79 protein-coding genes and 1 pseudogene (1 of these 80 cut by a window edge) are annotated in these 115,343 nt (G+C 68.7%); 39 read left to right on the top strand and 41 right to left on the bottom strand.

Features of this window, described 5'->3' with window-relative positions:
• Positions 1–9 precede the first annotated feature (9 nt).
• The 6 genes from GobsT_RS13250 (at position 10) to GobsT_RS13225 (ending at position 5,486) form a co-directional block, all read left to right on the top strand.
• A complete protein-coding gene (locus tag GobsT_RS13250; RefSeq protein ID WP_010047032.1) occupies positions 10–864 on the top strand; it encodes a phosphatidate cytidylyltransferase in 855 nt (284 codons plus the stop codon).
• 138 nt (positions 865–1,002) lie between these two features.
• Positions 1,003–1,974: a PhoH family protein gene (locus tag GobsT_RS13245; protein WP_010047030.1), complete on the top strand. Its 972-nt coding sequence runs from the start codon at positions 1,003–1,005 to the stop codon at positions 1,972–1,974.
• Between the two features lie 522 nt (positions 1,975–2,496).
• Entirely contained in the window at positions 2,497–2,724 is a 228-nt protein-coding gene (locus tag GobsT_RS13240) for a FeoA family protein (RefSeq protein ID WP_010047028.1), read from the top strand.
• A gap of 6 nt (positions 2,725–2,730) precedes the next feature.
• Positions 2,731–2,967 carry a FeoA family protein gene (locus GobsT_RS13235; protein WP_109571110.1) on the top strand — a complete coding sequence of 79 codons (237 nt, stop codon included), beginning with the start codon at positions 2,731–2,733 and terminating at the stop codon, positions 2,965–2,967.
• 65 nt (positions 2,968–3,032) lie between these two features.
• Complete coding sequence (gene feoB, locus GobsT_RS13230; protein WP_109571111.1) at positions 3,033–5,294, top strand: ferrous iron transport protein B; 2,262 nt, start codon at positions 3,033–3,035, stop codon at positions 5,292–5,294.
• A gap of 6 nt (positions 5,295–5,300) precedes the next feature.
• A complete protein-coding gene (locus GobsT_RS13225) occupies positions 5,301–5,486 on the top strand; it encodes a FeoB-associated Cys-rich membrane protein (protein ID WP_029601253.1) in 186 nt (61 codons plus the stop codon).
• A gap of 74 nt (positions 5,487–5,560) precedes the next feature.
• On the opposite strand, the gene GobsT_RS13220 is transcribed toward GobsT_RS13225, so the two are convergent.
• The 4 genes from GobsT_RS13220 to GobsT_RS13205 all read right to left on the bottom strand — a co-directional run bounded on the left by GobsT_RS13220 (position 5,561) and on the right by GobsT_RS13205 (position 9,047).
• Positions 5,561–7,273: a hypothetical protein gene (locus GobsT_RS13220; protein WP_010048921.1), complete on the bottom strand. Its 1,713-nt coding sequence runs from the start codon at positions 7,271–7,273 to the stop codon at positions 5,561–5,563.
• A 26-nt stretch (positions 7,274–7,299) separates the two neighbouring features.
• Positions 7,300–8,052 carry a hypothetical protein gene (locus GobsT_RS13215; protein WP_010048919.1) on the bottom strand — a complete coding sequence of 251 codons (753 nt, stop codon included), beginning with the start codon at positions 8,050–8,052 and terminating at the stop codon, positions 7,300–7,302.
• Entirely contained in the window at positions 8,046–8,621 is a 576-nt protein-coding gene (locus GobsT_RS13210) for an RNA polymerase sigma factor (RefSeq protein WP_010048917.1), read from the bottom strand. The genes GobsT_RS13215 and GobsT_RS13210 overlap by 7 nt, the downstream gene beginning before the upstream one ends.
• Positions 8,622–8,774: 153 nt before the next feature.
• A complete protein-coding gene (locus GobsT_RS13205) occupies positions 8,775–9,047 on the bottom strand; it encodes a hypothetical protein (protein WP_010048915.1) in 273 nt (90 codons plus the stop codon).
• A gap of 208 nt (positions 9,048–9,255) precedes the next feature.
• Between GobsT_RS13205 and GobsT_RS13200 the strand changes: the two genes are divergently transcribed.
• Complete coding sequence (locus tag GobsT_RS13200) at positions 9,256–11,040, top strand: SpoIIE family protein phosphatase (protein ID WP_010048913.1); 1,785 nt, start codon at positions 9,256–9,258, stop codon at positions 11,038–11,040.
• Between the two features lie 187 nt (positions 11,041–11,227).
• Complete coding sequence (locus GobsT_RS13195) at positions 11,228–11,554, top strand: ATP-dependent Clp protease adaptor ClpS (RefSeq protein ID WP_010048911.1); 327 nt, start codon at positions 11,228–11,230, stop codon at positions 11,552–11,554.
• 344 nt (positions 11,555–11,898) lie between these two features.
• Here GobsT_RS13195 and GobsT_RS13190 read toward each other — a convergent pair whose 3' ends face one another.
• Complete coding sequence (locus tag GobsT_RS13190) at positions 11,899–12,195, bottom strand: hypothetical protein (protein WP_010047515.1); 297 nt, start codon at positions 12,193–12,195, stop codon at positions 11,899–11,901.
• A gap of 363 nt (positions 12,196–12,558) precedes the next feature.
• On the opposite strand from GobsT_RS13190, the gene GobsT_RS13185 reads away from it, so the two are divergent.
• Positions 12,559–13,590, top strand: coding sequence for a hypothetical protein (locus tag GobsT_RS13185; protein WP_010047513.1), 1,032 nt, complete (start codon positions 12,559–12,561; stop codon positions 13,588–13,590).
• Between the two features lie 129 nt (positions 13,591–13,719).
• Here GobsT_RS13185 and GobsT_RS13180 read toward each other — a convergent pair whose 3' ends face one another.
• Positions 13,720–14,631, bottom strand: a complete 912-nt coding sequence (locus GobsT_RS13180; RefSeq protein WP_010047511.1) for a thiamine-phosphate kinase — start codon at positions 14,629–14,631, stop codon at positions 13,720–13,722.
• Between the two features lie 187 nt (positions 14,632–14,818).
• Here GobsT_RS13180 and GobsT_RS13175 point away from each other — a divergent pair, with 187 nt between their 5' ends.
• Together GobsT_RS13175 and GobsT_RS13170 are read left to right on the top strand one after the other, a co-directional pair.
• Positions 14,819–15,307 (top strand): metallophosphoesterase family protein, encoded by a 489-nt coding sequence (locus GobsT_RS13175; RefSeq protein ID WP_010047508.1) that lies wholly within the window; start codon positions 14,819–14,821, stop codon positions 15,305–15,307.
• A 751-nt stretch (positions 15,308–16,058) separates the two neighbouring features.
• A complete protein-coding gene (locus GobsT_RS13170) occupies positions 16,059–17,318 on the top strand; it encodes a glucuronate isomerase (protein WP_010047506.1) in 1,260 nt (419 codons plus the stop codon).
• Between the two features lie 85 nt (positions 17,319–17,403).
• Here GobsT_RS13170 and GobsT_RS13165 read toward each other — a convergent pair whose 3' ends face one another.
• The gene (locus GobsT_RS13165) at positions 17,404–17,733 is read right to left on the bottom strand and encodes a hypothetical protein (protein ID WP_010047504.1); all 330 of its coding nucleotides are present in this window, start codon (positions 17,731–17,733) and stop codon (positions 17,404–17,406) included.
• Between the two features lie 91 nt (positions 17,734–17,824).
• Between GobsT_RS13165 and GobsT_RS13160 the strand changes: the two genes are divergently transcribed.
• Together GobsT_RS13160 and GobsT_RS13155 are read left to right on the top strand one after the other, a co-directional pair.
• Entirely contained in the window at positions 17,825–18,205 is a 381-nt protein-coding gene (locus GobsT_RS13160) for a hypothetical protein (RefSeq protein ID WP_010035721.1), read from the top strand.
• Positions 18,206–18,293: 88 nt separating this feature from the next.
• Positions 18,294–19,454: a hypothetical protein gene (locus tag GobsT_RS13155; RefSeq protein ID WP_010035719.1), complete on the top strand. Its 1,161-nt coding sequence runs from the start codon at positions 18,294–18,296 to the stop codon at positions 19,452–19,454.
• Here GobsT_RS13155 and GobsT_RS13150 read toward each other — a convergent pair.
• Positions 19,422–22,298, bottom strand: a complete 2,877-nt coding sequence (locus tag GobsT_RS13150) for a TIGR03009 domain-containing protein (RefSeq protein WP_010047502.1) — start codon at positions 22,296–22,298, stop codon at positions 19,422–19,424. The genes GobsT_RS13155 and GobsT_RS13150 overlap by 33 nt on opposite strands.
• Before the next feature lie 220 nt (positions 22,299–22,518).
• On the opposite strand from GobsT_RS13150, the pseudogene GobsT_RS41030 reads away from it, so the two are divergent.
• From GobsT_RS41030 to GobsT_RS13135, 4 genes and pseudogenes are all read left to right on the top strand, one after another.
• Positions 22,519–22,764: pseudogene (locus GobsT_RS41030) on the top strand (ISNCY family transposase); the annotation flags it as partial.
• Positions 22,765–23,141: 377 nt separating this feature from the next.
• Entirely contained in the window at positions 23,142–24,266 is a 1,125-nt protein-coding gene (locus GobsT_RS13145; RefSeq protein WP_010037889.1) for a transposase, read from the top strand.
• Positions 24,267–24,569: 303 nt separating this feature from the next.
• Positions 24,570–25,040 carry a helix-turn-helix domain-containing protein gene (locus tag GobsT_RS13140; protein ID WP_010037885.1) on the top strand — a complete coding sequence of 157 codons (471 nt, stop codon included), beginning with the start codon at positions 24,570–24,572 and terminating at the stop codon, positions 25,038–25,040.
• Positions 25,010–25,705: a transposase gene (locus GobsT_RS13135; RefSeq protein ID WP_010033548.1), complete on the top strand. Its 696-nt coding sequence runs from the start codon at positions 25,010–25,012 to the stop codon at positions 25,703–25,705. The genes GobsT_RS13140 and GobsT_RS13135 overlap by 31 nt, the downstream gene beginning before the upstream one ends.
• Positions 25,706–25,851: 146 nt before the next feature.
• Here the strand turns inward: GobsT_RS13135 and GobsT_RS13130 are convergent, their stop codons facing one another.
• The 3 genes from GobsT_RS13130 to rpmG form a co-directional block, all read right to left on the bottom strand.
• On the bottom strand, positions 25,852–26,415 hold the full coding sequence (locus GobsT_RS13130; RefSeq protein WP_033198093.1) for a shikimate kinase: 564 nt from the start codon (positions 26,413–26,415) through the stop codon (positions 25,852–25,854).
• A 53-nt stretch (positions 26,416–26,468) separates the two neighbouring features.
• Positions 26,469–28,031: a shikimate dehydrogenase gene (gene aroE, locus GobsT_RS13125; protein WP_010037881.1), complete on the bottom strand. Its 1,563-nt coding sequence runs from the start codon at positions 28,029–28,031 to the stop codon at positions 26,469–26,471.
• A 200-nt stretch (positions 28,032–28,231) separates the two neighbouring features.
• Positions 28,232–28,402, bottom strand: coding sequence for a 50S ribosomal protein L33 (gene rpmG / locus GobsT_RS13120; protein ID WP_010037878.1), 171 nt, complete (start codon positions 28,400–28,402; stop codon positions 28,232–28,234).
• A 174-nt stretch (positions 28,403–28,576) separates the two neighbouring features.
• On the opposite strand from rpmG, the gene GobsT_RS13115 reads away from it, so the two are divergent.
• The 3 genes from GobsT_RS13115 (at position 28,577) to GobsT_RS13105 (ending at position 31,807) form a co-directional block, all read left to right on the top strand.
• Positions 28,577–29,659 carry a glycosyltransferase family 2 protein gene (locus tag GobsT_RS13115; RefSeq protein ID WP_010037873.1) on the top strand — a complete coding sequence of 361 codons (1,083 nt, stop codon included), beginning with the start codon at positions 28,577–28,579 and terminating at the stop codon, positions 29,657–29,659.
• The gene (locus GobsT_RS13110) at positions 29,656–30,288 is read left to right on the top strand and encodes a polysaccharide deacetylase family protein (protein ID WP_010037871.1); all 633 of its coding nucleotides are present in this window, start codon (positions 29,656–29,658) and stop codon (positions 30,286–30,288) included. Before GobsT_RS13115 ends, GobsT_RS13110 begins: the two co-directional genes overlap by 4 nt.
• A gap of 139 nt (positions 30,289–30,427) precedes the next feature.
• On the top strand, positions 30,428–31,807 hold the full coding sequence (locus GobsT_RS13105; RefSeq protein ID WP_010037869.1) for a YcjX family protein: 1,380 nt from the start codon (positions 30,428–30,430) through the stop codon (positions 31,805–31,807).
• A 9-nt stretch (positions 31,808–31,816) separates the two neighbouring features.
• Here the strand turns inward: GobsT_RS13105 and GobsT_RS13100 are convergent, their stop codons facing one another.
• Positions 31,817–34,075, bottom strand: a complete 2,259-nt coding sequence (locus tag GobsT_RS13100; RefSeq protein WP_010037868.1) for a DUF1549 and DUF1553 domain-containing protein — start codon at positions 34,073–34,075, stop codon at positions 31,817–31,819.
• Between the two features lie 41 nt (positions 34,076–34,116).
• A complete protein-coding gene (locus GobsT_RS13095) occupies positions 34,117–35,151 on the bottom strand; it encodes a 1-aminocyclopropane-1-carboxylate deaminase/D-cysteine desulfhydrase (protein ID WP_010037867.1) in 1,035 nt (344 codons plus the stop codon).
• A gap of 794 nt (positions 35,152–35,945) precedes the next feature.
• Here GobsT_RS13095 and crtI point away from each other — a divergent pair.
• The 5 genes from crtI to GobsT_RS13070 all read left to right on the top strand — a co-directional run bounded on the left by crtI (position 35,946) and on the right by GobsT_RS13070 (position 42,122).
• Positions 35,946–37,544 carry a phytoene desaturase family protein gene (crtI, locus tag GobsT_RS13090; protein ID WP_010037865.1) on the top strand — a complete coding sequence of 533 codons (1,599 nt, stop codon included), beginning with the start codon at positions 35,946–35,948 and terminating at the stop codon, positions 37,542–37,544.
• A 246-nt stretch (positions 37,545–37,790) separates the two neighbouring features.
• Positions 37,791–39,368 (top strand): phytoene desaturase family protein, encoded by a 1,578-nt coding sequence (locus GobsT_RS13085; RefSeq protein WP_010037863.1) that lies wholly within the window; start codon positions 37,791–37,793, stop codon positions 39,366–39,368.
• 2 nt (positions 39,369–39,370) lie between these two features.
• Positions 39,371–40,174 carry a lysophospholipid acyltransferase family protein gene (locus GobsT_RS13080; RefSeq protein WP_010037860.1) on the top strand — a complete coding sequence of 268 codons (804 nt, stop codon included), beginning with the start codon at positions 39,371–39,373 and terminating at the stop codon, positions 40,172–40,174.
• On the top strand, positions 40,171–41,373 hold the full coding sequence (locus GobsT_RS13075; RefSeq protein ID WP_010037859.1) for a glycosyltransferase family 2 protein: 1,203 nt from the start codon (positions 40,171–40,173) through the stop codon (positions 41,371–41,373). The genes GobsT_RS13080 and GobsT_RS13075 overlap by 4 nt, the downstream gene beginning before the upstream one ends.
• Positions 41,370–42,122 (top strand): SDR family NAD(P)-dependent oxidoreductase, encoded by a 753-nt coding sequence (locus GobsT_RS13070; RefSeq protein WP_010037858.1) that lies wholly within the window; start codon positions 41,370–41,372, stop codon positions 42,120–42,122. Before GobsT_RS13075 ends, GobsT_RS13070 begins: the two co-directional genes overlap by 4 nt.
• A gap of 37 nt (positions 42,123–42,159) precedes the next feature.
• On the opposite strand, the gene GobsT_RS13065 is transcribed toward GobsT_RS13070, so the two are convergent.
• From GobsT_RS13065 to GobsT_RS13050, 4 genes are all read right to left on the bottom strand, one after another.
• Positions 42,160–44,112 (bottom strand): DNA gyrase/topoisomerase IV subunit B, encoded by a 1,953-nt coding sequence (locus GobsT_RS13065; protein ID WP_010037853.1) that lies wholly within the window; start codon positions 44,110–44,112, stop codon positions 42,160–42,162.
• Between the two features lie 180 nt (positions 44,113–44,292).
• The gene (locus tag GobsT_RS13060) at positions 44,293–46,632 is read right to left on the bottom strand and encodes a DNA gyrase/topoisomerase IV subunit A (protein WP_010037852.1); all 2,340 of its coding nucleotides are present in this window, start codon (positions 46,630–46,632) and stop codon (positions 44,293–44,295) included.
• 226 nt (positions 46,633–46,858) lie between these two features.
• The gene (locus GobsT_RS13055; protein WP_010037851.1) at positions 46,859–47,746 is read right to left on the bottom strand and encodes a phosphate/phosphite/phosphonate ABC transporter substrate-binding protein; all 888 of its coding nucleotides are present in this window, start codon (positions 47,744–47,746) and stop codon (positions 46,859–46,861) included.
• 143 nt (positions 47,747–47,889) lie between these two features.
• Entirely contained in the window at positions 47,890–49,251 is a 1,362-nt protein-coding gene (locus GobsT_RS13050) for a TolC family protein (protein ID WP_148087725.1), read from the bottom strand.
• Between the two features lie 195 nt (positions 49,252–49,446).
• Here GobsT_RS13050 and GobsT_RS13045 point away from each other — a divergent pair, with 195 nt between their 5' ends.
• Complete coding sequence (locus tag GobsT_RS13045) at positions 49,447–50,940, top strand: thiamine phosphate synthase (protein WP_029600793.1); 1,494 nt, start codon at positions 49,447–49,449, stop codon at positions 50,938–50,940.
• Positions 50,941–51,202: 262 nt separating this feature from the next.
• Entirely contained in the window at positions 51,203–51,664 is a 462-nt protein-coding gene (locus GobsT_RS13040) for a hypothetical protein (protein ID WP_148087723.1), read from the top strand.
• Between the two features lie 11 nt (positions 51,665–51,675).
• Here GobsT_RS13040 and GobsT_RS39575 read toward each other — a convergent pair whose 3' ends face one another.
• The 5 genes from GobsT_RS39575 to GobsT_RS13015 all read right to left on the bottom strand — a co-directional run bounded on the left by GobsT_RS39575 (position 51,676) and on the right by GobsT_RS13015 (position 58,301).
• Positions 51,676–52,461 (bottom strand): hypothetical protein, encoded by a 786-nt coding sequence (locus GobsT_RS39575; protein WP_232068350.1) that lies wholly within the window; start codon positions 52,459–52,461, stop codon positions 51,676–51,678.
• A gap of 26 nt (positions 52,462–52,487) precedes the next feature.
• Positions 52,488–53,216 carry a phytanoyl-CoA dioxygenase family protein gene (locus GobsT_RS13030; protein ID WP_010037838.1) on the bottom strand — a complete coding sequence of 243 codons (729 nt, stop codon included), beginning with the start codon at positions 53,214–53,216 and terminating at the stop codon, positions 52,488–52,490.
• Positions 53,213–54,715, bottom strand: coding sequence for an APC family permease (locus GobsT_RS13025; protein WP_109571114.1), 1,503 nt, complete (start codon positions 54,713–54,715; stop codon positions 53,213–53,215). The genes GobsT_RS13030 and GobsT_RS13025 overlap by 4 nt, the downstream gene beginning before the upstream one ends.
• A gap of 74 nt (positions 54,716–54,789) precedes the next feature.
• Positions 54,790–55,644 (bottom strand): formyltetrahydrofolate deformylase, encoded by an 855-nt coding sequence (gene purU / locus GobsT_RS13020; RefSeq protein ID WP_010037834.1) that lies wholly within the window; start codon positions 55,642–55,644, stop codon positions 54,790–54,792.
• Between the two features lie 344 nt (positions 55,645–55,988).
• Positions 55,989–58,301 (bottom strand): methyl-accepting chemotaxis protein, encoded by a 2,313-nt coding sequence (locus tag GobsT_RS13015; RefSeq protein ID WP_010037832.1) that lies wholly within the window; start codon positions 58,299–58,301, stop codon positions 55,989–55,991.
• 1,387 nt (positions 58,302–59,688) lie between these two features.
• On the opposite strand from GobsT_RS13015, the gene GobsT_RS13010 reads away from it, so the two are divergent.
• From GobsT_RS13010 to GobsT_RS13000, 3 genes are all read left to right on the top strand, one after another.
• The gene (locus GobsT_RS13010; RefSeq protein WP_010037830.1) at positions 59,689–60,531 is read left to right on the top strand and encodes a hypothetical protein; all 843 of its coding nucleotides are present in this window, start codon (positions 59,689–59,691) and stop codon (positions 60,529–60,531) included.
• A gap of 153 nt (positions 60,532–60,684) precedes the next feature.
• Positions 60,685–62,940 carry an efflux RND transporter periplasmic adaptor subunit gene (locus tag GobsT_RS13005; protein WP_109571115.1) on the top strand — a complete coding sequence of 752 codons (2,256 nt, stop codon included), beginning with the start codon at positions 60,685–60,687 and terminating at the stop codon, positions 62,938–62,940.
• Between the two features lie 330 nt (positions 62,941–63,270).
• On the top strand, positions 63,271–66,708 hold the full coding sequence (locus GobsT_RS13000; RefSeq protein WP_010050850.1) for an efflux RND transporter permease subunit: 3,438 nt from the start codon (positions 63,271–63,273) through the stop codon (positions 66,706–66,708).
• 39 nt (positions 66,709–66,747) lie between these two features.
• Here the strand turns inward: GobsT_RS13000 and GobsT_RS12995 are convergent, their stop codons facing one another.
• On the bottom strand, positions 66,748–67,203 hold the full coding sequence (locus GobsT_RS12995; RefSeq protein WP_010050849.1) for a hypothetical protein: 456 nt from the start codon (positions 67,201–67,203) through the stop codon (positions 66,748–66,750).
• Between the two features lie 345 nt (positions 67,204–67,548).
• Positions 67,549–68,505 (bottom strand): DUF1559 domain-containing protein, encoded by a 957-nt coding sequence (locus GobsT_RS12990; protein ID WP_010037093.1) that lies wholly within the window; start codon positions 68,503–68,505, stop codon positions 67,549–67,551.
• A gap of 336 nt (positions 68,506–68,841) precedes the next feature.
• Here GobsT_RS12990 and GobsT_RS12985 point away from each other — a divergent pair, with 336 nt between their 5' ends.
• Together GobsT_RS12985 and GobsT_RS12980 are read left to right on the top strand one after the other, a co-directional pair.
• Complete coding sequence (locus GobsT_RS12985; protein ID WP_010037091.1) at positions 68,842–69,441, top strand: RNA polymerase sigma factor; 600 nt, start codon at positions 68,842–68,844, stop codon at positions 69,439–69,441.
• A gap of 23 nt (positions 69,442–69,464) precedes the next feature.
• Positions 69,465–72,950, top strand: coding sequence for a WD40 repeat domain-containing serine/threonine-protein kinase (locus tag GobsT_RS12980; RefSeq protein WP_010037090.1), 3,486 nt, complete (start codon positions 69,465–69,467; stop codon positions 72,948–72,950).
• Positions 72,951–73,032: 82 nt separating this feature from the next.
• On the opposite strand, the gene GobsT_RS12975 is transcribed toward GobsT_RS12980, so the two are convergent.
• The 8 genes from GobsT_RS12975 to GobsT_RS12940 all read right to left on the bottom strand — a co-directional run bounded on the left by GobsT_RS12975 (position 73,033) and on the right by GobsT_RS12940 (position 81,693).
• Positions 73,033–74,652 (bottom strand): serine/threonine-protein kinase, encoded by a 1,620-nt coding sequence (locus GobsT_RS12975; RefSeq protein ID WP_010037088.1) that lies wholly within the window; start codon positions 74,650–74,652, stop codon positions 73,033–73,035.
• Positions 74,653–74,687: 35 nt separating this feature from the next.
• Positions 74,688–75,941: a pilus assembly protein TadG-related protein gene (locus tag GobsT_RS12970; protein ID WP_010037083.1), complete on the bottom strand. Its 1,254-nt coding sequence runs from the start codon at positions 75,939–75,941 to the stop codon at positions 74,688–74,690.
• A 94-nt stretch (positions 75,942–76,035) separates the two neighbouring features.
• On the bottom strand, positions 76,036–76,518 hold the full coding sequence (locus GobsT_RS12965) for a TadE/TadG family type IV pilus assembly protein (protein ID WP_010037080.1): 483 nt from the start codon (positions 76,516–76,518) through the stop codon (positions 76,036–76,038).
• A gap of 28 nt (positions 76,519–76,546) precedes the next feature.
• Positions 76,547–76,972 carry a TadE/TadG family type IV pilus assembly protein gene (locus GobsT_RS12960; protein ID WP_010037072.1) on the bottom strand — a complete coding sequence of 142 codons (426 nt, stop codon included), beginning with the start codon at positions 76,970–76,972 and terminating at the stop codon, positions 76,547–76,549.
• Positions 76,973–76,990: 18 nt separating this feature from the next.
• Entirely contained in the window at positions 76,991–77,914 is a 924-nt protein-coding gene (locus GobsT_RS12955; protein WP_010037068.1) for a type II secretion system F family protein, read from the bottom strand.
• A 4-nt stretch (positions 77,915–77,918) separates the two neighbouring features.
• Complete coding sequence (locus GobsT_RS12950) at positions 77,919–78,911, bottom strand: type II secretion system F family protein (protein WP_010037066.1); 993 nt, start codon at positions 78,909–78,911, stop codon at positions 77,919–77,921.
• Positions 78,908–80,302, bottom strand: a complete 1,395-nt coding sequence (locus GobsT_RS12945) for a TadA family conjugal transfer-associated ATPase (protein WP_197905114.1) — start codon at positions 80,300–80,302, stop codon at positions 78,908–78,910. The genes GobsT_RS12950 and GobsT_RS12945 overlap by 4 nt, the downstream gene beginning before the upstream one ends.
• A 98-nt stretch (positions 80,303–80,400) precedes the next feature.
• On the bottom strand, positions 80,401–81,693 hold the full coding sequence (locus GobsT_RS12940) for a CpaE/TadZ family protein (protein WP_010037063.1): 1,293 nt from the start codon (positions 81,691–81,693) through the stop codon (positions 80,401–80,403).
• A 214-nt stretch (positions 81,694–81,907) separates the two neighbouring features.
• On the opposite strand from GobsT_RS12940, the gene GobsT_RS12935 reads away from it, so the two are divergent.
• Positions 81,908–83,281, top strand: coding sequence for a response regulator (locus tag GobsT_RS12935; protein WP_010037062.1), 1,374 nt, complete (start codon positions 81,908–81,910; stop codon positions 83,279–83,281).
• 5 nt (positions 83,282–83,286) lie between these two features.
• The gene (locus GobsT_RS12930) at positions 83,287–83,949 is read left to right on the top strand and encodes a response regulator (protein WP_010037059.1); all 663 of its coding nucleotides are present in this window, start codon (positions 83,287–83,289) and stop codon (positions 83,947–83,949) included.
• Positions 83,950–83,967: 18 nt separating this feature from the next.
• Here the strand turns inward: GobsT_RS12930 and GobsT_RS12925 are convergent, their stop codons facing one another.
• The gene (locus GobsT_RS12925) at positions 83,968–84,510 is read right to left on the bottom strand and encodes a hypothetical protein (protein ID WP_010037058.1); all 543 of its coding nucleotides are present in this window, start codon (positions 84,508–84,510) and stop codon (positions 83,968–83,970) included.
• 265 nt (positions 84,511–84,775) lie between these two features.
• Between GobsT_RS12925 and GobsT_RS12920 the strand changes: the two genes are divergently transcribed.
• A complete protein-coding gene (locus tag GobsT_RS12920) occupies positions 84,776–87,241 on the top strand; it encodes a beta strand repeat-containing protein (RefSeq protein ID WP_010037056.1) in 2,466 nt (821 codons plus the stop codon).
• 42 nt (positions 87,242–87,283) lie between these two features.
• On the opposite strand, the gene GobsT_RS12915 is transcribed toward GobsT_RS12920, so the two are convergent.
• The 8 genes from GobsT_RS12915 to GobsT_RS12880 all read right to left on the bottom strand — a co-directional run bounded on the left by GobsT_RS12915 (position 87,284) and on the right by GobsT_RS12880 (position 107,759).
• Positions 87,284–87,721: a response regulator gene (locus tag GobsT_RS12915; RefSeq protein WP_010037053.1), complete on the bottom strand. Its 438-nt coding sequence runs from the start codon at positions 87,719–87,721 to the stop codon at positions 87,284–87,286.
• A gap of 328 nt (positions 87,722–88,049) precedes the next feature.
• On the bottom strand, positions 88,050–94,202 hold the full coding sequence (locus tag GobsT_RS12910) for an endo-1,4-beta-xylanase (RefSeq protein ID WP_010037050.1): 6,153 nt from the start codon (positions 94,200–94,202) through the stop codon (positions 88,050–88,052).
• 187 nt (positions 94,203–94,389) lie between these two features.
• Entirely contained in the window at positions 94,390–96,942 is a 2,553-nt protein-coding gene (locus GobsT_RS12905; RefSeq protein ID WP_010037048.1) for a serine/threonine-protein kinase, read from the bottom strand.
• A gap of 70 nt (positions 96,943–97,012) precedes the next feature.
• Positions 97,013–97,405 carry a carboxypeptidase regulatory-like domain-containing protein gene (locus tag GobsT_RS12900; protein WP_010037047.1) on the bottom strand — a complete coding sequence of 131 codons (393 nt, stop codon included), beginning with the start codon at positions 97,403–97,405 and terminating at the stop codon, positions 97,013–97,015.
• An 81-nt stretch (positions 97,406–97,486) separates the two neighbouring features.
• Positions 97,487–98,560 carry a DUF1559 domain-containing protein gene (locus GobsT_RS12895; RefSeq protein WP_010037045.1) on the bottom strand — a complete coding sequence of 358 codons (1,074 nt, stop codon included), beginning with the start codon at positions 98,558–98,560 and terminating at the stop codon, positions 97,487–97,489.
• A gap of 903 nt (positions 98,561–99,463) precedes the next feature.
• The gene (locus GobsT_RS12890; protein ID WP_010037044.1) at positions 99,464–100,105 is read right to left on the bottom strand and encodes a response regulator; all 642 of its coding nucleotides are present in this window, start codon (positions 100,103–100,105) and stop codon (positions 99,464–99,466) included.
• Positions 100,102–106,440: a PAS domain S-box protein gene (locus GobsT_RS12885; protein WP_010037043.1), complete on the bottom strand. Its 6,339-nt coding sequence runs from the start codon at positions 106,438–106,440 to the stop codon at positions 100,102–100,104. The genes GobsT_RS12890 and GobsT_RS12885 overlap by 4 nt, the downstream gene beginning before the upstream one ends.
• Positions 106,441–107,366: 926 nt before the next feature.
• Complete coding sequence (locus GobsT_RS12880) at positions 107,367–107,759, bottom strand: hypothetical protein (protein WP_010037042.1); 393 nt, start codon at positions 107,757–107,759, stop codon at positions 107,367–107,369.
• Positions 107,760–107,927: 168 nt separating this feature from the next.
• On the opposite strand from GobsT_RS12880, the gene GobsT_RS12875 reads away from it, so the two are divergent.
• From GobsT_RS12875 to GobsT_RS12860, 4 genes are all read left to right on the top strand, one after another.
• Positions 107,928–109,784 carry a glycoside hydrolase family 2 protein gene (locus tag GobsT_RS12875; protein WP_010037041.1) on the top strand — a complete coding sequence of 619 codons (1,857 nt, stop codon included), beginning with the start codon at positions 107,928–107,930 and terminating at the stop codon, positions 109,782–109,784.
• 186 nt (positions 109,785–109,970) lie between these two features.
• On the top strand, positions 109,971–112,676 hold the full coding sequence (locus GobsT_RS12870; RefSeq protein ID WP_010037040.1) for an FAD-dependent oxidoreductase: 2,706 nt from the start codon (positions 109,971–109,973) through the stop codon (positions 112,674–112,676).
• 200 nt (positions 112,677–112,876) lie between these two features.
• Positions 112,877–113,275 (top strand): hypothetical protein, encoded by a 399-nt coding sequence (locus GobsT_RS37740; RefSeq protein ID WP_010036514.1) that lies wholly within the window; start codon positions 112,877–112,879, stop codon positions 113,273–113,275.
• A 48-nt stretch (positions 113,276–113,323) separates the two neighbouring features.
• Positions 113,324–115,343: the 5' portion of a sugar nucleotide-binding protein gene (locus GobsT_RS12860; RefSeq protein ID WP_010036513.1), read on the top strand. Its footprint extends 155 nt past the window's final position; the window shows 2,020 of its 2,175 coding nt (coding positions 1–2,020); its start codon is at positions 113,324–113,326; the stop codon falls past the right edge of the window.

The raw sequence follows: 115,343 nt of genomic DNA, 5'->3' as shown, positions 1-115,343 counted from the left end.
CGAGTGTTGGTGGGTTCGCTTCTCGCGCTGGGGGCCGCGGGCGTGCTGTTCGGGGACTCGTGGCTCGCCAAAAGCGGGTTCGCGTGGTTCCCGTTCCTGTTCGCGTTCCTGATGTTGGTGGGCGTGCTCGCGCCGCGCGAACTCGTCCGGCTGTTCCCGCCCGCCCAGCGGCCGTCCGAGCCCCTCGTCACAACGGGCGTAATCCTGGCGCTGTTGGCCAACTGGTACCCCGCGCTGCGCGTACAATTCAGTGCCGCTCCGGCGTCCCCGTGGGCGATGCTGGTGCTGGTACTCGGCGCGGCGCTGATTGGGGCGTTTCTGCTCGAAATGAACCGGTACACCGGCGAGCGCGGCGCGCTCGATCGGCTCGGGCTGACGGCGTTCGCGATGGTGTACCTGGGCGTACTCCCGTGCTTCTTCGCCCAGGTGCGGTGGCTGTCGCGGGACGCGGACGTGTCCGCCGCGATGCTCGCGCTGGTGGTGTTCGTGCCGAAGTGCAACGACATCGGGGCGTTCTTCACCGGCACCTTCCTCGGGCGCCACAAGATGACGCCCACGCTCAGCCCGAAGAAGACGTGGGAGGGGTTCGTCGGCGGCGCACTGACCGGGGCCGCGGCCGCGGTCGGCCTGTCGTTTACGGCTCCGGTGTTCCAGTACGGTGCCGCCGAGGCCGCTGCGTTCGGGCTGGTCGTGGGACTGGCCGGGGTGTTCGGTGACCTCGCAGAGTCGCTCGTCAAACGTGAGGGCGGCGCGAAAGACGCGTCGAAGACCATTCCCGGGTTCGGCGGGGTGCTCGATGTGGTGGATTCCGTTCTGTTCGCGGCTCCGGTGGCGTACCTGTGGTTCGGATTGACCGCTCGGTAGCACCGCGCCGCCGGATTTTTGCCGGGTTTGGCGGATGGACGCGATAACGGACTTCCGATCTTAACTGCGCAAGTGCCCCGAACTTGGCTCGGCCCGTCCGTGTCCACTGTGTGGCCGGATGAAATGATGAGGCCCGAAATGCCCGATTTGCTACCGACGACTCGCACCGTTGTCATTGAAGATCGCGACGAGGCCGTGCTCCTGTTCGGCACCCGCGACCAGTACCTGCGCGCCCTGCGCGACGCCTTCGGCGTGAAGGCCACGTACCGCAACCCCGAACTCCGGATCGAGGGATCGTCCGAGGGCGCGGAGCAGTTCGAGCGGGCGCTGCAGCAGGTGCGGCAGGTGGTCCGCAAGCGGGGCCGGCTCGAAGAGCGCGACGTGACCGGGGTGATCGAGGTCATCAAGGGTGCCACGGCGCGCGGCGCGTCGCCGCTCGCGGCGACCGAGGTGGGCCGGAACCTGCGCACCCGGACCGACGGCCAGGGCCGGTACGTCCAGGCGCTCCAGTCCAACGACGCCGTGATCTGCGTCGGCCCGGCCGGGAGCGGGAAAACCTACCTCGCGGTCGCGTGGGCGGTGTCACTGCTTAACACGAAGAAGGTTAAGAAGATCGTTCTCGTGCGCCCGGCGGTCGAGGCCGGCGAGCGGCTCGGGTTCCTGCCCGGAGACCTCGTCGCGAAGATCAGCCCGTACCTGCGCCCGCTCTACGACGCGCTGGCGGACATGATGGAGCCCGACACCGTCAAGAAGTACATGGAGAGCGAGGTCATCGAGATCCTGCCGCTCGCGTACATGCGGGGCCGCACCCTGAGCCACGCGTGCATCATTCTGGACGAGGGGCAGAACGCGACCTGCGAGCAGATGAAGATGTTTCTGACCCGGATGGGCACCAACTCGCGTGTCATCGTGACGGGGGACATGACCCAGATCGACCTCCCGCGCACGGTTCGGAGCGGTCTGGCAGACGCGGTGCAGCGGTTGAAGGACGTGGAGGGACTGGCAGTCGTTCATCTGGAACAGGCCGACATCGTGCGGAACCCGTTGGTCACGCGCATCGTGAAAGCCTACGAGGACGACGCGTCGAAGGCCCGGAAACCGGGCACGTGAGAGGTGCTCGGCGTGTGATGCGTGGGGCATCCGCCCTGCCCCCCTCAAGGTGCGATTGCTGCCGTTTTTCCCGAAGCCTCGGCGCTGTCGCGTGACAGGCCAAATGCCGTCAGTATTTCATCAAGTAACGTGGAACGCAAAGTGACGAAGTGCGACACGCCATGCCGGGCCGGTTCTTGAGCGGTTAGCGGTTTGGTGAGACCGTCTGTGGTCGCGGTGGCATCGACCCGATGCACTGAACTTTGGACGGAATGCTCGCCCCTCGGCCACGCCTGCCTCAGTGAATGCCAACTCACATCCACGCACGCGCGTCGCATTTAGCACGTGGCGTGGGTGAATTATTTTATGCCGGGGTAATACCTGGCTTCGTACACCACTCCGCCTCAAAGCAATTTGGTGTCACCGCACGCTCGGCGTGACGGCGTGTCGTCTCATTTCCCACCTTTTCCCTCGCGCTCCCTTGACGCGATCCCGAGCGCGTGCGAAGATATCTGAGACGAAATCTCAACAAGCGAGCCGTTGATGTTGTTGCCGCTCGACATGCTGAGCGCCGGCGATTGGGCTGAGGTCGCCGAGGTGAGCGGTCGACCCGAATGGGTCGGTCGCCTCGCCGAACTCGGCATCCGCCAAGGTTGTCGGCTGCAGGTGGTACAACCTGGCGCGACCTGTCTGCTGAACGTCTCGGGGTGCAAGCTCTGCCTCCGCGGGGCTGACAGCGCGCAAATCCTGGTGCGCCCGGTGGCGGGCTGACGCGATATGTCCACACTTGCCGACCTTTCTCCCGGGCAGCGGGCCGAAGTGGTGTCCGTATCCGGCGACCCGGCCCTGGTTCAGCGCCTCTACGAGTTCGGCCTGCTGGAAGGCGAACAGGTCGAGGTGCTCGCCCGCGCGCCTCTCGGCGACCCGATCGAAATCGGCCTGGGCCGTTCCCGCCTCAGCCTCCGCAAGAGCGACGCCGCCGGCATCGCTATCAAAGTGCTGGGTGGTGGGTGAGGAGCGGGAGAGCGTCCGCCGGCTCACCCCACACCCCGCACTTCACCCCCGCGCCCCTCACGCTTATGACAACCGCAACGCTCTCCGTGGCCCTGGTCGGGAACCCGAACGCCGGGAAATCGACCTTGTTCAACGCCCTCTCCGGGCTGCGCCAGCGGATCGGGAATTATCCCGGCGTCACGGTCGAAATGAAGAAGGGTGAGTGCCGCGTCGGCGAGGCGACGCTCGCCCTCATCGACCTGCCCGGGACGTACAGCCTCGCGGCCCGTAGCCCCGACGAGATGGTCGCGGTCGACCTGCTGCTCGGCCGGCGCCCCGAAGAGCCCCGCCCGTCAGTCATCGTCTCCGTGGTCGACGCCACCAACCTGGACCGCCACCTCTACCTGACGAGCCAGTTGCTCGACCTCGGCGTCCCGGTCGTTGTGGCCGTGAACATGATCGACGCGGCCCAGGCGCAGGGATTGGTGACCAACTACGCCAAGCTCGCGGTGGCGCTGGGCGTCCCGGTGGTGCCGATCCAGGCCAACAGCGGCGCCGGGCTGCCCGAACTCACGCAAACGGTCCTCGCGGCGGCGGCGGCCCCCGCCACGCGCGGGGTCGAGTTCCCGCCGGCGTTCGAGGAGGTGGCGCACCAGCTCCAAAAAGAACTCAGCGACGAGATACCGGCGGTGCTCGTGCGCCGGGCGCTGATCGACGTGAACGGGTACACCGAGCAGTGGCTCGCGGGGCACTACGGTGAGGGGCTCCGGGCGAAGCTCCTGGGGGCGCGCGAGCGGCTGAGCGCGGCCGGGCACGCGGTGCCCGGGGTGGAAGCGCGAGCGCGGTTCGGCTGGGTCCGCGCCGCGGTCGCGGCGGCCGTCACGAAGCCCGCGGTGGCGCCCGTCACCTGGACCGACCGGATCGACGCGGTGCTCACCCACCGGCTCTGGGGCACGGGCGTGTTCTTGGTCGTGATGTTCCTCATGTTCCAGTCGATCTTCCTGTGGGCGAAACCGCTCATGGAACTGATCGGCGGCGGCCCGAACTGGGTCGCGAAGGGCGCCGAGGGCGTTCTGCCCGCCGGGCCGTTCCGCGCGCTGCTCACGGACGGGGTTATCAAGGGCGTCGGCGGCGTGCTGGTGTTCCTCCCGCAGATCATGATCCTGTTCGGGTTCATTGCGGTCCTGGAGGACTGCGGGTACATGGCCCGCGCCGCGTTCCTCATGGACCGCGTTATGAGCCGGTGCGGGCTGAGCGGCAAGTCGTTCATCCCGATGCTGTCGAGCGTGGCGTGTGCCGTCCCCGGGATCATGGCGACGCGGGTGATCGAGAACCGCCGGGACCGGCTCGCGACGATCCTCGTGTCTCCGCTGATGAGCTGCTCCGCGCGGCTACCGGTGTACATCCTGCTCACCGCGGCGTTCGTCGCCAAACCGGGAGCGCCCGCGTGGCTCCCCGGGCTGGTACTGTTCGCGATGTACATGGTCGGCTTCACGGTGGCCCCGCTCGTTGCCCTGGCGCTGAAGCGGACGCTGCTCCGGGGCGCCCCGCCGGTGTTCGTGATGGAGTTGCCGTCGTACCGTCGCCCGAAGCTCACTTCGATCCTGCGACGGATGGGCGAGGCGGGCTGGTCGTTCGTAACGCGGGCGGGAACGGTCATTCTGGCGGCCATGATCATCGTGTGGGCGCTGCTGTACTTCCCGTACACGAACGCGGTCGGGGAGTCGTACCCGGAACGCATCGAGCGGGCCGAAGACGCGGTGAAAGAGGGCGCCGACCGGCTCAAAGAGCTGAAGGGCAAGGAGGACGCGACGGAAGAAGAGAAAGCGGAGCGGGAGAAGCTCGAAGCCGCGGCGGGGCTGCCGGACAAACTCAACGGCGAGTGGAAGCGGGACAGCTTCTTGGGGCGGGCCGGGCACCGGATGGAGCCGGTCTTCGAGCCGCTCGGGTGGGACTGGAAGATCGGCGTGGCCGCGATGGCGAGTTTCCCGGCCCGCGAGGTGATCGTCGGTACGTTCGGGCTGCTCTACGACGTCGGCGAGGTCGATACGGGCGCGATCGCCGACACGGACGCCGACGACGAGGCGAAGGAGAAGGTCGAGGGGCTCACGAAGGCCCTCCAGGAGGATTGGGCGCAGGACCCGGTGCGCGGCAAGTACGGGGTGCCGGTGGCGCTGTCGATCATGGTGTTCTTCGCGCTGTGCGCGCAATGCGCCGCAACCCTCGCCACCATCAAACGCGAGACCAAAAGCTGGCTGTGGCCGGCGTTCACGTTCGTCTACATGACCGCCCTCGCGTACCTGGGGGCGATGGCCACGTTCCAGCTAGGGCGGTTAATCGTGGGGTGACCGGTCGTGTCCACAACAGTTCAGTTGATCGGTGTCGGCGTCGTGGTCGCGTGCGCGGTCGGGTACGTGCTGCGCGCGACCTGGAAAACGTGGTTCGTCGCGCGGCCCGGGTGCGGGTCGGGGTGCGGCAAGTGCGCCGCGCCGGCACCGGAGCCCGCGGTAAAGGGCCGCACGCCGCTGCCGATGGCGTGAGCGTTCCGCAAAAGCGTTGAGTTGCTCGTTGGGCGGTTTTTCTGGACGGCCCGCGCTTCCGCAAACGATGCGGCTCACTCCTTCAACGGTTTCACCGTTTTCACCCGCAGCAGCAGCTTTAACCCGCCATCATCGCCCCGGGTGAGCAGTTCCACCCGCTCGACGGGTTCCAGGGCCAGCCCGAGTTGCCCGAGTTGCTCCACGAGCGACGCCTCCGTGCCCGCACCAGCGCTGTTCAGTAGTTTCGCGAGTTTCGGGCCGTGTGCGGCTAGGTACTCGCGCACCGACGCCGCATTGAACCGTGCGAACGGAACCTCTCCGAGGGGCACCGTGTCGGCGGTCGGCGTCTTAAAGCTCTTGATCGCGTCCGGCGAAGTCGCGAGCAGGAGGTAACCGTCTTTCAGCGCGAACGACGGCACGACACCCGGCGGGAGCGCGCCGCCGGACAGGGATTTGATGACCGTGCCGGCACTTGTCTCTTCCTTCAGTTCGAGTTGCTCCTCGTTCTTCGCGTTGTACGCGACCCGCGCCACCTGGAACCCGTACTCCAGCGCCTGATCCAGCGCTTTCGCGGCGTCGGCGCCCTTCGGACCGACGGTCGCCACCTTCACCGCAGCGACCGCGACCGGCACGGCCGTTCCTGGCGCAGGCGGTTGCACCCAGACGCCCCAATCCGGCCCGAGTGCGTCCAGCACCAGAGGCCATTTGTCCTTACCGAAAACGGGGCCGAGCGTTTCTCCCAAGGTTTCGCGCACGCCCGGCTTGTCGGTCATCGGGGCCAATTGTGCGAGCGCGTCCAACAGGTCGTTTGGCTTCACACGCCCGGCCGCGGCGAAAAGCGCGTTCGCGGGTACGGTGTTCCACAGCGCCGACGGCGTTCGCCCCCCGACCAGCCACCCCTTCAAGCCCGCGGGCAACTTCTCGGGCGCAAAATTCAGCGCCACTCCGAGTTCTGCGTCCTTGCTCAGCGACAGGTACAGGGCCGCGGCGTCGGTCGCGGCCCACACCTCGGCAAACTTCGTGAGGAACGCTTTCTCGTCACCCCGCGCGGCCGCCACCTTCGCCGTGAACTCGGCGTCGAGCGGCCGTGGGTTCACCAGTACCACCGCGGCGGCCTCGGCAACGCCGAGCTTGGTGAGGCGCGCAGACAGTGAAGGCGGCTTGTCCCCGGCCCCCTTGTCGCGCTCGATCACGGCGCGAATCTCGGGCTCGGATTGTGAGAACGCGAACACGCCGCCGCGGGTGCAGTAGAAGTCAGACGCCCCGTCGGGCTTCTGGCGCTCGAAGTAGGCGCCCCCGGCGTGTTTGCGCTCCGTGACGCCGGTCAGCTCGCCGTTCTTCTTTTGGAGGTCGTTGAGCCGATCGACGGCGGCGGTGAGTGTGTTCATTTTCCGTGGGCGGAGCAGGATCACCGACCGCTCCGCCTTCGGGTCGTTGGGCATCGGGGGCGTGTACGCGAACACCACCGCGTCGCCGACGATGTCGTGAAATAGATCCGTGGGCGTCAGCCCGAGCGTGCCGAGAACGGGTGCGGCCCCGTCGGTAAAGATCTTGAGCCCCGGGCCGTTCAGGAGTTGCTTCCCAAGAGCGGAGGACGGGAGCCACGCCGCGAACGGCGACGCGCTGACATCGGTGAGGTGGCCGCGGAGGTTTTGCACCACCACCACGAGTGCGGCGTCGGGCGGGGCGAGCCGCAAGGCGTCGTCACGCGGGGCGGGCGGGTCGGCGCGTCCCACCGATCCGAACACACACGCGAGCGTGGCGACGAGAGCGAACTTGGCAGACATGACGGCGTGCTCAGAGGGGCGGGCGGTCACGACCTCGGTTTCATCGCGGCGACGTCGCGGAGGAGCCGGTCGAACGCCTTTTGCGCGGTCCCGGTAACCGGCTCCAACCCGGTGCGGGCGGCGTCGGGCAGTTCCGCAAGAGACTTCCGGGCCGGCTCCAACACATCGCCCATCGGCTCGACGGGATGGCTGAGTGCGGTGGCGAACGCTTCGAACAGCTTCGGTGCCGCCGCCACGGAGTCGGTGAACGGCTTCGGGGTGTCGCGGAGCGCTTGCCCGGCCTTCGCGACTTCGTCGTTGATGCGGATCGGGTGCGGGGTTAGCGCTTTCGCGCGAGTCTCCGGTGCCAGTTCCGGCTTCGGTTGCTCGGCCACGTCGTTCGGTCCAACCGCCCCGGGCTTTGGAAACCGGGTCGCGACAACGAACGCCGCGATCAGCACCGCCGCCGCGAGGGCGAACCGGGCGGCGGTTCGGGACACGCGCCGGGAAGGCGCACGGAATTGGGCGCGTTCGGCGGCCCGCACGCGGTTCATCACGCGGTCGGCGAAGCCGACCGGAACCGGGTTCGGGCCACGCGCCGCGAGCACCGCGAGCAGCACACGGGCGGCCCGGATTCGTTCGCCGCACGCGGCACAGGTGCCCGCGTGCGGGTCAGAATCGAGGGGGTCGGGGCCTTCGCCGTCGAGTAGCGATTGAACCGCTTCAACGGTGGCGCGGCACTCGGGCGTCACCCGGTCGAAGTCGTGTTCGTCGTCGAAGTCGGGTTCGGGCGTTACCATTCTTCACCCCGCACAGCGGGTGCCGGTGGCTGTTCTTCGTTGGGTACGAGACCGCGGCTGCGGAGCCGGTCCAAGATTTCGAGCCGGGCGCGGTGCAGCCACGTCTTGATGGTGCCGACCGGTCGGCCTACCGCCTCCGCGATGAGCTCATACGGGTGCCCGTGCTCGTGGAACAGGACGAACACCTCACGGTAGTCGGTGCGGAGGTCGTCGACCGCGGCTCGGATTTCGGCGGTGAGTTCGGCGGAGTCGTCCGCGGGCCGGCGGTCGGGCGCCTCGTGCAGGTAATCGGCGAGTTCCGGCCCTTTCGCGCGCTTGCCGATCCAGGTGCGGCACCGGTTCACCGTGATGCCCAGCACCCATGGCCGCAGGGGGCGTTCGCGGTCCCACCGGGCGAGGCTGCGGAACACGCGCACGAACACCTCTTGCGCCACGTCCTCGGAATCGTGTTCCGAACCGAGCAGCCGCCGGCACACCGCGAGGACATCACCCTGGAACCGCTCGACCAGCTCGCGCGCCGCCGCCGGGTTTCCGGTCAGGCACCGTTGAACGAGCGCGGCATCGGACACAGCCGGTCCTCTTACTGGTTCTACCCGCGAACCCAATCGGAGGTTTCAGAAATGGTGTTCGTGCCCCGCGGCGCGAGATTCGTAACGAGTGGGGCTCATGCACTGAAGAGTGATGGGGTAGGAGGCCCCATCACTCTTCGCTCCCCAAACTCCTCATTTGCTTTTCTCAATGGCCTCGCGGAGCAGGTCGATGACCTCCCGGACGGACGCCTCCTGAATCTTCTTACCCCGTTTCTCCAGATTCTCGCTGAAGCGGATCGCGGTCTCTTGCATCCGCTCGTGCGTCTCCGCCGAGCCGCCCACCACGACCATTTCTTCGGTGCGGGTCACGCGGGTGTGGCCGTCGGTGCCGTCTAGCCCGACGCCCAACACCCCTTCGACCTTCGGCTCGGCCTTCTTCCGGCGCTGAGGTTTCTTCCCGGCCATGACAGTATCTCCCCGATTTTTACGGCCGCGGGCGGTTCCCGGTCCGGGACCGGCCGGGTTGAGCGTATTCTATCTTGCAGCGGACCCGCGCGCCGGCCGGTCCGCCCCGGTTTGGTTTCTTGCGGACCGGGCCGCGCGCCGGTACCATGCGTGGTGCTCAGGTGCGCGCCGCTCCGCCGCGAGTATCGTTTCCCCTGCGGACCGTGAAATGCCGTCGCTCATTCTGCTGAAGGCCCCGGAAGGGACCGCCACGAACAAGAACGTCCCGCTCAACGCGGACGTGCTCTCGATCGTGATCGGGCGCGACGAGAAGGAGTGCCAGGTGGTGATCCCGCACCACGCGGTCAGCCGCCGGCACGCGCAGATCGTCCGCGCCGGCGGACAGTTTTACATTGAGGACCTGAAGAGCCGCAACCGCACCTTCGTGAACAGCAAGGAGGTGCCGCCCGGCGGGCGGCAGGCGCTCAAGCCCGACGACCGGATCAAGATCTGCGACTTCCTGTACCGGTTCCACGACGAGCGGGCCGTGCGCCCCCAGCCCCTGCCCGACTGGCTCTCGAAGATCCGCGGGGACGACGACGACGACGACGGCGCGCAGACCACCATCGAGGGGTCGGCCACCAGCGACCGCGCGCGGAGCTTCCTCGAGGTGGCCCCGTCGGACCGGCTCCGGGCGCTGCTCGAGATCAGCACCAACCTGTCCCGCACTCACGAGCTCGACCCGCTGCTGGCGCAGGTGGCCGACACCCTGTTCGGGGTGTTCAAGCAGGCCGACCGGTGCTTCGTGCTGATGACCGAGGAGCACGGGCGGGCCGTCCCGAAGGTGGTGAAGAGCCGCCGTGCCGGGATGGAGGACACCCGGTTCAGCAAGACGATCGTGCGCAAGACGATCGAGTCGATGCAGTCGTACCTGAGCGAGGACGCCGGCAACGACGCGTCGCTCGGGCCGGCGGCGTCCATCGCCGAGTTCAAGATCCGGTCCGTCATGTGCGTCCCGCTGGCGACCGCCGACGGGCGCCCGATCGGCGCGCTCCAGCTCGACACCCAGGACCGGACCAAGAAGTTCAGCCTGGACGACCTGAACCTGCTCACCATCGTCGCGAACCTGGCGGGCGTGGCCATCGAGAAGGCCCGCATGGTGGCCCAGGTGCTCGAGCGCGAGAAGGAGCAGAAGGAGATGGAGCTGGCCCGCAAGGTGCAGCTCGGGTTCCTGCCGCAAACGCTCCCCGACATCGACGGGTGGGAGTTCTACGCCCACTACTCGCCGGCGCTCACCATCGGCGGCGACTACTACGACTTCATCCCGCTGCGCGACGGCCGCGTGGCGATCGTACTGGGCGACGTGGCCGGCAAGGGCGTGCCCGCCGCCCTGCTCGTCGCGAAGCTCAGCTCGGAGGTGCGGTTCAGCCTGCTGACCGTGCCCGACCTGGCCGAGGCGGTGTCCTTGCTGAACGACCAGTTGAGCAACGGCGGCCTGGGCGACCGGTTCGTCACCCTGGCGGTGATGGTGCTGGACCCGCGGGACAACTCGTTCACGCTGGTGAACGCCGGGCACATGAGCCCGAAGCTGTACCGGGCCGCGACCGACGAACTCGTCGACGCCATCTCCCTCGACGCGACCGGCCTGCCGATCGGCGCGCTGCCCGGCTACCCGTACGAGCAGGTGAAGGTGACGGTCGAGCCGGGCGACTCGATCGCGGTGTTCACCGACGGCGTGACCGACGCGATGAACCCCGGCGGGTCGATGTTCGGCCCCGCGGCCGTGGACCGGTGCCTGCTGCCGGACGACGCGCTGGGCGCCAGCGGCCAGCAGCCCAAGCGGCTCGGCGAGCGGCTGGTGAGCACCGTCCGCCGGCACGCCAACGGCCGCGCCCAGAACGACGACATCGCCGTGGTCACGTTCGGCCGGCTCGAACCGACCGCCGGCCCCAACACGAGCACCGACCGGATGGCCGCTGCCGGCACCCAGAAGATCCAGGTGGGCGGGCCGTAGGACCGAATCCAGTTGAGTTGAGGCGTAACGTTCTGTAGCCGGTCTCTGTGCGTCCGATGGTAGGCGGGTGGTGTCACAGAGGCCGGCGGCAAACCCCATTCCGTACCGCCCGCTCGCCGATTACGTTGACCCTGGGGCCGAATCAGAGAGAATAGCAGCGGACCCGTGGGCCACCGGAGACCGCGACATGTCTGGACCGACAACGCTCCCCGAAACTGATGTCGAAACGGAGCAACGGACCCGACGCCAGCCGCCGTATCACGTCGTGCTGCTCAACGACGACGACCACTCCTACGAGTACGTCATCGAGATGCTGAAGGCGCTGTTCGGGCACCCGGTCGAGAAGGGGTTCCTGCTCGCGCGCCTCGTCGACACGGAGGGCCGCGCGATCGTCTGCACGACGAGCCTGGAGCGGGCCGAACTCAAGCGCGACCAGATCCACGCGTACGGCCCGGACCCGCGCATCCCGCGGTGCGCGGGGTCGATGAGTGCAGAGCTTGAAGCCGCCGAATGAGATGAGGAAGGATTGGCTGCAGAAACGCACAAAGGGGACAAAAGGAAACCGCAGACCAAAGCAGTGGAGTGAGTTCAACACACGCCTTCTGTCTTCGTCGTCCGTTCCCTTTTGTCCCCTTTTGTCCCCTTGTGCGTTTTTGCGGCCAATCCTTCCTCACCCCATTGGTTCATGAGGCCGTGCGGGTGGGCGCGGCCGGTCCGAGTCGTATGCGGATCACGCCCTTCACGCCGAAACTGTTTGGAGCGATTGTTTCTTTCGGCGAGCGTCGTGACGGCGGGTTCGCAAGCGTCCTCATTCGTAGCGAAAGAGGACGCCGTGGCGTGTGATCGGTCGCATCGGAATCAGCTACGGGTGGTGAGTAAGTTGGTGAGCAATAAGCCCACGGACAGCGCCCCGATCGTTCCGAGCAGCCCCGGGAGTTTCGGTTTCGCGACCGGGCGCCCCAGGCGCGGTGCGGCTTCGAGACGCGTATGGCACTCGCGGCACACCGGCACCGGGCGACCGTTGATGCTCGGCAGCGCGCGAATCTGCTCCAAGTACGCCGGCTCGTCCAGAGTGTCGGTTTCGACGAGGAACCGGAGCTGCTGTGCGGGTTCGAGCGGACCTTTGCAGCACCAGCACGGGGATAATTTGGTCACGGCCGCCCTCTAACCGCGAGTGCGCGGGTACGAAGCCAAGGACATTGGCGGAGGAAACGTGTGGAATGGGAGAGGGGTTAAGGTCAAAACTAGCCTGACCCCGGCCACATGTCAAAAGTTATCGGGGCGCAATCTAGCAAGTTTGCCCCATATGTCCAGTCGAACCGGTTTTCGGAACACTGAGCGGGTGCGTTTCAATCAGGCTACGTTCGCGCCTCGTCTGAATTACGACGAGTGATGCTCCTTTCCGTCGGGTGGCGAAATCCGCACTATGCTGTTAACTGAGTTGCCGTAACTCGTCGCACACAAACCTTGAGCGGCAAATTTCGGTGCCGCCCGTCACCCTCTTTGAGGCTTCCCACCATGCGGACACGGATCGCGGCCGGGTTGGTCACTTGCGCGGCCCTCGTGGTCGTTCTCGCAAGCAGTGCCGCCCGCCCCGCCGGCGCCCAAGATAAGAACAAGGACGCGGCTAAAGCGAGCGCCGGCACGCCCACGCACCTGTACGGGCACAACGTGAGCGTCCGCCCAGGCGGCGAGCAGGAGTGGACCAAGGCCCGTAAAGTGGGAATCGAGTTCTTCCGCGACGACGCCACCAAGGCCATCATCGCGATCAGCGACGCGGGTGCCGTTGCCGTGACGAAAGCACCGTTCGGCGCACTCGGCATGGACAAATCGTGCAACTGGATCACCGCGCACGACCTGTCGTGCCGCCGGGCGGACGAGGCCGAGTTCACGCAGAAGACCAAGAAGTTCGGCGTCGAGTTGTTCCAGGACCGGGCCTCGAACACGCTGCTGTACGCCTGCGAGAGCGGCGCCATCGCGCTGGCCCCGGTGCCGGGCGGGTTGGTGAAAGACAAGGGGCCGAAGTGGCACCACGCCCAAACCGCCAAGGTGCGGTCCCCGGGGCAGGAGTCGTTCGACAACGCCAAGAAGTTCGGCATTGAGGTCTTCAAAGACGAGAACACCGGCGGGTTGGTGTACGCCACGGAGGTGGGAGGCATCGCAACGGCTCCGGCGCCGTCGGCCGTTCCGGACCCGAAAAAGCTCCTCGCCCCGAAACCGCTCCACGGGTTCGACCTGCGGGTCCGTAAGGCCGACGAGGCCGAAGGCGGGACCAAGGTGGGGTTGGAGGTGTTCGAGGACCGGAACGCCAACGTCCTGTTCTACATCAGTGAGTTCGGGTTCCTGGCGACCGCGCCGAACGACGCGAAAGCGGCGACCGACGGCCGCGGGGTGACGTGGAAGGGGGCGATGGTGCTCAGCGCCCGGAAGGCCGATGAGAAGGATTTCGCGAAAGCCAAGCGGTACGGAATCGAGGTGTTCCAGGACAACCGCACCGGCCACATGATCTTTATCAGCGAAACCGGTTCGATCGCGGTGCTGCCGAAATAGGACCGAAGTCGCAAGTCAGCAAGTCAGCAAGTCACAAGTCGTAAAGTCGAAGACCGTAGCAAGTAAGGCTCTTCGACTTTGCGAATTTGCGACTTGCGACTTGCGACTTGCGACTTGCGACTTGCTGACTCAAAGAGAATGAACCCATCCCGTCGGCGCGAGTGGCTGTCGCGTTCCGTTTATTTCGAGCCACAAGCCCGTCTCGACACATTCGCCGATTTTCGCCAAGCTCGGAAACGGCCGGCGGGCCAGTAGCTTCGTGCCGTCTTCCGGCGACACCGTGAACACCAACTCGAAATCCTCACCGTCACCGAGCGCATGTTGGAGCGGCGTTCGGCCCGAGGTGCGACTCAGTTCGCGCGCCGCATCGGTGATTGGGACGGCGTCGCCGTCCAGTACCGCACCACAGCGGCTCTCCTCACAAATGTGGTTCAGGTCGGCGGACAACCCGTCGCTGATGTCGCACATCGCCCGCAGTTCGACCAATTCGTGAAGTTGTAACGCTTCCGCCACGCGCGGCGTGAAATCGAGGTGGTGCCCGAGGATGCTGCCGCCGAGCGGTCCCGAGACGAAGATCCAGTCGCCGGGACGCGCGCCGCCGCGCCGGACCGGTCCGCGCACGGTCGCCTCGCCGAGGGCGGTGACGGAGACGACGAGCGATCCGGCCCAACTGTTCGTGTCGCCGCCGACAATGGGAACGTTGAAGGCGTCGGCAACGTCACGCAACCCGAGGAACAGTTCACGAGCCAGGTCTGCACCGTGCGAGTTCGGCAGAGCCAAACTCACGGTGGCGGCGGTGGGTACACCGGCCATTGCCGCGATGTCGCTGAGGTTCGCGGCCATCGCCTTCCGTCCGACCCGCCGCGCGCCGACCTCCGACAGGATGAAGTCGGTGCCGTCCATGAGCATGTCGGTGGTGACGAGCAGTTCTCGTGCGGGCGGTTCCAGGGCGGCGCAGTCGTCCCCGGGGCCGAGACGGACCCGCGAGTGGGCCGGCGTCCGCGCCCGCAGCCATGCGATGTACTCGAACTCGCCCGGCATATCGCCCCTTACGCACGTTTGCGATCCCGCGGTGGTTCTTGGACCGGGAAGCGGCGGTACGCGCGGCTCGCACCCTCCCGGGTGAAGGCCGCGTTCATCGACCTCCAGTTCCGATTCGGTTGTACCTGTTGGCGCCGGTTTTTACACTCCCCGAGAACCCGCTTTCTTGACTGACGCAGGAGCGGCGATGCGATTGGGCATCCTTTCGGACACGCACGACGAAATCGAACGCACCCGGCGCGCCATCGAAATGTTGCGCGCCGAGGGCGCGGAGGCACTGGTTCATTGCGGGGATCTGGCGTCCGAGGCGATCGTGGAGTTGCTCGCAGTGCTCCCGGCCTGGTTTGTGTTCGGCAACCACGACGCGGACTCGGTTCCCTACCTATACCGGGCCGCAGCGGGCACCGGCGTCGAGTGTCTCGGCTGGTGCGGGATGATCGAAGCGGCCGGGAAACGCATTGCGGTCACCCACGGTCACATGAGTTCGGACGTGCGGCAGTTGCTCGGAGAGGGACCGGATTACCTACTGAGCGGTCACACCCACATTGCCGCGTTCACCACAACGGGGGCGGTTCGGCGCATCAACCCCGGCGCGCTGAAACGTGCCGATGTGTTCACCGTGGCACTTCTCGAAGTCGAGAGCGGCGCCTTACGCTTTCTCGACGTGCCAGGGTGATATCAGGTCCAGTAGTTTCAAGTTCCAGGTTCCAAGTGGAGTCATGAGCGGCACGAATCGCCGCCGCTTTTGACCAACTGGGTTCCGACTTGGAACTTGGAACCTGAAACTACTGAGGTCCGACTGAAGCCTAATTGGTGGTTGCGAGCGTCATCCACTGGCGTCAGCCGGTAGGCGGAGACTCGCACTCGAAACGACGCGCTTCAATTGGACGGTGGACAACTTGAAACTCTGAACGACTGGAACCGCAAAAAGACGGACCGCCGCCCTGGGGGAGGGCGGCGGCTTGGGGGAAGGTTGCCGTCAGATGGGGGATCGGACGTGTTGTGTGATGAGTCCGAGAGAGGGGGGAAATCTCTCTCGTGACCGCGACTTTGGGGGAAAGCCGACGGTCGTTGTTCTCGCGGTGCCGGGTCGCTTTGGGGGGTTGACTCGGCCTTGGGGGAAGGTGAGTCAGAAGCAGGCCCGGCACCGATTCGCGAGTCACTTGGGGGTTGTGCGTCGCGAACGGTTGTATCTAAAGCACCGACCGTGCCAATTCTCGCAGCCGCGCCGACCTTAGCTATTGCCGCGGACGCAAAATCATTTGGTATCGAATCTTAAGAAAATGCTGCGAGCCCGGACTGGCTCCGAGAATGCACGCCGCTCTTCTAAAGTGCTCAGGGTTTGTAATTCTTGCCGGGTTGGTTCCGGCGTAGAACGTGTAAAAGTTACCGTGACCGGTTCCCAAATTACCAACACGAGGTGCGAGATGCCTCTCGATCAACTGGTTCAGAACCTCGAGTCCGCGCTCTCCAAGGTTCCGCTCATCGACCCGCACTCACACATCGACCCGTTGAAGCCGGTTTCGAAGTCGCTCGACGACATCCTCGGCTACCACTACTACACGGAACTGGCGCACTCCGCCGGGATGCCCCAGACGCTGCTCGCACCCGAGGCCGACCCGCGCGACCGGGTGCGCGAGATCGTCAAGTTCATGGACCGCTACGACAACACCGCGCAGTACGCGTGGTTCATCGACATCGCCCACACCTTCCTGGGGCTCCCTGAAAGCGAGACCCGTGTCTCCGCGGGCGACGCGGACAAGCTGTTCGACGCCGCGCTGAAGACGTTCGCCCAGCCCGACTGGGAATCGCAGGTGTTCGAGAAGACGCGGCTCGAAAAGATCTTCCTGACGAACGAGTTCGACGACCCGCTCACCGGGTTCGATACCGCCAAGTACGTCCCGTGCCTGCGGACCGACACGCTGGTGTTCCACTTCGACAAGCCGGAAACGCGACGGCGCCTGGAGGCGACCACGGGCATCGACGTCCATGACGCCGCGAGTTTGCGGCGGGCGCTGGTGAGAGTGTTCCTGCGGTTCACGCAGAACGGGGCGAAGGCGTGCGCCATCTCGCTGCCGCCGACCTTCCACCCGGCCCCGTTCGACGACGAGCACTTCTACGAGCAGATGCAGTTCCACGGCTACCACGACCTGGCCTCGGGCATTTTCTGGCTGATCGCCGAACTGTGCCGCGACTTCCGCCTGCCGTTCGACCTGATGATCGGGGTGAACCGCAAGGTGTACCCGAAGGGCGTGTACCAGGGGCAGGACCTGTTCGACCAGCGCACCAGCCTGATCCAGTACCGGGACCTGTTCAACGCGTTCCCGGAAGTGACGTTCCCGGTCTCGGTGCTCACCAGCCTGCAGAACCAGGAGCTGATGGCGTACTCGTGGATCTTCCCGAACGTGCTGCCGAACGGGCACTGGTGGTACTCGAACACCCCGCCGTTCATCCGCAAGGACCTGACCGAGCGGATCACCGCGGTGCCCAAGACGAAGCTGATCGGGTACTACTCGGACGCGTACAAGCTGGAGTTCGTGAAGCCCAAGTACGGGATGTACCGCCGCATCCTGGCGGGGGTGCTGGCGGACGAGTTCGTGCGGCCCGGGACGCTGAGCGAGACGGACGCCGTCGCGCTGGGCACGCGGCTCCTGCGCGACAACGTGAGAGAAGTGTTCAAGGTGTAACCGGCGCCGGGCGTTCCGAGTCGCCGATCCGAAAGCGGGATGCCCGGATTAAGGCGCCGGGCAACCGCGGCAGGGGCCGCGGCCGTCACGGGCTGCCCTTCATCTGTTTGCGCTTTTCTTCCAGAAACCACTGCTGTTCCCAGTACCCCCGGCTGTACTCGCCAAACGTTTCGGGGAAGGCCCCCGGCTTGTCCTTGAGTTTGGCAAACAGGGCGTCGATCTGCTTCCGCACGGCCGCGACCCGCTCGTCGTCCCCGCGCTTCGTGTGAGCCTCGTGCAACACGCCCAAGGCAATGAGCCCTTCGACGCGGTGCTGGTGTCGCTCGTAAACGGCCGTGGCGGCCGAAACGAGTTTATCGAAATCATCCCCCGAACTGAGAGCCCAGATACGCCAGACATCCGTTTGGGAGGTCACGCCACGGTTTGCAGTAGGCCTTGCGGTCCTCGGGGCACGGGATAGGAAAAGCGCGGGGCGATTTCGCCGCAACTCTCGTGCGGGGCGAGTCATGAGCACACCGCGTTTCACGGCCGAGGAACTCGACCGCCTTCGAGCACTGGCGGCGGAGTGGGGCAAAATCGTTTCCAAGCGGGCGTTCGGGGACGACGGGCCGGGATTGGACGTGGACTTCCGGACGATGGAGCAGATCGCCACCGCGGCGGCACAAGGGCTCACCGAAGGTGCCCTCCAGCAGATGCTCCACCAGCAGGCCCGGAAGGTGCCCGAACAGGTTCCGTGTCCGGTGTGTGGCGAGCCGTGCCCGACCCGACCACACACCCGCACCCTGGCGGCCCAAGGGGCCACGGTTCAACAGGCCGAACGGATCGCCCATTGTCCCGCCTGCCGGCGGGACTTTTTCCCCCCTGCGGCTGGCCCTCGGGCTGGATGAGCACGGGTACAGTTCCTCGGTCGTTCAACGCATCGTCACGGCCGCCGCCCGGTTCTCCTCGTTCCGGGATGCCGCCGAGGCGGTGCGGATGACCGGGGTCACGATCAGCGACAACCAGGTGCGCCGACTGGCTCACGAGGTCGGGCACGAGTTGATCGCGCGGCGCGATCGGAAGGCGGTCGAGCACCGGCGCCGCCAGTTAGAGCCGCGGACCGCGGTGGTGCCCGTGGCCGTGGTGGTCGAGGTCGATGGGGGGCGCATCCGCACCCGCGCCGCGGGCGCCGGCCCGGGTGTTCACGAGGCCCAGAACAAGGAGGACAAGGTGGCGTGCCTGGCCACCCTGAGTGGCCCCACGTTCGCCACGGACCCGTGCCCCGAGCCGCCCGAGTCGTTCCGCTGCCCGCGCCGGGTGCGGCGCCTGGTGCAGCAGATGAAGGGCCCGGCGGGCGAGGTCGCGCCCCCGGAAACCGTGGACGAATCGACGCCCCCGGTGCCGGCCGGGGAACCCGAAGGGGCCGAGCGGTGGTCCCCGACGCGGTTGGTGCGGACGTGCGTGGCGAGCCTGGAGGGGAGTACCGCGTTCGGCCCGATGATGGCCGCCGAGGCCCAGGAGCGGCGCTTCTATGAGGCCCCGCGTCGGGCGTTCGTAGCCGACGGTCAGGCGTACAACTGGACCATCTGGCGCGGGTACTTTGGTGCGTTCGAGCCGATCGTGGATTTCCTGCACGCGGTGTGTTACGTGTTCTCGTCGGCCGCGGCCGTGAGCCCCGATGAGGCGTCGGGTTGGTCCCAATACGTGGCCTGGATGCGCGCGTGCTGGCAGGGTCGCGTTGGAGAAGTGCTCACCGAACTGGATCAGTGGCAGGCGCGGCTGGGTGAGCCCCCACCGGGTGAGGCGGCGACGGCCGAGGAGCGCCGGGACCCGCGCCGGGTGGTGGCGCACGCGCGGACCTACTTGGGGAACAATCGGGATCGCATGGCGTACCCGCGATACCGGCGCAACGGGCTACCGACGACGAGTAGCTTGGTCGAGTCACTGGTGGGCGAGATCAACGCCCGGGTGAAGAGCACACAGAAGCATTGGACCCGGCCCGACGGTGCCGAATCGATCCTGCAACTGCGGGCCGCCGTGCTGAGCCAAGACGACCGGCTCCCACGGTTCTTCGCCGAACGGCCGGGCTCCTCGTTCCGCAAACGAGATACACTCTGCCACAAATCAGAGGGTGCCACAGCACAAACCGTTGCGTGACCTCTCCGTTTGGGTCCGCACGCGGGCGGCGCGCTCGTCATCCGTCCGGCCCGCGGTGCCGGCGGTGGCCTCGTCGAACAATTTCAGCGCTTCGGCCATCAGTTTCGGAGCCAGCATCGCCGCGTCGTCCGGTTTGTTCCTCAGGTCCCGCGCCCGATGGAACACGCAAATCCCGAGCAACAGCCGGTCCTCGGCGGCGTTCAATCCGTTCTGCTGCGGTAGGCGGGCGCGGAGGAGCAGTTCGGCCTCGGCGTAGTCGCCGGACTTCACGAGCCGCTGCACCGGCCCGTCCGCCTGAGCGGGCGGGGCGGGTTTCGACTCTTCGGGGGCCTTCTGCACGGTCCACCCTTTGTCTTTGATCTCGATGTACTGAAAGTGTTTCGGCCCCACACCCGGAATGTTCACTTGCGGGTTGGTGAACCACCACTGCTCCTTGTCGCCGTTCGGTTTGACCAGATAAACCGCTGCGGGCAGGTACGAAACGTCCTTGGTCAACGGCCCCGGGTTGTACAGGGCCAACCGCAGGTGCTGAAACTCGCACTGGTCTTTCGCAAGCCGGGGCTTGATGTCCAGGTAGAGGTAGTGTTCATCGGTCTTGAAGAGTGAGATGGCGAACCGCTCTTGTAGCTCACCGACCTTCATGCTGTTGAAGTGGAACCCGAACAGCGCGGCCTCTGGGTTCAGTGTTGGCGGTCGTTTAAACTCGGTAACCGTTTTCGCCAGACCGTTGTAAGCGTACACTGCGGTTTCGTTGCAGATGTACGCCTCGTAGTCGGTTTTGGTGCTGTCGTCCGGGTTATCCAGTCGCAGAACCGCGAAATGGGGCTTCATGTACAGCGTGGCGCCGCTGAGCGTCTTCGTATTGCCGGTGCTCGCCTCTGTCCGTTTCAGCTTAACCTCGGCGCGAAAGTTAGTTACCCCGGCCGTCCATTTTTCCCACGCCTGCAAGTGGCGCGCAACGGCCGCCGCGTCGGCGAGGTCCTTGGGATTCAGCGGCTCTTCCATCTTGTCCGGAAGTGGGCGGTCATTGGCGGGCGCGCCTGCCGGTGCGATTTGCGGCGTGGGCTGAGCGGAGGCACCAGTTCGAGGTGGTTTTGTCGGTGTCACATCGAACACGAAGGTGTCGTTGCCGCCTTTGAAATCGAGCGGGCGGGTGGTCCTTCGGGTGCCGAGTGCAAGCTTCAGCCGACCGTCGGTCACTTCGTAACACCCATACAACTTCGTGCCCTTCCCTTCCTCGACTGGGGCAAAAAGGTCCAGATCAACCCATTTGGGGTTCTTCGTAGCATCAATCGTGTAGGTGCCCCCGAACCAAGATGCGGCGTTGCCGTTTGCGACTGGTCGGGCGAACAGATACCCCCCGATGACTTCGATGCGCGGCGCGGGCGCCCTCTTCCCCTGCCCGTTAATGTTCTCCTGAACGGCAGCTTCGGTCCCCGCCCAGGAACCTACGAGTCCTGTTTCACTCACCGGGAGTCGTTTCCCGCGACTGAGATGCAGCACCATGAGGGGCTCATCTTCTGGAGAGAAGAACTCGCGCGTGAATTCGGCGGGACGCGGACCATTGCCTCGAACAGACATGCAGACGCGAAGGGCATCACCGTCGAGTTCGTAGATGGCTTTATCCTGACGGCTCTCGTCGGGATCAAATCCGCTGAGAGTCAACCATCTCGGGTTCTTGTCCGTATCGAGATGGAACTTCTGGGGGACCACACTACGACCGGCTGTGATCTTCCAGAATACGTCCCCGGCCACCAAGAAATGCAGCCGCCCTTCCTGACGGAGGAGCGCTTCTTTCTCGTCATCGCTCGCATTGTTGCCGAAGTCGACTCTGTCAGCAACCCACCACCCCTGAAGGGCCTCGCGGTCCGCGCGCTTCGGTGCCGTGGCCTTCTTGTTCGCCGGTTGTGGCGCCACCACCGGCTTGTCTTCCGCCCGCTTCGGCGGCTCGCTCGCCTTCGCGGCTTGGTTGGGCTCCGCTGCTGGAACGCTCGATTCAGCCGACCACCCGGCCGTGAGTCCGGCCGTCGCACAAACGAGCAATACGAGCGCACCGGTTGTCCGCAGTTTCGTGAGGAACATGGATTTGAGCACCTCGTCCGTGAGTCGGGCCGCCGCGACCGGGACCGCCCCGGTCGCGCCACTTTTTGCCAGTTCGGACACCAAGGTCAGGAGCGCAGCCGGCACCGTCGCGCGGCCCACCTCGGCTGCGGTAAACAGCGCGGCGACCCCGCCCGCCGGGAGCAGTGTGCCGTGCTTCAACAAACGTTTCCGTAACAGCTCGCGCCCGCGGGCCAGCCGGCTGGAGAGCGTCCCTTCTCGCAGGCCCAGCGCTCGTGCTGCTTCGGCCCGCGACCGCCCCTGAAGTTCGCAAAAGACGAGCGCGTCGCGGTACTTCGCGGGCAGCGCGTTCAATTCGGCATCGAGAACCGGGAGCCAGTCGGGAATCGGCGCGGTCTCGTCAGCGGCGGGGAGCATGTCGACGCCCTCGGTGCGGTGCGCGGCGAGCCGGGCGGCCCGCGTCCGGGCCTTCTGCGCGACCCGCCACGCCACCCCGTACAGCCACGGCCCGAGCCGCTCGCCGCGCACCGTCTTTGCCTTCCGCAGGAACACCAGGAACGTCGCCTGGAACGCGTCGTCCGCGTCCGCGGAACCGCCGAGGGTGCGGCGGCACACCCCGAGTACCATCGGCCCATGCCGCCGGAGCAGCACCTCGAAGGCCGGGTGGTCGGCGTACCGGGCGAACCGGTCGAGCAGTTCGGCGTCCGGGAGCGCGTCGAGGGGCGACGCGAGCGCGGCGCGCAACTGCACGACCGGGAGCGGGTTGGGGCGCAAGCGGTTCACTGGGGCCTCCGGTCGTCGGGATGTAGTTACTGCCGCAAGGGGCCAGGGCGCGTCCGCATTTTTTTCTAGGCCGGCAAACGTCTCTGAATGAGCCTTCGGCGGTTCCGTAGGCTTTGGAGCGCCCCCATGAGGATGCCCCGTGAAGACGGCCAAAACCGCCGAGCCGACGATCACCCGGGACCTGACGCCGGAGCGGGCGGCGTGCCCGCACTGTGCCGTGCTCAGCGGCCACATCTTGCTGGCCAAGGGCCTGTTGTCGGCGCGGAACCAGGATCTAGCGGCCCTGCTGTCGGCGGTGAAAGGGGCGTGCGGGGTGCCGGTTGCCGGGGCCATCTCCGATGGCCAGCACTCGATCCGCAAGGCGGTCGCGCAGGCACTTCCCGGGGTGCCGTACCAACTATGCCAGTTCCACTACCTGAGGGCGGCCGCCAAGCCCATTTACGAGGCCGATCGGCATGCCGAGCAGGGCTGCGCAAGGGTTTAATTTGGGTAGCCTGGGTAACTAGCCAAGCCACTCGATAAAACGACAAAGGGATTGGAAACCAAGGAGTTACGACATTTCGCTCCCGTTGTCATTCAACCGAGTTTGGATCTCTGCGTAGCCCTGGCATGCCGAGGTAGCACTCAAGAAGAAGGTCCGCGGGGGGCGCCAGGTGGAGGGGCGAACGGGGCCGGAGGCCGGGGTGGTACGCGGGTACTGCTCGGCCGTGCGGAGCGCCATCACCGACGACGGGCGCCCGCCTCTGAACGCGTCCGGGCTCAAGCGGCACGCCCGGCTGAGCGCGGTCGCCCGCCCCCTGGGCCGTGTGAAGGCCAAGGGGGCGGGCGACCGCGCGGACCCGGTTGGAGGGGATCATCCGAGACGCGCTGCGGTCGGCCGGCGGGGCGTTCGCGCCATTGTACCGGGCGTTCGGGTGGGTACACCGGGCGGTCCATATCCTGGGCCAAGTCGAACTCGCTGGGGCCGTCGTTCGGTCCCAGTTGAGCGGGTTGCGGGGCGCCATGACGCGGCACCGGGGGGGGGCGGTCGGCAAGCTCGGTTCGGCGGTGGATCAGTTCGTGAAGGTGAGCCGCAGCTACCGGCCGGGGCTGTTCGGGTGCGACGACACGGTCGTTCGACCACGGACAAACAACGACCTGGAGTGGACGTTCGGGAGCCACCGACACCACGAGCGCCGGGCAACCGGCCGCAAGGCCGCGAGTCCGTCACTGGTGCTGCGGGGCGCGGCCAAGCTGGTGGCCGGGCTGGCGACCCGTTCCCGCGAGGTCACCGCGGCCGATCAGCACGGGCCAGGTCGGGCCGCGTGGAAGCAGCGGCGAGCCGATCTGGAAACGCGGCGCGAGCGGCGGCGATTCCGGCGTGGCCCCGACGGGTACCTACCTGAAAAACCTCGAAAACAAGCTCATCCAGCCAGGTTTGCCGGCCTAGAAAAAACGCTCGCCGAGCACGTCGCGACCCAGCGCGCGTTTCTCGGCACGCAGCTGAGGCCCTGTTTGGATGCGGCCGTCGCCGGGCGTGAGCACGTGCGGTTCGTGAACAAGTCCCACTGCGTGTACAGGACGTACTTGTGTTGCCTGTGGCCGATCACACAACCACCCACACGATCATCAGCAACTCAGCGGACGGGCGCGTGGAACGCGGTCACCCGGACCGTCGTGTTGGTGACCGACACGACGGTAGTGAACACCGATACCATGTGCGAGCTACCCCGGAAGATGGCGGCCGTGTTGTCGATCACCCTGTTGTACCTGCCCGGCTACTCGCCCAACCTGAACCTCATCGAGCGCCTGTGGCGATTCCTCAAGCGCAAGAGCGTCTACGGCAAGTATTATCCCAACTTCGCCACCTTCAGGGCCGCCATCAAGGACACGCTGAGTGAACTCAACACTACCCACGCCGAACCGTTGGCCGCGCTCATGGCACTCCAATTCCAGGAGTTCGAAGATGTCTCACTCCTGACCGAGTAGAGTATAAGCGCCGGCCGCGCGGCACATGGCCGGAAGATTTTAGAAGAGGTCTGAAAGCGCCCCTGCTGCCCCCTTGCACCCAGGTCGTTTCAGCACCCTGATTCTGAACATGAATCCAGGTGCTAGTGCTGTGTCAGGCTAACGAATTATTACGGCGGCGCGAAAGATAAACAAAGCTGAATCACTGGGAATCACAGGTAATGAGTGCCGGACTGCTGGCATTAATGCGTATCTTGCGCGCCGCCGTAATAGGATGCCACGGGGTCCATTGGTATGATGGCAGCCCCCCCGTGAGGTGCCGCCATGATGAAGAAGTATATCGTTCGTCTTTCGGATGCGGAACGGGCCACGTTGTCGGAGGTGGTCAAGAAACTCAAGGGATCCTCGCAGAAGGTTCGTCGGGCCCAGATTCTTCTGAAGGCCGATGCCGATGGCCCGGGCTGGACGGATGCGAAGATTGCCGAGGCCGTCGGATGTCGCACCAAGACCGTGGAGAATATCCGGGAGCGCGTGGTGACGAGCGGGTTCGAGGTGGCACTCCACGGACAACCCCGGGCCGAGCCCCCGCGAGCCAAGTTGCTCGACGGCCAACAGGAAGCCCCAGTCATCGCGATGCGATTGGGTCCGCCGCCCAAGGGCTTCGCCAACTGGAGCCTGCGGTTACTGGCCGAGCAGGTCGTCGCGTTGGAGGTTGTGGACGCCATCAGCCACGAGACCATTCGTCAGACGCTCAAAAAAACGCGATGGCGCCGCGGAAGTTGGAGTACGGGGTGATCCCGCCAGACGCCGACGCGGCGTTCGTGGCGCACATGGCGTTGGTCCTGGACACCTATGCCTTGCCTTACGATTGCCTCTACCCGGTACTCAACATGGACGAGCAACCGATCCCGTTGCTCAAGGAGACGCGGGCGCCGATTCCCGCGACGAAGGATCATCCGCGCCGGGTGGACTACGAGTACGAGCGGGCGGGCACGGCGAGCATCTTCATGTTCTGTGAGGCGCTGGTGGGGTGGCGCCAGGTGAGCGTACGGGAGCGGCGGACGAAGGTGGATTGGGCGTTGGAGGTGGCCGAGTTACTACGGACTCGCTACCGGGATGCCGTGAAGGTGATCGTGGTGTGCGACAACCGGAACACGCACACGATCGGTGCGTTCTACGAGGCGTTCGACCCGGAAACGGCGCGGGCGCTGGTGAGGCGATCGGAGTTCCGCCACACGCCCAAGCACGGGAGTTGGTTGCACGTCGCGGAATGTGAGCTGAGCGCGATGACGCGGCAATGCGTGCAGGGTAGGCGGTTCGCAACGATAGAGGAGTTGAGGGTAGAGACGGCCGCCTGGCAGGACTACACCAACGACAAGCAGCGTAGCGTCGATCGGCAGTTCCGCACCGACGATGCTCGCAACAGGCTCAAATCCCTCTACCCTAAAATCAAAACCTGACACAGCACTAGGGCGTGTGGACAGTCAGTTCGGGCAATCGACGTAAGTCCTGAATTTGCAAGGACCAGTGACTGGAGAGCTGAAAGCCCGCCAATCGTCACAACCACCAGGGCAATAGCGACTTACGCCATGACTGTCCACACGGCCTAAGACGCCCGGGCACTTTGCGACTCGGCTCGCGCGCTTAAGATCGCGTCCGTCAGCGTCTCCGGTGACAGGGCATCGGTCGCCACCGCACAATTCGCGGTTGCACGGTACAGCGGCGCACGGAACGCAATCAGCGCCCGCACCTCCTCCTCACCACCAACGGCCGTCAGGTTCGGCCGGCGCGCCCCGGTTGTGGGGTCGCTCTGAAGCCGAGCGAGTACGGTTTCTGGCGTGGCCGTTAACCACACCACGAAGCCGCTGCTCTTGAGCAGTTCGCGGTTCGCTTCGCGGAGCACCGCGCCGCCACCGGTTGCGATCACGCACGTGCCCCGCTGGCACAGTTCGGTGAGCGCCTCGGACTCCCGTTCACGAAACGCAAGCTCACCGTCCGTCGCGAAAATATCCCGAATCGATTTCCCCGCAGCGGCCTCAACGTGGTCGTCGGTGTCGAAGAACCTCCACCCCAACCGTTCCGCGAGCAACCGCCCCACGGTCGATTTTCCGGTCCCCCGATACCCGACCAGAACGATTACGTTCGGGCGTGCAGTCGCTCCACCGGTCACGCGCTCCCCTTCATCAGTTCCAGAAATCCCGGACCGCCGTCGGAGCGGCGCCTTCACTCGTCCGCGCGGACGGCGTCTTCACGAGCAGGCGCCTCTTCATCGAACGCCTTGGTCAGCGGCGAGAGGGCCTTCCGCATGATGGTCCGCATGGTTTCCGTGTCGGGCACGTGTCCGGTGAACAATTCGATTTGCCGCGCCGCCTGCCGAACGAACATGTCCACGCCGGTAATGGTGTCACAGCCGCGAGCGCGGGCTTCGCGGATGAGCAGGGTCGTTTCCGGCCGGTAAATCGTGTCGAATACGATCGCACCGGGCTTCAGGACGCTGAAGTGGCACGGCGATTCGTCCACGTTGGGGTGCATCCCGACGGGCGTGCAGTTGATGAGCACGTCGAAGTTGACGTTGTGCCGGGCGTGCCAGTCCACCGCCTTGCACTTCACGTCCTCGGCAAGCTTCTGTGCCCGATCATACGTCCTGGCTGAAATGGTTATCTGCGCCCCCTCGCGGTGCATCCCGTAGGCAGCGGACCGGGCCGCCCCACCGGCCCCGAGGATCAGCACCGACAGTTGGCTCAACTGCACAAACGGCCCGTCTTTGGACTTCTGGGCGAGGTGCGCTTTGAGCGAGTCGAGGATCGCACCGAGGTCGGTGTTGGCGGCGGCGAAGGCGCCGTCGTCGCGGCGCACGAGCGTGTTCGCCGACCCGGTGAACGGTACCGTCGGCTCGGCCTGTTTGGCGAGGGCGGCGGCGGCTTCCTTGTGCGGGATCGTGACACTGTACCCGCGAACCGGGATCTGGCCGTACACCTCGAGCGCTTGCGACAGTTGACCGCGCGGCACCTGAAACGGCAGGTACAGCGCGTTCACGCCGAGCTTGCGGTACATGTGGTTGTGCAGCAGCGGGCTGAGGCTGTGCCCCACCGGATCGCCGAGCACGCCGAAGATCTGCGTGTCCGCGGTGATTTCCTGAACGGGGTAGGTCGTTCGGAACTCGTCGAAGCTGGGCAACCCCGGCGCGATGCCGCGCTCTTTGTTGAAAGCCGCATAGATCCACGGGGCCCCGAACTTGAGCGCCAGAAACCGGGTCGGCTGCCCGATGTCGCCCATGCAGAACGCCACCGTCGGCTTCGGGGCGGTGCGTTGCAGGTGCAGCACCTTGGCGACATCGGCGGGAGATTGCGCGGCCACCGCGATCTTGTAAACGTCGGCGTCCTGCTTGAGCATGTCGGCGAAGATGTCGTCGAGGTTCGCCGGCGTCTCCGCGGTGTTGTGATAGCTGACGATCCGCTTCACTTTACCGTACCGCGGCACCGCGCCGGCGATGTCGGTTTCGAGGTCCACCCACTCGAACGCACCCGAGGCGATCGCCTGGCGGATGATCATCATCCGCTCTTGCTCGTTGCCCGAGAACCGCCCGCCGTCCGCCGGGCGGCGCAAGGTGGCGACCCACGGGCACTGTTTCAAGGGGGTGAGGCGCTTGAAATCGACGGCCTTGGCGAGAAAGTCGAGCCGCAGCTCGATGAACTTGGCCCCGCGTTTGACCGCCTCTTGCAGTTCGGCCACGACCATTTTGTGGCGGGTCCGGCCGATGACCACGAGCACCCGATCCGACGACATAGCGTCCCCTCTAGGGGAGGATTCGAAGGGGAAGGTAGGGACGAACGCGAAACCCACGCTCCCACCAACTTACACCGGGCGAGCGCGGCGCGTGAGGCACCAAAGACAGAAAACACGGACCCAAGCCGGTATGGCCTGGGTCCGTGCGGTTCTTTCGGATTTCGTGCCCCGGGTCAGGATTCCGGCTCACGGCGGGCGGGTTACACCTTGCTCGCTTCCTTGTACATGACGTGGCGGCGCACGACCGGGTCGAACTTCCGGAGCGAGATGCGTTCCTTGGTGTTGTTCCGGTTTTTCTGAGTGAAGTAGCAGTGGTCGCTGGCTTCGCTCTTCAGCTTGATGATGCTGCGTGCTTCTTTCGACTTCGCCATTTCGTTCGCCCTCAAGGGAGTTAAGTGCGTGGACCGGCCACGGAGCCGGGATAGAAGTTACATGATATTGGCCGCACGCACCGGCGTGGAGGTGCGTTTCGGAATCTGGCTTGCGGGCCTGCTCCTGGGTGGGTATGTCGCCGGCGAACCGACTTTCTTTTCCGGAACGTGTGAATGGTCGCGACCGTCGCGGCCTGGGGGTGCCTCGTCCCCGCGACGCTGGCGTGCCTGGGTTATCTCGTTCCCGCGCTTGCGGGGTTGCGCCGCCGGTCATTCGTACCGCGCCGCCGACCGACCCGCACTTTCACCGTTCTCGTCCCCGCACATAACGAAGAAGCGGCGCTGCCACGAACGCTGCGGAGCCTCGCGGCTCTCCGGTACCCGCCGGAACGGGTGCGGGTACTGGTGATCGCGGACAACTGCACCGACCAGACGGCGAACGTCGCCCGCGCGTTCGGCGCGGAGTGTTCCGAGCGCGCCGAACCGGACCGGCGCGGGAAAGGCTTCGCACTCGCCTTCGGTTTAGAGCACGCACTGCGGCACGCGCCCGATGCGGTTCTGGTGCTCGACGCCGATTGTGAGCTGAACACGGACGCACTCGGAGCACTCGACGCCGCATTCGCGGCGGGTGCGGAAGCGGTTCAGGCGGCCGTGCAGTCGGCCAACGCAGACGACGGCCCCGGCGGGTTCGTCGCGGCGGTGGGCGCGGCGTTCGACGCCATCACCGCCGCCGGGTGGGACGCGCTCGGCTGCTCGGTGCCCCTGCGCGGCACCGGGATGGCGCTCGGTCGCGGGGTTCTGGAGCGCGTCCCCTGGACCGCGTTCAGCGCGGTCGAAGACGCCGAATACGCCGCGCGCCTGCGCCGCGCGGGCGTTCGTGTTCGGTACTGCGCGGAAGCGCAGGTGTTCTGCGAGGCACCAGCGGGCGTTGCGGAGTTGTGCCGTCAGCGCCGGAGGTGGAGCGGGGCCGGACTGCTCGCGAGCAAGCCGCTGGTGCTGGGCTATGTTGTGGCGGCGGTCGCGGTGGGCTTTCTGTGCGGGTACCTCGCCTGGCCCGCGGCGCTGCTGACCGCGCTCGGGTTGCTGTACTTTCGTGCGGTGTGGGCCGTCGGCGTCACTCGCACCCGAGCCGGCCTGCTCTTGCGTGCCCCCGGAGTGGTTGCCCGGCTCGGGTTCGTTACCCTTGGGGCCGCGTTCCGTCGACCTCCCACATGGGACCGTTCCCACCGACCAGACGGGGGCCGACGCGCCGCATGACCTTCGCCCGACGAACCCACTGGGCGAAGCGTGCCGTGCTGGCCCCGTTCAGCCGCACCCGCATCGCGGGTGTTCAGGTGTTGCTCACCTTCGACGACGGCCCACACCCCGAACACACGCCAGCGGTACTCGAGCGCCTCTCCACGTTCGGGGCGTCGGCCGCGTTCTTTCTGGTCGGCAACCGAATCACCGAGCCGGCGCTGGTGGAACACGTCCGGGGTCACGGGCACGCGATCGGGAACCACACGTTCGGCCACGCCGTCCCGCGCTGGTGTGAGGTTCGCGCGTCAATCGAAGACGTGCGCCGGTGCCAGTTGCTCGTACCGCACGCGACCCTGTTCCGCCCGCCACTCGGTAAGCTGACACCGGGGCTGTGGCTCGCAGCCCGCCGGCTCGGGTTAGGGTGCATGTCCTGGTCGCTGGACAGCGGCGACTGGCGGTGCCGAAGCGCGGCCGACGCGAAGCGGTGCGCGGACGAAGTGCTGAAGTTCGTTCGCCCCGGCGACATCATTCTGTTCCACGACGACCACCGGTGGATTGCGCCGATTCTTGATGTCGTGTTACCCGGACTCGCCGCCCGCCGGCTCTTACCCGACATCCGATCGATGGCCCGACGTTCACGAACGTGAAGCGGCCGGCGTGTAAGAATCACCACGGATTGCCTGGTCTCCTTTCGTGCGAGTGCGCGAATTCCTTTACGCGGCACGCAAGGGCTCGTGTGGTACAACGAATACCACTCACGGCATCGACTCTCGGACCGGGGGCCACATGAGCATCTTCCGCGGCATCAAAACCACCGAAGCGCGTGTCGGGGTGGTCGGGCTGTACAACTCCGGCAAAACGGTGCTGCTCACGTCGCTCATCAACCACCTTCAGGACCACGACCCGGATCGGTTTCCGCTCGGCAAGCCCGGCACCCAGCTCCGCAAGTTCACCGTCAAGGAATCGGACGACGGGTGGGTGCCGTTCAACTACAGCGGGCACCGCGACGCGCTGGTCAACGCCGGCCGGTGGCCCGCGAAGAGCACCGACCGGTCCCAGTTCGTGTGCCAGTTCGAGCGGTCCGACTGGACGTTCAGCGACTGCCTGCTGAAGCTGTACGACCTCCCGGGCGAGCGGATCGCGGACGCGGCGATGCTGGGCCGCGACTTCACCGGGTGGTCCGAGCGGGTGCTGAACCTGATCACCAACGACACCGCCTACCGGGACTGCTCCGCGGCGTTTCTCGACGCGCTCAAGAACCCCCAGGTGACCGCGAAAGAAATCCTGGCGGCGTACCGCCTCGCGCTGGCCAACCTGATCCTCCGCTACAAGCCGCTCATTTCGCCTTCCACGTTTCTGCTCGACACGAAAGGCCAGGCTGCACGGCCGATGGCACCGGAGGCGCTGGCCGAGGCGCGGTTCTGCGGCCTCGACGCCGACTCGCAGTTCTGCCCGCTGCCGGCCGCTCTCCGGCGCGGGGGCACCGCACTGTTCGAGCAGTTTTCCAGTCACTACGAGCGCTACGTGGAGCAGGTGGTCGTGCCGACCGTCGCGGCGTTCCGGTCGTGTACGGCCCTCGTGGTGCTGGTCGATGTCACAATGCTCCTGGCCGGCGGGGTCGGCATGTACGACGACAACCGGCAAATCGTCCGCGACCTGTTCGATGTCCTCGAACCGGGGGAGAACACCGTATTCGGTCCGCTGGCGCGCGGGCTGAGCAAGGTGTTCCTGCCGCACTCGTGGCGCCCGGGCTGGATCACCCGCGTCGCGTTCGTGGCGCCGAAACTGGACCTCGTTCACCCGCTCGACCGCGACCGGATGCAGTTGCTCACGCGCCGCATGGTGGAGCGGTTCGCCACCGACCGCGACGGGCTGCGCTCGCAGTTCTTCAACGTGTCGTCGGTGGTGTCGACCAAAGCCCTGGCCGCCGAGCCCGGCGGCCCGCGGGTGCTGGTGGGCACGCCACTCCGCGGCGCCGACGGTCGCAAAGTTCCCCCGGGCGCCGAGCAGCGGTTCACCTCGTCCGAGTTGCCCAACGACTGGCCGTCGGAATGGCCCGCCGGGCAGTACACGTTCCCCGAGGTCTACCCGCGGGTGCCTACCCGCAAGGACTACCCGCCGGATCAGGTGAACCTCGACAAGCTCGCCACGTTCATCATCGACTGATTGCTCTCGTCACGGGATGTACGCGAACTCGTGCGTGTTGAACACCACCACGCACAGGTCGGCGAGCGCCCGGACCTGCGCTAGTTCGGCCCCCTTGGGAAGCGCCGCCGAGTCTATCCCAACCGGCACCTTTGCCCGGACGCGTTCGCGCACGGTGTCGGCTTGCTCCTTCAGGAACTCCGCCGCGAGAGACCGCTCCGTCGCGTTCGGCGCGCGGCCGACGGCGCGACGGTAAAGCGCCTCGACCTGCTTCACGGGGTCGCGCCCGGCTTCCTCGAACAGCGTCAACGCAAGCGCCTTCGCCTGATCGTGAACGAACGGGCTGTTCATCAGTATCAGCGCTTGCGGGGCGAACGTACTAACCGGGCGCGCGGCGCACGAGTTCAGCGTGTCGGGCTGGTCGAACGCTTCGAGCAGTGGTTGCCGCACGTTCCGCTTGTTGAACAGGTAGACCGAGCGGCGCGTGTGCTGCTTCACATCGGGTGTGACCGGCCACAGCCCGTCCGGCTCGCCCTCGGTGAAGATCAGATCGTACACCTCGGGTTCGAGCGGCACCTTCACGGACGGCCCACCGACTTCGCGGTTCAGCGTCCCCGCGGCCCCCAGGATCGAATCGCGCACGGCCTCCGCCTCGAGGCGCCGGCGGTTCATCCGCCACAACAGTTTGTTGTCGGGATCGACCTTCGCCCCGCCGTCAGCGGTCGCCGACTGCGTGTAGGTTTCGCTGGTCACGATCAGGCGGTGGACGCGCTTCAAACTCCACTTCGACTCAACGAGTTCGGTCGCGAGCCAGTCGAGCAGTTCCGGGTGCGTCGGACGGTCGCCGCGGGTTCCGAAGTCGTTGGGGGTGGCCACGAGCCCGCGGCCGAAGTGGTGCTGCCACAACCGGTTCACCATCACGCGCCCCGTTAACGGGTGCTCGGGCGCCGTGAGCCAGTCCGCCAGTTCGCGTCGGGTCTTTGGAACCGACGCATCACCCTGAACGAGCACACGCGGCAGGCCGGGCTGCACCTCCACCGATTTCAGATGCGCCTCGCCGCGTCGAAGGACGTGGGTTTTCGCGCGTCCCGAGTTCTCGATCGCCCACGCCGCCGGTGTCGGCGGGGGCATCCGGGCTTCGAGTGTGTGGAGTTGCTCCCGGAGCTTCGCGCGCTTCGCAAGATGATCCGGTGCCATCGCGGCGAGCACCTCATCCCAGCTCACGTTCGTGAGCGTTTTTGCCTGCGCGGCGAGGGCCTTCTGCGCCGGGGTGCGATTGTCGGCCGGCACATCAAGGGCGTCCTTGAAGCGCGGCTCCAGCTTCTCGCGCTTCTCCTTCGCGACCTTCGCACGCACCGGCGCATCGAGTTCCGCGATCTGCTTCTTCAGCGGCGCGGTCTTCGCGGTGATCGCTTCCACCCGCTTGTTCCGTGCGTCGCGCTGCTCCGCTGTGGCGAAGTCCGTCTCGGTGTACTTCGCGTTGGCGAAAAACGCCTGGAGCCGGTAGTAATCCCCAGCCGAGAGCGGGTCGAACTTGTGGTCGTGGCACCGGGTGCAAGCGAACGTCAGGCCCAGGAAGGTCGAGCCGATTCCGTTCACCATCTCGGTGAGCACCTCCTGGCGCAGCACCTCCTGATCGAGGTTCCCGCTCACGAGGTGAACCGGGCCGCACCGGTGCATTCCGGTCGCGATGAGCAGTTCGGGCCGACGTTTGGCGTCTTTGTCCGCCATCTCGTCGCCGGCGATCTGCTCGCGCACGAACTGATCGTAAGGCTTGTCGGCGTTGAAGCTGTTGACGACGTAGTCGCGGTACCGCCACGCGTGCGGGCGCTCGGCGTCCAGTTCGTACCCGTTGGTCTCGGCGAACCGCACCACATCGAGCCAGTGAGTCGCCCACCGCTCGCCGAAGTGCGGCGAAGCGAGCAACCGGTCCACGAGCGTTTCGTAGGCGCCGGGGCGCTCGTCCGTCAGAAACGCCTCGACCTCAGCGGGCGTCGGCGGAAGCCCCGTCAGATCGAGCGTGAGGCGCCGGATCAGCGTGAGTTTGTCCGCCCGAGGGGACGGCTTCAGCCCTTCCGCGTCTAGTCGCGCGCGAACGAACGCGTCGATCGGGTTGGCCCCCGGTGGCGCCTTCGGTAGCACCGGCCGCTTCGGGGGTATGAACGCCCAGTGCGCACGGTCCTTCGGCTTCAGTTCGGGATCGGCGTACTTCGGCGGTTCGCCCCCGGCGTACTCAACGGCGAGCAGCACCAGCGCGAGCAGGGCGACCGGAACGGCGCGGCGGGTCATCACGGCGGTCTCCGCGGGGAGCGTCCAGCGTAAGCGACCGACTACATGCCGGGCAACACTTTCTCGGGCTCCGCGAAGATCGCCGGCACGCCCCCGGTGTGGATGAACGCCACCGACGAGCCGCGCGGGTAGCGGCCCGCGCGCACGTCAGCCACCAGCGCCGCGAGCGCCTTGGCGGTGTAGACGTGGTCCGTCAGAATGGCTTCGGTGGTCGCCAGCAGGTGCATCGCCTCCTGACCGGCCGGCGAGGGCAAGCCGTAACCCGGCGCGATGTAGCTCTCGTCGGCGTCGAGATCGGAAGCCGTGAGCCGGTGCGGGAGGCCCATCAGCGCGGCCGCGGCGGTGGCGTCCTCGGCCATCCGGGTGGGAATGTCCCACGGCCACGGCATCGGGCAAATCAGCCGCGCGCGGCCCGAAAGCCCCAGCAGGCAATTCCCGAGCGCGACGCCGGCGCCGGTCGCCCCCGCCGACGACACGTAGTACGCCTCCGGGTTCACACCCAGCGCCCCGAGTTGCTCCGTCAGTTCGGCCATACAGAGCGCGTAACTGGCGGCGGCCATCGGCACCACCCGCGGCGGGTCCCAGAAGTACGGCGTTCGCCCCGCGGCGCGAAACTCCTCCGCCTTTCCCGCCAGCAGTGCGTTCAGTTCGGGACCGATCTTCGCGTTCGTGAACTCGACGTGCGCCCCGACCAGATAGTCGAGGAGCAGGTTCCCCTGCGGTTCCGTCTTCTGGTGGGCGCGCGAAAGGTAGAGGCGGCACTCCAGCCCAAGTTTCGCACAGGCCGCGGCGGTGGTGCGGCAGTTGTTCGACTGGACCAGCGCGCCCCACACGAACATGTCGGCGCCGCTCGCCAGGGCATCGCCGAACAGGAACTCGTTGTGCCGGGCCTTGTTCCCGCCCAGGACGAGGCCGGTGCAATCGTCACGCTTGATAAAGACGCGCACACCCCCGCCGAGTGCGGCCGAGAACCGGTGCAGCTCTTCGAGCGGTGTGGGCAGGTGCGCGAGCCGCACACGGGGCAACTTCGCGACGGCGGCGCGCACCTCCGCCGGACTGAGCGTGGGACCGGACATGATTCTTCTCCGCGTATGGTGTGGAGACATCGTAAGTGAGCCGGCGCACGGTGGCCCGGAATATGGTCTGTTGAATCCCGGCGCGAGGTGCGGTCGAAGGTAAAGGCTGGAACGGGGTTTCGCAGAACGCCCGTCGGCGCGGGTCAGTTTCGGCACCGTGCGGTACTGCCAGCGGTTCGGCACCGCGCCCGCGAACGGCGGACGCCGTCCGGAGGCCCAGCAAAGTGGAAGCACCCGACCGAACCGTAGTAGCAGCAAGTGGATGTATCGAAACACGTTACGCACCACCGCTTGGAGGAATCGGGATTGCCCGCGACGGGCACGGGAACCGCGAGCGGATCCCGGCGACCGGGGATTCGGTGGTAGCTCCGTCCCAGCGAATGGGTAGTCCGCGACCAGCCGGGAGTTAGCGAATGTCCAGTCGGTGTGCCACCAGCACCCGATCCGATGCGCCCGCGCTCGGAGTCGCATCGAGTTGAAAACGGTCGAGGTCGTCCGGGTGCGGTTCATTCACCAGCCCTTTTGCTCGCCCGTGCCCAACGTTTCGGTCGCGACGGCCGAACCCCCAGAAACACGCGCGACTCGTGTGTTGCGCAAAAGGCTTTCAGGTAGCCCACCGCCGCGCAGACCGTCGCTATTCGGCAGATGTCAGGAGCGTGCCGTGCGCGCGACATCTGGACGGCGGCAGAAGACCCGCGTTCCGCATTTGCAGGGGCGGCGGGTGGCCGCTGTCGGTAAACTGTCACGAACCCGCCCGCCTGCGGCCGGTTCAAGGATGCCAACGGAAATCGTGCATGACCGCGCCGTCTGTCGCCACGCTGTCCCCTGCCCCGCACGCCGCGAAGACCGGCCGCCGCAAGTCCGTGTTGATCGTCGGCGCCGGGCCGGGCGGTCTGGCGGCGGCGCTGCTGCTCGCGAAAGCGGGCCTCGACGTTCACGTCGTCGAGCGGTTGCCCCACGTCGGCGGCCGGTGCTCGGCACTGGAAGCGGAGGGCTTCCGGTTCGACCTCGGGCCGACGTTCTTCCTGTACCCGAAGGTGCTCGAGCGCATCTTCAAGCTGATCGGTCGCGACCTGCTGACCGAGATCCCGATGGTGCGGCTGGACCCGCAGTACCGCATCTCGTTCGGCGGGGGCGGCCAACTGGACTGCACGCCCGACGTGGCGAAGCTCGAAGCCGAAGTGGCGAAGATCAGCCCGCAGGACGCCCCGCACGTCCGCCGGTTCCTCGCCGACAACCGCCACAAGATGGAGCTGTTCCGGCCCTGCCTGGAGCAGCCCTTTTCCGGCTGGACGGACCTCGTCCGCTGGCAGCTCATGCGGCTGTTCCCGACGTTGCGGCCGTGGGCGTCGCTCGACTCGGAACTCGGCCGGTACTTCGGTGACGAGCGCGTCCGGCTGGCGTTCTCGTTCCAATCGAAGTACCTGGGGATGTCGCCGTTCAACTGCCCCAGCCTGTTCTCGATCCTGTCGTTCCTGGAATACGAGTACGGCGTGTGGCACCCGCTCGGCGGGTGCGCGGCGGTGTCCGACGGGATGGCCCGTGTCGCCCGCGAGTGCGGGGTCCGCGTGTCGCTCAACGAAGAAGTCGAAGAGGTGCTCTTTGACGGGCGCAAAGCGGTGGGGGTGCGCACGCGCACCGGCGAGCACCGGGCGGACGCGCTCGTCGTGAACGCCGACTTCGCCTACGCGATGACCAAATTGGTCCCCAACCGGTTGCGCCGCAAGTGGACCGACGCGAAGATCGAGAAGAAGAAGTTCTCGTGCTCGACGTTCATGATGTACCTGGGCGTCGAGGGGCGGTTCGACCACGTGCCGCACCACACGATTCACACGTCCGCGGACTACCTGAACAACCTCCGGGACATTGAGGATCGGCACGTCCTGTCCGACGACCCGTCGTTTTACGTGCAGAACGCCACCCCGACCGACCCGGGCCTCGCCCCGCCCGGAATGAGCACCCTTTACGTCCTCGCCCCGGTGACGCACCAGCACCCGAACGTGGACTGGCAGAAGGAAACGCCCGCGTTCCGCGCGAAGCTGTTCCGGCAACTGGACAAAGTCGGCCTCCCGGACGTGGAGCGGCGCGTGCGGTTCGAGAAGATCATCACCCCCGCGGACTGGGAGAACCGGTACAACGTGTACCGCGGGGCGACGTTCAACCTGGCGCACACCTGGGGCCAGATGCTGCACCTGCGGCCGCAGAACCGCTTCAGCGAGCTCGGCGGGGTGTATCTCGTTGGCGGCGGCACACACCCGGGCAGCGGCCTGCCGGTGATCTACGAGTCCGCCCGCATCACCAGCCGGCTGCTGCTGAACGACCTCGGGCTGGACGCCGAGTGGCTCGGCGTCCCCGGCGCCGCGGAGCTGCCGGTCTCGGCCCCGACCGCGTGAAGCTGGTGCCACAGGGCGGAAGCCCTGTGCTACGCCCGGCGACCCCTCCGGGGTGCAACATAAGGCAAAAGAGCAAAGTCAAAAGGTAAAAGAGGTGCAACCGTTTTGCCTTTTAACTTGTTGTCCGCCCCGGAGGGGCCGGCGGACGTAGCACAGGGCGGAAGCCCTGTGTGAGATTCGATGGCGGCGGATCACGCGGTTCGACCTCAGTCCCAAAGACCCTGCACCACACACGAATCAGACACAATGACACGGAACACGGCGGAACGGAATCGCGTGGGCGTGATCGGCGGCGGGCTCGCCGGGCTGGCGTCGGCGTGCGTGCTCGCGGCCCGCGGGTACGCGGTCACGCTGTTCGAGAAGAGCCCGTGGCTCGGCGGTAAAGCCGCGGTCCTGAGCGAGAGCGGGTTCCGGTTCGACATGGGGCCGACGATCCTCACCATCCCGTCGGTGCTGCGGCGCATCTTCTCGGAAGCCGGCCGGCGGCTGGAAGACCACCTCGAGCTGATCCGGCTCGACCCGCAGTGGCGGTGCTTCTTCAGCGACGGCACCTCGCTCGACCTGATCGAGGACACCGACGCGATGGCCGCGCACCTCGACGCCTACGCCCCCGGCACCGGGTCCGCGGACGGCTACCGGCGCTTCCAGGCGCTCTCCGAGCGACTGAACCAGATCTCCCAGCGCCACTACTTCTGGAAGTCGATCGGGTCGGTGCGCGACATGATCGACTGGCGCGCCGGGTTCTCGTTCGGCCTCATGGGCGACGTGTTCAACATGCGCATGGGGCGGTCGGTCGCGGGGACCGTGCGGAAGTTCAACCCGGACCCGCGGGTGGCCCAGATGCTCGACCACTTCACGCAGTACGTCGGGTCGTGCCCCGAGTCGTCGCCCGCGGTGCTCTGCGGGATCGCCCACATGCAGACCGACGAGGGCGTGTGGTACCCGAAGGGCGGCACCCGCGCGGTGCCCGAGGCGCTCGTGCAACTCGGGGAGGAGTTGGGCGTCGAGTACCGCCCCGACACCGGCATCAGGCGGGTGCTGACCGAGCAAAACGGCACCCGGGTGCGCGGGGTGGAAACCGACACCGGCGAGACGATCGAACTCGCGGCCGTGGTGTCCAACGCCGACAGCGCCCGCACCCACCGCGAGCTGCTCCGCGAACAAGCACCGCAAGCGGCGAAGCGGTTCGAGCAGCGCCGCGGTTACGAGCCCGCGTGCTCCGGCGTGGTCCTCTACCTGGGGCTCAACAAGGCTTACGACCACCTGCTGCACCACGACTTCGTGTTCTCGCGCGACCCGCACGAGGAGTTCGAGTACATCTACCGCAAGGGCGAACCGGCGCCGGACCCGACCTGCTACATCGCCTCCACCGCCCGCACCGAGCCGGAAACCGCCCCGCCCGGCGGCGACGCGCTGTACGTCCTGGTTCACACCCCGTACCTCCGGCCGCACCACGACTGGAAGAAGATGCTGCCCGAGTACCGGCGGGTGATCCTCAACAAGCTCAAGACGACCGGCCAGATGCCGGACATCGAGAGCCGGATCGTGTACGAATCGGCCCTGACCCCGCAGGACATTCACGACCGCTACCGCGTGCTCAACGGCGCGATTTACGGGCTGGCGAGTCACGGCAAGTGGAACGGCGCGTTCAAGCCCGCCAACCGCTCGCCGGACGTGAAGGGGTTGTACCTCGCGGGCGGCGCGGCACACCCCGGGCCCGGGATGCCGATGGTCCTGATGTCCGGCTGGATCGCGGCGGACGCGCTCGACCAGGACGGCGTCGCCTCCAAGGGCACCCGCACCCCGGAACCGGCTGGGGTGTAACGATGTCGGTTCGCACCGCCGAACTGCCGAACCGCTGGGGCTGGCTGGTGCGCGGCTTCCGCAAGTACGCCCGGCGGTACGTGCAGAAGCACTTCCACGCGGTGCGGCTGTCGAAGAGCGGGGCCGCCGTTCCGAACGGAGACGAGCCCCTGCTGGTCGCGCTGAACCACCCGTCGTGGTGGGACCCGATGATCGGCATGGTCCTGAGCGACCGGTTCGGAGCGCGCGAGCACTTCGCGGCGATCGACGCGGTCGCGGTCGAGCGGTACCGGTTCTTCACAAAGCTCGGGTTCGTCGGTGTTGATACGAAGTCGCTCCGCGGCGCCGCCGCGTTTCTGCGGACGGGTACGGCGATCCTGTCCCACCCCCGGCACGTGTTCTGGGTGACCGCTCAGGGACGGTTCACCGACGTGCGGGAGCGCCCGCTCGCGCTTCAATCGGGCGTCGGCCACCTCGCCGCCCGCATGACGGCAGGAGCGGTGCTGCCGGTCGCACTCGAATACACCTTCTGGACGGAAAGCACGCCGGAGGCGCTCGTCCGCGTCGGCGAACCGCTCCGCGCCGCGGACCACCGTGGGCTGGACGGCAAGGCCTGGACCGCGCTCATCGAAGCCGCGCTCACACGAAACCTCGACGCGCTCAGTGCCGAGGCCGTGAGGCGTGATCCGGAGGCGTTCACGGACCTGCTCGCCGGCCGCACCGGTGTCGGCGGCGTGTACGACTCCTGGCACCGGCTGAAAGCCTGGGTCCGAGGGCGGCCGTTTGATCCCTCACACGAAGTCGTAACGGGAGAGCGTCGGCTGTGACACTCGTCGGCTTGGCATTGGGAGCGCTGCTTTGCGCAGCGGCCCCCGCCCTGCTCTATCTGTGGAATTCAGTTCTATTCCGGGAGCCCCCCGCCCTGCACTGTGGTGGCGACGCGGCCGCGGCGGAGCAACCCGTCATCTCGGTCCTCATCCCGGCGCGGAACGAAGAACTCGGCATTGAGGCGTGCGTGCGGTCGGTGCTCGCGTCCCAGCACGTGGAGTTGGAGGTCATCGTCCTCGACGACGCCAGCACCGACCGCACGGCGGACATCGTCCGGACGCTGGCGGCTGCGGACCCGCGGGTGCGGGTCCAGTCGGCGCCGCCGCTACCGGACGGATGGGCCGGAAAGCAACATGCGTGCTTCGCGCTGTCGAAACTAGCCCGGTACGACATTCTCACGTTCCTCGACGCGGACGTGCGTCTCCGCCCGGACGCGCTGGCGCGGATGGCGCGGTTTCTCCGCGAAAGCAAGTGCGCCCTGGTGAGTGGGTTCCCGCACCAAGAGACCGGAACGCTCCTGGAGCGCCTGCTCATCCCGCTCATCAACTGGCTGCTGCTGTCTTTTCTCCCACTGTGGGGCATGCGCCGCTCGCCGCGTGCCGCGTTCGGTGCCGGGTGCGGGCAGTGGTTCATGACCGCGCGCGCCGCGTATGAAACGGTCGGCGGGCACGGGGCGGTGCGATCGTCCTTCCACGACGGGCTGACCCTGCCCCGCGCCTACCGCAAAGCCGGGTTCGGGACCGACATCTGCGACGCCACGCACCTCGCCTCGTGCCGGATGTACCGTTCGGCATCGGCGGTCTGGTTCGGGCTGGCGAAGAACGCCCGTGAGGGCATGGCCGCGACCGGGCAGATCGGGTTCTGGACCGTCACGCTGTTCTGCGGACAGGTACTACCCGCCCTGATGCTCGTACTGGCGCTGAGCGGCTTCACGTTCGAGGCGGACCCGCACGAGCAAATGGTTGAGCGGGCGGTGCGTCCCTTCGCCCTGTCGGTGCTCGGCAGCGCAATCGTCATGTCGCTCTCGAAGCGGTGCCACGCGGCCGTTCACTTCCGCCAGTCGTGGGTCGGCGTGCTCCTGCACCCGGTTGCGATCCTGCTGCTGCTCGCGGTTCAGTGGTACGCGGTCCTGCGCTGGGTGATCGGGAAACCGGTCGGGTGGAAGGGCCGCGCCCTTCCGGCGGCGGCAAAACTATGAGTGACATCCCGGCTTACGTGATCGTCGGTGCGGCGGGCGGAATCGGCTCGGCGTTGTGTCGGCGGCTTGCGGCCCGCGGGCCGTGCAAGCTGATGCTCGCGGGCCGCGACCCGAACAAACTGGACGCCCTGGCGAGCGACCTGACGACCGCCGGCGCGACGGTCGCGGTGCGCACCCTGAACGCGATCGATTCCGGCGCTGTGGACCTCCTGTTCGCCGAGGCGGGGCAACAGTTCGGGCCGATCACCGGTGCCGCGAACCTGTGCGGCTCGATCCTGCTGAAGCCGGCGCACCTCACCACCGACCAAGAGTTCGCGGACACGCTGGCGGTGAACGTGACGACCGCGTTCAACGTGCTCCGGGCCGCCGTCAAGGGCATGCCCAACGGCGGTTCGGTGGTGCTCATGTCCACCGTGGCGACGAAAATCGGGCTGGCCAACCACGAGGCGATCGCCGCCGCGAAGGGCGCGGTGAACGGCCTCGTGATCTCGGCCGCGGCCACCTACGCCGGCCGGAACCTCCGCGTGAACGCCGTCGCCCCGGGGCTCGTCCGCACCCCACTCGCCGCGCGGCTGACATCGAGCGAGGCGACCCTCAAAGCGTCCACCGCGATGCACCCGCTGGGGCGCATCGGGGAGCCCGGCGACGTGGCGGACGCGATCGCCTGGCTCCTGGCGCCCGAGACCACCTGGGTGACCGGCCAGATCGTCAGCGTGGACGGCGGCCTGTCGAGCGTCCGGGCGAAGTGAGCCCTCGGCCGGGGCGGCGCCCGGGCCGCCCCGCCGGTCACACGTCCAGGTCTTCGTCCACGGCCTGATCGGCCTTTGCCATGATGAAGTCGTAGCGCGGCTTCGCGTCCTTGCCGAGCAGATCAGCGAACGTCCGGTCCGTTTCCAGGGCCGCGCCATCGGTGCTCACCTTCAGCAGGGTGCGGGTCCGCCGGTCGAGCGTCGTCGCGGCGAGGTCCTTCGCGTCCATTTCGCCGAGCCCCTTGAACCGCGTCACCTCGAACTTGCGGTTCGCCTTGGTCAGTTTCTCGACCAGTTCCTCCTTACCCTGGTCGTCCTGAACCCAGTGGATGTCCTTCCCGACGTTCACCCGGTACAGCGGCGGCCGGCCGATGTACACGTGCCCGTGCCGGATCAGGTCCGGCATGTGGCGGAACAGGAACGCGAGCATCAGTGTCGTGATGTGGCAGCCGTCGGCGTCGGCGTCCATCAGCAGGATGATTTTGCCGTACCGCAGTCCGCCGTAGTTGAACTTGTCGCCGATCCCGGTGCCGATCGCGGTGACGAGGTCGGCGATTTCCTGGTTCGTCAGCGCCTTCGAGGCGGGGAGCCCTTCGCAGTTCAGGATCTTCCCGCGCAGCGGCAGTACGGCTTGCGTGCTGTTGTTGCGGCCCTGCTTCGCCGACCCGCCGGCGGAGTCGCCTTCCACGATGAACAGTTCGGTCTCGTCGCGGTCGGTCGATTTGCAGTCGGCGAGTTTGCCCGGGAGGCTGAGGCGCTTGCTCCCCGGTGCCTTCCGCTTCACCTCCTCCTTCGCGGCCCGCGACGCCTCGCGCATCCGCGCGGCGATGACGATGCGCCCCACGATCGAGTCGGCGGCGGTCTTGTTGTTGTTCAGCCACGCCTCAAGGGCGGGGCGAACGAAGTTATCGACCGAACCTTCCATCTCGGTGTTCGTGAGCCGGTCCTTGGTCTGCGACTGGAACATCGGGTCGCGGAGGAACACCGACAGCACCGCGACGATGCCTTCACGGATGTCGTCCGCGGTGATCTTCAGCCCCTTGCTCTGCTTCTTCACATCGTCGTGGGTGTCGATGTAGCTCTGCACGGCCTTGCGCAGTGCCGACTTCAGCCCGTTCTCGTGCGTCCCGCCCTGGGGGGTGCGGATGCCGTTCGCATAGGACCGGTACGTCTCCTCGGTGGACTCCGTCCACTGGAGCGCGACCTCGATCTTGTCCCCGGTCTCGCGCACCGCGGAGAACGACGCCTCGGTCACCGGCGGCTTCTGCCCGTCCAGCACCAGGCGCCCCAGGAACGCGGGCAGCCCGCCCGGGTTCGCGAGTTCCAGCGTCTCGCCGGTCACCTCGTTCTTGAACGTGATCCGCAGCCCGCTGTGGACGAACGACGTGTCCTCCAGCCGGGCGCGGAGCGTGTCCGGGTCGAACCGGACGGTCTTGAAGATCGTGTCGTCGGGCTCGAAGTAGATGCCGGTCCCGTGCCCGCGGAACGGACCGACCTTCTCGATTTTCGCGAGCGGCGTCCCCTTCGCGTACTCCTGCCGGTACTCGAACCCGTCGCGCCGCACCGTCGCCACGAGCCTCTTCGAGAGCGCGTTCACGACCGACGCGCCGACCCCGTGCAACCCGCCGGAGTGGATGTAGCCGCTCTCGGACTCGCCGAACTTGCCGCCCGCGTGCAGCACCGTCAGCACCAGTTCGAGCCCGGTCTTCTTGTGCTTGGGGTGCATGTCCACGGGGATGCCGCGGCCGTTGTCGAAGATCGTGATCGCTTGCCCGGACTTGTGCAGCGTCACGGTGATGTGGTCGGCGTAGCCGTTGATGTACTCGTCCACGGCGTTGTCGAGGATCTCCCACGCGAGGTGGTGCAGCCCCTTCGCGTCCACGCCGCCGATGTACATGGCGGGGCGCTTGCGGACCGGCTCCAGCCCCTCAAGGACCTGAATGTCTTCGGTTCGGTACGCCGCGGTGCGGCCGGCGGTGAGTGCGCTCATAGCTGATCGGATGCTTGGTCGTGGGTGTACGAGACCGTTTACTGGTAACACGTCGTGTGAAAAGTCTGCACGCGACGCGGCGGCGGTCACATCGTTCGGGCGGTCCGGAGCGCCCGGCGCTCGCGCCGCCGAACGGGTAGCGAACGGCCAGTCGGCGACCGTCAGTTGGGTAGCGGCCGTCTAGTCGGCGTCCTTCTTCTTGCCCTCGACCGCGTCCCAGTCGGCGAGTTGGATCTCCGGCGGGACCACCCGCGCGAACTTGGTCCGCGCGCCGGGCTTCTCGCCCTTCGCGCCGCGCTTGCGGGTCTTGACCGCGCCGGGACCGAAGTCCTGGGTCTTCCCGTTCTCGGTTTCCACCACGAGCTTGTCGAACCGCCCGCCCACCAGCACCCCGCCGAGGCAGTCGTCCTTCGATTCGAGTTCGATGCCGATGACGCCCTTCCCGGCCCCGGACAGGATCGACACCTGGTCCAGCGGGAAGTGGGTGACGTACCCGCCGGAGGTCGCGAGCATCACGCCCTCCTCGGCGCCCGCGAGCCGCACCATCACCACTTTATCGCCCTCCTCCAGCTTCACGAACCGCCGGCCGACTTTCGTGGACTCGGACCGGAACGCGGTCAGCGGCAGGCGCAGCACGAACCCGTTGCGCGTGGCCACGACCAGGAACGGGCCGCCGGGCGTGTCGCCCTTCGCGGGCAGGTCCGCGGGCGTGAACCGCGGGTCGGTGGTCACCGCCGCAACCACCTTCGCGCCGTCCGCGAGTTTGAAGAACTTGGTGATCGGCTCGCCGTACCCGGCGGTGGCCGGGACCTCGTTGATCCGCATCGTGTACGCCGCGCCGTCGTCCGCGAAAAACGAGACGTGGTCGAGCGTGCTCCCGGGGACCACCGCCGCGACCGCGTCGCCCTCTTCGACGCGGGTCGTTTCCACCGACGCCAGCCGGCCGACCCGCTTGATCCGCCCGTTCTTCGTGAGAACCACGTTCGTGTTCTCGCGGGCGATGTACGCCTCCTCGTTGAACTCCAGCACGTCCTCGTCGGAGGCCATGCGGGTTTTGCGGCGCTCGGGGAACTTCTCGATCAGCGCCTCCAGTTCGCTCTTGATGACGCCCCAGAGCTTCTTCTCCGAGGCGAGGATGGTTTCGATCTCCTTCGCCTGCTTCTTCTTCTCCGTCAGCTCGTCAATGATCTTCTGGATCTCGAGCTGCGCGATCTTGTAGAGCTGCGAATCGAGGATCGCTCCCACCTGCTCGTCGTCGAGCTTGAACGCGGCCTTCAGCTTCTCGGCGGCGTCGGGCTTACCGCTGCTCTCGCGGATCATCTTGATGGCGCGGTCCAGCGCGTTGAAGATGATCTGGAACCCTTCCAGGATGTGAATCCGACGGCGCAACTGGCGCAACTGGTACTCGAACCGCCGGCGGACCGTTGCGAGCCGGAACTTGAGAAACTCAGTAAGCAGGTCCCACAGACTTAGCCTGTCCCGCGGTTTCATCCCCTTCCCGTCCTCGGCAGGGACGAGCGCGGTCATGTTGTACGAGTACGTCTTCTGCAACTCGGTGTGTTTGTACAGGTACGCCATGACCAGGTTCGGGTCGGTGCCGTTTTTGATCTCCAGCACCAGGCGCAGCCCGTCCTTCTCGTTCGACTCGTTCGACTGGCCGGTCAGTTGCGGGAGCTTCCGCTGGTCGATGATCGAGCCGATGGTGTTTTCGAGGTCGCCCTTGTTCACCCCATACGGGATCGAGGTGACGACGATCTGCACCCCGCGGTCGATCTTCTCCTCTTTCCACTCCGCCTGGACCTTGATCGAGCCGACGCCCTCCTCGTAAATCTTGCGCAGCGCCGCGCGGTCCGCGAGGATCTTGCCGCCGAGCGGGAAGTCCGGCCCCTTGATCTTGTCGAGCAGGTTCGCAACCGTCGCGTCGGGGTTGTCGATCAGCAGCGTGCAGGCCTTGAGCACCTCGCCGAGGTTGTGTGGCGGGATCTGCGTCGCCATGCCGACCGCGATGCCCGCGGTGCCGTTCACCAGCAGGTTCGGGAACTGCGCCGGGAGCACCGCCGGCTCGTGGCGGGTGCCGTCGTAACTCGCCACCGAGTCGACGGTGTCCTGGCCCAGCTCGTCGAGCAGCAGTTCCGCCTGCCGGGTCAGCTTCGCTTCCGTGTACCGGTACGCCGCGGGCGGGTCGCCGTCGACCGAGCCGAAGTTCCCCTGCCCGTACACCAGCGGCACGCGGAGCACCCAGTTCTGCGACATGCGCACGAGCGCCTCGTACAGCGCGCTGTCACCGTGCGGGTGGTAGTTGCCCATCACCTCGCCGACGATCTTGGCGCACTTCAGCGCCTTCTTGTCCACCGTCAGCTTCAGGTCCTGGAACATGGCGTACAAGATGCGCCGCTGCACGGGCTTGAGCCCGTCGCGCACGTCCGGTAGGGCGCGGCCCTTCACCACCGACATGGCGTAGGTCAGGAACCGCGTGCGCACCTCGTCCGCGATTGTGACGGTCTCGATCGTCTCGGCCATGACAGCGTCTCACCAGGGTGCGGCCCGCGCATCCTATTGTTCCGGGCACTTCAACTGTACATTCGATCACTTCAACATCACTATACCGCCCGCACTACCAACTTAAAGGTTGGAAGCTCCCGCGGAAGCGCGAACACCCCCCGCGGGTGCGGGGGGTGGGTCGGGCGGGTGCGCGTTTGAGGGGTGTGCGGCGGGCGCGGGTTCGTGCGGTTGCGGGGCGCCGGGGTTATTTTTGCTTGGGCGCCGGGTAGACCTTCAGGCACTTGTCCAGGTCCAACTGGTACGCCTGAGTGGCCGCCTCGAAGCCCTTCAGCCGCCAGAGGCTGGTGAGCAGTTGCCCCTCGTCGGTGTTCACGCACTTGACCAGCCCGTCGCGGACCTGCTTGGCGGCCTCCTCGGTCAGCGCCCCCTTGCGGTACACGAGCACCCCGGGCGGGAACGGCTCAGACTGGGCGAGCACCTTCAGTTGCTGGCCGGCCCCGGGCTTCAGCTTCTGGTACGCGACCAGGGCCCCGGCGTCCACCAGCGCCGCCGGGCACTCGTCGTCGGACACGGCGTCGAGCGCGTCCTCGACCGTGCGGCCCTTCACCTTCGCCACCTCGCAGCACCCGGCCGGCGCCGCGCCCTTGAGGCGGTCGTAGTACAGTTGGCAGTGCGCCTTGGTCCCGCTGGGGATCGCCACGCTCTCGCCCTTGAGGGCGTGCGGTCCGTCCGCCTTCGAGTTCACGTTCACCACCAGGCACGCCTGGAGCTTGTTCGTCGGCACGGTCACCACAAGGGGCACCAGCTCGGGGTGCTGCTTGACCCAGGCGAACTCGAACCCGTGGAACACGGCGAGTTCCAGTTTACCGCCGCGGAGCATCTCGGCGATTTCGACGTAGTCCTTTCCGACCGTGACCTCGCCCTTGAGCCCGGCCTGCTTCTCCAGCATGTTCTGGAACGGCCGCGAGGCCCGCTGAACGACGGGGGCGGGCAGCCCGCTGAACATGTTCGCGGGGAGCCCGATCCGCGCCGGCGCGACCGGCTCGGCCGCCGCCGCCCACGGGGCCGACGGCACGACCGCTACCGCGACCGGCAGCAAACAGCACACGATGACAGCGTACACGCGACCCACAGCGCACCCCTTTTTCTTCGGAACCCCTCAGATCCCAGGTTGAAATCCCGAACGAAGGGCGATCGAACCGCCCGACACGGCCGACCGGCCCGGTCGCGAACCTGGGGCCCGGAACTGGAAACTCAGAACGGCGCCGCCCGCGCCTACCGGTCCGGGAACTTGGGCCAGATGCCGCCCGCGGTGACCCGCTCCAGGGCCGCGAGCGCGAGCAGGTACCGGTGGACCGACTCGAAGTAGGCGGACTGTGCCCGCGACGCGTCCATCTCGGCCAGCACGAGCCGGTCCTTCGCTTTGGTGAACTCGGCCACCGCCCGGGCCTGCTCCTGCATCCGCTTGCTCAGCGCGAACTGTTCGGTCGAGATCTCCAGCCGCCGGGCCGCCTGGTCGAAATCGAGGTACGCCGATTCCGCCTCGAGCATGATCACGTTGCGGGCCTTGTCGTAGACCGCTTCGGCCCGCTGCGCGAACGCCATCGCTTTACACACCCGGTCGAACTTGCTGCCCACGAGCTGCGGGGGCATTTCCGGGATGATCCCGCCGGGCCGGTAGTCGGCGCCGCGGTTCGTCGCGGGGATCTCCTTGGCGTGGATGTCCGCGCCCGAGACGAACGTCCGCGTGGCCCGCTTGAAGGGGATCTTGCCCTGCGCGTACACTTCGAGCCGGAAGGCGTCCACCCCCGCGGCGGCGAGCACCAGTTCGGGCCGCCGCTCCAGCGCCAGTTCCACCACCCGGTCCATGCTCAGCGGGACCTCCTGGACCATCACCGGCAGCGCCTGGTCCTTGATCCGGAACGGGAACGTGCGGGCGTCCACGGCCATCAGCTCGCGCAGCCCCGCCAGCGCCCGCTCGCGGCCGATCCGGGCGTCCACCTGGAGCTTCCGGGCCTCGTACAACCCGTTCTCCATCATTTGCAGGCTCAGCGTGTTGAACCCGGACTCCTTCAGCTCCGCCGCGGGCGCGGTTTTGAGGTACTCGCGGCCGATCTCGATCAGGTTGTCCAGCCGCAGCACCACGCGGTTGGCCAGCTCCTGCTGCTGCTTGGCGTACACCGCGGTGTAGTACATCCGGGTCACGTCCTGCACGATCTCGTTGTGCAGCTTCTGGTACTCGGCCGAGGTGGCCATCAGCCCGCGCTTGGCCTGCTGCTTGCGGACATCCACATCAGGGCTGAAGAGCGTGGCCGCGGTGCCGAAGTTGCTGAGCGACTTGTACCCGATTTCCACCGCGGCCGTGCTCTCCAGCACCGCCCGCAGCGACGGCTGCCGGGCCAGGGCGATCGAGACGCACTCGCCCAGCGACAGCTCCGGGCCGGCCTCGCCCCGGGCCGCCTCGACGGGAACGGGCGCCGGGAGCGGTACCTGGGCCAGCACCGCGTGCCCGCGCGGGGCCGGCACCGGCTGCGGAACGGTCGGCAGCACCGGCTGTCGCGCGCTCGCCGCCCCGAGCATGACGGTCAGCGGAAGGAACCCGGCCGCCAGCCGGACGGCGAGAGTGTGTGTGCGCACCAGTCCGTTCATCGTTGCCGTCCCTTGACACCGGGGTGACGAGTCCGTTCGTCCCGCATTTTCATCGTCCGCGTTCCGGGCGGTCTGGATGTTACCGGGCGCGCCGGAGAGAACCTCCCGACAAGAACCTACCGGTCGTTCCGGCTGTATCGGCTGTGGCAGTACAATGACAGTGTTGCGGGGGGTAACGTGGCTATGCATCAGACCAGTCCGGGTGTGGAACGTGCGGTCGCCGGGGCGCGCGACCGGGCCGAACAGGCGGGGGCCGGCGCGGTGCGGCTGGGGCACTACGTGCTCGCCCTGCTTGAGGAGGACGAGGGGCGGCCGGCGGTGCTGCTGGAGCACATCGGCGTGTCGGTTCCCGCCGTCCGCGGGGCGCTCCGTGCCGGGGAAACCCCTGTCGCGCCGGACGTGGCGGTGTTGTTCAACGCGGCGCGCGCGTGGTCGATCGCCCACCGGCACGACCCCGAGTTCCTCACCGACGCCTTTCTCATCGCGGTCCTGCGGGCGAGCGACGCGTTCCGCGCGTCCTGCGCGGCGCTGGGGTTCACCCCCGAGCGACTTGAGTCGGTCCTGATTAAATCCGAATCGCGCGCGGCCGAACCCGTGTCGGAAGTGACGGTTTTCGCGATCACAGAGCCGACCGCCGAAGTGGACGCGGCCCGGGTTCTGGACGCGAGCTTCAACCGGGCGCGTGAGGCCGCCCGCGTGCTGGAGGACTACGCGCGGTTCGTGCTCGACGACCGGTTCTTGACGCAAGAAGTGAAAGAGCTGCGCCACGGGCTGGCCGCCGCGGCGCAAAAGCTGCCCCCGCGGGTGCTAGTGGCGTCCCGCGAAACGCTCCGCGACGTCGGCACCACGGCCACCGCCGCGAGCGAGTACGAGCGGGCGTCGCCGGCCCACGTGGCGGTGGTCAACCTGAAGCGCCTTCAGGAGTCGCTCCGGAGCCTGGAAGAGTTCGGCAAGGTGTTCGGCCCCGACTTGGGGCGCACGCTCGAAGCGCTCCGATACCGGGCGTACACGCTCGAACGCGCACTTACGATCGGTGCCGGGAGTCGCGAGCGGCTCGCGACCGCGCGGCTGTACGTGCTGTTGACGCGGGCACAGTGCGTCGCCTCGCTCGACTGGACCCTGCGCGAGGCGGCCCGCGGCGGCGCCGACGTGTTCCAACTCCGGGAGAAGGGGATGCCCGACCGGGAACTGTTACCCCTGGCCCGCGACGTGCGCGCCTGGACCCGCGAAGCGGGGGTGCTGTTCATCGTGAACGACCGGCCGGACATTGCCCGGTTGTGCGACGCCGACGGCGTTCACCTGGGGCAGGACGACATCACCGTGAAGGACGCCCGGCGGGTGCTGGGACCGGACCCGCTGATCGGGGTCAGTACGCACTCGGTCGAACAGGTCCGTCAGGCGGTGCTGGACGGCGCGGACTACATCGGGATCGGCCCGACGTTCCCCTCCAAAACGAAAGCGTTCGACCGCTTCCCGGGGCTCGATTTCGTTCGGGCCGCGACCGCCGAAACCGCGCTGCCGACGTTCGCACTTGGCGGCATCGGCGCCCGCAACATCGCGGAAGTGATTGCGGCGGGGGCACGCCGCGTGGCGGTGAGCGCCGCAATTTCCACCGCCGACGATCCCGAACGCGCGGCACAGGTGCTGAAAGCCGCACTAACGCACTCACCGCTCTAACCCGCCACCGGTGCGCGGGTTGTATCACCACCGCGGCAACAAACGCTGGAGGTTTACGGGGTTGTTCGTCATCATTCTTCGGCCACTGTGACGAAAAGATGAGGCGACATAGCACCTTTGGGTATAAATTCGGTGAGTTGGTAAAATGGGCGATCTGTATTCGACTGCTCCGCCGAGTGTCGTTCCGGGGGTGGCGCGGATTCTGACCCCCGAATCGGAGCACGACCGGGTCGCCGTCACCGATGGGCAGCGGGGCCGCCGAATGGACAGCTTGCGAGAGGTGCTCGAAGCGGCCCGGACCAACGGCATCGTCGCCGGGCGGTTCCGCGGGCTGCTTCACATCGCGATCGGCCGCACCGTCACGAAGCCGGACGGCACGAAGGTGTCCGCGGGGGCGACGTGGCGCGAGTTGTCCGCGCTCCTCAAGAACCTCCGCTACGACCCCGAACTCGGCCGCGAGGCCGGGGCCGACCCCGACACCCTTTCCCCGCGCGACCGCGAGCGGTACTGGTACGCGGTGATCGCGCTGGCCCGGGTGGACGGCGCCGACGCCCGTGCCGAAGCCGATCAGCTCGTCGAACCGCTGCGGGCGGCGGGCTTCGTCGTGAGTGTGCCCCCCGGCGCAGCCGCGCCGCAAGCGACAAGCAAGCCGAAGCCCACCCCCAAGCCGAAGGCCGACAAGCCCGAGGCGACCGAGGATAAGACGAAGAAGAAAAAGAAGTGATCCGGGGTGGCTCACGCCTTCCCCAAGAGCCCGTCCACGACCCAGCACCCGCGCGCGTGCGGCCCCGCTCCGCGGCAGTGGGTGAGCACCGCCTCGTCGTCGCAGCCCGCGTCCTGAAGCGCATCGCCGAGCACCGGCAGCGCCGTGAAGTCGCCCGACGCATAAAGTTCGCGCGCGATCCCGAGAACGGTGTCAGTTCGCCACGCGGAAGCAAAGTCTACCGGACGGAACGGATTTCCGAAGATGTCGCGGGCGAGGTCCGCCTGAGCTTGCCCTTCGATCTTGCGCGCGGGAATGTTCAGCAACGCATCGAGTTCGTCTTCCGTTGCCCGCTGTTTTTGAAATGTCGCCATCAGCTTCCGAGTGTCGCGCGGCGCGACCAAATCAACAACGCGCGAAGTGAAATGAATACTCCAACTCCAGTGCAAATCCCCGTCGAGGAGCCAACGGAGCTGCGTTTGGTCCGAAGGATCTTCGTCCGGCCAATGTGGTGCGGCGGCGGCGTCGTACCCAACACGCCCATCCGGCAGCAGAACCGAACCTGCTTGTGGGGGTCTGGGCGAAGGCCGATACCGGGCGCACACCTCCGCAAGCGCAGCGGGATCGTCGGCACTCGCCTCGCACTGAGCGACTGCTATTCGATCCTCGTCACCCAGGCAGTGCCAGACCCTTCGGCAGCAGGCACAGTTGAATAGGACCACCTTTCGGAAGCTCACCTCCTTCCGCTCACCCGCCGTGCGAACGAAGTGCAGCATCGAGAATGGGTAAGCGTGAGTGAGCCACTGCGATTCGGTCATTGCGCGAGCCTTTTCTCTGGGGTTCGTCACGTCCCATCTACCGCGCGACACCACATCCACTCAAAGCCATCCGGCAACGTGTCGTCGGCCGCGCATTCGAGGTGAACGATCCGCCGGTGCAGTCCCGCTCCGGTCTTGCTGTGCCCGCTCGCGTGCGTCAGCAGCGGGCGCATCAGCAGGGCGTCCCCGGCACCACACTCCAGAGTAACGGCTTCGCGCGGCTCGTCGTTGCGCTGGTCGTAGAACCGGTGCGAACCCGGAACCACTCGAAGTGGGCCGTTGTCGGGCGTCATGGGATCGAGGTGAATGCGCACCGTCAACATCCGGTCAAGAACCGCTTGCGGGGCGATGACGTGCGGCACGCCGGCCTTCACCGTCGGCTTCGTAAAGCGCGACGACGGGCGGTGTTCCTTCACGGCGAGGCTGTAATCCTTGTGCCACGGCAGCGCCCACGAGTGCCCCGGCGGCTTGTCGAAGTACAGCACCCGCACCACGCCGGCCCCCGGTCCAAGAGTCGCGTGCAGTGCGGCGCGAACCGGCTCCGTGCGGACGAGGTCCACCACACCGGGCCACAAGTCGAGCAAGTTACGGGCGCCGTATGCCGGACCCGCCGAGCCGGTGAGCACGGCATCGGCTTCGGCGTTGGCGGCAGTGACTTCCGCCCACTCGCGCACCGCCTCTGCCACGGCACCCGGCGTGAGTGCGGCGGGAAGCAGAGCGTAGCCGTCGCGTTCGAGCTGTTCGGCCCAGGTCATGCCCGCCGCGTCCCGAAGAACAGGGCATACACCACACCCCCGCTCGCGATGAAACCGAGCCCGACCAGCGCCTCGGTGCGCGACTCCGGGTTCACGAAGAAGTTCACCAGCACCAGCGCCATGATGAGGACATAGAGGGCGGGGACCACCGGATACCCCCAGCAGCGGTACGCGCGGTTCCCCGGCGTCGCGGGATACTTCCACCGGAACACGAAGATGCTCGCCACGGCGAGGGTTTCGAAGGTCACCGACCCGAAGATCACGAAATCGGTCATGATGTCGAACGGCGACTTCCCGCGCGGCACGTTCAGGTCGAGTTCCGCGAACCCGAGCGGCACGGTCGGCACCTGGTACTGGGTCAGCGCCCCGACGCACAGCACCAGCAGCACCGACCACCCCGCCATTGCCAGGGTCGCGAGCGCGGGCGTGTGGTACTGCGGGTGCAGCCGCGCGAAGGCGGGGGGGGCGAGGCGGTCGCGGCCCATCGCGTACAGCAGCCGCGGGCCGACGAGCAGGTTCCCGTTGAGCGCCCCGAACACGCTGGTCATCACGATCGCCGACGCCAGCACCACCCCGACCGGCCCGAGCAGCTCCCCGCAAAACTCCGTCGCGACCGGCGTGGAGGACAGGTGCCCGTTGGCGTCCTTGGCAACGATCTGGTCCCGCGGCAGCACGAGGTGGTACGCGAGGTTGGCCCCGCAGTAGAGCGCGATCAGGGTGAACACCGCCAGCAGCAGCGAGCGCGGGATGTTGCGCTGCGGCTCCTTCACCTCTTCGGCGATGGGGGCGATGTTCATCCACCCGTTGTACGCCCACAGCACGCCGACCAGCGCGACCCCGAACCCGCTCCAGTTAATCCCGAACAGGTTCGACGGCACCGCCGGGCTCAGGTGCGACACCTGCGGCGGGTGCGTGGGCTCGGACGCGACGGCCAGCACCACGAACGGCGCCGTGATGAGGAACAGCAGCGACGCGACCTTCAGTATGGTGATCGCGAACTGGACCCCGCCGCTCAGCCGCGTGCCGCGGACGTTCACGACGGTCAGCCCGCCGATGACGAGGGTGGTGAGCAGTTGCCGGGGCCAGAAGCTGAGTACATCAACTTTCTGCCCCGGCGCAATGGACTGCTTCAGCACGTCGTGAAACGACTCGGTGAACATCGTCGCCAGCGCGGCGATGCTGGCGGCGCGGAGGATCCAGAAATCGACCCAGCCCCACAGGAAGCCCGCGCAGCGGCCGTACCCTTCGCGGAGGAAGACGTAGTTCCCGCCGGCCCTGGGGAACAGCACGGCGACTTCGGCGAGTGCGAGCGCGCCGAGCAGCGCGAGGAGGCCGCCGAGCACCCAGACGGCCATAATGAGGCCGAACTCGGGGACGTTGTCCGCGACGTTCCGGCCCTTCTTGAACACGCCGGACCCGATGACGGTGCCGATAATAACGGCGGTCGCGATCCACGGGCCGATGACCCGTGGCAAGGACTGCGGGGGTGTTTGTTGCATGAGGCAAGATGATACCGGACCGGCCGGCGCGGCGGGAGGCAATTTCGCGGCCCGGCGCGGGCCACCGGGCCGCCTCAATCGAAGATCACGGATTTGTGGTTGTAGACGAGGATGCGGTGGTCCAGGTGCCACCGCACCGCCCGCGACAGCACCACCTTTTCCAGGTCGCGGCCCTTTTCGAGCAGGTCCTCAAGGCCGTCGCGGTGCGAGATCCGCACCACGTCCTGCTCGATGATCGGCCCCTCGTCCAGGTCCTCCGTGGCGTAGTGGCTGGTGGCGCCGATCAGCTTCACCCCGCGCTCGAACGCCCGGTGGTACGGCCGCGCCCCCATGAACGCCGGCAGGAACGAGTGGTGGACGTTGATGACTCGCTGCGGGTACCGCGCCACGAACTCGCGCGACAAAATCTGCATGTACCGGGCCATCACCACGAGGTCGATCTTCTCCGCCGCGAGCAGGTCCAGTTGCTTCCGCTCGGCGGCCTCCTTGTCGCCGGCCGGAACCGGGATCACGTGAAACGGGACGCCGTAGAAGTCGCCCCACTTCTGCGCGTCGGGGTGGTTCGCAACGATGACCGGGATTTCGCAAAGCAGCTCGCCGGTCTTGTGGCGGTACAGCAGGTCCATCAGGCAGTGGTCGTACTTCGAGACGAACAGCGCCACCCGGAGCGGGTTGCGGGAGTCTTCGAGCCGCCAGCGCATTTCGAACCGGTCGGCGAGCGGCGAAAACCGGCGCGAGAACTCCGCCAGGTCGAGCGCGAACCCGCTCAGGTCCCACTCGACGCGCATGAAGAACAGCTTCCCCTCCGCGTCCTGGTGCTGGTCCGCGTGGAGGATGTTGGCGTCGTGCTTGTACAGGAACTCCGCGACCGCGGCGACGATCCCCTTGCGGTCCGGGCAGGTGATGAGCAGGACGGCGGTGTTCTTCATGGGGAGCAACTGTCGGTGGGTCGGTTGTCAGTGGTCAATCTAGAGACCCGCGCGCCACCGACCCGGCTCGGACAGATTTACGGCGCACCGCCGCACGGCCCCGCGGCATTAAACCGGCCGCAACGTCCGGCGGGCGCACAAGGGAGAGCCGGCACGTCCGCCGCCGGGAACAAAACGGCGAGGGGGAGTGATCGCTACGGGGTGCGGCGGGAAGGCGCGACCGCGATCGGGTCGAAATGTGATTCGGTCGAAGGGCTTTTGAGCCGTGGGACGTGCGCTGCGGGAAACGGCGGTGCCGGCTCGCAGGGCCTCATGCGCCCCACGAACCGGCCCCGCGAGACCACTCAGAAATCGCTGAAGCCGTCGCTGCCGAGCGAATCCAGTTCGTGCCCCTGGCCCGCGGCCCCCTGCGGAACGGCCTTGGGCGCGGCGGGCCGGGCATTCGCGCGGGCCGGCCGCCGGGGCGAACTCGCGGCGACGGCGACGCGCTGAGGCGCGCCGTGTTCGGAAGCCAGTTTGAAGCGGGCGACGAGGTCCCGGAGCTGGCCCGCCTGATCGGTCAAGGTCTGGGCGGTGGCGCTCATCTCCTCGGTCTGGGAGGCGTTCCGCTGGGTGACGGTGTCCATCTGGGAGACGGCCTTGTTGACCTGCTCGATCCCCCCGGACTGCTCCTTACTGGCGCCCGCGATCTCGGCAACGATATCGGTGACCCGCTTCACACTGATCACGATCTCGGCCAGCGTGTCGCCCGACTTGTTGACCAGTTCGGTGCCGGCGTCCACCTTTTTGACGCTGTCGTTGATCAGGCTCTTGATCTCCTTGGCGGCGGTGGCGGACCGCTGGGCCAGGTTGCGGACCTCGGTGGCCACCACCGCGAACCCGCGCCCCTGCTCCCCGGCCCGGGCCGCCTCGACCGCCGCGTTCAGGGCCAGGAGGTTGGTCTGGAACGCGATCTCGTCGATGGTCGTGATGATCTCCGCGATCTTCTTGCTCGACCCGTTGATCTCACCCATCGCCTCGACCGCGGAACTCACCACCTGCCGGCCCTTCTCGGCGATCTCCTTGGACCCGCTGGCCAGTTGCCGAGCCTGCTGGGCGTTGTCCGCGCTCTGTTTGACAGTGGAGGTGATCTCTTGCAGGGCGCCGGCGGTCTCTTCCAGGCTGGACGCCTGCTCCTGAGCGCCGGACGAGATCTCCTCGCTCGCGCTGGACAATTGGCCGCTGGCGTCGGCCAGTTGCTCGGACACCTCCCGCACGCCCTCCAGCGCGGTCCGGACCGCGAGCACCGCCGTGTTCAGCGACCGCGCCATCTGGCCCACGTTGTCGGTGCCCAGGTCCGGGACCGACACCGTGAAATCGCCCGCCGCCAGCGCGTTCACGGCCTTGATGATTTCTTCCACCTTCCGCTGGAGTTCGATCGTGTCGGCCTTCACCTGCTCTTCCATCTGCTTCTGGGCGGTGATGTCCGTGGCGAACTTCACCACCTTGTACGGCCGGCCGGTGACGGAGTTGAGGATCGGGTTGTAGGAGGCCCTGAGCCACACCTCCTTTCCCCCTTTGCCGACCCGCTTGAAGTCATTAAAGACGAACTCGCCGCGGTTCAGTTTCGCCCAAAAGTCGCGGTACTCGGGGCTCGCGGCCTGGTCGGGGGTGACGAACATCCGGTGGTGCTGGCCCTGGACCTCGCCCAACTGGTAGCCCGTCGTCTTCAAGAAGTTCTCGTTGGCCGTCAGGATCGTCCCGTCGAGGCCGAACTCGATCATCGCCTGGACCTTGCTGACCGCCATGATCTGCCCCACGTAATCGTCGTTCCGCTCCCGCTGTATGCCGACCTCTTCCCAACTCACCCGGTCCTGCTTCAGGGCGCCCCGCATGCCTTGGAGGGTGGCGTTGAGTGATGCCGCCAGTTGCCCGAACTCGTCCATCGACGTTTCGTCGGCGACCAGTGTCAGGTCCCCGATGGCCACGGCCCGCAAAATTTTACCGGTCGCCTCGAGCGGCCGGACGATCAGCCGCCGAAAGAACAGGCCGACGGCCACAGCAATGACGACCGCAGCGCCGATGACCACGAACATCGTCGTCCGGGCCGAGGCGTACAGGGCCTGCGCGGCGGCGGCCTCCCGTTCCGCCCCGGCCGTCTGGATGTCGCAGAGCTCGTTCAAAAAGCCGTTCATCTTGTTCGTGTTGGGGACCGAGGCGGCGCACAGCTTCTCGGCCCGCTCAATCTCCCCCGCGCTCAGCGCGGCCATCGCGGCGTCGTGGTCGCGGCGGAACTGCTCCAGGTGCGGTTGCACCGCCCCCCACGCCGCCTTCTCCTTGTCGTCCATCGGCAGCGCCTGGTACCGCCCGGTCGCATCGCGAACCTTGGGCCAAGTCGTTTCGAGCGTCTTCGAGGCCCGCTGCCGCGTCGCCTCATCCTTGCTCTGTGCGGCGATCAGAACGGACCGCTCGGACCGCTGGATGGTGAGCAGGGCCGCCCGCAAATCGCCCAGGGAGCGGAGCGCCGGGATCTGGTTCTGGTTGGCGTTTTCCAGGGCGTGGTTCACCTCACTCGTGGCACGGAGACCGAAGTACCCGACGCCGGCGCACAGAACGGCTAGCAGCAGAAACGCTCCGATGAGCCGGGTGCCGATTGGGAGATCGTTGAACTTGGTCATAGCGCAGCGGTCCTGGTGAAGCCCCGTGGTGACGGGACCGTGGCTGCGCGGCAGGGCGAGTTGCCGCGCGATCGAACGATCCGCGCCGGCGGCACGCTTGCCGACGCGCAGGCGTTCGTGGCAAGCGCCATGTGAGGGCCGCCGCCGGCCGAGCGTTCACGTGGCGCGACGTTTACGGGTAACCGTGGGTCCGCCTGCGCCCCCGGCGCCGGTTCCCGGCGGCGCGCTCGTGGTCACCGATCCGTACCGGGGCCAACGGAAGGACGGACCGCGTTTCAGCAGCACGCGGCCGCGCATAACAACGCGCGGCGAATCGTCAAAGCATCGCAACAATACTAATCGTGACTTGCTTGCAAAATTTGCCTTTGGGGGTGTCGCGGCGGCGCCGCCGCACTAAACGCCCCGCAGTCGCGCCCTGGCAAAAAACACACATATCAACGACTGATATGTCAATTATCCAGGCAGCTTCCCCTGCCCCACCTCTCAACTTCACCCGCGCGGCCGCGAGCACCGGATCTTCTGGCCCGCACAACCGCGCAACCCTCACTACTGGCAGGACCTACGAGAGGCACTCCATCCCAACGGGCACAGGGTTCGCGAACGGGTTGGACTTGAGCCTTGACCGGGCCAATACTATGACACTGCCGTAACCCGTTGGTGGGCTCGGCTTGAGGGTTGGTAGTCGATGCTTCGCGCGGCGCTCACGTACCAACTGATTCTCGCCGTGGCGGTGGGGCCGATGCTCTGCTGCTGCTCGGCAGGGAAGACGTTGGCGCGCCCGTCGGCGTCACCGCCCGCCTCAACGTCCGTTGTGCAACACGCCTCAGTTGAGTCCGCTCCCCACGCGTGCTGCGCGCACAGACGTGTCGCACGGGAGCCGGCTCACGACAAGGCGCCGGCCCCGACGAAGCCCGATGCACCGTGCGGGAAGTGCCCGTGTAAAGACGCGGCGGGAAAAGCGGAGCTGACACACATCGAAGTAGCACAGACGGACCTGTCCCAGTTTCTGCGTGCGCTCGGTTTCGATGCCTCTCTTTCGTTCGTTTTGCTGGCGCTCACGGTGCCCGTGTCGGAGCCATCGACGAACCCTTCACCCAGGCGCGCGGAGCACGCGCCCTCACCGGCTGATCAGATCCTTTACGCGCATCACAATCTGCGCTGCTAGCGTTTCGCCACCTTTCACCTTGCGCCGCGCCCCGTGGGCGTGCGCCGTTCCCTGCAGCGATTCGCCGGGCCGCCCGGCGTGCCGCCTCCGTTTAGCCGTACCCTCGTTGTCATAACTGGCCGGTTCCCGGCGTGTTGTGGCGCGTCCCGTTCCGCGTTCACGTGCGAGGTCCGCACACCCGGAGTCGTTCCCGGTGCTCTGCGGATTCTGAGGAGTTTATCCATGAACCGTAAGTGGGTTCTTTTCGGCGTGCTGGTCGTCCCGGCGGTGGCTCTCGTCGTCGGGTGCCGCAACGATTCCCCCGTTCCGACCCAGAAGGCCGCCCCACAAGGTGGTGAGACGAAGTCGGGTGCACCGAAAGGGGACGAGCACGCGCACAAGCCGGGCGCACACGGCGGCATCATCGTCGCGCTGGGCAAGGACAGCTACCACGCCGAGGCCGTGTTCGAGAAGGGGGGCAAGGTCCGCCTCTACATGCTCGGCAAGGAAGAGACCCGCGTGCAACAGGTCGAGGCCCAGACCTTGAGCGCGTTCGTCACCCCCGAGGGCTCGACCGACGCGGTCCCGGTGGCGTTTAAGCCCGAACCGCAGCAAGGGGACGCCGCGGGAACGACCTCGCTGTTCGTTGCGGCGCTGCCCGAGGGGCTCGCGGGCAAGAAGGTGCAGATCACCATCAACAACATCAACGTGGGCGGCGAGCGATTCCGCATCGGCTTCGGTAACGAGGCGCACGGCGACGCGATGCCGGCGAAGAAGGCGACCGCCGAGGAGCAGAAGCTGTTCCTCACGCCGGGCGGGTTGTACACCGCGGCCGACATCAAGGCCAACGGCGACACCATCCCGGCGGTGAAGTACCGCGGCATCCGCCCCACCCACGAGGCGCACCCGTCGCCGGGGCAGAAGATCTGCCCCGTCTCGCGAACCGCGGCCAATCCGAAGTTCACCTGGGTGATCGGCGGCAAAACGTACGAGTTCTGCTGCACCCCCTGCATCGAAGAGTTCCTGAGCACGGCCAAGGAGAAACCGGCCGAGATCAAGGACCCGTCGGAGTACGTGAAGAAGTGACCCGCCCCGGCGCGCGGCGAGTGCCCCCGCGCCGGTTCATCAGGTTCCAAGTCAAAACAACAGAGCCGCGAAAGCAAACGGCGTTTAACTCGCGCCCGGTCTCCGCTTGGAACTTGGAACTTGGAACTGTTGGCCCCGAGTGAGGTGTCCGCAATGTCGAGTGACTCCGAACGGCCGTCCGGGTGGCCCACGTTCGCACGCCAGGCCCGCTGGGCGGCCGGGGCTCTGCTCACCGTCGCGGCCACCTTCCTCGCGGCACACGAAGGGCACGCCCCGCTCCCCACGAAAGGAGCGGTGGCCGACACGGTGACCGGGCACCTGCTGCTGACGGACGACGCCCGGCAGAGCATTGATGTCGCCACCGAACCCGTCGAGCTTCGGACGCTGGACGAGCGGGTGCTGGCCTACGCCAGCGTCGTCGCCCCGTGGCGGAACCACGGCTTCGCCACCGCGGTGCTGCCCGGGCGCGTGGTCAAGGTCCACGTCGTGCCGGGGCAAGCGGTGCGGGCCGGAGAGGTGCTGGCCGAGGTCGAGAGCCCCGAACTCGATGCCCTTCAGCAGGACGTGCTCACCGCGCAGAGCGAGGTCCGGCTCTCGGAAAAGCTCGTCACCGAACTCGGGAAGTCGGCCGACGCCGGCGCCGTCGCGGGCCAGGCGGTGCTCGACGCCGAAACGAAGCACGCCCAAAACCGGAACGCGCTCGAGGTGACCCGCGCGCGGTGGGCGGGCCTCGGGCTGCCCCGGTCCCAGTTCGACGACCTGCTCGCCACCGGGGCGCCGCGCCCCGGGCTCACGCTCCCGGTCGTGTCGCCGGTGCCGGGGGTCATCGCCCACGCCGAACTCACCGCGGGAAAGGTGGTCGAGCCGGCGGAGCACCTGGCCGAGGTGGTGGATCTCTCCGTGGTGTGGGTCAAGGTGGGCGTGCTGGAACGGGACCTCCGAAAGGTGAAGATCGGTCAAACGGTCGAAGTGGAACTCGTGGCCTACCCCGGCCGCTCGTTCCGCACGCAGGTGCGAGCCGTAAGCCCGGCCCTGGACCCGGCCACGAACGTGTTCACGGTCTGGGCAGAACTTTCCAACCCCGATTCCAGCGAGCCGCTCTTTCAGCCGGGTATGGCGGGCAGTGCTCGAGTTCTTGTGCCCGGCGACAAGCCGCGGCCGGCCGTGCCCGCCGCGGCCGTCGTGCGCGAAGGTGCGGAACGGTTCGTCCTGGTTGAGGAGGCGCGCGCCGGTCAGTCGTCGGAGTACCGGCGGGTGCCCGTCGTCCCGGGGCGGGAAGAGAACGGTGCCGTCGAACTCCTCGCCGGCACCGTGTACCCGGGCGACCGCGTGGTCACGCGCGGCGCGACGCTCCTCGGGCCGTTCTTCGCGCCCACGGTCCTGGCCCCCTCCGCCGAGGCGACCCGGACGATGCGGCTGAGGGTGGAACCGGCGGCCGTGGGACCGGTCGACGAGGTGGCGGTCCTGGACGGGGCCGTTGAGGTCGAACCGGCGGCCCGCGGTTCGGCGTCGTCGCAACTGGCGGGGACCGTCCGGTCGATCCGCGTCGATCGCGGCCAGGAGGTGCGAGCCGGGGAGGTGCTGGCAGAGGTGTTCAGCCCCGAGCTTCTCACCACCCAGCAGGAGTTCCTTCGGACCGAACTTGAAGCGACCCTGACCGCTCAAACCCTCAAAACCCTGAAAACCGCGCCGGGCGTCGCGGCCCGGCGGCTGTGGGAACTCGAAAGTCAGGTCACCACGCTCCGCGCGCGGGCCGGCGCCCTCCGGCGCCAGCTCACCACCGCGGGCCTCACCGCCGAACAGGTGGAGGGGGTCGTTGCGAAGCGCGAGCTGGTCGCGACCGTGCCGGTCCGCGCCCCGCTGTCCGGCGCGGTGGTGGGATTCGACAAGGTGTTGGGACAGGCGGTGGCCGCACACGAGCCGCTGTTCGAGGTTCACGACCTCCGGCGGCCCCAGGTCCGCGGCTACCTCTCCGAGCGCGACGTGGGCCGGGTGCGCATCGGCCAGCCGGTCCGGGTGCGGCTCGTCGCCGCCCCCGAAACGGTCCTCACCGGGACCGTGGTCCGTAGCGCCCGGAACGTGACGGTTGACGCCCGCACCCTCTCCGTCTGGGTCGAACTCTCAGACCGATCGGGGGCCACGCTCCGGCACAACCAGCTCGCCTCACTGGCGGTCACGGTGGGCGCCCGCCCGCCGGGCGTTCGTGTGCCCCGGGCAGCCGTGGTGTCCGACGGTGCGACCGCGTTCGTGTTCGTCCAGCAGTCGGGCGGCCGGTTCGAGCGCCGCGCGGTCGCGACCGGCCCGGCCGACGACCAATTCGTGACCGTCACGCGCGGCTTGGCGGCCGGCGACCCGGTCGCGACCGCGGGCGCAGCCGAACTCATGACCGCCTTCGCGTCGCTCCGCTAGCCCAAGTGTAAGAGCGCGCGGCGGAATGAACTCCGCGCCGCGCCGCGGCGGGCGCGGAGCGAGCGCCATGTGACAGTAACACGTGACGGAGCCAAGGCAATTTTTGACAGGATCGACAGGATAAACAGGATGAAGACAGCTCAATTCTAAATCCTGTTTATCCTGTCGATCCTGTCAAAAATTGCCTTCATAAACGCGTGACCGCGTGGGCCGAAACGAAGTCACCGCCGCCCGTTCCGCCACCGTCGAAGTCGTATCGCATGGGCTCTGGCGATCTCAAGTGGTACGACCTTACGACCTGACACTCCACGAAGCGAAGGGGACCCGTCCGTGCTCGACCGCGTGATCGCGCTCTCGCTCAAGAACCGGTTCCTGGTGCTGCTGTGCGCGGTCGCGGTCGCGGCGGCGGGGGCGTACCAGCTCGCGCGCACGCCGGTCGATGTGTTCCCGGACCTGAACCGCCCCACGGTGACGGTACTGACCGAGGCCCCGGGCCTCGCGCCCGAAGAGGTGGAATCGCTCGTCACCCGCCCGCTCGAGTACCAACTGAACGGCTCGACGGACGTGCGGCGCGTGCGCTCGGCGTCGGGCATCGGGCTGTCCGTCGTGTGGGTCGAGTTCGACTGGGGCACGGACATCTACCGCGACCGCCAGATCGTCTCCGAGCGGCTCCAGCTCGTCCGGTCCCGGCTCCCCGAGGGGGTGAACCCGGTCATGGCCCCGATCTCCTCCATCATGGGCGAGGTGATGCTCGTGGGTTTGCGGCCGGCCCAGTCCCCCGCGACCGACGCCGAACGGCTGCAACAGGGGATGGAGTTGAGGACGTTCGGCGAGTTCGCCGTGCGGAACCGGCTCCTCGCCGTGGACGGTGTGTCGCAGGTGACGGTGATGGGCGGGCACCTGAAGCAGTACCAGGTCGTCACGGCGCCCGAGCGGCTCGCGGCCCAGAACGTGACCCTCGAGCAACTGACCGAGGCGGCCCGGAAGGCGAACGTACTCGCGGGCGGCGGGGTGATGGAGCGCGGGCCGAAGGAGTCGCTCATCCGCATCAGCGGGCAGAGCCTCACCCCGGACGAGATCGAGGACACGCCCGTCGTGTGGCGCGACAACCGCGCCATCCGGGTGCGGGACGTGGCCGACGTGCGGTTCTCCGGGCCGGTGCGCCGCGGCGACGGCAGCGTCCGGGTCAAAGAGGGCGCCGCCGTGACCGGCGGCCCCGCCGTCATCCTTGCGGTTCAGAAGCAGCCGAGCGCGAACACCCTCGACCTCACCCCGAAACTCGATCAGGCGCTCGCGGACCTCCGGGAGGACGCCCCGCCCGGCACGGTGATCGAGTCCCGCGTGTTCCGCCAGGCGGACTTCATTCGCACCGCCGTTGACAACGTCATTGAGGCCATCCGGGACGGCACCATCTGGGTGTTCGTGGTGCTGGTCCTGTTCCTGGCGAGCGTGCGGACCAGTGTCATCACACTCACGGCGATCCCGCTTTCGGTCCTGGTGACGGTACTCGTATTCGGCACCTTCGGCGCGACCGTTAACACCATGACGCTCGGCGGCCTCGCGGTCGCCGTGGGCGAACTGGTCGATGACGCCATCGTGGACGTGGAGAACATCTTCCGCCGGCTGAACGAGAACCGCGCACGGGAGCGCCCCGAGCCTTCGCTCAAGGTGATTTTCAAGGCGTCCAGTGAGGTGCGGAACTCCATCGTCTACGCGACGCTCGTGGTGTGCCTCGTGGTGCTCCCGCTGTTCGCGCTTTCGGGTCTCGAAGGCCGCATGTTCGCGCCGCTCGGGCTCGCGTACCTCGTGTCGCTCCTGGCGTCCCTGGCGGTGTCGCTCACGGTGACGCCGGTGCTGTCGTCGTTCTTGCTGGCCCGTGGGCCAGCGCGGAAGCACCGCGACCCGCTCCTCCTGCGTGCGCTCAAGTGGCTCGACGCGCGGCTGCTCCGGTTCACGCTCCGACACCCCCGGCCGATCCTCGCGGCGTCGCTGCTGCTGTCACTGGCGAGCGCCGCGTTCGTGTTCGGGATGGGATCGGAATTTCTCCCGCCGTTCAACGAGGGCACCGTCACGGTGAACCTCCAGACCCCGCCGGGCACCAGCCTCGCCGAGAGCGGCCGCGTGGCGGCACTGGCCGAGGGCCGGTTGCTCGAGATCCCCGAGGTGGTGTCGGTGTCCCGGCGCACCGGGCGCGCCGAGCAGGACGAGCACGCCGAAGGGGTGAACGTCTCCGAACTCGATGTGCGACTGGCCCCGCACGAGCAGCCCCGGCCGGGGTTCTGGGCCGCGGCGGCCCGCGCGGTCCCCGGCCTACACCGGTCGGGCATTGATACGGCCGGCCGACCGCACGAAGCCGTTCTGGCCGACATCCGCGACCGCGTCAGCAGCATCCCGAACGTGAAGCCCAACGTGGGCCAGCCCATCAGTCACCGCCTCGACCACGTCATGAGCGGCGTTCGCGCGCAGGTGGCGGTGAAGGTGTTCGGTCCCGACCTCCAGGAACTCCGGGCGGCGGCCGGGGACATTGAGGCGGCGATGCGCGGCGTCCCCGGCGTGGTGGACCTACAGGTCGAACCGCAGGTGGAAATCTCGCAGGTGCGGCTCCGGGTGAAGCGCCAGGAGGCCGCCCGGTACGGCCTCGCCCCCGGCGACGTCGCCCGGTTGCTGGAAACCGCCTACAAGGGCCGCGCGGTCTCTACGGTGCTCGACCGGGAGCGCTTCTTCGACCTCGTCGTCTGGTACGACGACGCGGCCCGAAACGCGCCGGCGGTCATCGGGAGTACCATCCTCGACACGCCGTCGGGCCGCCGGGTGGCGCTCGACCAGGTGGCCGAGGTGGCCGACACCACCGGCCCCAACACACTCAACCACGAGAACATCGCCCGCCGCATCGTCGTGTCCTGTAACATCCAGGGGCGAAGCCTCGGGGACGTGGTCGCCGACATCCAGCGGGCCGTGAAGCCCGTCGAGCAAGCGCTCCGCGCGAAGGGTGCCGACTACCGCATTGAGGACGACGGCCAGTACCGCGCGCAACAGGAGGCGAACACGCGGCTCCTGGTGCTCGGGACGCTCGCGGTGTTCGGGGTGTTCGTGCTCCTCACCCGCTGCCTCGGCTCGTGGCGCGGCGCGCTCATGGTGCTCGGGGTGAACGTGCCGCTGGCGGCGCTCGGGGCCGTTGTCGCGCTGCTGCTGCTCAACCGGCCGGAACGTGCCGCCCTCGACGCCGCGCCGTGGTGGCGCTGGCCCGCCGTGTGGGCGCAAGCGACGACGCTCTCGGTGGCCCACTGGGTCGGGTTCATCACCCTCATTGGGATCGTGTCCCGGAACGGCATCATGATGATCGCCCACTACATCCACCTCATGAAGGAGGAAGGCGAGACGTTCGGTGAGGCGGTGATCGTCCGGGGCAGTCTAGAGCGCCTCGCGCCGGTGCTCATGACGGCCGGCGTCGCGGTGATCGGGCTCGTGCCGCTCGCGCTCGGCGCCGGGCAACCGGGCAAAGAGATCCTTCACCCGCTCGCGGTGGTCGTCATCGGTGGTCTCGTCACTTCCACCGTCATGGATCAGGTGGTGACCCCGGCGGTGTTCCTGCTGTTCGGGTCGAAGGTGTACGTCCCGCGCGCGAGCGACGGAACCGGGACGAACGAACTCTGGGACGATGCGTGGCTGACGGAAGGGGCGGATACGAAGCTGAGAGGTCAGACCGAAGCGAGAACCGAATCATCGAGCGAAGCGGTCACCAAGCAAATCACCGGCGGGGCGCCGTGAGCGCCCAGCCGTCCGCGGAACTGATGTCGGACCGCCAAGCTACTTGATTTCGATCGTCACCGTCGAACTGGGCTTCTTGGCTTCCTGACGCAGGGGGGTGCGGTAGTACTCGGAGCAATCGTCCTTCACCCGCTTGACGAGCGGCCCTTTGTCCTTGTGCTTCAGTTTGATGGGGTGGTCCGCCGGGATCGGGGCGGTGCGCTCCAGATAGTCAACATCGACCAGAATGACGCGGTGTGTGCCGACCACCGCACCGTCGTCGCCGGCGTCGGTCTGCAACCGGAACCGGCCGGAGGCGTCGGTGAGCCCGATCGACCGGGGGCCGACCACTCCGGCCTCGCGGTCCGGGTGGAATTCTACCTTCACGTTGTCCAGCGGCTTGCCGTCCTTGAGGACGACCCCCTCGACCGGAACCATCGGGAACTGTTGGCCCTGGCACGCCGTGAAAGCGGTCGTGACAACGCCGACCGTGAGCAAGGCCAAGCGGCGGAACATGGGAGCACTTCCTCGGGACAGAATGATGTCTTGGGGCGGGGTGGAGAATGAACGGAGACAGCGCGGGCAACGTCAGATGAGACCTGTCACCTGCCTGCTTCGATAAGTCACAGTCGAACCGCCTGCGTCAGCCGGCGGGTGGAACCTCAGCGCATCCTGAAGCCGATCGCATCAGCACCGCGCGAACTTGAAACCACCGATGTCCGGTTGAAGAGTATCGGTGATTGGGAGCGCCACCCGCCGGCTGACACCGGCGGTTCGACCGCGGCTCGTCGAACCGCCGGTGTCAGCCGGCGGGTGGAACCGACACCCGGCCGAGCGGTTACTCTTCAACTGAATGTGGTATCAGTAGTCCAGTCCGGCCAGCGTTTCACCGCCGGCCCGGGTGCCGAGGGCAACGAGGCCGCCGGAGAAGTTGTTGATCCCGTCCGAGAGGAACCGGACCGAGCCGTCGGCGTAGGCCATGTTTGCCCCGCCGGTGTGCGAGCTACCGAACGCAACGATTCGGTCCCAAAGGGCTGCGGCCCCCGACCCGGCGGCGGGCACTCGGTAGTTGAGCGGGTACGTTCCGGTGGCTCCGGCAAAGCTCCACGAGGTGCCCGTTCCGGACCACGCGCTGCCCCACGACTTCAGCGGGTACCCGAATCCGCCCCAGAACGATTTCGACCAGTTGGGGTCGCGGTTGGAAAACTCGCCGACGAGGAGGGTCGAGGACGTGCCGTCGGTAATCGCCTCGATTTTCACCGGCCCCACGGGCTTAAACGACGCATCGCCCGGAGGGGGCAGCGCGCCGTCGGCGCCGGACGTCCCGGTGCCGCTGCTGCCCTTGTAACTGGTCGTCGCCTGATAGATGGTGACCGATCCGGGCTTGTACGGCTCGACCGCGGGGTTGACATCGTCCGACGGGCACAGGAGCACGGAAACCGGTGTCGCCGACACCCCCGTCGAAGAGGACATGTCCGTCAGGTTCATGCCGACCGTTTGGTTCGCGGGCGTCACCGCCTTGTTCACAACCGCCTGGTACAAGTTCTGCTGCTCGAGGTACGGCAGCAGCACCAGCATGAACGACGTGTACCCGCCGCTGCTGATCCGGTACAGGTTGGGGAACGCGGCGTTCGAGTCGTGATAGTTGTGGAGCCCGAGCGCGACCTGCTTGAGGTTGTTCTGACACTTCATGCGCGCCGCCGCTTCGCGCACCTTCTGGACGGCCGGCAGCAACAGCCCGATCAAGATGGCAATGATGGCGATGACGACCAGCAACTCGATCAGCGTAAACCCGTCCCGGCGCCTGAGTTGTGCCACGTGTTTTCCCCTGGGAATGAAGCGCGTTCGGCGAGTACCGCAACCGGTTTCGGTCGCAGCAACGGATCCCACGACCGGTGCGAGCGGCCGTTCACGGACATTGCGGCCCGGAGGAGATAAGGAGAGAAGGTGCTACGGGCGGATCCGGCGTCAGGAAGATTACTGGCGGGGACTCCGGAACCTAATACGCCCTTCAACATTTTTTCTCCGACCGGCCGTTTCGGTTCGGGTGCCGCATCCACCGGCTTGAGCCGCCAACGGCCCTGATTGTGTGGCCCGCGGGGCGGGGGTATAAATGTGGGAATTAGGTTTCGGCCGTTCGGCGAGTAATGATCCATGAGCGGGAGCCCGGAATCACTCACACGGGTGACGCTCCTCGGGCGCCTCCGCCGGCGCCCGGGCGACCCGGACGCGTGGGCCGAGTTCGTCGCGCACTACGGGCCGAAGGTGCTGGCGTGGTGCCGCGGGTGGGGGCTCCAGGACGCGGACGCCCAGGACGTGGCGCAGACCGTGCTGATGAAGATGGCCACCCGGCTGCCGGACTTCGAGTACGACCCGGCCCAGAGCTTCCGGGCGTGGCTCAAGACGGTCACCCACCACGTCTGGTACGACGTCGATTTGAAGAACCGGCGCCCGGGGCGCGGGTCCGGCGACAGCGCAACGTTCGAGAAGCTCGACGAGGTGGCGGCCCGCGACACCCTGACCCGGTGCCTGGAAGACGCTTACGACGAAGAGCTGCTGCGCGAGGCGATGGCGCGGGTGCGGCTCCGGGTCGAACCGCGGACGTGGGAGGCGTTCCGGCTGCTCGCGCTCGAGGAGCGGCCCGGCGCGGACGTGGCCCAGCGGCTCGGGATGAAGCTGGCCACGGTGTACGTGGCGCGCAGCAAAGTGCAGCGGCTCCTGCGCGACGAGATCGCCCGGCTGGACACCGGCTGACGGCCAACAGCAGAAACCGATACATGCTCAAGACGACCAACTGCCCCGGCGCCGAGACCCTGGAACGGATGCTGCGCGAGCAACTCGGCGCGGAGGATGCCGCGGCGGTCGGGGCGCACGTCGAAACCTGCCGGACATGCGAACGAGTCCTCGATCGCCTCGCCCGCGCCGAGGGCGGTCCGGTCGGCCGCCTGCTCGCCGGCCTGAATTGCCCGACCCCGGTCATCTCGATCGCCCCGCTCCTCGCGCGGATCGGGGAGGCTCCTTCCGACGGTCGGAACGCCCCAACGCCGGAGCCCGAGATCTGGCCCGAGATCCCCGGGTACGAGATCCTCAAGGAACTCGGCCGCGGCGGGTCGGCGGTCGTGTACCAGGCGCGGCAGCGGTCGCTGAACCGGATGGTCGCGCTGAAAATGCTGCTGGTGCTGCCGCGCGGCGACAAAGAGGCGCGGGGGCGGATCCTCCAGGAGGCGCGCGCGCTGGCCCAGCTCCGGCACCCCAACATCGTCCAGGTTCACGACACCGGGGACCACGGCGGCCGTCCGTTCTTCTCGCTCGAACTGGTCGACGGGCCGACGCTCGCCGCCTGGGCGGGCGGCACCCCCCAGCCCCCGCGCACCGCCGCCCGGCTCGTGGCGGCCATCGCCCGGGCCGTCGAGTACGCCCACCAGAACGGCATCCTGCACCGCGACCTCAAACCCGCCAACGTGTTACTCGCCTCAGACCCGTCCGCGGGCGATCCCGCGTTACCCGAGGTGAAGGTCTCGGACTTCGGGCTCGCGAAGGTGACGCACGAGCCCGACCCGCAGCGCGAGCCGCTGACCGCGTCCGGCCTGTTCCTCGGAACGCCGTCGTACACGTCCCCGGAGCAGGCCCGCGGGGCCGGGCACCCGGTCGGCCCCGCGGCCGACGTGTACTCGCTCGGCGCGATCCTGTACGAGTTGCTCACCGGCCGCCCCCCGTTCCGGGCGGCCACGCCGCTGGACACGCTGCTCCAGGTGGCACACGACGAGCCGGTGTCGGTGGGCCGGTTGCAGCCCCGGCTGCCCCGCGACCTCGTCACCATTTGCGGCAAATGTCTGGAGAAGAACCCGGCCCGCCGGTACCCCACGGCCGCGGCGCTCGCGGCCGACCTGCGGCGGTTCCTGAAGCACGAGCCGATCCGGGCGCGCCCGGTCGGGCCGGCCGGCCGCGCGGCCCGCTGGGCGGTGCGGCGGCCCGCAATCGCCGGGCTGTTGCTGGCGCTGACCGCCGTCGCGGTGGCGGGGGTGGCCCTGGTGGTCGCCCAGTGGCGCGAGGCGGTCGCCGCCCGGAACCGGGCGGAAGCGCTGGCGGCGTCCGAAGTGGCCGCCCTGGCCGACGCCCGCGAGCAGAACGCCGCCGCGGTTGCGGCGCGCCGGCAGGCGGAACAAGCCGCCGCCGAACTGCTGCTCGATCAAAGCCTCGAGCAGTGCGAGCGCGGGAACGTGGCCGCGGGGCTCGTGGGACTGCGGCGGGGGCTTGAGCGGGTGACGGCCGCGGGGCTCGACGCCCTCGAACCGGCCTTCCGGCTGAACATCGCCGCCTGGTCCGCGCGGCACGCCGCGCCGGAGGTGAGCCCGCCGCTCGGGTCGTCCGTCACCTCCATCGCGTTCATGCCGGACGGGCGCCGGCTGCTGGTCGGCCGCTGGTCGACCAACGCGCCCGCCGGTCCCGTGCCCGGACAGGCTCAACTCTGGGACACGGACGGCTGGACCCCCGCAAGTCCTCCACTCGTTCACGGGAGCCCGGTTCTCGCGGTCGCGGTGAGCCCGGACGGGTCACAGTTGCTGACGGCCGGGCAAGACGGCACAGTTCAACTCTGGGACGCCAAAACCGGGAACCCGATCGGCGCGAAGCTGCGCGACCTGGCCACGGTCCATGCGGTCGCGTTCGCCCCCGACGGGCGGACGTTCGCGGCCGGCGGCGGCGCTCACGGCACCAACGAGCGCGGCGAAATCCGCATCTGGGAGACCGGCACCGGCCGGCCGGCCGCCCCCGTGATCGGTCAGCCCGGGCTCGTGGCCGCGGTCGCCTACAGTCCGGACGGCACCGGGCTCGCGTCCGGCTGCGCCCTCCCGGCGTCCGCGTCCGGACCGGTCGGGGGGCAGGTGTGCTTGTGGGACCCGAAAACGGGCCAGCAGGTCGGCCCGACCCTCATGCACGCGGCGGCGGTTCGCACGATCGCGTTCGCCCCCGACGGCACCCACCTTGTGACCGGCGGCGAGAACCAAACGGTGCTGGTCTGGGACCGCGCGACCGGGCAGCGGCGCGGGCTGCCCCAGGTGTGCCCATACGTCGTGCTGGGGGCGGCGCACGGCCCGGACGGCCGGACCGTCCTCACCGGCGGGGGCGGGTTGGACCACGGCGGGAACTGCGCCCAGTTGTGGGACCTGTACAGCAGCCGGCCGCTCGGCGCCGCAATGGCCCACCCGGGCGCGGTTCAAGCCGTGGCGTACCGACCGGACGGGCGCGGCTTCGCGACCGGGTGCCGGGACGGCCGGGTGCGGCTCTGGAAGTGCGACCACCTCCGGCCGGACCTCGAACTGCCCCACTTCGGGTTCGCACCGACCGTCACCGCGTACAGCCCGGACGGGAAATGGCTCATCTCCGCCGGAGGGGTGCCGGGGCCGAACGGCGGGCGTAGCCGGGTGTGGAACGCGGCAACCGGCCGCCCCGCCGGCCCCGAACTGACGCATCCCGACCGGGTCACGGCGGCGGCGTTCGCTCCCGGCGGTGATACCTACACCGTCGGCTGCGCGAACGGGACCGCCACAATTCATGAAACCGTCAACGGCGCCCCGGTCGGCGAGCCGCTCACAACCAGCGAGCGGCTCCACGACATCACGTACGAACCGAACGGCCGCACCGTGGTCCTGTTCGGCCCGAACGGCCCCGTCGGGCAGTGGAGCGCCGCGACCGGACAGCGGGTCGTGTCCGAATGGGAACGTGGGCGGACACGCCCTTGGGACAAGCTGACCGGCCCGGACGGCCGCACGGTGATCGAGCGCGGCCCCGGCGGTTCTGCGCTGGTTCAGGACGTTGCCACAGGGCGCCCGGTCGGGCCGGAACTCGACCACGGCGGGGAAGTGATCCGGTACGCCGGTTTCGCAGCGGGGGGCTCGCGGGTGTACACGATCGCCGGGCGCCCGCCGTTCGAGGACCGGTGTACGGTACGTCTCTGGGACGCGACCACCGCCGGGCTCGTGGCGGTGCTCCCGCACCAAACGGCCGTCCGGGCGGTCGGGTGCCGGTCGGGAAGTGACCTGCTGGCGACCGGCGGCTGGGAGGGCGACGTCCGACTCTGGGACGCCCGAACCGGTCGGGCCGTCGGCCCGCGGTTGCCGTGCGGGGGCAACGTCCACAAGGTCGTGCTCGCACCCGACGGAAGTGCCGTCGCGGCAGTCGGCCAAGACCGCGTCCTGCGCGTGTGGCGGCTGCCGCCGATCGACTTCAGCAGTCACCCGACTGCCGTTCCATCCACCCCTTGAAACGAACCAATGTCGTCGCCACACTGGCGGCTTTTGGCACGGACGCCAGTCTGGGGGCATGACTGTGCATTTTTCTCGGGTGCTACCGTGCGCCTGAGAGAAATGCCATCACGCGGGGCCAGTACGTAACAGCACCCCAGGCGCCCGCTGCGAGTGCCAGGAATGCAAACGAAAGCGCGGCCAGCGACCGCAGTCTTGTGGGCGCGGGCGGAGCCGACCCGAAAGCCGAATTCAGATTCCGGCACGTCTGGTACAGCTCGGCGATCGCGCTGCGATCCAGAGTCTGGAGCGCGCGGAGCGTGACCCACGGCTCGACCGCGGCTCGGAGCTGCTCCGAATCTTCGCCCAGCGCGCGGAGCGCGCGGACCAGGGTCTCGTACAGCTCGGCGTACTGCGGCCCGGTCAGGGCCGGCGGAGCGCCCTGCGACTGGGCTTCGACCACGGAGCACCACTTTGACCACAACCGGCGCGCCTCGGCGTCGGTAACGCCCGCCTCGCGCGGGCGCTCGAACACCGCCACCGTCGGCGACGGCTCCGGCTCCGCCCACGCCAACGGGGTCGGCTGGTCCTCCCCGAGAACGGAAGCGGCGCGGGGGCTGCTGTATTCGCACCCCTCGGTGAACGCGGCGACCGGCACCAGCGCGGTCAGCGCGTCGCACAACTGGTCGGCGGTCTGGTACCGGTCCTCCGGGCGCTTCGCCATCAGCCGATGAACCACCGCGGCCAGGGCAACCGGCACGTCCGGGCGCAGCTCCCGGAGCGGCCGCGCGGCCCGCTTGGCGTGCATCTCCAGCACGGCCCGGCACGACGGCCCCTCGAACGGCAGCCGGCCGGTGAGCAAGAAATAGCAGGTGCAGCCCAGGCTGTACAAATCGGACCGCACGTCGGCGTCGTGGAAGTTGACCGCCTGTTCCGGGGCCATGAACGCAGGGGTGCCGACCAGCGCGCCCGGGTCGGCCATCAGGGTTCCGTGCTCGCCCCCGCCGCGAGCGTGAAGCCGGGCCAGTCCGAAATCGATCACCTTGGCCCGCACCGCGCCCGGGCCGATGTCCTGAACGAGAACGTTGGCGGGCTTGAGGTCGCGGTGCACCAGCCCGGCCTCGTGCGCGTGGGCCAGGCCCGACGAGAGTTGCAGCATAATCGACACCGCCAGCGGCAGGTCCGGCGGGCCGTTGTCCGTCACGTAGGCGTGGAGCGACGGCCCCTGGACGTACTCCATCGCGAGGAACAGCACCCCGTCGGTCTCGTTCGCGTCGAACGTGAGCACCACGTTCGGGTGGTTCAGCCGCGTGACCGCGGCCACCTCGCGGTAGAACACGTCCCGAAAGAGCCGGCTGCGGCACCGGTCCGGGGTCATGAGCTTGAGCGCCACCACCCGGTTCATCACCGAGTGGCTCGCCTTGTACACCTGTCCGAACCCGCCCCCGCCGATCTCGTCGAGCACTTTGTACTGGGCCAGCACGAGGCCGGTGGGCGCGCCGTCGCGGATGCGCCGCACCTGGTACGGCGTGAGCGCGCCCTGCTCCAACAGGTGCTGCTGGATCTCCTCAACCGGAGCGCTCTGTGCGTCCCGCTCGAGCTGGTCCACCTCCTCGGTCGGCAGCAGTTTGCTCGCGCGGAGCCCGCGGAAGAACTGCCAGCGCAGCACCTCGGGCGGGTCCTCGAGTTGCGACTCACCGGCCCGCAGAACGCCGCTCCACATACAGAATCTCCCGCTCGGCCTTCGGTTCGGGAACGCTACTCGACGACCCGCACGTCGGGCACCCGGGGCGGGTTCAGCCCGATGTTCACCGTCACCGCTCCGATCCCGCCGACGGTCATCGAATCGGCCACGAACGCCCCACCCATAATGTCCAGCCCGACCGCCGCGGTGCCGGTCAGGGTGACCGGCGCCTTCGCGGCGTACACGGTCCCGGTGACGGTGGTCAGCCCGGCCCCGGACACCGTCACCGGCTGGTTCAGCCCGCGGTGCTGGAAGAAGCTCATCCCCTGGTACGTGCCCGACAGCGGCGCGGTCATGACCACCTTGCCCAGGCCGGTGACGGAAACCGGTCCCGCGGCGTGGGTCGGGCTGGTCGTGTTGTACACCATCGTGCTCAGGCCGGTGACCGTGCCGGCCCCGTCCACGCGGAACCCGCCGCCCTGCATGACGTACACCCCCGGGGTCATCACCGCGACGCCCAGCCCGGTCACCCGGATGCCGCCCTTGTACACGCCCGGCTGGAGGACGGTCGGTACAACGCTGCTGATCGTGAGCGGGGTCGAGCTGCGCACCGGCGCCGCCGACTCGTCCGGCACCGGCAGGAAGGCCAGCGGGTCCGGGGTCGGGCGCGCGCCGGTCTTCACCGGCACCCCCAGCGGCAGCAGGCTCGTGATCGACGCCCCGCCCGTCGACTGCACCTTGCTCAGCGACAGCAGCAGCAGCCCGCTGCTCTGGAGGGCGGTCGGGCTGGTGGAGTTGACCACCAGCGGCTTGTTGATGAGGGCGAACGCCGCGGCCGTGTTCTTGAACGCGCCGGACGCGGTCGGGTTCAGCAGCACGATGCCGATCCTCACCGGCTCGCCGCGGCCCACCGCCCGGGCCGACACGCCCGTCGCGCTGCCCGTAATGGTGCGGCCGAACGAGTTCGTGACGGCGCTGTCGATCCGCACCTCCGCGTGGCCCGGCTGACCGGCGTAGGCCCCGGAGGTCGGCGGGACGGTCACGGTCACGGCCGACGCCGGGTACCCGTTCGCGACCGCCACCTGCTCGGCCGCCGCGCGCGCGGTGCCGATCGGGTCGGCCCCCTGGTTGGTCCAGTAGTTCGCGTACAGGTCCGCACCGGCGGCCAGCGCGGCCGCGTCGGCCGTCGCCTGGGCGCGGCGGCGCTCGTCGTACAGGCGCCCGCCGTCCAGGTTCAGCGCCAGCACCCCGATGAGCACCGGGAGGCAGATCGCCACCTTGACCAGCACGGCCCCGGCGCGCCGGGGAACGCGGTTCGCTCGCAACACGCTCGCCGCTCCCTCATTCACGGTCCGGGCGACAATGCCTGTGCCGCAAAGGTAAAAGCTAAAAACGGACGACCTCAACCGGACCGTGCATCAGTCAGTTGGACAGCGGCATGACGCACACGCCGCCGATCGCCCTGGGGCTCCAGAACGTCCCGGGCGCCCACTGGTACGTCACCGTCACCCGCACGGAGTTGGTCACGTACTCGCCGGACGCGGTGACGGACCGCACGTCCTTCGGCGCCGCGTCCCAGTCCCAGGCCGTGTTCGTCGCGCCGTCGATCCACTCCACCTTCACGCCCAAGGCCGCCGGGTCCACCCCGACGGCCAGCGGTGCGACCGCCCGGTCGGCGATCTGCTGGGCGGTGGGACAGGGGCCGTTCGTGTCCTTCTGGTAGTCGCCGGCGCGGGCGCTCGCCCAGCGGGCGCCCTCGCACGCGAGGCACTCCATCTGCTGCTGGCGGAACACGCCGGTGCCGCCGGCGATCAGCCCGAACACCAGCACGAGCAGCACGCCCAGCACCAGGGCGGTCTCGACGGCCGAGGCGCCGGGGCGCCGGGCGGTGGTCACGAGCCTCATCGGTTGCCCTCCTCGCGCCGCAGCGCCGTCACTCCCCGGGTCGCGGCGCGACCCGACCGGCGGCCGTGCGCTCGAGGTGTACGGTGCCCGCGGGAATCAGGAACTGGGTGAACAGCGGCATGTCGTACGCCACCGTCACCGTGACCGTGTTCCCGACGGTCGTAATCGTCACCTGCGACGCCTGGAGCGGCGGGTCGAGTCCGGCGCCCTCGGCGAGCGCCGCCGCGACGGCCGCGTCCGCGGTCGTGGTGGTCGACGCCGGGGTCCAGGCCGTCCCCGTGGCGTACGTGCCCGCGGAGCCGGCGGCGCTTTGCAGCACCTGGGTCGTGCGGAGCGCCCGTGCGAAATCGACCCCGGCCGAGAACAGCAGGGCCAGCAGCGGTAGCAGCAGCGCCAGCTCGACCGCGGCGGCCCCGCGCCGGCACGGGTTCGGGCTTAATGGCTTGCGGGTCACGACACACCTCTGCGGTTTCTACCGGGCGAACAACTGGGACATCTGCACCGCCGCCGGCCCGAGCAGCACGATGAAGATCGCCGGGAAGATGCACAGCAGCATCGGGAACACGACCTTCACCGACGCCTTCTGCGCCACCTCCTCGGCCCAGGCCTGGCGGTCCTGCCGGGCCGAGTCGGCGAACGTGCGGAGCGCCTTGCCCACGCTCGCCCCGTACTTCTCCGACTGGATCAGCGCCGCCGCCAGGTCCCGGCCCTCCGGGATGCCGCACCGCCGGGCGAACCCCTGGAACGCGTCCCCCATCGACAGCCCCAACTGCACCTCGCGCTGGACGACCAGCAGTTCCGCCCCGAGCACCGGGTGGACGTCCCGGATCTCGTCGGCCGCCCACATCAGGGCCGCGTTCAGGCTGGAGCCGCCCTCCACGCTCAGGACCATGATGTCCAGCGCGTCGGGCAGCGCGTTGCGGATCAGCCGCTGCCGCTTCTCGATGCGCGCGCCCAGCAGCACCGACGGCGCGACCAGCCCGGCGGCCCCGCCGGCGGCCGCCCACAAGAGGACCTTGTTCCAGGCGCCCTCCAGGGTGAAGGCGGCGCCGCCCGCGGTTGCGGCCGGCGCGATCATCAGAACCAGTTGTGCCGCGCCGTAGCACAGCACGGCCGACGGGTGCCGGTACCCGGCCAGCGCGAGCCGGTCCGCGAGTTCGACCGCCCGCGCGCCGCTCCGAAACGCCAGCCGGCTGCCGAGCCAGGCGCCGACGGTCGCGAGCCACCCGCCCGCCTCCCCCGCGTCCCCGGGCGCCGCGGCGCCGTTCAGCTCGCGGAGGCGCCTCAGGGCCCGGCCCACGTCGTGGGTCGGCCGCTCCTCCAACAGCCGGACGGCGGCCAGCGCGCCGAGCGCGACGGCCCCGAACGCCAGCCCCCCTACCGCGAGCGCGAGCATCCCCTTAGCCCTCGAAATTCATGATGTTGCGGATCCACAGCGTGCCGACCGCCACGCAGGTGACGGTGCCGAGCAGCAGCCGCCACTGAGCCAGCAGCCCCTCCGCGTAGGGGCGGTTGAGGAAGTACATCATCGCGAACACGACCACCGGCAGCACCGTCAGGGTGCGGCTCTGCATCCGCCCTTCCGCGGTCAGCGCCCGGATCTTCTGGCGCACCCGGAGCCGCGCCCGGACCACCCCGGCGAGCCGGTCCAGAACCTCGGACAGGTTGCCCCCGGTCTGCCGCTGGATCGTCATCGCCACAACAAAGATGCGCAGCTCCAGTACGTCGGCCCGGTCGCTCATCTCGCGGAACGCCGCCTCCGGGCGGATCCCGTGTTCGATCTGGTGCACGCACCGGCCGAACTCCTCGGCCAGGGGGTCGTCGAACGCGCCCACCGCGGCCCGGAACGCTTCCGTCACCGATTGCCCGGTCCGGATCACGCGCGCCATCAGCTCGAACGCCCCGGCGATCTGCCGCAAGTATTTTTCGCGCCGCCGCTTCAGCCGCAGACGCACGAGCACGGTCGGGGCCACCAGCCCCACGAGCGCGGCGGCGGCCCCGGCGAGCGGGCTGACGAACACCGCCCCGAGCCCCCCGGCACCCGCCCCGAGCCCGGCCGACGCGATGAGGAACTGGCGCGGGGTCAGCGGCACCCCCGCCCGCCGCAACTGCTCTTCGGCCCAGAACCGTCGGCGCCGGGCCGGGCGCGCGGCCGGGCGCGGCACCTGGGGGTCGGCCGGGGGCAGCGAGGCATTGGGGTCCAGCGCGCTGAGCGCGTCGAGGTTCTTGTACAGCAGCGCGGGACCGCCCGGACCGGTCGCCTCGCCGGCGAACTCCTCGTCCAGCCGCCGCCGGAACCGCGCCCGGGCCGGCCCCCGGCTCGCCGACGCGACCCAGAGGACCATCAGGGCGGCCCCGGTGACCGCGACGAACACACCGATCTGTGCGATCATTTCCACGCGCTCCGCTCGGCACCGGGCGCGCCCGGCTGGAGGATCCGCTTGCGAAACAGGTCGACCGACAGCGGGTGCCCGTGCGCCTCGAGCCGCTCCAGGCAGTTGGGCCGCAGCCCGGTCGCGTGGAAGCACCCCTGGGCGCGGCGGTCCGCGTCCACCCCCGTCTGCTGGAACACGAACAGGTCCTGCATCACGAAGTTGTCGCCCTCGGCGCCGGTCACCTCGGACACCTTGGTCACCTTCCGCGCCCCGCCGACGAGCCGGCTCACCTGCACCACAACGTGTACCGCCGCCGCGATCTGGCGGCGGATCACCCACATCGGCAGGTCGAACCCGGCCATCCCGACCATCACCTCCAGGCGCCCGAGCGCCTCACGGGTGTCGTTCGCGTGGACCGTGGTCAGGCTGCCGTCGTGCCCGGTGTTCATCGCCTGGAGCATGTCCAGCGCCTCCGGGCCGCGGCACTCGCCGATCACGATCCGGTCCGGGCGCATCCGGAGCGCGTTCCGCACCAGCTCGCGGGTGCCGACGGCGCCGACGCCCTCAATGTTGTTCGGGCGGGTCTCCATCCGCCCCACGTGCGGCTGCTGCAACCGCAGCTCGGCCGCGTCCTCAATCGTGATCACCCGCTCGTCGTGCGGGATGAACGCGGACAACGCGTTCAGCAGGGTCGTCTTGCCGCTCCCCGTGCCGCCCGACACGACGACGTTCAGCCGCGCGCGCACGCACGCCGCCAGGAAGTCCATCGCCTCCGCCGGGATCGACCGGTTGGCGACCAGGTCCGCGGCCCGGATCGGCTTCGAGCCGAACCGGCGGATGGACACCAGCGCCCCGTCGAGCGCCAGCGGCGGGATGATGGCGTTGATGCGGCTCCCGTCGGGCAGCCGGCTGTCCACCATCGGGCACGTCTCGTCCACCCGGCGCCCGGTCTGGGTCACCACCCGCTGCACGATGTGCAGCAGGTGCGCGGCGTCGGTGAACTTGACGTCGGTCAGCTCCAGCCGCCCGTGCCGCTCGGCGTACACCGTGTGCGGGCCGTTGATCAGGATGTCGCTGATCGTCGGGTCGCGCATCAGCGTTTCGAGCGGGCCGAGGCCGAACGTCTCGTCCAGCACCTCGTTCACCAGCCGCTCCCGCTCCTGCTGGTTAAGCAGGTTCGGGCTCCGCTGGCACAGCTCTTCGGCCACCCGCCGCACCTCCTGGCGGAGCTGCTCGCGGGACAGCGCGTTGAGCGCCGTGAGGTCCATCCCGACCACCAGCCGGCGGTGCAACTGCGCCTTGAACTTGCGCAACTCGTCGGCCGCGTCCGGGCCGGCGGCAACGGGCGGGGCGTTCGCGGGCGCCCGTTCGGGCGCGGCGGGCGGCATTCGAGGGGGGAAGCGGTTCATGGTCGGTCTTGGTGTCGGGGAGCGGGGCGCCCGGCCGCCGGCCGCCATCAGAGGCGCCGGTCGCGCCTGGAGACTTACGAACCGCCTCGGCGCCGCGCTCAACCGGCGCCGGCTTGCGCCCGGGGGACACGGACCGGCCCCGCGAGCGGCCCCTGGTCGGCCCTCGTGTCGGTTTGCGACTGCGGGTACGGGAGGATCGGGGCGGGCGTCTCGGCCGCGGCTTGCGGGTGCCGGAGCACCCGCTGGGCGAACCCGCGGCACAGGGCCGTGAACCGGCCGACCGCGCCGACCCGCTGGTCCGCAACGGTCAGCCCCGCCAGCCGCGCGACCCGCCGCACCACTTCGGCGTCCGGCGCCTGCACCGCGGCCGGGACGCCCGTGTTCGCGGCCATGTTCATGGTGTGCGGGTCGCTCGGCAGGACGTGCGCCGCCGGCCCCCCGAGCGCGGCCTCGGCGTCGCCCAGCGGCAGCTCGTTGGGCAGCCCGGCGTGGTTGACGACCACTTCAACGCGGGACCGCGGCACGCCCCGCGCCACCAGCGCGTCGATGATGCGCCGGGCGTTCCGCACCGCGGTGAAATCGAGCCGGCACACCACGAGCACCCGGGTGGCGCGGTCCAGCACATCGGTCTGCTCGTCGTGGAAGTAGTCCTCCAGGTCCACAACCACGTGGGCGAACGCCTCGCCGGCCCGGGTGACGGCCTCCGCGACGCCAGCGGTCGTGAGCTGCCTTGCTTCCTCGGGGGTGCGCGGCCCGGCCAGCAGCGCGACGCCCGACGCGTGCGGCGTCAGCAGCTTCTCGTACAGCGTCCGGTCCAGCCGGGTCTCGTTCACGCACAGGTCGGCGAGCGTGTACTGCGGCTTCAGGTCCAGCAGCGGGGCCAGGTCCGCCTTGACCGGGTTCAGGTCCACCAGGTTGCACCGCCCGTGCCGCTGGGCCAGCAGCACCGCCGCGTTCACCGCGACCGTGCTGGCCCCGCACCCGCCGGACGCCGACAGCACCGCGATCAGGTGCCGCGGCTCGGCCTTGAGCTGCGGAGTCAGCCGGGCCAGGACGCTGGCGAGGTCCGGTTCCAGCTCCTGCTGGTCGAGGAACCGCTCCGCGCCCTCCTGGAGCACGCTAAGGATCAGCTTCGGGTCGGTCGCGGGGCCGACCACCAGGACCCGGGCGCCGGCCGCGGCCAGCGCGCCGACGGCCCGGAGCGCGTCCGCGGCCCGGTCGGCCGGCAGCACCAGGAACACCAGCTCCACCGGCGATTCCTGGAAGAACGGCGCCGCCTGCTCGAACGGCGTCCGGTCGATGTAGTTGAACCCGTGGTGCGAGCGGAGCAGACCGGCCAGGCGGTCGAGCACCGTGTGCTGCCAGGACGGGCCGACGAGGAGCGTGCGCATAGGCGGTGACCGGTCAGGTGGCTGAAAGCGGGGCGGCCCGACGCGGTAACCCTAGGTGCGCGGCGGCCGCGGCGGCGTAAGGGAAACTCCCCAAACCGCCCGCCGCGGAGCGCCTTGGAGGCGCCGCACGCGCCAACATCGGTTTGACCTCGTATGCCACTTGGGATATTGTCTGTGGTGAGCTGGTCCGCCCGGGCCGCGGAGAGGTGCCGAGATGCCTGATCCGCCCCCCGTCTCGTCCGGATCGCCGGTCGGCCGGATACTCACCGTCGACGACGAAGAGGGCATCTGCCGGCTCGTGGCCAAGGTGCTCCGCCCGCTCGGCCACACGGTGGACGCGGTCGCCAGTGTGGGCGCGGCGCTCGCCCGCCTCGCGCACGACACTTACGATGTCGCCCTGATCGACCTGAACATGCCCGGCCGCACGGGCCTCGACCTGATCGCGGCGATCGTCGCCGACGAGAACCCGGTGCTACCGATTCTGCTGACCGGAACGACCGACGTCGGCGCCGCGGTGGCAGGCATGAAGAGCGGCGCGTTCGACTACCTGCCCAAGCCCGTCGACCCGGGGGCGCTCGTGTGGGCGGTCACCCGGGCGCTGCAAGCGGCGCGGGCACGGGTCCGCGAGCGCGCGCTCGAGAAGATCGCGTCCGAGTGGGCCGCCACGTTCGACGCGTGCCCCGACGCCCTGCTCGTGCTCGACGCCGCCGGGACCGTGCTCAAGGCGAACCGCGCGGCGGGGCGGGCGGCCGGAGACGGCCCGGGCGGGCTCGTCGGTCGTAACGTAACGGACGTATTTCCGGGCGGGCTCGGGGTCGGTATCCGGGCGCGACAGCAGGACGGCTCCGCCGCGCCGCTTCGCGGGCACGACCCGGCCCGAGACTTGCACCTCCTCGCAACCGTTGACCCGGTCCGACCGGGCGCCTGGATCGCCGTCGTCCGCGACGTGACGGAGCTGGCGCGCGGCGCGGAGGAGCGGAAGCAGCTTTTGCGGCGCGTGCTTTCGGCGCAGGAAGACGAGCGCCGGCGGATCGCCCGCGAGCTGCACGACGGGATCGGTCAGTCGCTCGTCTCGCTGACCGTCGGGATGGCGGGGCTGGACGGCGACGAGCGGGTGGCGCGGCTCCGTCGGGTAGCGGCGGACGCGCTGGACGAGATCCGGCGGCTCGCCCACGGCCTGCGCCCGGCGGTGCTGGACGACCTGGGCCTGGTGCCCGCGCTCGAGCGGCTGACCGAAGTGTTCACCCGCGTTCACGGCGTGCGCGCGGAACTGCTCGTGCCGGACGGGGCGGTCCCGCGACTGCCCGCCGAGATCGAATCGGCGCTGTACCGGATCGTCCAGGAGGCGCTGGCCAACGTGGCCAAGCACGCCCGCGCGCGGACCGTCGATGTAGTGCTCGAGACCGGCCCCGGGTGGGCGCGGGCGTCCGTCACCGACGACGGGATCGGGTTCGTGCCCGGCCCCGGGGGCGGCATCGGGCTGACAGGAATCAAAGAGCGCGCCGCCGTCCTCGGCGGCGCGTGCCGAATCGACTCGACCGTCGGCCGCGGCACCGCGCTCGACGTGCGGCTCCCGTTACCGGAGTGATTCAAGTGCCCCGAACACGTATCGTCCTGGCAGACGACCACGTCATCCTGCGGGAGGGGCTGCGCGCGCTGATCAGCGCGCAGCCCGATCTCGAGGTGGTCGGCGAGGCCGCGTCCGGCACGGAGACCGTCGACTGCGTTCGGGCCACCGAACCGCGCGTGCTCTGCCTGGACCTGTCGATGCCCGGGTGGGGCAGCGCGACGACCATCACCCGCGTGACCCAGCTCGCGCCGCGCACGCGGGTGCTGGTGCTCACCATGCACAACGACCCCGCCTACGTGCGCAGCGCGCTCGCGGCCGGCGCCGCCGGGTACTTCCTCAAAACCACCCCGTCCCCGGACCTGCTCGCCGCGATCCGCGCCGTCGCAACCGGCGCGCGCGTCATCGACCCGGCCCTCGGTGACGTTCTGGGAGGACCGCCCCCGCCCGCCGAGCGGTCGCAGCTCAGCCGCCGGGAAACCGAGGTGCTCGAACTGCTCGTCAAGGGCCTGACGCACCAGGAGATCGCCGACCAGTTGTTCTTGAGCGTCAAAACGGTCGAGACGTACCGGGCGCGGCTCCGCGAGAAGACCGGCCTGAAAACGCGTGCGGACTACGTGCGCTACGGACTCGAGGCGGGGCTCCTGGGCGCCACACCGGTCGAGGGCGCTAAGCCCGCAGAGGGATGACCGGCGCGGCGACCGGTTTCATGATCGGAACTCGCACTCTCGCGACACGGCCGGCGCCGCGCCGGATGGGTCAATAGAGACGCCGTTTCCGATCGCCATCGCCTCCTCGTCCACCCGCTCCAGGTCGCCCAGCGCCTTGATCTTCGCGGTCGTGTCCCAGATCGACGCGTTCAGCAACTTGAGCGTCTCCGGCGCCAGCACCCCTTCCCCCTCGATCGCGACCCACTGCACGCCGGCCAGGAAATTGTTAACGATGTCCTGAACGGTCCGCATGGTCGCCCGAAGCACGTCCACCCGCTCGGCCTGGCGGGCGGCCTCGAGCCGGTCGCGCTCGGCGGCCCGCCGGAGCCGCAGGACCGCGGCCGCGCGATCGACCGCGAACCCGGTAACGAGAAGGCCCAGCGCGAGCACCAGTTCGTCCCACTTGTGAACCGGGCTCGTGTCGCGCGCGAAGAACTCCACGTGAACGATGTCCACACCGGTGGCCGCAACCGTAACCGCCCCTGCGGCCGTAACGAGCGCCGCGGTGATCGTACACGGAAACCACTGGAGCGATCTCATTTCAAACCCTCGTGCGCGCGCACCCGATCGTTCCCGAACAGGTCCGGGGTAACGGAACCGTAGAGTAGCCTCCCGGGTTCCGGCGTCAGGATTAACCCGCTAATCACCCTGCGACAAATCTGTACCGAACTCGTACCGAATCCGGGGTTTTGCCTGACACCGCGGCTCCGGTGGCGGATCTAGGGTTGATCCACATTACCTCACCCGATGGCCGCAGTCGGTTCATGTCGTCGGGTTGCTCAGTCGTACCCAGTAGGAATACGCCATGTCGAAGATCCGCCCTCGCTTCCGTCCCGAACTGTCGCTCCTTGAGGACCGTTTCAATCCGGCGCAACTGTGGGTCTCGCCGACCAGCTCGCTGACCGTCCTCAACGACACCGGCCCGGCCGGGCTGAGCGTCGGCGACACGGTACGAGTGTCACTACCCGGAAACCAGATAACCGACGGTACCTTCGGTACAAACGTGTTCGATACCGTCGAATCGGCGGTGCAAGCTGCGAACACGAACCTCGACCCATCGAACACGGTCCGCGTCGGCCCCGGGACGTTCACACTCTCCGTTCCGCAGCTCGGCGTCACAAAAAGCCTTAACCTGACCGGGTTCGGCCAGGGGGCGACCACGATCAAGGCCGGCGTGAACACCACGACCGGCGGGGCCAGCCCGACGAGCGACACTTCCGCGACCGTACTGGTGAACCGCGGTGTCACCCTCAATGTCGGCTCGCTGACCCTCGACGGCGGCTCCGGATCGGGCGTCGATGTACCGGTACTGCTGAAATTCACCGACACGGGGACCGCGCCCGCGGCCACGAGCTTGCTCAACGATGTGCGCGTCCAGAACGTCGGCACCGCGGGCGGCACGGCGACAACAGCAGGTGTTGGCGTGTACGTGGGCGGTGGCAACGTGACCGTAAACGCTTCGACCCTCCAAAACATCGGCACTCACGCGGTCGTGTTCCGCGGCGCCGATGCCACCGGCTCGGTGCTCGGGAGCACGCTCACGGGCCAAGGCGCCGGGTTGCGGGTCAACGTCGGGGTCGGTGCCGACCAATCTGGAGGCATAACGGTCCGCGGAAACGTGCTCACGGGATTCACCGGGGCGTCGGGAATAACCGACTCGGCCGGCGTAGCCATTAACGGCACCCTGCTCTCCACCCCACCAACGGACATCGTAAATAACCAGTTCGCGGGTAACCGGATCGGGGTCTCACTCGGCTCGCTGCTGAACCTGAGCGCGGCCACCGTCATCAGCGACAACAACTTCCTGAACAACACGGTTGCGGGCATCTCGTCCCTCACGAGCGGGTTGCTCCCCGGACTCCAGAACTTCTACCAGGGTGTCGCGCCGGCCGTTTCAGGACTTCTGTCGTCGGGCACGTTGCTGTCTGTTTTGCAACCGGTTACGTCCACCCCACCCGCGGGCTCCATCATCTCGGTTAACGGGTCTATAAGCGGCCGGGTGGTGAACTTGGCCACCGGCACCGGCCTGGCCAACGCCACCGTTTACATCGACGCCAACAGTAACGGCCAGCTCGACCCGACCGAGGTCGCGATCAAAACCGATGCGAACGGGAACTTCACGCTCAGCGGCCTTTCCGTGTCCAACCTCGGCTCGACATTCCGTGTCGCGGTCGTCGTACCGCCCGGTGGGACGGCCGGCACCATCGCGACGAACGTAACGTTGAACCCGCTGCAGCTCACTTCCAGCGGTGTGAACCTGAACGTTACAGTTCCGTCTAGCGGCGGGGGCGGGGGCGGGTTCACGCCGCTCCCTGGGCCTGGAGCAGGCACGCCGACCGGCCCGGGCGTCCCGACCGACGGCTCGCGCCTGCGCTTGAGTGCCGGGGCGGCCGGGTTCGGGTCCGCGCCGCGGGTGACGGTGTACAACCCGGACGGATCGGTGCGGTTCAACTTCCTCGCGTTCGCCGAAGGGTACAAGGGCGGGGTGCGGGTCGCCACCGGTGACCTGAACGGCGACGGGGTGGATGACATCATCGTCGGGGCCGGGGCCGGGGCCGCGCCGCACGTAGAGGTGTTCGACGGCGCGACCGGACAACTGATCCGCAGCTTCATGGCGTTCGACGAGGGGTTCAAGGGCGGGGTAACGGTGGCGGTCGGGGACCTGAACCGCGACGGGTACGAAGACATCATCGTCGGCGCGGCGACCGGCAACAGCCCGCACGTGAAGGCGTTCGACGCCCTCACCGGGACCGAACTCAAGAGCTTCTTTGCGTTCGATCAGGGCTTTAGAGGCGGGGTGACGGTGGCGGCCGGGGACGTGGACGGCGACGGGTTCGACGAGATCGTGGTGGGCGCAGGCCCCGGGGCCGGACCGCATGTGAAGGTGTTCGACGGGGCCACCGGAACGACCAAACTCAGCTTCATGGCGTTCGCGCCCGAGTTCCGGGGCGGGGTAACGCTGGCGGTCGGCGATGTGGACGGCGACGGGAAGGCCGAGATCGTGGCCGGCGCCGGTGTCGGGGGCGAACCCCGGGTCGCGCAGTATGACGGGCGCACCGGGCAACTGAAGCGCACGTTCCTGGCCTTCGACCCCGGGTTCCGTGGCGGCGTGGATGTGGGGTACACCGAGGCCAACGGCGGCAACGTCATCGTTGGGGCCGGGTCGGGCGGCCAGAACCACATCCAGTACTACGACGCCTCGAGCGGCCAAATTAAGAAGTCGTTCTTCGCGTGGGAAGGCAACGGTTCGGGCGGGATCAGCGTGAGTTGACCCCGAGGCCGGCCCGTCGGAACCTGTTCCGAAGGGCCGCGTTCATCCCAAAGCCGCGCGAACTTTCTCCGCCAGCGTGTCCGCGGTGAACGGCTTCTGGAGAAACCTCACCTGCGTCGACCGCACACGGTGCCGCAGGACCGCGTCGTCCGTGCACCCGCTCACGTACAGCACCTTGATCCCGGGACGCGTCCGCGCCACCGCTTCGGCCAGTTCGCGCCCGCTCAGCCCCGACATGACCACGTCCGTGACGAGCAAATCGATCGTCAGGCCCGGCGTCTCGCACAGTCGCAGTGCTTCCTCACCACTGGGCGCGTCCAGAACGGTACACCCGAGCTTTTGGAGCGTGCCGCGGGTGAACCGGCGCACCCGGTCGTCGTCTTCGACCACCAGAACCGTGCCACGCACGGCACCAATAAGCGGAACCGGCGGGGCGTCCAGGTCATCGGCAGAGCCGGGACCGGCGGACGGGAAATACACCTCAAACGCGGTGCCGCTCCAGGTCGCCCAGCGCCTTGATCTTCGCGGCCGTGTCCCAGATCGACGCGTTCAACAACCTGAGTGTCTCCGGCACCCGGCCCCCTCCCCCTCGATCGCGCCCCACTGAACGCCGGCCAGGAAATTGCTAACGGTGTTCTGAGCGGTCCGCATGGTCGCCTGAAGCTGGTCTTGTGGCACAAGCATTGCTTTCCGCGTAACTTTCTCACGCCACGCAGACAGAATGCCCGTGTCACAAAAACAGTCACCACCACGCAGACCGTGGATCAGTCTCGGCCGGGAAATCAGCCCCGGCCGAGCCAGCCTGATATCAGCCAATGCGACGGTCACGGGCGGGGTCGAAGAAGAACCAGTTGGCCCCCGCGCCACCAATCAGGGTGTCGCTCGACGTATCATCCCGGACGGTCGTCGGTCCCAGGTACACACCGCCGCGCAGGGTCGGATCGGCCAAAGCAGCGGTCCGCTGCGCGTACGTCCTGGTGGAATCGACCCACACGCCGAGCAGACTCGCCAACGCCCCACGGTCGTCGTCGTAACTGGTGAGCCCAGCAATCAGGATGTCGTCACCGGCGCCGGCGACGAGCCGGTCCGCGCCGCGGCCACCGATCAGGATGTCCCGTCCGGCGCCGCCGTTCAGGTGGTCGTTCCCGTCACCGCCGATCAGGACATCGTTCCCGCCCCCGCCGGTGAGAACGTCGTCTCCGTCCCCGCCGTAGAGCCACGCAGTCAGGTCGATGCTCCCGCCCACCGTGACGCTGTCGTCGCCCGCCTGAGCGTACACAACGATCCCGTCGAGTGGCATGGTGAGTGAAGCCGAGAACAGCGTGGCCGACGACCCACCAATGGCAAGCGACAGTTCCCACCCGCTCGACCGCGGGCGGAAGATCCCGACCGTCAGATCCAGGCCGTTCGGACCGGCCGAGAGAATGGTAACCGTGTACCCTCCTAACAGCCCCTGCGAAACGGTGATGAGATCCGCTCCGGTCGTCCCGCCGATCACCAACAGCCCCTTGCCCGGGCTCAGCGGGTCCTCCTGGACAGCGATGGCGCTGACGGTGACCGATGTGGTCGCGGTCGCGGTTCCGCCGTCGTCGTCCGTCACCGTGAACGACACCTTGTAGATGCCGTCGGCGGTCGGGACGAACGAGAGGGACGATCCGGTGCCGGTGGCGTATGTGACCCCGTTCCGGGTGACCGTCCAGGTGAGGGCGTGCGTGTCGCCAGCGCCGAGGTCGGTGAAGCTCCCGACGTAGGTCAGCGTTTGCCCCCGGACCCCGGAGGTCGGGCCGGTGAAGGACGGGACCGGCGCGGCGTTCGTCACGATCACGGTCTGCTCGGTCGTCGAACTGCCGCCGTCCTCGTCGGCCGCTGTTAGCACGATCCGGTAACTGCCGTTATCGTTCGGAGTAAACGACAATGTGGTTCCGGTGCCGCTAGCAAATGCTGTGGCGGCACCGCTCTTGTAAACAGCCCACGTCAGGGTGATCGTGTCGTTGACCTCGGCCGCGTCGGTGGCCGATCCGGTGACCGTGATCGCAGCCCCTTCCACACGCGAGCCGGTAACCGACTCAATCACCGGGACCGGCGCGGCGTTCGCCACGGCCACCAACTGGTCCGTAATTGCCACGCCGCCGTCCTCGTCGGACGCGACCATCACGATGCGGTAGCTGCCGTCGTCGCTCGGGGTGAAGGTGAACGCCGTACCGTTACCGGTTGCGTAAGTGCCGGTTGCCCCGTCTTTGAAAACGAACCACGTCAGGGTGATCGTGTCGTTGACCCCGGCCGCGTCGGTGGCCGATCCGGTGACCGTGACGGCGGTCCCCTCCACCCGCGGGCCAGACACCGACTGAATGACCGGAACCGGCGCCACGTTCCGCACGGTGACCGCGACGCTCGTCGACACGCTCGCTGCATCGCCCGTTGCCGGTTCGAGGGCCGTGGCCGTCACCGTCAACGTGAACGAGGCGTTGTCCGGCACGGTGATCTTCAGCCCATTCAAATCAGCCGCGATCAGGGTCCAGACGCCATCACCGGTGTTGGTGCCGGCGGACAGCGTTGCCCCGGCCGGCACCCCGGCCACCGTGACGGCCAGCACCTCCGAGCCGTCCAGGTCGTTGAGCCCCGCGGCGATGTCGAGCACGATCGGCGTGCCCTCGTCCCCGAGAGCAGTTGAGGGCGCCGTCAGACTCGGCGTCTCGGCCACCGCCGGGGCGTTGACCGACACGACCAGCGTAACGCCGTCCGGGCCGAGGGTCGCGGGCCGCACCACGGTCTGCCCGTTGTACTCGACTACGACTTCGTACTCCCCCTGGAACGCGCGGGTAGAGAACGCCCCGCCCCACGCGCTGGTGCCGCGGGTGTCGGTCCACCAGTCGCCGAACACCAGGTCCTGGTACGCCTGGCCGTTGGGCTTGAGGGTCCAGTCGAAGTTGAACATGGCGGCGTCCGGCCGCCAGTGCGAGCCGGCCCAGAAGCCCCACTGGACGAACTCCGTCACCGCCGGGTTGCTGAACACCATCGTCATGTAGTCGCGCAGGTAGTCGGCCTGCAACTGCTGATCGCTGGTGGTGAAGTCGAACTCGGTGATGGCGATCGGCAGCCCGTAAGCGCCATACGTGTTGAGCAGGTCGCCCAGCACGGGGATGTCGGTCAGGTTGCTGGTGGTGTAGTGGCTCTGCTCCCCGATCCCGTCGAGCACCCCGGCGGCGGTGAGCCGGTCGAGCCACGCGTCGAAGTCGGCGCGGTGCGCGGCGTTCAGGCCGTTCCGGGCGAAGATCTCGTAGTCGTTGAGGAACCGCAGCACGGTCGGGTCGTACTGGCCCACAAGTTCGTACCACTTGGTGATGATGTCCGGGCCGAGGATGTCCATCACGTCGTGGTTGCTGTACGGCTCGTTCACCACGTCCCATTCGGTGATGATGCCGTTGAACGTGGTGATCATCTCCGCGATCCGGGCGTCGATCGCGGCCTCCAGGTAGTCGGCCGCCGCGTCCGCGCCCTGGGCGGCCTTGATCTGGTCGTAGGTGGCCCACACGTCGGCGGGCATGTTGTCGCGGCGCGGCCAGATGATGGTGTGCCCGCGAACGTACAGCCCGTTGGCCACCAGCCAGTCCACCGAGTTCTGCGCCCGGGCCGGGTCGTTCTCGTACGGCTGCCACTTGAGCTGGCTCTCGATGGTGGCCGTGTTGAACAGTTGGAGCAGAACGGCCCGGTACTTGTCCGCGTCCGCGCCGGAACTCAGGAGCAGGTTCGCGTTCACGGCCGTCCCGAACTTGAACGCCTGCTCGGCCTGCCGGACGGACACCACCGCCCCGTCGATCGCGCGGCCGGCCTGGTCCACCACCTGCACGGTGAGGTCGGCCTTGCGAACCGCGTCGATCTGGGCGTCGGCCTCGGCCCGCCAGTCCGCCCCCCCGTCCCGCCCGCCGTACCCCAGCGGAGACGTCAGCGTCGGCAGTGCCTGCACGACCGGGTCCGGCGTGGACGTCTTGGTCAGTGTCAGGCCGACGATCTGGACCTTCTGCACGGCGTGGCCGAAGTTGATCGCCACCTGCAGACCGCCGGCCGCGAACGCTTCGGCGATCGGAACGGTGTACGTGTACGTCGTCCACCCACCGCCGCTTGTGCTCTGGTTGTTCAGTGTGAGTTGCTGAAGGAAGAGCGTGGCGAAGGTGCCGTCCGTCCGCTGCACGGCGACCGAGATCGTCCCCGCGGTGGTTTGCGTCCGGGCGGTGAACTGAAGCGTCAAGGTGTCGCCCGCCTTCAGCGCCTCGGGCACCTTCGCGACGGCCTGGAAGGCGGACGGGGCCGCCGGTTTCGTGGTCGTTTCGACCGTGTAGGACTGGAAGAACGCCGGGGCGCTGGTGAACGCCGACGGGGTGGCGGTCCCGTAGGTCCCGGTGCCGGCGAACGCGAGTTCCGACAGGACGTCGTTCTGGAACGGGTACGGGTCGGTGGTGTTCGCGGTGACCACCAGGCCCGCGATCTGGACCGTTTGCAGGCCGTAGCCGAGGTTGAACACGAGTTGCAGCGCGTTCGCCGCGAACGCCTTGCCCAGCGTTCCGGTGAACGTGATCTGGACCCAGTCGGTCCCGACCGTGCGCGCCCCCGTGCTGCCGAACGTCTGGTTCGGACTGGCGATTTCTTGAAGGAGGGCGTTGAACTGCGCTGTGCCAGTCTTCGCCCGCGCGTAGAACTGAACGGTCACCGCCGTGCCGCTGGCCAGCGCGTCCACGTTCCGGGTTGCCACCTGGAAGTTGTAAAGCTGCGGCGGAACCGCGGTGGTGGTCGCCTCGTAAGCCCGGGTGAACCCAGGGCCGGGCGCGTCGATGTACCGGCCGCTGCCGTAAGCCGCGCCGGTGGTCGTCAGGGCGCCGGTCGACGAACTCGGGACCGCCGCAGAAACCACCGGCGCCGTCGGCCCGGAGTGCGTCCAGGTGATGCCGCCGAGTTGCAGCGCCTGCGGGTCGAACCCGAAGTTGAACCCCAGTTGAATCGCATTCGCCGCGAACGCCTGCGGGGCCGTGAAGGTCAGCGTGAACTTGGTCCACTCCGTCCCGACGGTGGCGTCGCGGCTGGTGTAGATGGTGCCCCCGCCGGCCGTTTGCACCACGACGCGGGTCTGCGCCGTCGGCCCCCCGACCGACCGCACGTAATACTCCACGGTCACCGTCTCGCCGGCGGCGATGGCGGCGGCGTTCTTGACCGTCTGCTGGAACTGGTACGATCCGGTGGGCGGCTTGGTTACGGTCGTGGCCTGCGTGGCCGAGGTGAACGTCGGCCCGTCCACCGCCACCGGCCCGACCGTTCCCCAGGTGCCGCCGTTCTGGGTTACGGTGAACCCGGCGGCGGGGATCAGGCTGGGCGACGGGCCGTAGTTGAGCAACCGGACGCCGGCCAGTTGGAGGGTCTGCAACTGGGCGCCGAACCGGAAGTTGAGCGCCGCCGCGCCGGCCGCGTAGTCGTCGTTGGCTACGAACGCGATCTGGAACTTGGTCCACTCGCTGCCCACCTCGGCGCCCTGCGAGAGCGACTTGGCGTTCGGGGCGACGCGCTGCTCGAACACGACTTCAAACCGGCCGGTGATTCCACTCAGGGAGCGGGCGTAGAACTCCACAAGCAGCCGATCGCCCTTCTTGACGGCCGCGGTCGTGGCCTGAGCGGCCTGGATGTTGTAGGTGTTGGGCGGGACCGTCGTAACGTTGACGTGGAGCGCCTGGCCGAACCGCGGGTCCGACAGCACCTGGCTCGACCCGTACGTCGGGACGCCGTTGGTGGAGAACGCCGCGGGCGACGAGTTAACAACGGCCGTGCCGCCCGCCGGCGCGTCGCTGTTGTCGAGGACGGTGGTGACCGCCGTCCGGCTGCTGGTCGTGCCGACCTGATAGCCCGGCCCGTCTTGCAGTTCGACGGAAACCGTCTCGGTCCCCTCAAGGAGGCCGTCGGCGAGCCCCCGGACCGTGATCGCCGCCGAGGTCGCGCCGGCCGGGATGGTCACCCACCCGGACAGGGACGTGTAGTCCGTTCCGGCAATCGCGGTTCCGGACACCGTGTACCGAACGGTGATCGGTGAGGTCGTCGGCCCGGTCCGGACGACGGTGAACCGGCCCTCGTTGTCCTCGCCCTCGACGGCCGCGCTGGTGTCGGCATACACCCGGACTTCCGGAAGGACCGGGGCGAGGTGCTCCCCGGGGATGACCGCATCAACCCGACCGTCCGGCCGCACCCAGCCGATGCCCGGCGCGGCCGAGCCCGTACCGAGCGCCTCGACGTAGTACGACTGCCCGGCGACGAGGTAAACGGGTGCGGACGCACCCGCCCCGGCGATCAGTCGCTTCCCGGCCGGGTCGGTGCTGTTGCTCAGGTACAGTGCGGCGCCCGACGTACCGACGGTAAATTGGTAATATCCGGTGACCGGAGGGAAAATAAATCCGCTGAGCTTCGATCCTTCTTGGAGCAGGCCGCCCCGTTCGCTCGGGAACAGTTGCCCGACCGGGACGACCGTGCGGGGCTGCGATGCGCTGGCCCATTCCAGCTTGACCTGCCCGCCGCCGACGTGGTTCTCGTACTCCACCAGGAGGTCGTACCGGCGGCCGGCGACGAGGTGAATTGTCCCCGCGTACTGGGCCGCCGCCTCCGTTCCGCTGCCGTTCACCAGCAACTGCCCGTTCACCCACACCCGGACCTTCTCGTCCGCGGTTGCCGTGAACGTGTAATCCTCGGTGTACTTCGCCTCCACCTGTCCCGACCATCGAATCGCACGCGCCCCTCCGGCCACTTCGGGTGCCCACTGAGCGTTGATGCCCGCGTCCGTCTGAACGGCCGTCAAATTTGTGAAATCCGGGTTCGCGTAATACTGACCCAAGAGCCCTGCCCCGGACGCCGGGGTGAGACGGTCTTCCAGTCGCTCCACACCGTTCAGGGCAATCGGTTGCCGGTTCCGGAAAGAGCTGCGAGACGACATACGAGGTCCTTCGGCTGGATGCAATGGGTTGGTTACGCGAGCGGGCCGCCGGTCCCCGGCAACCCGTTTGCGAAGCGATGGTCCGAGATAATCGAGCGGGGCGAGAGTTGCCGCCGGGCCGGCGGCGGAAGGTTCGCGTGCCGGCCGACCGGAACCGGCGGCGGCACGTTGCGGGGACGGGCGCAATTCAGTCCGGCTTCACCAGTTCGGTAACCTCAATGGACCGGATCGAGAGGACCTTTTCCGCGCCGACGGTGAAGTTCTCCAAGCTCAGCCGGATCGGTTCGCCGTCGCGGCGCTCGAACTCACCGGAGACCGTCTTCCAACTGTCGTCGCTGGCGGTGAGCGGAATCTGAAGCACGTTTCGCACGGTCGTTCCGGGCGCTTGTACCACCAGCCCGCCCGAAGCTCCGCTTTGGGTCGCGTACTCAACCGTCACGCGGTACGCCTTCCCGGGCGTCAGGCGGAGGTCCATCTCGCGTTCGAGTTCGAAGGCGATCCGGCCGGCCTTATCGTCGGACAGGTTGGCCACCCCCAGGGCCCGCGAGACGCCGGTGGACTCGCACCGGAACTCCGCGACCGCGGCGGGCTTCCAGCACGAAGCGCGGATCCCCTTGGGGAGCTGTTCGGGCGCGCCCGTTTGGACCTTCGTGCCCTCCTTCGTGACCTGGAACGGTTCGATCTCTCCGAGGTCGGAACGGTAGACCACGGCCCCGGCTTTCCAACCGACGAACCGGTTCGCCAGAGCCGCCGGGGCCGGGGGAGCCGCCGGCGGCGCCGCCGCGGCCCGCCCCTTCCACACGTCGAGGGCCCGGAGCCGGAACGCACCGGTCGGCGCGGTCGGCGCCTTCGGGTCCGGGGAGATGTTGCAACTGAACATCACCGGGTCGTTGGTCTGCCGTGTGAACACGAACTCCGCCTGGCGCCAGCCCCCGCTCGTCGGCGCGAGCGGCTCCAGAACGGGCCTCACGTACGGAACCTTGTCGATCTTGATCCCGAACTGCACGAGGCCGGGGCCGTCGAACTGGTACTCCACGCGGAACGTGCGGGACTCGTTCACCCCAGGCGTGCTGAGTACGGCGTCCAGCTTACAAACCACCTCGGTGCGCTCGAACCGGACGCGCCGGACTTCGAGCGCGCGTGCCCCGGCGAAGTCGGCGATCGCGAACTCGGCGGCCGCCGCGGGCTCGTGGTGGTTGATGCCCCATCCGAGCGGAAGGCTCTGGCCGCCGAGCCGCTGTGTGTACACCTTCTCGCCCACCGCGGCCGAGAGCGAGCTGGTTTCCAGGTTCGCGAAATCGATGTGGTACAACAGTTCGCCCGGCGCCCCGGCGGGCGGCTTGACGGCCGGCTGCGGGTTCTGCGGCGCGCTCGGGCCGATTCTGGGCGGGGTGTTCACCGGCTGCGTAACAGACGGCGTAACGGGCTGATTACCGGCAGGCACGTTCGACGCCTGTTCCGGCTTCTTGCCGCCGGACGCCAGAACCGCGACGAGCACCGCCACGAGCAGCGCGCCGAGCGCGCCGGCCGCGATCAGCAGCGTCTTTTTCTGCGGCTCTGCCGGTTTCGCCTTCTTCTTACGCCGGGTGGTGCGGCGCTCCGTACCGGCCGTCCCAGCGCGAACGGTACTCCGGGCCGACGGCACCCCGCCCTCGACGATCCGGCCGGAGTGCGCCGGCGCCAGCACCGCGCCGGGCAAGTTGGTCCGCGACTGGCCCAGCCACGGCGCCAGCGCTGCAATTACGTCGGCGGGCGTTTGGTACCGGTCTTTGGGCTTTTTCGCGAGCATTTTCGCGACCACTGCGGCCAACTCGGCCGGGAGCGTCGGGTCGAGTTCCGTCAGGTCCGGAGCCGGCTTCATCTGGTGCTGGGCAAGCTTCTGCGTGGTGTTCCCCTGGAACGGCGGGCGGCCGGTGAGGAGGGTGAAGAAGGTGGCCCCGAGCGAGTAGATGTCGGCCCGAATGTCCAGGTTGACGGCGCCGAGCGACTGCTCCGGGGCGATGAAATCGACGGTCCCGGCGATGGCCCCGTGCTCCAGCCGCTCGGTCAGCTTGTCTTCTTCTTTGGTGAACGAGCGGGCCAGCCCCATGTCGAGGATCTTGAGCGTCTTCTGGTCCCGCGTGAGGATCAGGTTGGCCGGCTTAATGTCGCGGTGGACGAACCCGCGCTCGTCGGCGTGCTGGAGCCCGGCGGCTGCCTGGGCGATGTACTCGACGGCCCGCGACGGCGTGACCGGCCCGCCCTTCTGCAGCAGCTGCTCGAGCGTCACCCCGTCGACGTACTCCAGCGTGATGTAGTGGATGCCGTCCTGGTTCGCGACGTCGTTGACGCGGACGATGTTCGGGTGGTCCAGGGCGGCGGCGGCCCGGGCCTCCCGCAGGAACCGCTCCAGGGCCAGGTCGGTCCCGTCAACATCCTTCGGGAGCGTGAGCACCTTAACCGCCGCGAGGCGGCGGAGGGTGGTGTGTTCGGCGAGGAACACGGTCCCCATACCGCCCTGCCCGAGCTGGTCCTGAATGACGTAGGAGCCCAACCGGAACCCGCGCGACCGGCCGTTCAGCAGGAGCCGCGCCTGGAACCTGGTCAGCACCCCGCGCTGGACGAAGACGGTCGCCGCCCGGGCCGGGTCGTCGGGCAGGTCGGGCACCTTGGCCAGCGCGTCGTCGAACGCGCCGGCCTGGTAGATGCCGCTCCGGCGGAACAGGTCGATGAACTCGGTTGTGGATGATAGTGCGGGCATAGGTGGGTGTTTCTGGGGTACGTTCCGGCGGGCACTGTCAGGCACACAACTTCGAACCCGCTCCGGCGGGTCACTTCGTGCCGAGCGTGAGATCCTGGGTGTTGGGCCGGTCGCTCACCACGGTCGCCCGCAGCCCGGAGCTGCCCGGGTCGGCGTACTTCGCGGGGAGCCGCACCGGCCGGCTGTAAGTGGAGGGCGCGTCGGTCCTGGTGACCGTGATCAGGTACTCCCCGGCCGGCGGGTCCGCGAACGTGTAGTTGCCGTCCACCTCGATGGACGCTTCCATCACTTTCGAGCTGCCGCGGTAGGCGGTCACGACGCCGCACGAGAGCGGCTTGCCGTTAACGGTCACTTTGCCGCTGAGCGACGTGGCCGGCATGCGGAAGTCGCTGTTGCTGCAGGCGCTCGAGCCGAGCGCGACCGCCACCGCTCCGAAGGCCGCCGCGATTCGCCAAAGGGTCATCGGTTCTTCTCCGCTCATAAAGGCTGGGAATGATGATTGCGGGGGCCGGGGCGACGGTCGCCCCGGCCGGTCCGCTCGCCGTTAGCTGCCGGGGATGACCTCGCCGCCGGCCGCAGTGCCCATCGCGCCCCACACGCCGTAAGGGCTGGCCCCCGACGAGAAGCTGGTGGCGTCTACCGTCAGGGTGCCGGTGTCGATCGCGTTCGGGATGAAGCGAACGCTCCCGTCGGCGAACGCCACGTTCACCCCGCCGGAGTGGTTGCTCGTGGCGGAGAAGAACCCCCAGCCGCTGCCGTTACCGTTGCTCGGGTTGACCGCGCAGCTCGGGCTGTTCGGCGGGAGGATCGTGTGGACCGTGGCGTAGAACGAGCGGCCGTCCTGGTAGCGACTGGACGCGATCCACCCGGTGTTGGTGCCGGTGAACGAGGTGAACTGCGTCCCGTTCCAGGTCGACAGGCAGTCCCGGGGGACGTACGAGCCGTTGGTGCTGCCGATGCGACCGATATCGTTCGTCCCGACCGCCCGCTTCCGCTCGGCGAACATCACGGTGTTGCTCGTGCCGTCGGTGATCTGAAGGAGGGTGTTGCCGTGCCGCTCCGGCGCGGTGGCCCCGTTGATCGTCGGGTTGAAGTTCTTGAAAACGCCACGGGTCGCGGCCGTGTTGTTGTTCGCGTCGGGCCGGTCGCCCACGACCATCTGGTAGCTCCGCGGCCCCCACCCGGACGCGTCGAGGAGCCCGCTGTCGGAGGGGCACTGGTAGGTCGACACGATCACCTTCCACGGCGCGAACGTGGACGGCGAGTTCGGACCGACGTTACCGGCCGTGAACACGGGGTCGTTATAGATCGCGTCCTTCAGAGCCCCCTGCTCCATGTAAGGCAGCAGGTAGACGAACCCGCTGAGCACGTCGAACATGGGCGTGGCGGCGCGGTTCGGGGTGTTCGGCGGGGACATGTACTGCGAGCTCGGCAGGGCGTTGTTCGCGTCGTGGAAGTTGTGTGCGGCGAGCCCGATCTGTTTGAGGTTGTTTTGGCACTTCATTCGTGCCGCCGCCTCGCGCACCTTTTGCACCGCAGGGAGCAAGAGCCCGATCAGGATCGCAATGATCGCAATCACCACCAGCAACTCGATCAACGTAAACCCACGACGACGCATACACGGCTCCTCAAAGAGGGTGACGCAAGTAGATGGCACGGCCGAAAATCAATGGCGCCCGGGGACGGAGGGGACCGTCGGACGCGCACCGGCTGGTCCCATTCGCAAAGGGCCGGCCGGAGCAAAGGGGCGAAAGAGAGTGATACCGAACTCGCGCGGCCGATCGGGGTGCGGCCCGGCTATGCGGGGGGAGCAACCGACCGGCCCTTCAGCAGCGAGCCCGAACGCGGGAGCGGGGTCGGGTGCATCGCAGTGCGTTCGATGCCCGAACCATAGCTGCGAAGAACGCACTTGCAGGCAGAATGGGGGGGACAAAATCGGAACATTCACAAGCGACGCGCCCGAATGCCCGACAGTTCAGCCTGCCCCTGCAAAAAGTGCTACTCACGCCAAAACACCTGCGATATCCAGCGTTCAGCGGCGCTGACGTGAGGCACCAAAAGGTGTGAATCGCCCGTTGTTGTCCGAACCGTCGAGGGCGCGGCGTCAGGAAAATGTACAGCCGCACTTACTGAAGCAGTGCCCTTTTGGGCTTTCACGGGGCACGCCGAGCACGGCACCCGATCGCCGATCGCCGACCGCGACCGTGGTCGCAGGCGCGAGCCCATGTGGCCGAGGGAAGCGACATCCGCCAGACGGCCCGGTTGGTCGGGGCGCCCCGGGGCACGGTCGCCCAGTGCATCCGAGCGCCCGGGACACAAGCCCAGCATCCGCGGGCCGAGCGCCCGGGGCGCCCGCGGGAGCCGTACACGGTCGTTCCGCCGCGGTCGCGTATGCGACCGTCCGCACGGAACGGGAGAACAACCGGGTCGTGAGCGTGACGACCGCTCGCCCTCGTCCGCAGGCCGTCGTGCGGCGAGTGACTCGGCCGCGGACCAGGTTTTGCACACGACGGAGCCGCCGTCAGCCGCCGCTCAGCCAACCCTGCCGCACCGCGAACTGGACCAGCCCCACCCGCGACCGGATGCCGAGCTTCTCCATCGCCCGGCCCTTGTACGTCTCCACCGACTTGACGCTCACCTCGAGCCGCGCCGCGATCTGCTTGTTCGAGTACCCCGCCGTGAGCTGCTTGAGCACCTCCACCTCGCGCTCGCTCAGGCCGTGGTCGCTCGTCGCCTCGGTCGCCGGCTCCGCGGACAGGTACGGCCCGGTCACCGACGGGTCCAGGTAGGTGCGACCCGCGGCGGCGTGGCGGATCGCCCCGACCAGGTCGGCCGCCGCCGCCCGCTTCGGCACGTACCCCGTCGCCCCCGCCTGGAGCGCCTGCTGTACGTACTTCCGGTCCTCGTGCGCGGTCAGCGCGACGACCCGGACGTTCGGGCAACCGGCGCGGATGCGGGCCGTCGCCTCGATCCCGCCCATGCCCGGCATCGACACGTCCATCACCACCACGTCGGGCCGCAGTTCGGCCGCCCGCCCGACGGCCGTTTCCCCGTCGAAGGCGTCCCCGACCACCTCCATGTCGGCCTCGCTGTCGAGCAGCACCCGCAGCCCGTCCCGCACTACGGGATGGTCGTCCACCAGGAACACGCGCAGCTTGTTCACGACTCGCCTCCGTTTTGTGCAACCGGGATCTGAACCGTCACCGTCGTCCCCGCGCCGGGGCTCGACTCGATGTCAATCGAGCCGCCCAGGAGTTCGACCCGCTCGCGCATCCCCAGCAGCCCGAGACGCCCCTTCGGCGGCGCCAGCGGGTCGAACCCCGCGCCGTCGTCCTCGATCACCACCGACACGAACCCGTCCGGCCGGGCGACCGCCACGCCGGCGGTGGTCGCGTTGGCGTGCTTGGCCACGTTGGTCAGTGCCTCCTGCACGACCCGGTAGACCGCCGTCTCGATCTCCCGGGGCAGCCGAGCCAGTCCCGATGCGTGGAACTCCGCGGGCACCCCGGTGCGGCCCGACCACTCGGTCACGAGCTGCGCCAGCGCGGCCTCCAGGCCGAAGTCGTCCAGCGCCGTCGGCCGCAGCCGGACCGCGAGCCCGTGGACCTCGCGACCCAGCTCGTTCATCACCCGCTGGGCGTCGGCCAGGCGCGTGACGGCCGCGGCCGGGAGCGCGCCGCTCTGCTCGACCGCCTTGAACGCCAGCGCCAGCCCGGCCATAAGCTGCCCCACCGTGTCGTGCAAGTCCCGCGCCACCCGCTGCCGTTCGTCCTCCTGGGCCGTGCCCAGCCGCCGGACGAGGTCCCGGCGCCGCTGCATCTCCGTTTCCAGCGCGTCCAGGGCCGCCGCCAGCTCGGTCGTCCGCTCGGCCACCCGCAACTCCAGCTCGTCCCGGGCGCGCCGCAGCTCGTCCTCGGCGCGCTTCCGCTCGGTCAGGTCGCGGAGCACCTTGACGAACCCGTTGGCCCCGTCGGTCCCGAGCGGGGCCAGCACCCCGGACGCCCAGAACCGGCTCCCGTCCTTGCGGACGTGCCACCGCTCTTCCGCCGCCCGGCCGGTCTCGCGGGCCTCGGTCGCCTCCTGCTCGGGCGCCCCGGACGCGCGGTCCTCGGGCGTGAACAGGAGGTCGCCGGGCCGGCCCATCATCTCGCCGGCCGTGAAACCGAACGTGGCCTCGGCCCCTGGGCTCCAGGTGGTTACGGCGCGGCCCGCGTCGAGGGTGATGATGGCAAAATCCGTCGCGCTCTCCAGGATCAGCCGCAGCCGCTCCTCGCTCGCCCGCACCGCGTCCTCGGCCTCCCGCCGCTCCGTCACGTCCACGCACGCGCCGGTCATCCGGGCTTGGCCGGCGGTGCCGAACACGTCGCCCTGGTCCCGGAGCCACCGCACTGTTCCGTCCGGCCACACTGCCCGGAACTCGGTGCTCAGCAGGCGGCCGTGGCGGACCGACTGGTCGAACGCGGCCCGGACCGCCTCCCGGTCGTCGGGGTGGATGTGGGCGAGGAACTCTTCGAACGGGGCGGTGGTCTCCGCGGCGGGGAGGCCGAGCAGGGCATTCAGGCTGGCGTCCCGGCGGTGGGCGTCGGCCGCCACGTCCCACGTCCAGGTACCCATGCGGGCGGCGGACAGGGCGAGCCGCAGCCGCTCCTCGCTGCGGCGCAGGGCGTCCTCCGCCACCCGCTGCTCCGTCACGTCCCGCATCACGCCGATCATCCGCACCGCCGCGCCGGCCTCGTCGTAGAAGAAGCGGCCCCGGGCCGAGAGCCAGCGGACGGACCCGTCCGGGTGGGCCGAGCGGAACTCGTGGCGGTACACGGCCCGCACGTCCCGGGCGGACTCCAGGGCGGCCACGGCGCCGGCGCGGTCGTCCGGGTGGACCCGGGCGACCCAGGCCTCGTAGCTCGGTGCCACCTCGCCGACCGCGTACCCCTGCATAGCGAAGTGAGTGTCATTCCACACCACCCGGCGGGTCCGCGTGTCCCAGTCCCAGGTGCCGAGTTCGCCGATGGCGACGGCCAGGCGCAGCCGCTCCTCGCCCTCGTGCAGGGCCGTCTCGGTTTGCTTGCGCGCGGTGATGTCGTACGACACCGCCAGCGCCGCGTCGATCTCCCCGGCCGCGTCCCGGAGCGGAACCCCGTGCGTCACGTAGTGTCGCCCGTGAATGGTGTGCTCGTGCCGGAACGGCGCGCCCCCCAGGGCCGCCCGATAGTGCCCTTCGTACCCGTCCGCGAGGGCCGGGCCGATCGCCTCCCGGACGGTCTTCCCGACGAAGTCGGCGGGGGCGGCCCCGGCGTCGCGCATCGCCTCGCCGTCGGCCAACTGGTACCGCAGGTCGCGGCCCACCACGAACACCGCCGCGCTCGGCAGGTGCGCGGCCACCGCCGCCAGCCGCCGCTCGCTCCTCTGGAGCGCCGCCTCCGCCCGCTTCCGGTCCGTAATGTCCACCCCGGCGGACTGGGCCTCGGCCACGCGGCCCGCCGCGTCGAACGTCAGCGCCCGGTTGGTCCACAGCGTCCACCGCGGGCCGCCGGCCGCGGCGATCATGTTCTCGATCTGCACCAGGGGCGTTTCGGGCGTCAGCGCGTCGAGCCGGGCGCGCACGGCGGCGTGCCCCTCGGGGGGGATCAGGTCCCAGAAGTTCGTGCCGGTCAACCGCTCGGGGGTGGTCCCGAAGGCCCGCGCGTAGGCGCCGTTGACGAACAGCAGCGTCCCGTCGGGGCGGAACTGGGCCACCATTTCCACCTGGCTCTCGACGAGCGCGCGGTACCTCGCCTCGCTCGCCCGCAGGGCGTCCTCGGCCTGCTTCTCGGTCGTGACATCGCGGACCAGCGCCGCGAGCCGGCCGGCGGCGACCGGGAATACGAACACGTCGAACCACCGGCCGAGCCCCGGGGCCTGATCGACGAACCGCTTCGATCGCCCCGTGCGGGCGACCTCGGCGTAGTCCGCCAGCCACATGTCCCCGGCCGCGGGGAACAGTTCCCGCATGGTCTGCCCCGGCCCCGGCCGCCGCCCGGCCTGCCGCTCGAACGCCGGGTTCGTCTCCACGTACCGTAAGTCCGCCGGCGCGCCGGCGGCGTCGTAGATCATCTCGAAGATGGCGAACCCCGCGTCGATCGCCTCGAACAGCGTCCGGTACTTCTCCTCGCTCGCCAGCACCGCCGCCATCATCGTTCGCTGGTCGTGGGTGTCGGTCGCGCTGCCGAACATCGTGAGGCGCCCCGTCTCGTCGCGGACGGGCTCGGCCCGCACGAGGAACCACCGGTACGCGCCGTCGTGCCGGCGGATGCGGTGCTCCTGTACGAGGGCCTTGCCGGCCGAGACCGCCGCGCCGTACCGCCGCGCCGACCCCTCACGGTCGTCGGGGTGGATCGCGTCGGTCCAGCCCCAGTCGGCCGCTTGCTCGAGCGTCTGCCCGGTGTACTCGCTCCACCGCTGGTTGTACCACTCCGTATAGCCGTCGGACCGGCTGGACCAGAGCAGGTCCGGCACGAGGTTGGCGATCGACCGGAACCGCACGTTGGACTCGCGCAGCGCCTCCTCGGCCCGCTTGCGGTCGGTGATGTCACGGACCCCCAGCAGGATGAGCTGCGCGTGGTCCAGCCGCCGCCCGTTCACCAGCATCACCCGCCGGCCCAGGCCCTCGAACTCGTGGGTCACCTCGTAATCGTTGAACACGTTGCTGCCCGGGAGCACGTCCTCCAGCAGCGTCCGCAGGGCCGGGATGTCCCACTGCCCGTTGCCGAGGTGGTACACCTTCCGCCCGATCGTGCCCGCCGGGTTGACCCGGAAGTGGGTGTAGAACGCCGGGTTGACGCCCTTGACCGTCAGGTCCGGGTGGAGGATCAGCAGGGGCTCGTGGAGCGTTTCGACGATGCTCTCGGCGTACCCCTTCTCCGCCGCCAGGGCGTCTTCGGCCCGCTTCCGCTCGGTCACGTCCACGAAGGTGACCACCACCCCGTCGATGCGGTCGTCCACGGTCCGGTACGGGAGCACCCGCCGCAGGTAGTGCCGGCCGGCCGCCGTGGGCACCTCCCGGGCGACCGGCGCCAGCCGCTCCAGCACCGCCCGGCAGTCGTCGTCCAGGTGCGGGTCGTCGAACTTCCGGGCCAGGGCCGTCAGCGGCCGGCCGATGTCGCCCGGGATCAGGTCGAGCAGGTCGCGGACGGCCGGGGTGAACCGGCGGATGCGGAACCGGGTGTCCAGGAACAGCACCGCGATGTCGGTGCTGGTGAGAAGGCTGGTCAGGTCGCTGCTGGCCGCCTGGTGCTCCTCCATCTTCGCCCGGAGTTGGGCGTTCACGGTCCGCAGCTCCTCGTTCAGGCTCTGCATCTCCTCCTTCGAGGTCTCCAGCTCCTCGTTGGCGCTTTGCAGCTCCTCGTTGACGCTCATCGCCTCCTCGTGGGAGGCCTTCAGCTCCTCGTTGCTGGTTTGCAGCTCCTCGATCGTGCTCTGCAACTCGGCCCGGAGCCGGGCCAGGTCGCCGGTCTCGCCGTCCGGCCCCGCCGCCGCGGGCACCTCGCCGTACTCCTCAAAGCTGACGACGAAGTGACCCGCCCGGGTCCCGGCGGGCACGGGCGACGCGGTCACCTCCACCCGCACCCGGCGCCCCGGCCGCTCGACCCAGCCGTCGCGGGCCGTGGCCGGCTGCTGCTGGGCCGCGGCCTGCTGGAGCGCGAGCCGGACCGCGCCGCGCACCCCCTCGCGGGCCAGGAGCAGCAGGTCCCGGGTCGGCTCGCCGGAGGCCTGCCGGAGGAACGGGGACGTGTCGCCGTGGTAGTACACCACCCGGAAGTCGCGGTCCACGGCCACCGCCGGCGGGGCGTGGTGCTCCAGGAGCGCCTGCCGGGTGAGCTCCCCGACCGAACGGTCGCCGGGGGGCGACGGGCGCGGGGCGGGCGCCTGGCCCCGCGCCTCGTCCGGGGCGGCGAGGGGCGGGACCGGGCGCGGCAGCGGGAACTCGACCAGCCCGTGCCGGGTCGGCCCGACCCGGCGGTAGATGCGGGCCTTCTTGTCCACCGGCTCGAACAGCTCCTCGGCGCCGCCGATCGTCTCGCTCGTGCCGAGGAACAGGGCCCCGCCCTCGCGCAGCCCGAAGTGCAGGAGCGTCAGCACCCGCTTCTGCACCTCGGCCTCCAGGTAGATGAGCAGGTTGCGGCAGGTGGCGATGTCCAGCCGGCTGAACGGTGGGTCCTGGAGGATGTTCTGCGGGGCGAACACCACCCGGTCCCGCAGCTCCTGGCGCACCCGGTACACCTCGTCCTCCCGGGTGAAGAACCGCCGCAGCCGCTCGGAACTGATCTCGCTCTCGATCCCGCCGGGGTACACCCCGGCCCGGGCGTGGGACAGGGTGCGGTCGGCCAAGTCGGTGGCGAACACCTTGATGTCCAGCCGCTTGTCCGCCCGGTCCGACTCCTCGACCAGGATCATGGCCAGGGTGTACGCCTCCTCCCCGCTCGAGCACGCCGCCACCCACGCCCGCACCGGGCCGCCGGCCTCGCGGGTCCGGACGAGCGGGGCGATGACCTTCTCCCGCAAGACCTCCCACGCCTCCGGGTCGCGGAAGAACCCGGTGACGTGGATCAGCAGGTCGTCGGCCAGCCCCGTCACCTCGTTCGGGCTCTGCCGCAGGTGCCGGGCGTATTCGGCCATGGTGGGCACGCGGAGCAGCCCCATCCGCCGCTGCACCCGGCGCAGGATGGTGGGCTTCTTGTACCCGGTGAAGTCCTGCCGGGTGCGGGTCCGCAGGATGGCCACGACCTCGCGCAGGTGCTGCTGCTCCCGCTCCAGCGCCGCCCGGGCGTCGGCCTCCCGACCGCCGGTGGCGTAGCGGCTGCGCGCGTACGTGAGGAGCACGTCCGGCAGGTCGGCCGGGCGGACGATGTAGTCGGCGTACCCGGCGTCGATCAGGTGCCGGGGCATGCTCGGGTACTGAGCCGAGTCCGGGTCCTGGGCGACGCACAGCCCGCCGACGGCCTTGACCGCCTGCGCGCCGGCGGTGCCGTTGGACCCCATGCCGCTCAGGAGCACGCAGACCGCCCGCTCCCGCTGCTCTTCGGCCAGCGTGCGGAAGAAGTCGTCCACCGGGCGGTTGGCCGCCCGCGGACCGCCCAGCTCCGGGCCAACGCGGAGGCGGCCCTCGCGGATGCCGACGACGTGGCCCGGGCGGGTAACGTACACGTGATCCGGCTCGACCGCGAGCCCGTCCTCGACCTGGTGGACGGGCATGGCGGTGCGGCGGGCGAGGATGTCGGCCAGCAGGCTGTTGTGATCGGGCGGGAGGTGGAGGATGAAGACGAACGCCATTCCGGCGTCGGGCGGCATGGCGGCCAGGAACGCGGAGAACGCTTCCAGCCCGCCGGCCGAGGCGCCGACCCCGACGACCGGAAAGGGGAGCCGGGGCGGCTGCTCGGCATCCACCGGTTGGGCGAGGCGGTCCTGCTCGGCGTCGGGCGGACCTTCGGGCGCCGGGGGGGCGGGGGCAATTTCGTCGGCCATGGACGCGTGTCCTTGAGAACGGTAAGGGCCTCGGGACACGACCGCAAAGGGCATTATCCTAACGACGGCAGCATTCGTGCTACGGTGCGTCGGTAGGTCGAATGTCGGTGCGCGACCGGTGCGGGCAGAACGACGGCCTGTCCGGCGGAACGTTAACTTACAGTAGCTATCGACCCGGGCGGTGCAACGGTCACAATTCCTGACACCGCGGCCGTGCGGCTGTCGACTGTTTGTGACGTGATCCCGGTACTGGTTATGGAATCTGGAGCAACGTTGGGCCGAACAGAGACCCGCGTCCGCCTGAGCGGGATCGAGTCACATTCCGATTCGATCAGCCGCAACAGCTTTCGGAATCACATGTTGCCGCCTGATTATTCGAGCCACCCAGCGGCCGATCGCCTGCCGCTTGTAAATGTTAATCGGGTTTTGATGGCGCCGTTCGGTGGTAGCGACGCACCAGCGAATCGACAGCCAATCGGTAGTCGGAGTACCAGCGAACGTCTCGTTGCTCCTCCAGTCGGCGACCCAAGCCATGAGCGTCCCCCCCCCGTTACAGACTCGCCACGATCAGGAACGCCGGGGTCCACCTGCCGGCGCTGGTCACACCACCCACGCGACACGTGCCGCGCCCTGGTGTCCCTCTCCCCTCCTGATGGCACCGCGACTCGCTGCTGGGGTCGCGGCCGAGTGGGCCACTAACGCGGAGTCGGGAAACCGGAAATCGTTGGAATCGTTCAGGACGGCATAACGCGACGAATTGGGACCGCTTTGCAAATTTGATCACGCTACGAATGCCGGTGCATTTGTTTTCATCTGCAAAACACTTCGGCACGGTTACGTGCTGACGCTTCTGCAAGTGGACGGCGTGCTGGTGCCGTGGGCGGTACAGGCGGGCGCCGCAGCTCGGTGCGAAAACGCTCCGGACTTCAACCGCTGCGAGGCCCTGCTGCGCGTGCCGCGCCCACGAGCCACCACAACACGAACACAACTTCCGGAACCGCGTCCGCAAGGTAGACCGGCGGGATCACGTCGCGCGTCACAAAGGTGATGTCCACCGCGGCCAGCGCGGCAGCGGTTAGCGCGCCGAGCAGCGCCACGTCCCACGTCACCCGGCCGCTCAGCGCGGCCAACAGCAGGGCCGTGCCGACCGCCGCGATGAGCGCGCCGACGGTTTGAACCAACCACAGATCGGTTTTCGGACCGGTGACGGCCAGGAAGCTCTCCATGTGTGCCAGTGGCCACACGCCAGTCACCAGGAAGTAGAGCCCTTGGCCCCCCGCGAGCGCACACGTTCCGCTGCGAAGAATCGTGATGCCCACGGCTCCCTCACAATTCTATCGATCGTTAGATCATGTCGGCACGTAATTTTGTTTGACAGCAACGCTCGTGCCCCCCGGGCGCCCGCCCGGCGCGACTTACCGTACTCCCGACAGAAAGGCCGGTACTTCGTTTGCACTGCTTCGCCATACCGACATAGGAGAAACGGAATGCCCGACCGCAACCGGCCGACCCACCCGCGCCCGCAACTGCGCCGCAACTGGACCTCTCTCGACGGCACGTGGGAGTTCGCGCGCGACCCGGGCGCGCGGTGGTCGTCCCCTCCGGAAGTCACCTGGGACGGCACGATCCGGGTGCCGTTCGCCCCGGAAACGGAAGCCAGCGGCGTTGCCGAATCGGGCTTCTACAAGCGGTGCTGGTACCGGCTCCGCCTGCCGCCCGCCGAACTCAAGCCCCACGAGCGGCTGCACGTGCATTTCGGCGCGGTCGATTACGAGTCCGTGGTGTGGGCCAACGGCGCCCGGGTCGCCGCCCACCGGGGCGGGTACACCCCGTTCCACGCGGACGTGACGACCGCCGCGGCGGGGGGCGGCCCGGTCGAACTGGTGGTCCGCGCCGACGACGACCCGCACGACCTGGCGAAGCCGCGCGGCAAGCAGGACTGGCAGCTCCACCCGCACTCCATCTGGTACCCGCGGGCCACCGGCATCTGGCAGCCGGTGTGGCTCGAGCGCGTGCCGGCGGTGCGGATCGGCCGGGTGCGCTGGACCCCGACGCTGGAGCGGTGGGAGATCGGGCTGGAGGCGTTCGTCCACACCGACGGCGGCCCGCCCCCGGACGGGCTGCGGCTGCGGGCCGTCCTCACCGCCGGCCCCGTGCTCCTGGCCGACGACACCTACCGCGTGGTCGCGGGCGAGGTGCACCGCCGCATCGCGCTGTCCGACCCCGGCATCGACGACTACCGGAACGAGCTGCTGTGGAGCCCGGAGCGCCCGACGCTCATCAACGCGCACCTCCAGTTGCTCGGCCCGGACGGCGCGGTGGTCGACGAGGCGTGGAGCTACACCGCGCTGCGGTCGATCGCCGTTCAGGGCGACCGGTTCGTCTTGAACGGCCGCCCGCTCGCGCTCCGGCTGGTTCTGGACCAGGGGTACTGGCCCGGAACGGGCCAGACCGCGCCCGACGACGACGCGCTCCGGCGCGACGTCGAACTCACCAAGGCGATGGGGTTCAACGGGGTGCGGAAGCACCAGAAGATCGAGGACCCGCGGTACTTGTACTGGGCCGACGCCCTCGGGCTCCTGGTGTGGGAGGAGATGCCCAGCGCGTACCGGTTCAACACCGAATCCGTCGAGCGGCTGACGGCCGAGTGGGCCGCGGTGATCGAGCGCGACCGCTCGCACCCGTGCGTGATCGCGTGGGTGCCGTTCAACGAGTCCTGGGGCGTCCCGGACCTGCCCGACAGCCCGGCCCAGCGGAACTACGTCCGCGCCCTGTACTTCCTCACCAAGACGCTCGACCCGGCGCGCCCGGTGGTGGGCAACGACGGGTGGGAGAGCGTGGCCACCGATGTCATCGGGATCCACGACTACGACGACCAGCTCGAGCGCATCGCCGCCCGGTACGGCGCCGCCGACGACCTGTCCCGGCTGTTCCGGCGCGAGCGCCCCGGCGGCCGGATGCTGGTTCTCGGGGACGCCGGCGCCCAGCACCCGGACCACCCGGTGGTGCTGACCGAGTTCGGCGGGATCGCGTACTCGCCCGACGTCGGCGCCTGGGGCTACAGCCGGGTCGGCTCGACGCAGGCGCTCGCCGACCGGTACTCCCGACTGCTGGCAGTGGTGCGCGCGCTGCCGGTGCTGTCCGGGTTCTGCTACACGCAGTTCGCGGACACGTACCAGGAGGCGAACGGGCTGTTGTTCGCGGACCGCACCCCCAAGTTCCCGCTCGCCGACATCGCCCGGGCCACGCGCGGCCCGACGACGGCCCAGGAGCACGAACAGGAGCAGGGGTGGCGCGACGAACTCATGCACCGGCAGCGGGCAGGCCGCCGCGAAGGGGTGTGAAGCCGGCGCCCGCCGCCGGCCTCGCGGTCGGCGAATGGCGCGCGGCACGGGAACCCTCTGACACAACGCCGCGGACCGATTGCGTGGCCTCCCGACGCCCTGTCGGGAGCTTCGCCGGACCCGCCCGTCTGGTGCATCAGTTGCTCACCTCGGGACGACGCCACCCGCCCGCTCCCGAGGCCAGATATGTCCAAGCCCCCTGCGCTCGTCGTATTCTCGCACCTCCGCTGGGATTTCGTCTTTCAGCGCCCGCAGCACCTGATGACCCGTCTGGCCCGCACGCGCCCGGTGTTCTTCGTCGAGGAGCCGACCCAAACGGACGGCCCGCCGCGGTGGGAGCTGCGCGAGGGGCCGCCGGGCCTGACCGTGTGCCGGCCGCACACCCGCGCCGGGCACGCGGGGTTCAACGACGCGCAGTACCCCGAGCTGCGCCCGCTCGTGCGCGAGCTGCTCGCGGGCGCCAGCGGGGCGTACGACCTGTGGTTCTACACCCCGATGGCGCTGCCGCTGGCCGACGGGCTGGCCCCGCGGGTCACGGTGTACGACTGCATGGACGAGCTGTCGGCGTTCAAGTTCGCCCCGCCGCAGCTCCTGGACCTGGAGCGCCGGCTGCTGGAGCGGTCCGACGTGGTGTTCACCGGCGGCCCGAGCCTGTACCGGGCGAAGAAGGACCGTCACCCGAACTGCCACTGCTTCCCGTCGAGCGTGGACGCCGCCCACTTCGGCACCGCGGCCGGGCCACTGCCGGAACCGGCCGAGCAGGCGGCCCTGCCGCGCCCGCGGCTCGGGTTCTTCGGCGTGATCGACGAGCGGTTCGACCGCGAGCTGCTCGCGGCCGCCGCCACCGCCCGGCCCGACTGGCAGTTCGTCATGGTCGGGCCGGTGGTCAAGATCGACCCGGCGGACCTGCCCCGCAACCCCAACGTCCACTTCTTGGGCCAGCGGCCGTACGCGGACCTGCCCGCGCTCCTGGCAGGCTGGGACGTGGCGCTGCTCCCGTTCGCGCGGAACGAGTCCACCCGGTACATCAGCCCGACCAAGACGGTCGAGTACATGGCGGCCGGCAAGCCGATCGTGTCCACGCCCATCACCGACGTGGCCGAGCCGTACGGCGCGATGGTGGGGCTCGCGGACACGGCCGACGCGTTCGTTGCCGCGTGCGAGCGGGCGCTGGCCGAAACTCCCGACGCGAGGCGGCGGCGGTTGGAGCAATATAAGTCAGTGCTGGCGAAGACCTCGTGGGACGCGACCGTCACCCTCATGGCCGACCGCATTGAGGAGTGCGGGGAACGTGCCACCGACGGCGCCGGGGGCGGGAGCCCCGCCCGCGCGACATCCGCTCCGGTGGTGGTGATCGGGGCCGGCCCGACCGGGCTGAGCGCCGCGTACCACCTGGGCGAGGACGCGCTCCTGCTCGAGAGCAACGACACGGTCGGCGGGTGGTGCCGGTCGCTGGTGGACAACGGGTTCACGTTCGACTGGGCCGGGCACATCATGTTCTCGAACGACCCGTACGTGCACGAGATGTACGGGCTGCTGCTGGGCGACAACGTCCACTGGCAGGACCGCGAGGCGTGGGTCTACAGCAAGGACGTGTACACCCGGTACCCGTTCCAGGGGGCGCTGTACGGGCTCCCGGCGGACGTCATCACGGAGTGCATCCTGGGCGCGGTCGAGGCCCGCTTCGGGAGCGCGAACCCGAAGCCGGAGCCCCCAAAGCCGCTGCCGGCCGCCCACGGGTCCGGCACGAACGGCAACGGGAAGCACGCATTGAACGGGCACGCGAACGGCGCCGCGAAGAACGGCGCGTGCGGGCTCCTCCCGACGGCCGACCCGAAGGACGCGGGCGTGTCCGACTGCTGCGCGGACGGGGTAGCCGAGAGCACGGTGCCGCTGGCCCCGCCGGCCGGAAGCGGGGCGGGGGGCGAACCGACCGAGCCGCGGAACTTCGAGGAGTTCATCTACAAGGTGTGGGGCGCCGGGATCGCGAAGCACTTCGCGATCCCGTACAACCGGAAGATCTGGGCGGTGCCGCTGGACACGATGGAGACGAGCTGGCTGGGCGGCCGCGTGCCGATGCCGGACCTGCGCGAGATGATCGAAGGCGCGCTGCTGCCCAAGCCCAAGCCGATGGGGCCGAACGCCCGGTTCGGGTACCCGCTCCGGGGCGGTTTTCAGGCCCTGATGGACGGGTTCCTGCCCCGGCTGCGGGGGGAGCTGCGGTTGAACACCCGGGTGCGGGCCGTGTCCCCGTCGCGGCGGGTGGTGACCACGGCCGCGGGCGAGGAGATCGGGTACGAGCGGCTCATCAGCACGATGCCGCTGCCGGTGCTGATCCGGGCCATGGGGGACGAGGCGCCCGAGAAGGTGCGGCGGGCGGCCGAGGCCCTGCGGTTCACCTCGGTGCGGTGCGTGAACCTCGGGGTGGGCCGCGCGAGCGTGACCGAGAAGCACTGGATCTACTACCCCGAGGACACGGTGTTCCACCGCATCTTCGTGCAGGGCAACGCGAGCCCGTACTGCAACCCGCCGGGCGGGTTCGGGCTCACCTGCGAGATCACCTACGGGCCGCTGAAGCCGCTCCCGTGCGACGGCGAGGAGCTGATCCGGCGGTGCATCGCCGACTGCGTCAAGGTCGGCATCATCGGCGCGGCGGACCCGATCTGGACGGCGAACCAGGTGGACATGCCGCACGCGTACGTGGTGTACGACCACGCCCGGCCGGCAAACGTGCGGCTGATCCGCGAGTGGCTGGCGGGGCACGGGGTCCAGTTGGCCGGGCGGTACAGCGAGTGGGAGTACTACAACTCGGACCACGCGTTCCTGGCCGGCAAGAAGGCCGCGGACGAGGCCCGCGCCGCCCTCGGCTCTCCCGCCCTCGCGCCGGCCTGATACATGAACCCGCAATGGGTGTCGCTTTTCTCGACGAGCCAGGGAGCGGGGGTACGTGGCACCGCTCCCTGGCTCGTCGAGAAAAGCGACACTACCACCAGGCACGTGTATGAGGGCAGTCGCCCAAAAGTACCAGTCAGTTCGCCCCAACACCCCGGCACGGAGGCCGATCCGATCCACGTAGGTGCGGAGACGACCTGATGACGCGCAACGACCCCGCCGCGGCGGGGACCGACGGAGCCAGTGAGACGCTGGGCATGTTCCTCGCGGCGGTGCCCGCCGCCCAGCGCGGGCGGGTGCGGGTCCTGCTCACCGACCCGCACTGCGGGGGCCGCGGGCTCCGCGCCCTCCTGGCGCGACTCGACACCGACCGGCGGCCGCTGCCGGACGCGCTGCCGACCGAGCTGGTCGAGGTGTACCTGCGGGACGACGAGGCCGAGCCGCTGCACGACTGCGAGCGGTGCGGGCTGCCGGTGCCGGTCCGCGCCGGCCGCCGGTGCGGGCACGAGGCCAGCGTGGACCGCGAGTACTTCCCCACCTGCCCGCGGTGCGGCGGCCGAACCGGGCGACACGCCTTCTGGTCCCGCCGGCCGCAGTGACCGTAGGCGGCCGAGGGCCGGGGTTTCATTCCTCCAGAGGGCGGAGCGATGGGTGGGGCGACCGACCGCGACCGGCCCGAGGTGTGGGCCGGGGTCGAGTGCACGGTGAACCGCGTCGGCGACCGGTACCACGACCAGCTCGCCCGCGGCGGGCACGAGCGCCGGCCGGGGGACATCGAGCGGCTCGTCGCTTTGGGGGTCGCGGCCGTCCGGTACCCGGTGCTCTGGGAGCGGCACGCGGCCGACCCGGGGGAGTGGGGCCGTACCGACGACCGGCTCGACCGGCTGCGGCGGGCGGGCGTGCGGCCGATCCTCGGGCTGGTTCACCACGGCAGCGGCCCGCCGCACACGTCGCTCACCGACCCGGCCTTCGCCGACGGCCTGGCCGCGTTCGCCGCGCGGGTCGCCGAGCGGTACCCGTGGGCGGACGCGTACACGCCGGTGAACGAGCCCCTCACCACGGCCCGGTTCGCCGGGCTGTACGGGTACTGGCACCCGCACGGCCGCGACGACGCCACGTTCGTCCGGTGCCTGCTCACCCAGTGCCGGGCGGTCGTGCTCGCGATGCGGGCGGTGCGGGCGGTCAACCCGGCCGCGCGCCTGATCCAGACCGAAGACCTGGGCAAGACCTACGCGCCGCCCGTGCTGGCGTACCAGGCCGAGTTCGAGAACGCGCGGCGGTGGCTCTCGTGGGACCTGCTGTGCGGCCGGGTGGGCGAGCGGCACCCGCTCGCGGGCTACTTGCGCCGGGCCGGGGTCCCGACGGCCGAGATGGACTGGTTCCGTCGTAACCCGTGCCCCCCGGACGTGCTCGGGGCGAACTATTACGTCACGAGCGAGCGATACCTCGATCCGCGATCGGAGCGGTACCCGCCGGCCGCGCGGGGGGGAAACGGCAAGCACGCTTACGCGGACACGGAAGCCGTGCGCGTCCTTCCGGCCGGGATCGCGGGAGCGGGCGGCATGCTCGCCGAAGCGTGGGAGCGGTACCGGCGCCCGGTCGCGGTGACCGAGGCGCACCTGGGCTGCACCCGCGAGGAGCAGGTGCGCTGGCTCGCGGACGTGTGGCGGGGCGCGTGCGCCGCCCGCGCGGCCGGGGCCGACGTGCGGGCCGTCACCGCGTGGTCGGTGTTCGGGGCGCACGACTGGGACTCGCTCGTCACCGAAGAGCGCGGGAGCTACGAGCCGGGCGCGTTCGACGCCCGGGCGGACCCGCCGCGCCCGACCGCGGTCGCCGGACTGGTCAAGCAACTGGCGGGCGGCGCGGAACCGGTGCACCCGGTGCTCGACAGCCCGGGGTGGTGGCGGCGACCCGACCGGTTGCTGTTCCCCGACCGCCCGGCGGCATCGCAAGGGCCGGCCGTCACGCGGGCCCGGCCGATCCTCCTCACGGGCGGGGCCGGGCCGCTCGGCGCGGCGTTCCTCCGGGCCTGCGCGTGCCGCGGGCTCGCGGTCGCCGCCCCGGCCCGTGACGAGTGCGACATCACGGACCCGGCGTCCGTCGGCGCGGCGCTGACCCGGCTGCGGCCGTGGGCGGTGGTGAACGCGGCCGGGTACGCAAAGGTGGACGCGGCCGAGGCCGAGGCCGAGCGGTGCCGCCGGCACAACGCCGACGGGCCGGCCGTGCTAGCCGCCGCGTGCGCCACCGCCGGGTTGCCGCTCGTCACCTTTTCGACCGACCTGGTGTTCGACGGCCGGTCCACGCGCCCCTATTTTGAGGGCGCGGCCCCGGAGCCGCTGAGCGTGTACGGCGCGGCCAAGGCTGAGGCCGAGCGCCGGGTACTTACCTCACACGCTGGCGCGCTGGTCATCCGCACCGGCCCGCTGTTCGGCCCGTGGGACGGGCGCAATTTTGTTGCTCAGGCGCTCCGGGCGCTCCGGACGGGCGTGCCTTTCCCCGCCGCCGACGACCTGGTCACCACGCCCGCGTACCTGCCCGATCTGGTGTCCGAGGCTCTGGACCTGCTGATCGACGGCGCGTGCGGGCTGTGGCACCTGGCCCCGCCGGACTCCATGAGTTGGGCGGCCCTCGCCCGGGCCGCGGCGCGCCGGGCGGGGCTGGCGTGTT

It is taken from the genome of Gemmata obscuriglobus, assembly GCF_008065095.1.
Taxonomy (GTDB): domain Bacteria; phylum Planctomycetota; class Planctomycetia; order Gemmatales; family Gemmataceae; genus Gemmata; species Gemmata obscuriglobus.
This window is presented reverse-complemented; position numbering and strand designations above follow the sequence as displayed.

Bases quoted from the DNA above. Each gene is read 5' to 3' on its own strand.
- GobsT_RS13005 (WP_109571115.1), top strand. From the start codon at position 60,685: ATGTCGAGTGACTCCGAACGGCCGTCCGGGTGGCCCACGTTCGCACGC.
- GobsT_RS13140 (WP_010037885.1), top strand. From the start codon at position 24,570: ATGATGAAGAAGTATATCGTTCGTCTTTCGGATGCGGAACGGGCCACG.
- GobsT_RS12935 (WP_010037062.1), top strand. From the start codon at position 81,908: ATGCCTGATCCGCCCCCCGTCTCGTCCGGATCGCCGGTCGGCCGGATA.
- GobsT_RS13180 (WP_010047511.1), bottom strand. From the start codon at position 14,631: ATGCCGGGCGAGTTCGAGTACATCGCATGGCTGCGGGCGCGGACGCCG.
- GobsT_RS13200 (WP_010048913.1), top strand. From the start codon at position 9,256: ATGCCGTCGCTCATTCTGCTGAAGGCCCCGGAAGGGACCGCCACGAAC.
- GobsT_RS13245 (WP_010047030.1), top strand. From the start codon at position 1,003: ATGCCCGATTTGCTACCGACGACTCGCACCGTTGTCATTGAAGATCGC.
- GobsT_RS13175 (WP_010047508.1), top strand. From the start codon at position 14,819: ATGCGATTGGGCATCCTTTCGGACACGCACGACGAAATCGAACGCACC.
- GobsT_RS12885 (WP_010037043.1), bottom strand. From the start codon at position 106,440: ATGGCCGACGAAATTGCCCCCGCCCCCCCGGCGCCCGAAGGTCCGCCC.
- aroE (WP_010037881.1), bottom strand. From the start codon at position 28,031: ATGTCGTCGGATCGGGTGCTCGTGGTCATCGGCCGGACCCGCCACAAA.
- GobsT_RS13070 (WP_010037858.1), top strand. From the start codon at position 41,370: ATGAGTGACATCCCGGCTTACGTGATCGTCGGTGCGGCGGGCGGAATC.
- GobsT_RS12870 (WP_010037040.1), top strand. From the start codon at position 109,971: ATGTCCAAGCCCCCTGCGCTCGTCGTATTCTCGCACCTCCGCTGGGAT.
- GobsT_RS13105 (WP_010037869.1), top strand. From the start codon at position 30,428: ATGAGCATCTTCCGCGGCATCAAAACCACCGAAGCGCGTGTCGGGGTG.
- GobsT_RS12965 (WP_010037080.1), bottom strand. From the start codon at position 76,518: ATGAGGCTCGTGACCACCGCCCGGCGCCCCGGCGCCTCGGCCGTCGAG.
- GobsT_RS13235 (WP_109571110.1), top strand. From the start codon at position 2,731: ATGTCCACACTTGCCGACCTTTCTCCCGGGCAGCGGGCCGAAGTGGTG.
- GobsT_RS12975 (WP_010037088.1), bottom strand. From the start codon at position 74,652: ATGTGGAGCGGCGTTCTGCGGGCCGGTGAGTCGCAACTCGAGGACCCG.
- rpmG (WP_010037878.1), bottom strand. From the start codon at position 28,402: ATGGCGAAGTCGAAAGAAGCACGCAGCATCATCAAGCTGAAGAGCGAA.
- GobsT_RS12995 (WP_010050849.1), bottom strand. From the start codon at position 67,203: ATGTTCCGCCGCTTGGCCTTGCTCACGGTCGGCGTTGTCACGACCGCT.
- GobsT_RS13160 (WP_010035721.1), top strand. From the start codon at position 17,825: ATGAGCACACCGCGTTTCACGGCCGAGGAACTCGACCGCCTTCGAGCA.
- GobsT_RS13100 (WP_010037868.1), bottom strand. From the start codon at position 34,075: ATGACCCGCCGCGCCGTTCCGGTCGCCCTGCTCGCGCTGGTGCTGCTC.
- GobsT_RS12895 (WP_010037045.1), bottom strand. From the start codon at position 98,560: ATGCGTCGTCGTGGGTTTACGTTGATCGAGTTGCTGGTGGTGATTGCG.
- GobsT_RS13240 (WP_010047028.1), top strand. From the start codon at position 2,497: ATGTTGTTGCCGCTCGACATGCTGAGCGCCGGCGATTGGGCTGAGGTC.
- GobsT_RS12920 (WP_010037056.1), top strand. From the start codon at position 84,776: ATGTCGAAGATCCGCCCTCGCTTCCGTCCCGAACTGTCGCTCCTTGAG.
- GobsT_RS13010 (WP_010037830.1), top strand. From the start codon at position 59,689: ATGAACCGTAAGTGGGTTCTTTTCGGCGTGCTGGTCGTCCCGGCGGTG.
- GobsT_RS12925 (WP_010037058.1), bottom strand. From the start codon at position 84,510: ATGAGATCGCTCCAGTGGTTTCCGTGTACGATCACCGCGGCGCTCGTT.
- GobsT_RS12900 (WP_010037047.1), bottom strand. From the start codon at position 97,405: ATGACCCTTTGGCGAATCGCGGCGGCCTTCGGAGCGGTGGCGGTCGCG.
- GobsT_RS13095 (WP_010037867.1), bottom strand. From the start codon at position 35,151: ATGTCCGGTCCCACGCTCAGTCCGGCGGAGGTGCGCGCCGCCGTCGCG.
- GobsT_RS13065 (WP_010037853.1), bottom strand. From the start codon at position 44,112: ATGAGCGCACTCACCGCCGGCCGCACCGCGGCGTACCGAACCGAAGAC.
- GobsT_RS13085 (WP_010037863.1), top strand. From the start codon at position 37,791: ATGACACGGAACACGGCGGAACGGAATCGCGTGGGCGTGATCGGCGGC.
- GobsT_RS12910 (WP_010037050.1), bottom strand. From the start codon at position 94,202: ATGTCGTCTCGCAGCTCTTTCCGGAACCGGCAACCGATTGCCCTGAAC.
- GobsT_RS13220 (WP_010048921.1), bottom strand. From the start codon at position 7,273: ATGTCTGCCAAGTTCGCTCTCGTCGCCACGCTCGCGTGTGTGTTCGGA.
- GobsT_RS12985 (WP_010037091.1), top strand. From the start codon at position 68,842: ATGAGCGGGAGCCCGGAATCACTCACACGGGTGACGCTCCTCGGGCGC.
- GobsT_RS13015 (WP_010037832.1), bottom strand. From the start codon at position 58,301: ATGACCAAGTTCAACGATCTCCCAATCGGCACCCGGCTCATCGGAGCG.
- GobsT_RS39575 (WP_232068350.1), bottom strand. From the start codon at position 52,461: ATGACCGAATCGCAGTGGCTCACTCACGCTTACCCATTCTCGATGCTG.
- GobsT_RS13195 (WP_010048911.1), top strand. From the start codon at position 11,228: ATGTCTGGACCGACAACGCTCCCCGAAACTGATGTCGAAACGGAGCAA.
- GobsT_RS12940 (WP_010037063.1), bottom strand. From the start codon at position 81,693: ATGCGCACGCTCCTCGTCGGCCCGTCCTGGCAGCACACGGTGCTCGAC.
- GobsT_RS12875 (WP_010037041.1), top strand. From the start codon at position 107,928: ATGCCCGACCGCAACCGGCCGACCCACCCGCGCCCGCAACTGCGCCGC.
- GobsT_RS37740 (WP_010036514.1), top strand. From the start codon at position 112,877: ATGACGCGCAACGACCCCGCCGCGGCGGGGACCGACGGAGCCAGTGAG.
- crtI (WP_010037865.1), top strand. From the start codon at position 35,946: ATGACCGCGCCGTCTGTCGCCACGCTGTCCCCTGCCCCGCACGCCGCG.
- GobsT_RS13215 (WP_010048919.1), bottom strand. From the start codon at position 8,052: ATGGTAACGCCCGAACCCGACTTCGACGACGAACACGACTTCGACCGG.
- GobsT_RS13025 (WP_109571114.1), bottom strand. From the start codon at position 54,715: ATGCAACAAACACCCCCGCAGTCCTTGCCACGGGTCATCGGCCCGTGG.
- GobsT_RS12980 (WP_010037090.1), top strand. From the start codon at position 69,465: ATGCTCAAGACGACCAACTGCCCCGGCGCCGAGACCCTGGAACGGATG.
- GobsT_RS13110 (WP_010037871.1), top strand. From the start codon at position 29,656: ATGACCTTCGCCCGACGAACCCACTGGGCGAAGCGTGCCGTGCTGGCC.
- GobsT_RS13170 (WP_010047506.1), top strand. From the start codon at position 16,059: ATGCCTCTCGATCAACTGGTTCAGAACCTCGAGTCCGCGCTCTCCAAG.
- GobsT_RS13135 (WP_010033548.1), top strand. From the start codon at position 25,010: ATGGCGCCGCGGAAGTTGGAGTACGGGGTGATCCCGCCAGACGCCGAC.
- feoB (WP_109571111.1), top strand. From the start codon at position 3,033: ATGACAACCGCAACGCTCTCCGTGGCCCTGGTCGGGAACCCGAACGCC.
- GobsT_RS13045 (WP_029600793.1), top strand. From the start codon at position 49,447: ATGCATCAGACCAGTCCGGGTGTGGAACGTGCGGTCGCCGGGGCGCGC.
- GobsT_RS13040 (WP_148087723.1), top strand. From the start codon at position 51,203: ATGGACAGCTTGCGAGAGGTGCTCGAAGCGGCCCGGACCAACGGCATC.
- GobsT_RS13205 (WP_010048915.1), bottom strand. From the start codon at position 9,047: ATGGCCGGGAAGAAACCTCAGCGCCGGAAGAAGGCCGAGCCGAAGGTC.
- purU (WP_010037834.1), bottom strand. From the start codon at position 55,644: ATGAAGAACACCGCCGTCCTGCTCATCACCTGCCCGGACCGCAAGGGG.
- GobsT_RS12950 (WP_010037066.1), bottom strand. From the start codon at position 78,911: ATGATCGCACAGATCGGTGTGTTCGTCGCGGTCACCGGGGCCGCCCTG.
- GobsT_RS12945 (WP_197905114.1), bottom strand. From the start codon at position 80,302: ATGAACCGCTTCCCCCCTCGAATGCCGCCCGCCGCGCCCGAACGGGCG.
- GobsT_RS13080 (WP_010037860.1), top strand. From the start codon at position 39,371: ATGTCGGTTCGCACCGCCGAACTGCCGAACCGCTGGGGCTGGCTGGTG.
- GobsT_RS12955 (WP_010037068.1), bottom strand. From the start codon at position 77,914: ATGCTCGCGCTCGCGGTAGGGGGGCTGGCGTTCGGGGCCGTCGCGCTC.
- GobsT_RS13030 (WP_010037838.1), bottom strand. From the start codon at position 53,216: ATGACCTGGGCCGAACAGCTCGAACGCGACGGCTACGCTCTGCTTCCC.
- GobsT_RS13115 (WP_010037873.1), top strand. From the start codon at position 28,577: ATGGTCGCGACCGTCGCGGCCTGGGGGTGCCTCGTCCCCGCGACGCTG.
- GobsT_RS13060 (WP_010037852.1), bottom strand. From the start codon at position 46,632: ATGGCCGAGACGATCGAGACCGTCACAATCGCGGACGAGGTGCGCACG.
- GobsT_RS12905 (WP_010037048.1), bottom strand. From the start codon at position 96,942: ATGCCCGCACTATCATCCACAACCGAGTTCATCGACCTGTTCCGCCGG.
- GobsT_RS13185 (WP_010047513.1), top strand. From the start codon at position 12,559: ATGCGGACACGGATCGCGGCCGGGTTGGTCACTTGCGCGGCCCTCGTG.
- GobsT_RS13155 (WP_010035719.1), top strand. From the start codon at position 18,294: ATGACCGGGGTCACGATCAGCGACAACCAGGTGCGCCGACTGGCTCAC.